Origin of the sequence: Falsirhodobacter sp. 20TX0035 (assembly GCF_028307215.1) — a bacterium.
GTDB lineage: Bacteria > Pseudomonadota > Alphaproteobacteria > Rhodobacterales > Rhodobacteraceae > Falsirhodobacter.
This window is the reverse complement of the sequence record NZ_JAQMHV010000001.1, coordinates 55,577-165,009: the sequence shown is the minus strand read 5'-3', so window position 1 is coordinate 165,009 and position 109,433 is coordinate 55,577. Positions and strand designations below refer to the sequence as shown.

General features: G+C 67.2%; 111 protein-coding genes, 3 tRNA genes and 1 other RNA gene (2 of these 115 running past the window's edge). 58 read left to right on the top strand and 57 right to left on the bottom strand.

Annotated features, from left to right (window positions below; genetic code table 11):
* The 4 genes from PIJ50_RS00840 to PIJ50_RS00825 form a co-directional block, all read right to left on the bottom strand.
* Window positions 1-364, bottom strand: the start of a protein-coding gene (locus tag PIJ50_RS00840) for a 2-isopropylmalate synthase (RefSeq protein WP_271971853.1). Its footprint begins 1,199 nt before the window's first position; the window shows 364 of its 1,563 coding nt (coding positions 1-364); its start codon is at window positions 362-364; its stop codon lies off the left edge, out of view.
* A gap of 211 nt (window positions 365-575) precedes the next feature.
* Window positions 576-1,583: a magnesium transporter CorA family protein gene (locus PIJ50_RS00835; RefSeq protein ID WP_271971852.1), complete on the bottom strand. Its 1,008-nt coding sequence runs from the start codon at window positions 1,581-1,583 to the stop codon at window positions 576-578.
* 46 nt (window positions 1,584-1,629) lie between these two features.
* Window positions 1,630-2,835, bottom strand: coding sequence for a PQQ-dependent sugar dehydrogenase (locus tag PIJ50_RS00830; RefSeq protein ID WP_271971850.1), 1,206 nt, complete (start codon window positions 2,833-2,835; stop codon window positions 1,630-1,632).
* Window positions 2,836-2,922: 87 nt separating this feature from the next.
* Entirely contained in the window at window positions 2,923-4,308 is a 1,386-nt protein-coding gene (locus tag PIJ50_RS00825) for an MORN repeat-containing protein (RefSeq protein WP_271971848.1), read from the bottom strand.
* A 240-nt stretch (window positions 4,309-4,548) separates the two neighbouring features.
* Here PIJ50_RS00825 and ileS point away from each other — a divergent pair, with 240 nt between their 5' ends.
* A complete protein-coding gene (ileS, locus tag PIJ50_RS00820; protein WP_271971847.1) occupies window positions 4,549-7,473 on the top strand; it encodes an isoleucine--tRNA ligase in 2,925 nt (974 codons plus the stop codon).
* Between the two features lie 136 nt (window positions 7,474-7,609).
* Here ileS and PIJ50_RS00815 read toward each other — a convergent pair whose 3' ends face one another.
* From PIJ50_RS00815 to PIJ50_RS00805, 3 genes are read right to left on the bottom strand one after another with little or no spacing between them, the layout of a single operon-like run.
* On the bottom strand, window positions 7,610-8,305 hold the full coding sequence (locus PIJ50_RS00815) for a CDP-alcohol phosphatidyltransferase family protein (RefSeq protein WP_271971845.1): 696 nt from the start codon (window positions 8,303-8,305) through the stop codon (window positions 7,610-7,612).
* Between the two features lie 42 nt (window positions 8,306-8,347).
* The gene (locus PIJ50_RS00810; protein WP_271971843.1) at window positions 8,348-9,265 is read right to left on the bottom strand and encodes a tyrosine recombinase XerC; all 918 of its coding nucleotides are present in this window, start codon (window positions 9,263-9,265) and stop codon (window positions 8,348-8,350) included.
* The gene (locus PIJ50_RS00805; protein WP_271971842.1) at window positions 9,262-9,951 is read right to left on the bottom strand and encodes a DUF484 family protein; all 690 of its coding nucleotides are present in this window, start codon (window positions 9,949-9,951) and stop codon (window positions 9,262-9,264) included. The genes PIJ50_RS00810 and PIJ50_RS00805 overlap by 4 nt, the downstream gene beginning before the upstream one ends.
* 126 nt (window positions 9,952-10,077) lie before the next feature.
* On the opposite strand from PIJ50_RS00805, the gene gltX reads away from it, so the two are divergent.
* The gene (gene gltX / locus PIJ50_RS00800; protein WP_271971841.1) at window positions 10,078-11,403 is read left to right on the top strand and encodes a glutamate--tRNA ligase; all 1,326 of its coding nucleotides are present in this window, start codon (window positions 10,078-10,080) and stop codon (window positions 11,401-11,403) included.
* 26 nt (window positions 11,404-11,429) lie between these two features.
* On the opposite strand, the gene PIJ50_RS00795 is transcribed toward gltX, so the two are convergent.
* The 3 genes from PIJ50_RS00795 to PIJ50_RS00785 are packed head-to-tail and all read right to left on the bottom strand — an operon-like array spanning window position 11,430 to window position 13,283.
* Window positions 11,430-11,978, bottom strand: a complete 549-nt coding sequence (locus PIJ50_RS00795) for a biotin transporter BioY (RefSeq protein ID WP_271972914.1) — start codon at window positions 11,976-11,978, stop codon at window positions 11,430-11,432.
* Window positions 11,979-12,003: 25 nt separating this feature from the next.
* Window positions 12,004-12,600, bottom strand: a complete 597-nt coding sequence (locus PIJ50_RS00790; RefSeq protein ID WP_271971839.1) for a CbiQ family ECF transporter T component — start codon at window positions 12,598-12,600, stop codon at window positions 12,004-12,006.
* A complete protein-coding gene (locus tag PIJ50_RS00785; protein ID WP_271971837.1) occupies window positions 12,597-13,283 on the bottom strand; it encodes an energy-coupling factor ABC transporter ATP-binding protein in 687 nt (228 codons plus the stop codon). The genes PIJ50_RS00790 and PIJ50_RS00785 overlap by 4 nt, the downstream gene beginning before the upstream one ends.
* Before the next feature lie 74 nt (window positions 13,284-13,357).
* Here PIJ50_RS00785 and dprA point away from each other — a divergent pair, with 74 nt between their 5' ends.
* Together dprA and topA are read left to right on the top strand one after the other, a co-directional pair.
* Entirely contained in the window at window positions 13,358-14,443 is a 1,086-nt protein-coding gene (gene dprA / locus PIJ50_RS00780) for a DNA-processing protein DprA (RefSeq protein ID WP_271971835.1), read from the top strand.
* Between the two features lie 50 nt (window positions 14,444-14,493).
* Window positions 14,494-17,106, top strand: a complete 2,613-nt coding sequence (gene topA, locus PIJ50_RS00775; RefSeq protein ID WP_271971833.1) for a type I DNA topoisomerase — start codon at window positions 14,494-14,496, stop codon at window positions 17,104-17,106.
* A gap of 225 nt (window positions 17,107-17,331) precedes the next feature.
* On the opposite strand, the gene choV is transcribed toward topA, so the two are convergent.
* Genes choV through choX form a run of 3 tightly spaced genes read right to left on the bottom strand, consistent with a single transcriptional unit; the run spans window position 17,332 to window position 20,160 of the window.
* Entirely contained in the window at window positions 17,332-18,354 is a 1,023-nt protein-coding gene (choV, locus tag PIJ50_RS00770; protein WP_271971831.1) for a choline ABC transporter ATP-binding protein, read from the bottom strand.
* Window positions 18,351-19,187, bottom strand: a complete 837-nt coding sequence (gene choW, locus PIJ50_RS00765) for a choline ABC transporter permease subunit (RefSeq protein ID WP_271971830.1) — start codon at window positions 19,185-19,187, stop codon at window positions 18,351-18,353. Before choW ends, choV begins: the two co-directional genes overlap by 4 nt.
* A gap of 55 nt (window positions 19,188-19,242) precedes the next feature.
* The gene (gene choX, locus PIJ50_RS00760) at window positions 19,243-20,160 is read right to left on the bottom strand and encodes a choline ABC transporter substrate-binding protein (protein WP_271971829.1); all 918 of its coding nucleotides are present in this window, start codon (window positions 20,158-20,160) and stop codon (window positions 19,243-19,245) included.
* Between the two features lie 82 nt (window positions 20,161-20,242).
* On the opposite strand from choX, the gene betI reads away from it, so the two are divergent.
* From betI to PIJ50_RS00730, 6 genes are all read left to right on the top strand, one after another.
* On the top strand, window positions 20,243-20,824 hold the full coding sequence (betI, locus tag PIJ50_RS00755) for a choline-binding transcriptional repressor BetI (RefSeq protein WP_271971828.1): 582 nt from the start codon (window positions 20,243-20,245) through the stop codon (window positions 20,822-20,824).
* Entirely contained in the window at window positions 20,824-22,266 is a 1,443-nt protein-coding gene (betB, locus tag PIJ50_RS00750; protein ID WP_271971827.1) for a betaine-aldehyde dehydrogenase, read from the top strand. Before betI ends, betB begins: the two co-directional genes overlap by 1 nt.
* A complete protein-coding gene (betA, locus tag PIJ50_RS00745) occupies window positions 22,253-23,908 on the top strand; it encodes a choline dehydrogenase (protein ID WP_271971826.1) in 1,656 nt (551 codons plus the stop codon). The genes betB and betA overlap by 14 nt, the downstream gene beginning before the upstream one ends.
* A 118-nt stretch (window positions 23,909-24,026) precedes the next feature.
* Window positions 24,027-24,173, top strand: coding sequence for a hypothetical protein (locus PIJ50_RS00740; RefSeq protein ID WP_271971824.1), 147 nt, complete (start codon window positions 24,027-24,029; stop codon window positions 24,171-24,173).
* 46 nt (window positions 24,174-24,219) lie between these two features.
* Window positions 24,220-24,612, top strand: a complete 393-nt coding sequence (locus PIJ50_RS00735) for a hypothetical protein (RefSeq protein WP_271971823.1) — start codon at window positions 24,220-24,222, stop codon at window positions 24,610-24,612.
* A 110-nt stretch (window positions 24,613-24,722) separates the two neighbouring features.
* On the top strand, window positions 24,723-24,986 hold the full coding sequence (locus PIJ50_RS00730) for a hypothetical protein (protein WP_271971821.1): 264 nt from the start codon (window positions 24,723-24,725) through the stop codon (window positions 24,984-24,986).
* A gap of 31 nt (window positions 24,987-25,017) precedes the next feature.
* Here PIJ50_RS00730 and PIJ50_RS00725 read toward each other — a convergent pair whose 3' ends face one another.
* The 6 genes from PIJ50_RS00725 to PIJ50_RS00700 form a co-directional block, all read right to left on the bottom strand.
* Window positions 25,018-25,698 carry a molecular chaperone DjiA gene (locus tag PIJ50_RS00725; protein WP_271971819.1) on the bottom strand — a complete coding sequence of 227 codons (681 nt, stop codon included), beginning with the start codon at window positions 25,696-25,698 and terminating at the stop codon, window positions 25,018-25,020.
* 32 nt (window positions 25,699-25,730) lie between these two features.
* The gene (locus PIJ50_RS00720; RefSeq protein WP_271971817.1) at window positions 25,731-26,204 is read right to left on the bottom strand and encodes a GNAT family N-acetyltransferase; all 474 of its coding nucleotides are present in this window, start codon (window positions 26,202-26,204) and stop codon (window positions 25,731-25,733) included.
* On the bottom strand, window positions 26,201-27,742 hold the full coding sequence (locus PIJ50_RS00715) for a Ppx/GppA family phosphatase (protein ID WP_271971815.1): 1,542 nt from the start codon (window positions 27,740-27,742) through the stop codon (window positions 26,201-26,203). Before PIJ50_RS00715 ends, PIJ50_RS00720 begins: the two co-directional genes overlap by 4 nt.
* 43 nt (window positions 27,743-27,785) lie before the next feature.
* Entirely contained in the window at window positions 27,786-29,972 is a 2,187-nt protein-coding gene (locus tag PIJ50_RS00710; protein ID WP_271971813.1) for an RNA degradosome polyphosphate kinase, read from the bottom strand.
* Between the two features lie 87 nt (window positions 29,973-30,059).
* On the bottom strand, window positions 30,060-30,731 hold the full coding sequence (locus PIJ50_RS00705) for an HdaA/DnaA family protein (protein ID WP_271971812.1): 672 nt from the start codon (window positions 30,729-30,731) through the stop codon (window positions 30,060-30,062).
* A complete protein-coding gene (locus PIJ50_RS00700) occupies window positions 30,728-31,807 on the bottom strand; it encodes an AI-2E family transporter (protein ID WP_271971810.1) in 1,080 nt (359 codons plus the stop codon). The genes PIJ50_RS00705 and PIJ50_RS00700 overlap by 4 nt, the downstream gene beginning before the upstream one ends.
* A 127-nt stretch (window positions 31,808-31,934) precedes the next feature.
* Here PIJ50_RS00700 and proS point away from each other — a divergent pair, with 127 nt between their 5' ends.
* The 3 genes from proS to PIJ50_RS00685 are packed head-to-tail and all read left to right on the top strand — an operon-like array spanning window position 31,935 to window position 35,234.
* Window positions 31,935-33,272, top strand: coding sequence for a proline--tRNA ligase (gene proS / locus PIJ50_RS00695; protein WP_271971808.1), 1,338 nt, complete (start codon window positions 31,935-31,937; stop codon window positions 33,270-33,272).
* 14 nt (window positions 33,273-33,286) lie between these two features.
* Entirely contained in the window at window positions 33,287-34,561 is a 1,275-nt protein-coding gene (locus PIJ50_RS00690; RefSeq protein ID WP_271971807.1) for a lipoprotein-releasing ABC transporter permease subunit, read from the top strand.
* Window positions 34,554-35,234 carry an ABC transporter ATP-binding protein gene (locus tag PIJ50_RS00685; RefSeq protein WP_271971805.1) on the top strand — a complete coding sequence of 227 codons (681 nt, stop codon included), beginning with the start codon at window positions 34,554-34,556 and terminating at the stop codon, window positions 35,232-35,234. The genes PIJ50_RS00690 and PIJ50_RS00685 overlap by 8 nt, the downstream gene beginning before the upstream one ends.
* 359 nt (window positions 35,235-35,593) lie before the next feature.
* On the opposite strand, the gene PIJ50_RS00680 is transcribed toward PIJ50_RS00685, so the two are convergent.
* The 3 genes from PIJ50_RS00680 to PIJ50_RS00670 are packed head-to-tail and all read right to left on the bottom strand — an operon-like array spanning window position 35,594 to window position 39,014.
* Window positions 35,594-36,313 (bottom strand): gamma-glutamylcyclotransferase, encoded by a 720-nt coding sequence (locus PIJ50_RS00680; protein ID WP_271971803.1) that lies wholly within the window; start codon window positions 36,311-36,313, stop codon window positions 35,594-35,596.
* Between the two features lie 37 nt (window positions 36,314-36,350).
* Entirely contained in the window at window positions 36,351-38,300 is a 1,950-nt protein-coding gene (parE, locus tag PIJ50_RS00675) for a DNA topoisomerase IV subunit B (RefSeq protein WP_271971801.1), read from the bottom strand.
* Window positions 38,301-38,360: 60 nt separating this feature from the next.
* The gene (locus PIJ50_RS00670; RefSeq protein ID WP_271971800.1) at window positions 38,361-39,014 is read right to left on the bottom strand and encodes a glutathione S-transferase family protein; all 654 of its coding nucleotides are present in this window, start codon (window positions 39,012-39,014) and stop codon (window positions 38,361-38,363) included.
* A 121-nt stretch (window positions 39,015-39,135) separates the two neighbouring features.
* On the opposite strand from PIJ50_RS00670, the gene PIJ50_RS00665 reads away from it, so the two are divergent.
* The 6 genes from PIJ50_RS00665 to PIJ50_RS00640 all read left to right on the top strand — a co-directional run bounded on the left by PIJ50_RS00665 (window position 39,136) and on the right by PIJ50_RS00640 (window position 46,429).
* Window positions 39,136-40,473: an MATE family efflux transporter gene (locus PIJ50_RS00665; RefSeq protein ID WP_271972912.1), complete on the top strand. Its 1,338-nt coding sequence runs from the start codon at window positions 39,136-39,138 to the stop codon at window positions 40,471-40,473.
* Window positions 40,474-40,530: 57 nt separating this feature from the next.
* Window positions 40,531-41,316, top strand: coding sequence for a ribose-5-phosphate isomerase RpiA (gene rpiA, locus PIJ50_RS00660; protein WP_271971799.1), 786 nt, complete (start codon window positions 40,531-40,533; stop codon window positions 41,314-41,316).
* A 4-nt stretch (window positions 41,317-41,320) separates the two neighbouring features.
* Window positions 41,321-42,679, top strand: a complete 1,359-nt coding sequence (gene gor, locus PIJ50_RS00655) for a glutathione-disulfide reductase (RefSeq protein WP_271971797.1) — start codon at window positions 41,321-41,323, stop codon at window positions 42,677-42,679.
* Between the two features lie 55 nt (window positions 42,680-42,734).
* Window positions 42,735-43,889, top strand: coding sequence for an FtsH protease activity modulator HflK (gene hflK / locus PIJ50_RS00650; protein ID WP_271971796.1), 1,155 nt, complete (start codon window positions 42,735-42,737; stop codon window positions 43,887-43,889).
* On the top strand, window positions 43,889-44,773 hold the full coding sequence (gene hflC / locus PIJ50_RS00645; protein ID WP_271971794.1) for a protease modulator HflC: 885 nt from the start codon (window positions 43,889-43,891) through the stop codon (window positions 44,771-44,773). Before hflK ends, hflC begins: the two co-directional genes overlap by 1 nt.
* Before the next feature lie 186 nt (window positions 44,774-44,959).
* The gene (locus PIJ50_RS00640) at window positions 44,960-46,429 is read left to right on the top strand and encodes a DegQ family serine endoprotease (protein WP_271972910.1); all 1,470 of its coding nucleotides are present in this window, start codon (window positions 44,960-44,962) and stop codon (window positions 46,427-46,429) included.
* Here PIJ50_RS00640 and PIJ50_RS00635 read toward each other — a convergent pair.
* On the bottom strand, window positions 46,416-46,793 hold the full coding sequence (locus PIJ50_RS00635) for a peptidoglycan-binding domain-containing protein (protein ID WP_271971793.1): 378 nt from the start codon (window positions 46,791-46,793) through the stop codon (window positions 46,416-46,418). The two genes, PIJ50_RS00640 and PIJ50_RS00635, sit on opposite strands and share 14 nt — an antisense overlap.
* Before the next feature lie 110 nt (window positions 46,794-46,903).
* Here PIJ50_RS00635 and PIJ50_RS00630 point away from each other — a divergent pair, with 110 nt between their 5' ends.
* Entirely contained in the window at window positions 46,904-47,227 is a 324-nt protein-coding gene (locus PIJ50_RS00630) for a 2Fe-2S iron-sulfur cluster-binding protein (RefSeq protein WP_271971792.1), read from the top strand.
* Between the two features lie 187 nt (window positions 47,228-47,414).
* On the top strand, window positions 47,415-47,828 hold the full coding sequence (gene phaR / locus PIJ50_RS00625) for a polyhydroxyalkanoate synthesis repressor PhaR (protein WP_271971789.1): 414 nt from the start codon (window positions 47,415-47,417) through the stop codon (window positions 47,826-47,828).
* On the opposite strand, the gene PIJ50_RS00620 is transcribed toward phaR, so the two are convergent.
* Window positions 47,825-47,968: a hypothetical protein gene (locus PIJ50_RS00620; protein WP_271971788.1), complete on the bottom strand. Its 144-nt coding sequence runs from the start codon at window positions 47,966-47,968 to the stop codon at window positions 47,825-47,827. The genes phaR and PIJ50_RS00620 overlap by 4 nt on opposite strands.
* Before the next feature lie 18 nt (window positions 47,969-47,986).
* Here PIJ50_RS00620 and PIJ50_RS00615 point away from each other — a divergent pair, with 18 nt between their 5' ends.
* Complete coding sequence (locus PIJ50_RS00615; RefSeq protein ID WP_442900692.1) at window positions 47,987-49,093, top strand: PA0069 family radical SAM protein; 1,107 nt, start codon at window positions 47,987-47,989, stop codon at window positions 49,091-49,093.
* Here PIJ50_RS00615 and PIJ50_RS00610 read toward each other — a convergent pair.
* The gene (locus tag PIJ50_RS00610) at window positions 49,075-49,398 is read right to left on the bottom strand and encodes a DUF1476 domain-containing protein (protein ID WP_271971786.1); all 324 of its coding nucleotides are present in this window, start codon (window positions 49,396-49,398) and stop codon (window positions 49,075-49,077) included. The two genes, PIJ50_RS00615 and PIJ50_RS00610, sit on opposite strands and share 19 nt — an antisense overlap.
* Before the next feature lie 149 nt (window positions 49,399-49,547).
* On the opposite strand from PIJ50_RS00610, the gene PIJ50_RS00605 reads away from it, so the two are divergent.
* From PIJ50_RS00605 to PIJ50_RS00595, 3 genes are all read left to right on the top strand, one after another.
* Complete coding sequence (locus PIJ50_RS00605; RefSeq protein WP_271971785.1) at window positions 49,548-50,288, top strand: phosphoribosylaminoimidazolesuccinocarboxamide synthase; 741 nt, start codon at window positions 49,548-49,550, stop codon at window positions 50,286-50,288.
* An 11-nt stretch (window positions 50,289-50,299) separates the two neighbouring features.
* Complete coding sequence (gene purS, locus PIJ50_RS00600) at window positions 50,300-50,539, top strand: phosphoribosylformylglycinamidine synthase subunit PurS (protein WP_271971783.1); 240 nt, start codon at window positions 50,300-50,302, stop codon at window positions 50,537-50,539.
* 101 nt (window positions 50,540-50,640) lie between these two features.
* Window positions 50,641-50,928: a hypothetical protein gene (locus PIJ50_RS00595; protein WP_271971782.1), complete on the top strand. Its 288-nt coding sequence runs from the start codon at window positions 50,641-50,643 to the stop codon at window positions 50,926-50,928.
* On the opposite strand, the gene PIJ50_RS00590 is transcribed toward PIJ50_RS00595, so the two are convergent.
* The 5 genes from PIJ50_RS00590 to glyA all read right to left on the bottom strand — a co-directional run bounded on the left by PIJ50_RS00590 (window position 50,929) and on the right by glyA (window position 54,959).
* Window positions 50,929-51,051, bottom strand: coding sequence for a hypothetical protein (locus PIJ50_RS00590; protein ID WP_271971781.1), 123 nt, complete (start codon window positions 51,049-51,051; stop codon window positions 50,929-50,931).
* The gene (locus tag PIJ50_RS00585; protein ID WP_271971780.1) at window positions 51,051-51,218 is read right to left on the bottom strand and encodes a hypothetical protein; all 168 of its coding nucleotides are present in this window, start codon (window positions 51,216-51,218) and stop codon (window positions 51,051-51,053) included. Before PIJ50_RS00585 ends, PIJ50_RS00590 begins: the two co-directional genes overlap by 1 nt.
* A 163-nt stretch (window positions 51,219-51,381) precedes the next feature.
* On the bottom strand, window positions 51,382-52,305 hold the full coding sequence (locus PIJ50_RS00580; RefSeq protein WP_271971779.1) for a hypothetical protein: 924 nt from the start codon (window positions 52,303-52,305) through the stop codon (window positions 51,382-51,384).
* A 553-nt stretch (window positions 52,306-52,858) separates the two neighbouring features.
* Complete coding sequence (locus PIJ50_RS00575; RefSeq protein ID WP_271971777.1) at window positions 52,859-53,629, bottom strand: alpha/beta fold hydrolase; 771 nt, start codon at window positions 53,627-53,629, stop codon at window positions 52,859-52,861.
* A gap of 34 nt (window positions 53,630-53,663) precedes the next feature.
* Entirely contained in the window at window positions 53,664-54,959 is a 1,296-nt protein-coding gene (gene glyA / locus PIJ50_RS00570; protein ID WP_271971776.1) for a serine hydroxymethyltransferase, read from the bottom strand.
* Between the two features lie 114 nt (window positions 54,960-55,073).
* On the opposite strand from glyA, the gene PIJ50_RS00565 reads away from it, so the two are divergent.
* Window positions 55,074-55,841, top strand: a complete 768-nt coding sequence (locus PIJ50_RS00565; RefSeq protein ID WP_442900691.1) for an NAD kinase — start codon at window positions 55,074-55,076, stop codon at window positions 55,839-55,841.
* Here the strand turns inward: PIJ50_RS00565 and PIJ50_RS00560 are convergent, their stop codons facing one another.
* The gene (locus PIJ50_RS00560; protein ID WP_271971774.1) at window positions 55,842-58,121 is read right to left on the bottom strand and encodes an NADP-dependent malic enzyme; all 2,280 of its coding nucleotides are present in this window, start codon (window positions 58,119-58,121) and stop codon (window positions 55,842-55,844) included. It lies immediately after the preceding gene.
* Between the two features lie 112 nt (window positions 58,122-58,233).
* Between PIJ50_RS00560 and PIJ50_RS00555 the strand changes: the two genes are divergently transcribed.
* From PIJ50_RS00555 to upp, 5 genes are read left to right on the top strand one after another with little or no spacing between them, the layout of a single operon-like run.
* A complete protein-coding gene (locus tag PIJ50_RS00555; RefSeq protein ID WP_271971773.1) occupies window positions 58,234-58,641 on the top strand; it encodes a cytidine deaminase in 408 nt (135 codons plus the stop codon).
* The gene (locus PIJ50_RS00550) at window positions 58,642-59,952 is read left to right on the top strand and encodes a thymidine phosphorylase (protein ID WP_271971771.1); all 1,311 of its coding nucleotides are present in this window, start codon (window positions 58,642-58,644) and stop codon (window positions 59,950-59,952) included.
* A complete protein-coding gene (locus PIJ50_RS00545; protein WP_271971770.1) occupies window positions 59,949-61,085 on the top strand; it encodes a phosphopentomutase in 1,137 nt (378 codons plus the stop codon). Before PIJ50_RS00550 ends, PIJ50_RS00545 begins: the two co-directional genes overlap by 4 nt.
* Entirely contained in the window at window positions 61,075-61,869 is a 795-nt protein-coding gene (locus PIJ50_RS00540) for an amidohydrolase family protein (RefSeq protein WP_271971768.1), read from the top strand. Before PIJ50_RS00545 ends, PIJ50_RS00540 begins: the two co-directional genes overlap by 11 nt.
* Window positions 61,859-62,503, top strand: coding sequence for a uracil phosphoribosyltransferase (gene upp, locus PIJ50_RS00535; RefSeq protein WP_442900690.1), 645 nt, complete (start codon window positions 61,859-61,861; stop codon window positions 62,501-62,503). Before PIJ50_RS00540 ends, upp begins: the two co-directional genes overlap by 11 nt.
* A 6-nt stretch (window positions 62,504-62,509) precedes the next feature.
* Here the strand turns inward: upp and PIJ50_RS00530 are convergent, their stop codons facing one another.
* From PIJ50_RS00530 to PIJ50_RS00520, 3 genes are read right to left on the bottom strand one after another with little or no spacing between them, the layout of a single operon-like run.
* Window positions 62,510-63,523, bottom strand: coding sequence for a hypothetical protein (locus PIJ50_RS00530; RefSeq protein ID WP_271971766.1), 1,014 nt, complete (start codon window positions 63,521-63,523; stop codon window positions 62,510-62,512).
* Window positions 63,524-63,534: 11 nt separating this feature from the next.
* The gene (locus PIJ50_RS00525) at window positions 63,535-64,122 is read right to left on the bottom strand and encodes a thymidine kinase (protein ID WP_271971764.1); all 588 of its coding nucleotides are present in this window, start codon (window positions 64,120-64,122) and stop codon (window positions 63,535-63,537) included.
* A gap of 43 nt (window positions 64,123-64,165) precedes the next feature.
* Entirely contained in the window at window positions 64,166-65,470 is a 1,305-nt protein-coding gene (locus PIJ50_RS00520; RefSeq protein WP_271971761.1) for a DEAD/DEAH box helicase, read from the bottom strand.
* A gap of 217 nt (window positions 65,471-65,687) precedes the next feature.
* Between PIJ50_RS00520 and purQ the strand changes: the two genes are divergently transcribed.
* From purQ to PIJ50_RS00490, 6 genes are all read left to right on the top strand, one after another.
* A complete protein-coding gene (purQ, locus tag PIJ50_RS00515) occupies window positions 65,688-66,356 on the top strand; it encodes a phosphoribosylformylglycinamidine synthase subunit PurQ (RefSeq protein ID WP_271971760.1) in 669 nt (222 codons plus the stop codon).
* A 46-nt stretch (window positions 66,357-66,402) separates the two neighbouring features.
* Window positions 66,403-68,166, top strand: a complete 1,764-nt coding sequence (locus PIJ50_RS00510) for a sensor histidine kinase (RefSeq protein ID WP_271972902.1) — start codon at window positions 66,403-66,405, stop codon at window positions 68,164-68,166.
* Between the two features lie 8 nt (window positions 68,167-68,174).
* Window positions 68,175-69,503, top strand: coding sequence for a sigma-54-dependent transcriptional regulator (locus PIJ50_RS00505; RefSeq protein ID WP_271971758.1), 1,329 nt, complete (start codon window positions 68,175-68,177; stop codon window positions 69,501-69,503).
* Between the two features lie 48 nt (window positions 69,504-69,551).
* On the top strand, window positions 69,552-69,818 hold the full coding sequence (locus tag PIJ50_RS00500) for a hypothetical protein (protein WP_271971755.1): 267 nt from the start codon (window positions 69,552-69,554) through the stop codon (window positions 69,816-69,818).
* A gap of 396 nt (window positions 69,819-70,214) precedes the next feature.
* Window positions 70,215-72,650, top strand: coding sequence for an Rne/Rng family ribonuclease (locus PIJ50_RS00495; RefSeq protein ID WP_271971753.1), 2,436 nt, complete (start codon window positions 70,215-70,217; stop codon window positions 72,648-72,650).
* Window positions 72,651-72,763: 113 nt separating this feature from the next.
* Entirely contained in the window at window positions 72,764-73,513 is a 750-nt protein-coding gene (locus tag PIJ50_RS00490) for a cytochrome c biogenesis CcdA family protein (RefSeq protein WP_271971751.1), read from the top strand.
* Here the strand turns inward: PIJ50_RS00490 and PIJ50_RS00485 are convergent.
* From PIJ50_RS00485 to ssrA, 5 genes are all read right to left on the bottom strand, one after another.
* Complete coding sequence (locus PIJ50_RS00485; RefSeq protein WP_271971749.1) at window positions 73,510-73,722, bottom strand: ribbon-helix-helix domain-containing protein; 213 nt, start codon at window positions 73,720-73,722, stop codon at window positions 73,510-73,512. The two genes, PIJ50_RS00490 and PIJ50_RS00485, sit on opposite strands and share 4 nt — an antisense overlap.
* Window positions 73,719-73,904, bottom strand: a complete 186-nt coding sequence (locus PIJ50_RS00480; RefSeq protein WP_271971747.1) for a DUF4169 family protein — start codon at window positions 73,902-73,904, stop codon at window positions 73,719-73,721. Before PIJ50_RS00480 ends, PIJ50_RS00485 begins: the two co-directional genes overlap by 4 nt.
* On the bottom strand, window positions 73,904-75,298 hold the full coding sequence (gene fumC / locus PIJ50_RS00475) for a class II fumarate hydratase (RefSeq protein ID WP_271971746.1): 1,395 nt from the start codon (window positions 75,296-75,298) through the stop codon (window positions 73,904-73,906). The genes PIJ50_RS00480 and fumC overlap by 1 nt, the downstream gene beginning before the upstream one ends.
* A gap of 90 nt (window positions 75,299-75,388) precedes the next feature.
* Window positions 75,389-75,853 carry an SspB family protein gene (locus tag PIJ50_RS00470; protein WP_271971744.1) on the bottom strand — a complete coding sequence of 155 codons (465 nt, stop codon included), beginning with the start codon at window positions 75,851-75,853 and terminating at the stop codon, window positions 75,389-75,391.
* Between the two features lie 57 nt (window positions 75,854-75,910).
* Window positions 75,911-76,265, bottom strand: a transfer-messenger RNA (tmRNA) gene (gene ssrA, locus PIJ50_RS00465).
* Between the two features lie 49 nt (window positions 76,266-76,314).
* Between ssrA and PIJ50_RS00460 the strand changes: the two genes are divergently transcribed.
* Entirely contained in the window at window positions 76,315-76,647 is a 333-nt protein-coding gene (locus PIJ50_RS00460) for a DUF3140 domain-containing protein (protein WP_271971742.1), read from the top strand.
* Window positions 76,648-76,662: 15 nt separating this feature from the next.
* On the opposite strand, the gene PIJ50_RS00455 is transcribed toward PIJ50_RS00460, so the two are convergent.
* Window positions 76,663-77,706: an ABC transporter substrate-binding protein gene (locus PIJ50_RS00455; protein ID WP_271971741.1), complete on the bottom strand. Its 1,044-nt coding sequence runs from the start codon at window positions 77,704-77,706 to the stop codon at window positions 76,663-76,665.
* A gap of 158 nt (window positions 77,707-77,864) precedes the next feature.
* Between PIJ50_RS00455 and PIJ50_RS00450 the strand changes: the two genes are divergently transcribed.
* From PIJ50_RS00450 to PIJ50_RS00435, 4 genes are all read left to right on the top strand, one after another.
* Window positions 77,865-78,842 carry an MDR family oxidoreductase gene (locus PIJ50_RS00450; protein WP_271971739.1) on the top strand — a complete coding sequence of 326 codons (978 nt, stop codon included), beginning with the start codon at window positions 77,865-77,867 and terminating at the stop codon, window positions 78,840-78,842.
* Complete coding sequence (locus PIJ50_RS00445) at window positions 78,839-80,221, top strand: cryptochrome/photolyase family protein (RefSeq protein ID WP_271971738.1); 1,383 nt, start codon at window positions 78,839-78,841, stop codon at window positions 80,219-80,221. The genes PIJ50_RS00450 and PIJ50_RS00445 overlap by 4 nt, the downstream gene beginning before the upstream one ends.
* A gap of 67 nt (window positions 80,222-80,288) precedes the next feature.
* The gene (locus PIJ50_RS00440; protein ID WP_271971736.1) at window positions 80,289-81,497 is read left to right on the top strand and encodes an SAM-dependent methyltransferase; all 1,209 of its coding nucleotides are present in this window, start codon (window positions 80,289-80,291) and stop codon (window positions 81,495-81,497) included.
* On the top strand, window positions 81,494-82,372 hold the full coding sequence (locus PIJ50_RS00435; RefSeq protein WP_271971734.1) for an NUDIX domain-containing protein: 879 nt from the start codon (window positions 81,494-81,496) through the stop codon (window positions 82,370-82,372). The genes PIJ50_RS00440 and PIJ50_RS00435 overlap by 4 nt, the downstream gene beginning before the upstream one ends.
* Before the next feature lie 16 nt (window positions 82,373-82,388).
* On the opposite strand, the gene thrS is transcribed toward PIJ50_RS00435, so the two are convergent.
* A complete protein-coding gene (gene thrS / locus PIJ50_RS00430; protein WP_271971732.1) occupies window positions 82,389-84,329 on the bottom strand; it encodes a threonine--tRNA ligase in 1,941 nt (646 codons plus the stop codon).
* Window positions 84,330-84,455: 126 nt separating this feature from the next.
* Here thrS and PIJ50_RS00425 point away from each other — a divergent pair, with 126 nt between their 5' ends.
* Window positions 84,456-85,187, top strand: a complete 732-nt coding sequence (locus PIJ50_RS00425) for an alpha/beta hydrolase (protein WP_271971730.1) — start codon at window positions 84,456-84,458, stop codon at window positions 85,185-85,187.
* Window positions 85,174-85,977: an alpha/beta hydrolase gene (locus PIJ50_RS00420; RefSeq protein WP_271971728.1), complete on the top strand. Its 804-nt coding sequence runs from the start codon at window positions 85,174-85,176 to the stop codon at window positions 85,975-85,977. Before PIJ50_RS00425 ends, PIJ50_RS00420 begins: the two co-directional genes overlap by 14 nt.
* Here the strand turns inward: PIJ50_RS00420 and PIJ50_RS00415 are convergent.
* A complete protein-coding gene (locus tag PIJ50_RS00415; RefSeq protein ID WP_271971726.1) occupies window positions 85,949-87,538 on the bottom strand; it encodes an ATP-dependent DNA ligase in 1,590 nt (529 codons plus the stop codon). The genes PIJ50_RS00420 and PIJ50_RS00415 overlap by 29 nt on opposite strands.
* Window positions 87,535-88,551, bottom strand: coding sequence for a ligase-associated DNA damage response exonuclease (locus PIJ50_RS00410; protein WP_442900688.1), 1,017 nt, complete (start codon window positions 88,549-88,551; stop codon window positions 87,535-87,537). Before PIJ50_RS00410 ends, PIJ50_RS00415 begins: the two co-directional genes overlap by 4 nt.
* A gap of 163 nt (window positions 88,552-88,714) precedes the next feature.
* Between PIJ50_RS00410 and PIJ50_RS00405 the strand changes: the two genes are divergently transcribed.
* The 4 genes from PIJ50_RS00405 to PIJ50_RS00390 are packed head-to-tail and all read left to right on the top strand — an operon-like array spanning window position 88,715 to window position 92,611.
* A complete protein-coding gene (locus PIJ50_RS00405) occupies window positions 88,715-90,106 on the top strand; it encodes a circularly permuted type 2 ATP-grasp protein (RefSeq protein WP_271972900.1) in 1,392 nt (463 codons plus the stop codon).
* 4 nt (window positions 90,107-90,110) lie between these two features.
* Window positions 90,111-91,061 carry an alpha-E domain-containing protein gene (locus PIJ50_RS00400; protein WP_271971722.1) on the top strand — a complete coding sequence of 317 codons (951 nt, stop codon included), beginning with the start codon at window positions 90,111-90,113 and terminating at the stop codon, window positions 91,059-91,061.
* Window positions 91,058-91,855: a transglutaminase family protein gene (locus PIJ50_RS00395; protein WP_271971721.1), complete on the top strand. Its 798-nt coding sequence runs from the start codon at window positions 91,058-91,060 to the stop codon at window positions 91,853-91,855. Before PIJ50_RS00400 ends, PIJ50_RS00395 begins: the two co-directional genes overlap by 4 nt.
* Window positions 91,856-91,885: 30 nt before the next feature.
* Entirely contained in the window at window positions 91,886-92,611 is a 726-nt protein-coding gene (locus PIJ50_RS00390) for a proteasome-type protease (protein ID WP_271971719.1), read from the top strand.
* Here PIJ50_RS00390 and PIJ50_RS00385 read toward each other — a convergent pair.
* Complete coding sequence (locus PIJ50_RS00385; RefSeq protein WP_271971717.1) at window positions 92,601-93,455, bottom strand: alpha/beta fold hydrolase; 855 nt, start codon at window positions 93,453-93,455, stop codon at window positions 92,601-92,603. The two genes, PIJ50_RS00390 and PIJ50_RS00385, sit on opposite strands and share 11 nt — an antisense overlap.
* Window positions 93,452-93,736: an SCP2 sterol-binding domain-containing protein gene (locus PIJ50_RS00380; RefSeq protein WP_271971716.1), complete on the bottom strand. Its 285-nt coding sequence runs from the start codon at window positions 93,734-93,736 to the stop codon at window positions 93,452-93,454. The genes PIJ50_RS00385 and PIJ50_RS00380 overlap by 4 nt, the downstream gene beginning before the upstream one ends.
* A 95-nt stretch (window positions 93,737-93,831) precedes the next feature.
* Here PIJ50_RS00380 and PIJ50_RS00375 point away from each other — a divergent pair, with 95 nt between their 5' ends.
* From PIJ50_RS00375 to PIJ50_RS00355, 5 genes are all read left to right on the top strand, one after another.
* Window positions 93,832-94,329: a tetratricopeptide repeat protein gene (locus PIJ50_RS00375; protein WP_442900687.1), complete on the top strand. Its 498-nt coding sequence runs from the start codon at window positions 93,832-93,834 to the stop codon at window positions 94,327-94,329.
* Window positions 94,330-94,334: 5 nt separating this feature from the next.
* On the top strand, window positions 94,335-97,064 hold the full coding sequence (locus PIJ50_RS00370; RefSeq protein ID WP_271971713.1) for a helicase-related protein: 2,730 nt from the start codon (window positions 94,335-94,337) through the stop codon (window positions 97,062-97,064).
* Window position 97,065: 1 nt separating this feature from the next.
* Window positions 97,066-97,359 (top strand): RNA-binding S4 domain-containing protein, encoded by a 294-nt coding sequence (locus tag PIJ50_RS00365; protein WP_271971712.1) that lies wholly within the window; start codon window positions 97,066-97,068, stop codon window positions 97,357-97,359.
* Window positions 97,360-97,473: 114 nt separating this feature from the next.
* Window positions 97,474-97,812, top strand: a complete 339-nt coding sequence (gene fdxA / locus PIJ50_RS00360) for a ferredoxin FdxA (RefSeq protein WP_271971711.1) — start codon at window positions 97,474-97,476, stop codon at window positions 97,810-97,812.
* A 190-nt stretch (window positions 97,813-98,002) separates the two neighbouring features.
* The gene (locus PIJ50_RS00355; protein WP_271971710.1) at window positions 98,003-98,512 is read left to right on the top strand and encodes a CarD family transcriptional regulator; all 510 of its coding nucleotides are present in this window, start codon (window positions 98,003-98,005) and stop codon (window positions 98,510-98,512) included.
* Between the two features lie 55 nt (window positions 98,513-98,567).
* On the opposite strand, the gene PIJ50_RS00350 is transcribed toward PIJ50_RS00355, so the two are convergent.
* Window positions 98,568-100,898, bottom strand: a complete 2,331-nt coding sequence (locus PIJ50_RS00350; protein ID WP_271971708.1) for a hypothetical protein — start codon at window positions 100,896-100,898, stop codon at window positions 98,568-98,570.
* Window positions 100,899-101,048: 150 nt separating this feature from the next.
* On the opposite strand from PIJ50_RS00350, the gene PIJ50_RS00345 reads away from it, so the two are divergent.
* Window positions 101,049-101,726, top strand: a complete 678-nt coding sequence (locus PIJ50_RS00345) for an SIMPL domain-containing protein (RefSeq protein WP_271971707.1) — start codon at window positions 101,049-101,051, stop codon at window positions 101,724-101,726.
* Here PIJ50_RS00345 and PIJ50_RS00340 read toward each other — a convergent pair.
* Both PIJ50_RS00340 and PIJ50_RS00335 read right to left on the bottom strand, forming a co-directional pair.
* On the bottom strand, window positions 101,723-102,709 hold the full coding sequence (locus PIJ50_RS00340) for a GT-B fold glycosyltransferase domain-containing protein (RefSeq protein ID WP_271971706.1): 987 nt from the start codon (window positions 102,707-102,709) through the stop codon (window positions 101,723-101,725). The two genes, PIJ50_RS00345 and PIJ50_RS00340, sit on opposite strands and share 4 nt — an antisense overlap.
* A gap of 64 nt (window positions 102,710-102,773) precedes the next feature.
* Window positions 102,774-102,857: transfer RNA gene (locus PIJ50_RS00335), tRNA-Tyr, on the bottom strand.
* Window positions 102,858-102,966: 109 nt separating this feature from the next.
* On the opposite strand from PIJ50_RS00335, the gene rlmB reads away from it, so the two are divergent.
* Together rlmB and PIJ50_RS00325 are read left to right on the top strand one after the other, a co-directional pair.
* Window positions 102,967-103,749 carry a 23S rRNA (guanosine(2251)-2'-O)-methyltransferase RlmB gene (gene rlmB, locus PIJ50_RS00330; RefSeq protein WP_271971704.1) on the top strand — a complete coding sequence of 261 codons (783 nt, stop codon included), beginning with the start codon at window positions 102,967-102,969 and terminating at the stop codon, window positions 103,747-103,749.
* Window positions 103,750-103,990: 241 nt separating this feature from the next.
* On the top strand, window positions 103,991-104,401 hold the full coding sequence (locus PIJ50_RS00325) for a CoA-binding protein (protein ID WP_271971702.1): 411 nt from the start codon (window positions 103,991-103,993) through the stop codon (window positions 104,399-104,401).
* On the opposite strand, the gene PIJ50_RS00320 is transcribed toward PIJ50_RS00325, so the two are convergent.
* From PIJ50_RS00320 to hisA, 3 genes are read right to left on the bottom strand one after another with little or no spacing between them, the layout of a single operon-like run.
* Entirely contained in the window at window positions 104,391-104,699 is a 309-nt protein-coding gene (locus tag PIJ50_RS00320) for a phosphoribosyl-ATP diphosphatase (protein ID WP_271971700.1), read from the bottom strand. The two genes, PIJ50_RS00325 and PIJ50_RS00320, sit on opposite strands and share 11 nt — an antisense overlap.
* A complete protein-coding gene (hisF, locus tag PIJ50_RS00315) occupies window positions 104,696-105,457 on the bottom strand; it encodes an imidazole glycerol phosphate synthase subunit HisF (protein ID WP_271971698.1) in 762 nt (253 codons plus the stop codon). Before hisF ends, PIJ50_RS00320 begins: the two co-directional genes overlap by 4 nt.
* Before the next feature lie 28 nt (window positions 105,458-105,485).
* A complete protein-coding gene (gene hisA, locus PIJ50_RS00310) occupies window positions 105,486-106,202 on the bottom strand; it encodes a 1-(5-phosphoribosyl)-5-[(5-phosphoribosylamino)methylideneamino]imidazole-4-carboxamide isomerase (RefSeq protein ID WP_271971696.1) in 717 nt (238 codons plus the stop codon).
* Window positions 106,203-106,295: 93 nt separating this feature from the next.
* Here hisA and PIJ50_RS00305 point away from each other — a divergent pair, with 93 nt between their 5' ends.
* The gene (locus tag PIJ50_RS00305; RefSeq protein WP_271971694.1) at window positions 106,296-106,676 is read left to right on the top strand and encodes a DUF2147 domain-containing protein; all 381 of its coding nucleotides are present in this window, start codon (window positions 106,296-106,298) and stop codon (window positions 106,674-106,676) included.
* On the opposite strand, the gene hisH is transcribed toward PIJ50_RS00305, so the two are convergent.
* The 6 genes from hisH to PIJ50_RS00275 all read right to left on the bottom strand — a co-directional run bounded on the left by hisH (window position 106,673) and on the right by PIJ50_RS00275 (window position 108,756).
* The gene (gene hisH / locus PIJ50_RS00300) at window positions 106,673-107,302 is read right to left on the bottom strand and encodes an imidazole glycerol phosphate synthase subunit HisH (protein WP_271971693.1); all 630 of its coding nucleotides are present in this window, start codon (window positions 107,300-107,302) and stop codon (window positions 106,673-106,675) included. The genes PIJ50_RS00305 and hisH overlap by 4 nt on opposite strands.
* Window positions 107,302-107,886: an imidazoleglycerol-phosphate dehydratase HisB gene (hisB, locus tag PIJ50_RS00295; RefSeq protein ID WP_271971691.1), complete on the bottom strand. Its 585-nt coding sequence runs from the start codon at window positions 107,884-107,886 to the stop codon at window positions 107,302-107,304. The genes hisH and hisB overlap by 1 nt, the downstream gene beginning before the upstream one ends.
* Window positions 107,887-107,950: 64 nt before the next feature.
* Window positions 107,951-108,025 (bottom strand) — tRNA-Gly (locus tag PIJ50_RS00290).
* A 21-nt stretch (window positions 108,026-108,046) separates the two neighbouring features.
* A tRNA-Gly gene (locus PIJ50_RS00285) sits at window positions 108,047-108,121 on the bottom strand.
* A 162-nt stretch (window positions 108,122-108,283) separates the two neighbouring features.
* Window positions 108,284-108,478 carry a hypothetical protein gene (locus tag PIJ50_RS00280; RefSeq protein ID WP_271971689.1) on the bottom strand — a complete coding sequence of 65 codons (195 nt, stop codon included), beginning with the start codon at window positions 108,476-108,478 and terminating at the stop codon, window positions 108,284-108,286.
* A 68-nt stretch (window positions 108,479-108,546) separates the two neighbouring features.
* On the bottom strand, window positions 108,547-108,756 hold the full coding sequence (locus PIJ50_RS00275; RefSeq protein ID WP_271971687.1) for a hypothetical protein: 210 nt from the start codon (window positions 108,754-108,756) through the stop codon (window positions 108,547-108,549).
* On the opposite strand from PIJ50_RS00275, the gene PIJ50_RS00270 reads away from it, so the two are divergent.
* A protein-coding gene (locus tag PIJ50_RS00270; protein WP_271971685.1) for an ATP-dependent helicase crosses the window boundary here: on the top strand, window positions 108,755-109,433 show its start. The gene runs 1,664 nt beyond the window's last position; only the first 679 of its 2,343 coding nucleotides appear in the window; the start codon lies at window positions 108,755-108,757; its stop codon lies off the right edge, out of view. The two genes, PIJ50_RS00275 and PIJ50_RS00270, sit on opposite strands and share 2 nt — an antisense overlap.

The window sequence follows — 109,433 nt, the reverse complement described above, 5'->3', positions numbered from 1 at the left end:
GGATGCGCTGGGCCATCTGGTCCTTGTCCAGGTTCGGGATGGCGCGGTGCAGGGGCGAGGTGCCGATGAAGGTGTGGATGCGCGGCTGGGCGGCGTGCTTCACGGCGTCCCAGCAGCGGTCGATGTCCTTGAAGTTCGCGCGCGACAGTCCGCAGATGACGGAGTTGCGGCTGTTCTTGGCGATGGCCGACACCGCCTCGAAATCACCTTCCGAGGCGATGGGGAACCCGGCCTCGATGATGTCCACGCCCATTTCGTCCAGCATCTGGGCGATGTCCAGCTTCTCGGCATGGGTCATGGTGGCGCCGGGGGACTGTTCGCCGTCGCGCAGGGTGGTGTCGAAAATGAATACTTTGTCTTGCATGGTCTTCTTCCTTCGTTCGCGTGTGCCGGGCGCTGGTCACCTCTGAGCGGTCGCGCCCGAGGGCACGCTCAGAGGAGCGTAAGAAGAAGGAGACCGCGGGAGCAGCCGGGGGCGAAGCCCCTGTGTGTGATATGTTGGTCCCGTACCATGAACGGGACTATAAGCGTGCAAGAACGGGTGGCAACCGCAAATAAGCGGCAGGTTTTCTGCCCTATAGCCACTTTTTGCGGCGGAACCACAGGTAGGGCAGCCCCGCCGACAGCACCATCACGCCCAGCGCCAGCGGATAACCATAGCGCCAGTCCAGTTCGGGCATGTTGTGGAAGTTCATGCCGTAGACGGTGCCCACCAGCGTGGGCGGCAGGAACAGGGCAGTGGCGACCGACAGGACCTTGATGATCTTGTTCTGCTCCACCCCGATCAGGCCGATGGTGGCCGAATGCAGGAAGGTCAGTTCCTGCTCCACCTGCGATTCATAGGCCGAAAGGGATTTCAGATCCCGCTCGATCGCCTTCAGGCGCTTGTCCCCTTTGGCGGAGAGGCGGGCGAGTTGCGGCAGCACTTCCCCTTCGGTCCGCGCCGCCTTGCCCGAGGTGGCGTCGCGCAGGAAGGGCAGCAGCCGGTCCAGCGACAGCAGGCTTTCGCGCAAGATCGACAAGGCGCGGTTCTGGCGGCCCAGCTTCTGCAGCAGCTTCTTCAGGTCCTGTTCCTGCGGGCCTTTGCCTTCCTCGAAGAACACTGTGTCCGAAATGGCCGTCAACTCGCCCGAGACCTGTTCCAGCACATCGGCGATGCGTTCCACGAAGGCTTCAAGGATCGTCGCCATCAGGCGCGGGGCCGAGTCGGATTCGGCCGGATGCCGGGCCACGCGGGCGGCGATGGTGCGCAGCGGCACCGGATTGGCATAGCGCACGGTGATCAGCACATGCGGCAGCAGGACCAGCGTCAGTTGCGCGCGCCGCGGACGACCGGTGTCCATCCCCTCGATCACGACGATGGTCATCACCATCGCCGTCCCGTCAATGTAAAGCCGCGAGGAATCCTCGATCTCCACCATCTCGGCCAGGGTGGGAACGGCGACACCGACCCGCTCCTCGATCAGCCGTTCTTCCCAGCGGGTGGGGTTGCACAGGTCGACCCACAGCACGCCGTCCAGCGTCTCGGGCGGGCCCTCGACGCTGCACAGCGCGCCGTTCGACAGGATGTGGTGTTCGATCATGCCGTCAGGCTTGCCCGCACTCCGTCCGGCGGGCAAGCCGATTTCGTCACGCCCCGGGCGTGATGCGCACGATGGTGGAGGGGCCGCCCCGTTCTTCCGTCACGGCATAGATCGCGCCGTCGGGGCCGACCTTCACGTCGCGCACGCGGGCGTTCACGGGGAGGTGCTCCTCATGCGTGACGCGGTCGCCGTCCATGTGCAGGACGACCACGGCCTTTGTGACCAGACCGCCCACCAGGATGGCCCCGTCCAGCGAAGGGAACATCTCGCCATCATAGAAAGCCATGCCCGACGGCGCGATCACCGGATCCCAGTAATACAAGGGCTGCTGCGTGTCGGCGCGCTGGGTGATGCCTTCGCCCACGGGGCCGCCGGAATATTCGATGCCATAGGTCACCTCGGGCCAGCCATAGTTCTTGCCGGCCTCGGGGCGGTTCAGCTCGTCCCCGCCCTTGGGGCCATGCTCGATCATCCAGAACCGACCGTCCGCGTCCATCGCGGCTGACTGGGTGTTGCGGTGGCCGAGACTCCAGATCTCGGGCTGCGCCCCGTCCTGGCCGAGGAAGGGATTGCCCTCGGCCGGGGCGCCGTCGGTCGTGATGCGAATGACCTTGCCGAAGTGGCTGTTCAGCTCCTGCGCCTGCACGCGGGGTTCGGGGTCTGACCGTTCGCCGACCGTCAGCCAGATCACGTCGTCCGGGCCCACCACGATGCGCGATCCGAAATGCTTGTCGCCGTCATAGGTGGGCCGCTGGCTGAAGATGGTCTGCACATCCTCCAGCCGGGCGCCTTCGGCGTCCTCCACCAGCCGGGCCTTGGCCAATGCCGTGCCGTTCCCATCCTCGCGCGGTTCGGAGAACGAGAAGAAGATCGTGCCGTTCTCGGCGAAGTCGTTGCCCAGCGCCACGTCCAGAAGGCCGCCCTGGCCTTCGTTCACCACCTCGGGCACGCCGCTGATCGCGGGGCTGGCGGTGCCATCGTCGAGGATGTGCATGTCGCCGCCCTTGGCCGTCACCAGCATCCGGCCGTCCGGAAGGAACTCCATCGCCCACAGGTGGGGCAGATCCTCGGCCACCGTTTCCATTCGCACGGCAGTCGCCTGCGGCGGCTGCGGTGCGCGGGTCTGGCCGTCGAAGGCCGGGGTCTGGTTGGGGGCATTGGGGGCCGCCGTCTGAACCGGAGGCCGCGCCTCTTGGGCAAGGGCGGGCAGGGTCAGAAACAGGGCGGCGGTGGTGACCAGCAGGCGTTGCATCGGAATCCTCCCAAGGTTTCGCGGGCAACGCCGTGCCGAACCTTGCGTTCCCCGCGCGGATTGTCGCAGGGAACGCGGGACGCGGGATCACTGGGCGGGGGGCTGCCCGTCGTTCCAGACGCCGCTGACCGTCTGGCCGTTGGCATAGGTCATCGTGCCCTGACCGTCCGGCTGGTTCGCCGCGAACAGGCCGTCATACCGGTCGCCCGTGGGATAGGTGAGGGTGCCTTGGCCGTCGAACTGCCCCGCGTTCCAGTTGCCCTGATAGTGATAGCCATCCGGACGCTTCAACTCGCCCGTGCCGTCCCGCTCACCCGCCACGAAATCGCCGGTATAGACGGTGCCGTCGGGGAAGGTGGCCGTGCCCTTGCCGTCCCGCTCCCCCGCCTTCCAGGCGCCCTCGTAGCGGTAGCCGTCGGCGCGGGTCAGCGTGCCTGTCCCGTCATAGCGGCCGGCCGCGAACCCGCCCTCATAGATTGTGCCGTCGGCCTGCGTGATCTTGCCCTGACCGTCCATCGCGCCTTCGGCCCAGCCGCCTTCGTAGCGGCTGCCATCGGCATAGACCATCGTGCCTTGGCCCTGCGGCTGGCCGCCGACGAAAGCGCCTTCATAGACGGATCCATCGGAATAGGTGGCCTTGCCCGCGCCTTCGGTGACGCCGGCCTTCCAGTCGCCTTGATAGCGGTACTTGTCCGGGCGGGTCAGGGTGCCGCGGCCTTCGCGCTGGTCCTGCACGAAGCCGCCCTCGTAGACCTCTCCGCTGGCATAGACGGCGCGGCCCTGACCTTCGCGCTTGCCGTTCACGAAGCGCCCTTCATAGGTGTCGCCGTTCGGCTGGGTCAGCTTGCCGCTGCCCTCGATCCGGCCCTCCACCCAGTCGCCTTCGTATTTCATGCCGTCCTTCGTGGTCAGCGTGCCGCGGCCCGCGGGAACCCCCGCCGCCAGCGCCCCCTGATAGGTGGAGCCGTTGGCATAGGTGATGCTGCCCTCGCCGGATTTCTGACCGGCGTCCCACGCGCCTTCGTAGACGTAGCCGTCGGCCGTCTCGATCCGGCCCTGGCCCTGCGGCTGGCCGTTCTGGAACCCGCCGGTGTAACGGGTGCCGTCGGCATAGACCGCCGTGCCCTGACCGCTGCGCTGGCCGCCTTCCCAGTCCCCTTCATAGGTGGAACCGTCGGCGAAGGTGATCTTGCCCTTGCCCTGCGGGCGGCCGTCGGCAAACTGCCCTTCATAGACCGATCCGTTGGGATAGCGCGCGGTGCCCGCGCCCTGGATCGTGCCCTGGTCCCAGTTGCCGGTGTATTCGTAGCCGTTGGGCATCCGGTAGGTGCCCTGGCCCTGCTGCAGCCCGTTCTCGAACGTGCCTTCATAGACGGAGCCGTCGTCATACTGCTTCGTCCGCACGTCCTGCGCCAGCGCCGGGGCGGCGAGCGCCAGCGCCACCGCCGTTCCGATCCAGAGATGTCTCGCCATGGCCTACTCCCGTCCAGTTGGACAAACCTTAGGGAAATGATCAGCTTGCCGCAACCCGTGCCCGCGGCGGCGCCCGTGCGATCGCTCTGGACCGGCGGGGCGGGTCCGCCTATAAGCGGCGGCATGAAAACCACATGCCCCATACGTCGAATTACCGGCCCGGCGAGCTGACCGCCAGCGGCCCGCCGGGAGGACCCTGCACGGCATTTCCCCTGCCACGACGATATGAGGACACGCTCCATGAGCGATGACACCGCACCCGACTACCGCGACACCGTGTTCCTGCCGGAAACCGACTTTCCCATGCGCGGCGGCCTTCCGCAGCGCGAACCCGAATGGCTGGCCCGTTGGGACACGATCGGCATCTACGACCGGCTGCGCGAAAAGGCCGATCTTCAGAAGGGGGGCCGCACGCCCTTCACACTGCACGACGGCCCCCCCTATGCCAACGGGCACCTGCACATCGGCCACGCGCTGAACAAGACGATCAAGGACATGATCGTGCGGTCGCACCAGATGATGGGCTTCGACGCGCGCTATGTGCCCGGCTGGGACTGCCACGGCCTTCCCATCGAATGGAAGATCGAGGAGCAGTACCGCGCCAAGGGCCTGAACAAGGACGACGTGGACATCGTGGCCTTCCGCCAGGAATGCCGCGCCTTTGCCAAGGGCTGGGTCGACATCCAGCGCGAGGAGTTCAAGCGTCTGGGCGTCACGGGCAACTGGGCCGATCCCTACCTGACCATGGACTTCCACGCCGAAGCCGTGATCGCCGACGAGTTCATGAAGTTCCTGATGAACGGCACCCTTTATCAGGGGTCCAAGCCCGTGATGTGGTCGCCGGTCGAAAAGACCGCGCTGGCCGAGGCGGAGGTCGAATACCACGACCACACCAGCCATACGGTCTGGGTGCGGTTCCAGGTGGCAAGCCTCGGGAATGCGCGGGGCGCCTCCACCGATCCGGCAGCGGACCTCGCCGACGCTTCCGTCGTGATCTGGACCACCACGCCCTGGACCATCCCGCAGAACCGTGCCGTCGCCTACAATCCGACGATCTCCTACGGTCTTTACCGCGTCGCGGCGACGGAGGAGAAGCCGGGCGAGTTGATCCTGCTGGCCGACAGCCTTGCCGACGCCGTCATGGCACAGGCGAAGGTTGCGGAGTTCGAACGCCTGCGCGATGTTGCGGCGTCCGAACTGGAAGGCGTGATCCTGTCCCACCCCTATCGCGGGATCGAGGGCGGGAATGCCGAGTGGGACTACGGCGTGCCCATGCTGCCCGGTGACCACGTCACGGACGAGGCGGGAACGGGCTTCGTGCACACCGCGCCCTCCCACGGCGACGACGACTATCAGGTCGGGCTGAAGTTCGGCCTGCCGATGACCTACAACGTCGAACCCGACGGCTCCTACCGCGCGGACCTGCCGCTGTTCGGCGGCCAGCACATCATCCTGCCCGACGGCAAGGAAGGCCCGGCCAACGTGTCGAACATCAAGGCGCTGGCGGGTGCCGGGGCGCTGTTCGCCAAGGGGAAGGTCAAGCACTCCTACCCGCATTCGTGGCGGTCGAAGGCGCCGCTGATCTTCCGCAACACGCCCCAATGGTTCGCGGGCATTGATCGGCCGCTGGACGACGGCAAGGGCGAATACGGCGACACGATCCGCAAGCGGGCGCTGGCGTCGATCGAGCGGTTGGTGAAGTTCACGCCCGTATCGGGACAGAACCGCCTGCGGTCCATGATGGAAGCGCGGCCCGACTGGGTGCTGTCGCGCCAACGGGCCTGGGGCGTGCCGCTGACCTGCTTCGTGAAGAAGGGCGCGAAACCCGACGACGCGGACTTCCTGCTGCGCGACGCGGACGTGAACGCGAAGATCGTCGCGGCGTTTGAGGCCGAGGGCGCCGATGTTTGGTATCGCCCCGACTTCAAGGCCGAGGTTCTGGGCGACCGGGCCGAGCAGTACGACCAGATCTTCGACGTTCTGGACGTGTGGTTCGATTCCGGCTCCACCCACGCCTTTGTGCTGCGGGACCGGCCGGACGGCACGGCGGACGGCATCGCCGACGTCTATCTGGAAGGCACCGACCAGCATCGCGGCTGGTTCCATTCGTCCATGCTGCAGGCCTGCGGCACGATGGGCCGCGCGCCCTATCGCAATGTGGTGACCCACGGCTTCACTCTGGACGAAAAGGGCATGAAGATGTCCAAGTCGCTGGGCAACACCGTGGTGCCGGAAAAGATCGTGCAGGAATACGGCGCGGACATCCTGCGCCTGTGGGTGGCGCAGGCCGACTACACCGCCGACCAGCGCATCGGGAAAGAGATCCTGAAGGGCACCGCCGACGGTTACCGCCGGTTGCGCAACACGCTGCGCTTCCTTCTGGGCGCCCTCCACGGGTGGGAGGAGGCCGAGCGCGTCGCCCCCGCCGACATGCCGGAGCTGGAGCGCTGGGTCCTGCACCGCATGGCGGAACTGGACGCCGAGGTGCGGGCCGGCTACGCCGCCTTCGACTTCCAGGGCGTGTTCCAACGGCTCTTCACCTTCTGCACCACGGACCTGTCGGCCTTCTACTTCGACGTCCGCAAGGACGCGCTCTATTGCGACGCGGCGGACAGCCTGCGTCGCCGCGCGGCGCGCACGGTGCTGGACCTGCTGTTCCACCGGCTGGTGACGTGGCTGGCCCCCATCCTCGTCTTCACGACCGAGGACGTGTGGCTGTCGCGCTTCCCGGGCGAAGGCTCCTCGGTCCACCTGCGCGACATGCCCGACACGCCGGCCGACTGGCTGGACGCGACGCTGGCCGCGAAATGGCAGGCGATCCGGGGCGCGCGCCGCGTCGTCACGGCCGCGCTGGAGGTGCAGCGCACCGCAAAGGTCATCGGCGCGAGCCTGGAGGCGGCCCCGGTGGTGCATGTGGCGGACGAGGCCCTGCGGCAGGCGCTGGGCACGGTCGACTTCGCCGAGATCTGCATCACCTCGGGCCTGACGCTGGCGGACGGGGGGGCGCCGTCGGACGCCTTTGCCCTGACGGACGTGCCCGGCGTGGCCGTGGTGTTCCACGAGGCGGAGGGCGAGAAATGCGCCCGCTGCTGGCAGATCCTGCCCGACGTGGGCACCCACGCGCATCCCGAAACCTGCGCGCGCTGCGACGCGGTTTTGGACTGACAAACCGGCCGGCATCATCGCCGGTCCGAAGCACCGGACCGGCGGAACGAACAAAAAAGGCGCCCCGCAGGGCGCCTTTTCTATGGATGACAGAAGGCGTTCTGCCACAGCGTCCGCCCGGCGCTGCCGGTGGACCTCAGCGCGTCCGCTGGGGAATGATCTGCTGCGCGATCCCCGCCAGAAGCAGGTAGACCGAGGTGACCACAAGCCCCCAATGCGCCCAGCTTTGCGGATCGAACGACACCCACGCGGCCCAGCCGGCGAAGATCGTCCAGGCGATGGCCATGGGCAGCGACACCGCCCGCCAGCGGGCCGTGCGGACCGGGTGGATGAACTTCAGGTTCGTGAACATCGTCGCGGTCAGCAGAAGCGAGATGACAAGGATCACCGTCTCGTTCGGGCGGATGGCGAAGAGGACCAGCACGACCATGTTCCAGCAGCCCGGAAAGCCCGCGAAGGAATAGTCCTTCGTCTTCATCCGCGTGTCGGCGAAATAGACGACGGACCCGTAGGTGATGGCGATGATGGTCAGCCAGCCTTCCCACCCGTCCAGCAGCCCCGACTGGAACAGCGCGAAGGCGGGGATGAACACGTAGGTCAGGTAGTCGATGATCAGGTCCATCAGGACCCCGTCATAGGAGGGCCAGTTCTTTTCCACCTGATAGCGGCGGGCCAGCGGGCCGTCGATCCCGTCCACGATCAGGGCCACCACCAGCCACAGGAACATGATCGCCCAATGCCCCTCCACCGCCGCCAGCATCGCCAGCATGGAAAGCACCGCGCCCGTGGCGGTCAGCAGGTGGACGGAAAGGGCTTTGAGGCGAGGAGTCATGACGCGCAGAATGACCTTTCGGGCCGGCAAGTGCAACGGGGGTCAGGCACGGGGGTGGGCGCGGGCGTAGATGTCCATCAGCCGGGCCGTATCGACGCCGGTATAGGTCTGGGTGGTCGACAGCGAAGCGTGGCCCAGCAGCGTCTGGATCGTGCGCAGGTCGCCCCCCCGCGCCAGCAGATGCGTGGCGAAGGAATGGCGGAAGGCGTGCGGCGTGGCCGAGGCGGGCAGGCCCAGACGCGCCCGCGCCCGCGCCACCACCGTGTCGATGATCCCGGCGTTCAGCCGGCCGCCCCGCGCGCCGCGGAACAGGGGCCCGGCCGTAAGCTCGTAGGGGCACAAGCGGGCGTAATGCTCCACCGCCTCGCGCGCGACGGGCAGGGTGGGGATCAGGCGTTCCTTGCCACCCTTGCCGCGGATGCGCAGCGTGTCGGGCATCGGCAGCATGTCGCAATCCAGCCCGATCGCCTCGGAGATGCGGAGCCCGCAGCCGTAAAGCAGCGTCACGACGGCCTGATCGCGGGCCGCGATCCATTCCTCGGGATGGATGGCCACCTCGGTCAGCATCTCGCGCGCCGCATCTTCGGGCAGGGGGCGGGGCAGGGTGCGGCGATAGCGGGGGCTGCGGGCCGACAGGACGGCCGTGGCGTCGCCGCCCTCCCGCTCGCTCAGCCAGCCGGTGAAGGTCTTGACGGCCGACAGCCGGCGCGCCAGCGAGCGGGATCCCACGCCCGCCGCCCGTTCCGACGCCATCCAGGACCGCAGGTCGCCCTGGTCGGCCGCGATCAGGACGGACAGGCCATATCCTTCGCCGCGGTGGCGGGCCATGAAGTCCAGCCAGCGCGTCACGTCCAGCGCATAGGCCTTGACCGTCGCGGGCGACCGACCATCAAGGCTGGACAGATGCGACAGCCAGCGTTCCAGCGCGTCGCGCGCGGCGGGGGGGATGGCCAGGCTCATGACAGCCAGCGGCGCATCACCCGCTCGAACACGCCGTTCAGGAAAAACAGAAGGTCCGTGCCGTGGCTGGCGCGGAACTGGTCGGGATCGGTGGCGCCCAGGGCCAGCATCCCCGGCAGCCGTCCGGGGCCGAGGTCCAGCATCATCAGCGCCTCGGACCGGACCCAGCGGGTGCGGTCGCCCCAGATCGTTTCCGTCCCCCCCGACGCGGCGCGCAGGATCACGGGGCCGCCGCGCCCGGCATAGGCCGCGATGAAGCCCGCAGGCACGGTGCAGAGCACACCTTCGAAGCGTTCCAGCGCGGGGTCCTGCTCCTCCTCGGCGGTTTCCAGAACAAGGCGCAGGCTGTCCACACGCAGGGTGTCGCGGATGGGGCCGTCCAGCGCCTCCAGCAGGGCGGGGAAAGTTGGCGGGTCCAGAAGGGCCAGGATCGCGCGGTGCACCTGCGCGGTGCCGGACACGTTTTCATAGGCCGCGGCAATCACGTGGCGGTGCGTGTCCTCCAGCGCATCGAGCTTGGTTTCCAGCCGGTCCATCGCGGCGCCCCGCAGGTCGACCACGTTCGGCCCGCGCCGCACGTCGCCCGCCTGGATCAGGGCGCGCATCACGTCGGCATCCTCCAGCACCAGTTCGGGTTGCGACAGGATCCTGTCGCGCCAGTCCGTGGGCCCGTCTTTGGGTTGCATCCTGCTCTCGTCCGTCGTGTTTCGGGGCAGTATATAGAGAGGTCGCCCCCGCACAACGGGCCTTGGCCCGATATGGACACCGCGCGGCTTTCATGAGACAGGTCGCCCCGCAATCGGAGAACAGCCATGACCGTCGTCACCCGCTTCGCCCCTTCCCCCACCGGCTTCATCCACGTGGGCAACCTGCGCACCGCGCTGATGAACTGGATGATCGCCCGCAAGCAGGGTGGCCAGTTCATCCTGCGGCTGGACGACACCGATCAGGAACGGTCGAAGCAGGAATACGTGGACGCGCTGAAGGAAGACCTCGAATGGCTGGGCCTGACCTGGGACCGCGAGGAACGCCAGTCCGCCCGGCTGGAGCGGTACGCCGAGGCCGCCGAGGACCTGCGCACCAAGGGCAAGTTCTACGAATGCTTCGAGTCCCCGACCGAGCTGGACCTGAAGCGCAAGAAGCAGCTGAACATGGGCAAGCCGCCGGTCTACGACCGCGCCGCCCTGAAGCTGACCGAGGACGAGAAGACCAGGCTGCGCGCCGAACGCGGCGGCTACTGGCGGTTCGAGCTGGAGCAGGAGCGGATCGAATGGACGGACGGCATCCTCGGCCCGATCTCCATCGACGCAGCGTCGGTGTCGGACCCGGTGCTGATCCGGCAGGACGGGCAGGTGCTTTATACCTTCGCGTCGTCGGTCGATGATATCGACATGGGCGTGACCTTCATCGTGCGGGGTGCGGATCACGTGACGAACACCGCGACGCAGATCCAGATCATGGAAGCGATGGGCGGCACGCCCCCCGGCTTCGCCCACCACTCGCTGTTGACCGGCCCGCAAGGCGAGGCGCTGTCTAAGCGTCTGGGCGTTCTGTCCCTGCGCGACCTGCGCGCGCAAGGGGTGGAGCCGATGGCCCTGCTGTCGATGATGGCACGCCTTGGGTCGTCCAAGCCGATCGAGGTGATGCGCAGCCATGAGGAGCTGATCGAAGGCTTTGACATCGAAAGCTTCGGCGCGGCCCCCACGAAGTTCGACCAGGCCGACCTGTTTCCGCTGACCAAGACCTGGGTGCAGGGCCTGCCCTTCGCGGATGTGCAGGACCGGATCGTGGCCCTTGGCGTGCCCGAGGCGCTGCGCGAACCCTTCTGGAACGTGGCCAAGGACAACATCACCGTCCTGAACGACCTCTCCGGTTGGTGGGACCTGTTCCGCGACGGGGCGGAGCCCGACATTGCGGCCGAGGATGCCGATTTCGTGGCCGAGGCGCTGACCCTTCTGCCCCCCGGCCCCTACACCCGCGACAGCTGGGGCGAATGGACGGCAAAGGTGAAGGAGGCCACTGGCCGCAAGGGCAAGGGGCTGTTCATGCCGCTGCGAAAGGCCCTGACGGGGCAGGCGCACGGGCCCGACATGGCCGACGTGATGCCGCTGCTGCAGCGGATCCGCGCGAAGGAATAAGAAAAAGGCGCCCGAAGGCGCCTTTTTCATGTCCGGGACAGGAGCGATTGCGGTCGCGCCCGGAACAGGCTTTGCGCGATCAGCGCGGCAAGGCCTGCCTTGATCAGGTCGCCCGGCAGGAAGACCGCCATGCCGGCCGCGATGGTGGGCAGCGCCGTCGATTGGGTGGCGTGCAGCCACAGGCCCACGATCCCGAACGGATAGAGCACGAGGATGCAGCCCACGGCCGCCGCCACCAGCGCCACCGGGGCGACGGAGGCGCGCCAGCGTTCCATGATCAGCCCGGTGACGAAGGCCGCCACGGGCCAGCCCCAGATGAAGCCCGCTGTGGGGCCGACAAAGGGTGCCAGGCCGCCACGCCCGCCCGACAGGATCGGCAGGCCCATCGCCGCCACCGCCATGTAGAGAAGAACGGCCAGCGCCCCGCGCTTCGCGCCCAGCACGATGCCGCACAGCATCACGCCCAGCGACTGCGCCGTGATCGGCACGCCCATCGGCAAATGGATCTGCGGCACGGTGCTGAGCACGGCGCACAAGGCCGCGAACAGGGCGATCAGGGTGATGTTGCGTTCCAAGGGGACCTCACGAAAGTTCACGTCCTTATGACATGCCTCCGCGCGCCCGCAAAGCCTCTGCCACGCGGTCCGCATCGTCGAGCGTGCCAAGAAGGACCGGCGGCACCACGCGCCATCCGGCCCGGCGCGCCGAGCGGGCCCGCCAGGCGTCCCGCGCCGCCAGATGGCGTGCGGCCATGACCGGGACGAAACGGATCATCAGCGCGATGGCCAGCGCCAGCGCCTTGGGCGGCAGAAGGTGGGACAGCGGACGCGCCACCTTGGTGATCAGCGCGATCATCGCGTCCAGCCGCGTCGTCATGGTCACGAGGTTCGCGGCCCCCATGGCCACCGCGATGCGCAGGACCATGACCGCCCCGGCCTCGGGCGCGCGCAGGATCAGGTGCCAGCCCATCAGCACCACCACCAGCGGCAGAAGCGGCCGCAGCATCGCCAGTCCGTGCCGAAGGAATCGCCCGCCACCGACAGTATAACACGCCAGAAGCGCCAAAAGCAGCAGCGCCAGCGGAAGGGGACCCGACACCGCCATGGCCACCGCCGTCAGGGCGATCAGGGCCAGCAGCTTCGGCCCCGGCGGGATCCGGTGCCACGGCGTCCGAATGGGGGAGGTGAGGGCGATCATTCCCGCCCCAGCCGCTCCATCTCGACCAGAAAGGGCGGCAGGACGGCGTCCGGTGGGCCATCGGCCACGATGCGCCCTTCTTCCAGCCACAGCACCCGGTCCGCGCCGTGGACGGAGGCCGGATCGTGAGTGATCGTCACCAGCCGCTGGGGCAGGGCCGCCAGCCGCCGTTGCAGCGCCATCCGGGTGGGCAGGTCCAGCGCGGCAAAGGGTTCGTCCAGCAGGATCGTCTTCGGCGCCATCAGCAGGACGGCCATCAGGCACAGATACTGCTTCTGCCCCTGCGACAGGCTCTGCACCGGGCGTTCGGCCCAGTCGGCCCGACCTTCGGCCTGCAACAGGGCGCGGACGGCGCCGGCCGGGTCGGGATGGTTCATCTGGCGCAGGCCGAAGCCCAGCTCCTCCTCTACCGTGGGGAAGATGATCTGGTGGTCGGGGGATTGGAAGAGGATGCCGATGGCGCCCAGCATGGCCCGGCGGTCGGCAGGATCGGCCCCTTCGACCTTGACGGTGCCCGTGGTGGGGGGCTGCAAACCCGCCAGCAGCCGCAGGAACGTGGTCTTGCCCGCGCCGTTGCGGCCAAGGATCGCGATGCGCCGTTCGCTCAGATGCAGCGTCATGGGTTGCAGCAGGGTCCGGCCCTGCAGGACCACGCCCGCCTGTTCAAGATGTATCCCATTCATTCCTGCCTGATGGCGCGTTTCAGGGCCCGGATCAAGTTAAGCGCGCGTTAACCCTTCATCGGCGACACCGGCGCATGGACATCGACATCCTTCGCCTGATCCGCTCGCGCCGCGTCGGCGCCGTGACCTTCCATCGGCTGATGGAGGAGCATGGATCGGCCCGCGCGGCGCTGGACGCGCTGCCCGGCATCGCTCGCGCGTCAGGTGTCGAAAAATACGAGGCCTGCCCTGAAGGCGTAGCCTGGGCTGAGGTGCGGAAGGGTGAGGCCGCCGGTGCGCGGCTGATCTGCTGGGGCGACGACGATTATCCCCTGTCGCTGGCGGGCATTGGGGACGCGCCGCCCGTCCTTTGGGCCAAGGGCGATACGGCGCTGCTGGCGCGGCCCATGGTGGCGCTGGTGGGCGCGCGCAACGCCTCCAGCCTTGGGCTGCGGATGGCGCGGAAGCTGGCCTTCTCCCTGGCCGAGGCGGGGCAGGTCGTCGTGTCGGGCCTTGCTCGCGGCATCGACACCGAGGCGCACGAGGCGGCGCTGCCCGCCACGGTGGCGGTGATGGCGGGCGGGATCGACGTGATCTATCCGACTGAGAACACCGCACTGGCAGCCCGGATCGCCGAACAGGGTTGCCTTCTGACGGAACAGCCGCCCGGAACGGAACCGCAGGCGCGGCATTTCCCGCTGCGCAACCGCATCGTGTCGGGCCTGGCCCATTCCGTCGTGGTGGTGGAGGCGGCGGCCCGGTCGGGCAGCCTGATCACCGCCCGCGACGCGCTGGATCAGGGGCGGGAGGTGTTCGCCGTGCCGGGCCATCCCTTCGACGCCCGCGCGGCCGGGTGCAACCAGCTGATCCGCGAAGGTGCGACCCTTCTGACGCAGGCCAGCGAACTTCTGGACGCGACGGGGCAGGCGGTCATCAATTTCGGCGCGCCGGTGCGCCGGCGGTCCCCCGCGCCGCCTGTTCCGAAGCCTGCGGCCCCGCCCGCCGAAGGGCTGGCGCAGCGCATCCTCGACCTCCTGGGCCCCTCGCCGCTGGCCGAGGATCAGCTGATCCGCGACCTTGGCATCAGCGCCGCGACGCTGGCCCCGGAGCTTCTGGCGCTGGAGCTGGAAGGGGCGGTCGAACGGCAGCCGGGCGGGCTGCTGATCCGCACGGCGCATTGACAACCGGGGGCGATCGCCCACATTAGGCCCGCTCTCGAAGGGAAACATGCATGGCTGTCGTCGTCGTCGAATCACCTGCCAAGGCCAAGACGATCAACAAATATCTGGGATCCGACTATACCGTTCTGGCCTCCTATGGTCATGTGCGGGACCTTCCGCCCAAGGACGGTTCGGTGGACACCGACCACGAATTCGCCATGCTGTGGGAGGTGGCGGCCGACAGCCGCAAGCACGTGAAGGCCATCGCCGACGCGCTGAAGACCGACGACACCCTGATCCTTGCGACTGACCCTGATCGCGAAGGGGAGGCGATCTCTTGGCACCTTCAGGAGGCGCTGGCCTCCAGCATCAAGAAGGGCAAGACGGTCCGCCGCGTGACCTTCAACGCCATCACCAAGGCCGCCGTGCTGGAGGCGATGGCCAACCCCCGCGATATCGACGCGCCGCTGGTGGAGGCCTATCTAGCCCGCCGCGCGCTCGACTACCTCGTGGGCTTCAACCTGTCCCCCGTCCTGTGGCGCAAGCTGCCGGGCGCGAAGTCGGCGGGCCGGGTGCAGTCCGTCTGCCTGCGCCTGATCGTGGAGCGGGAGATGGAGATCGAGGCCTTCCGTGCCCGGGAATACTGGTCGGTGAAGGCGCAGCTTGTCACCCCCCGTGGTGCGGAGTTCGAGGCGCGGCTGACCGTCCTTGGCGGCAAGAAGCTGGACCGTTACGACATCCCGACGGCGGAAGCGGCGGAACTGGCCGTGCAGGCCGTCACCTCCCGCGACCTGACGGTGCAGTCGGTGGAGGCGAAGCCCGCCTCGCGCAACCCGTCCGCGCCCTTCATGACTTCCACCCTCCAGCAGGAAGCGTCGCGCAAGTTCGGCATGGGCGCCAAGGCCTGCATGTCGGCGGCGCAGCGGCTCTATGAGGCTGGGCACATCACCTATATGCGGACTGACGGCATCGACATGGCGCCCGAAGCGGTGATGGCCGCGCGGGACGAGATCAAGCGGCGGTTCGGCGCGAACTACGTGCCTGACAGCCCCCGCATGTACAAGAACAAGGCCAAGAACGCGCAGGAAGCGCATGAATGCATCCGTCCGACGGATATGGCGGCTTCCCCCGACAGCCTGCGATTGGAAGCCGACCAGAAGAAGCTTTACGACCTGATCTGGAAGCGCACGCTGGCCAGCCAGATGGCCGCCGCGCGGCTGGAACGCACGACGGTCGACGTGGGCAGCGCTGACGGTCAGGTGGTGCTGCGCGCCACCGGGCAGGTCGTGATGTTCGACGGTTTCCTTGCCATCTACGAGGAAGGCCGCGACGACGAGGGCGAGGATGACGGCCGCCTGCCGCAGATCATGCAGGGCGAGCCCGCGAAGAAGCAGGGCGTGACGCCGGAACAGCACTTCACCCAGCCCCCGCCGCGCTACACCGAGGCGACGCTGGTGAAGCGCATGGAAGAACTCGGGATCGGGCGTCCGTCCACCTATGCCTCGGTGCTGACGACGATCCAGGACCGCGAATACGTCCGCAAGGACAAGAACCGCCTGTTCCCCGAGGATAAGGGCCGGTTGGTGACGGCGTTCCTGACCAACTACTTCAAGCGCTATGTCGAATATGACTTCACCGCGGATCTTGAGGCGGAGTTGGACGACGTGTCGGCCGGCGACCGCAACTACAAGGAGGTGCTGGCGCGCTTCTGGCGGGACTTCTCGGCCGCGATCGCGGAAACCGCCGATCTGCGCATCGGCGAGGTTCTGACGACCATCGACGATTTCCTCGCCCCGCACCTTTATCCGCCGCGCGCGGACGGATCCGACCCGCGCGTCTGTCCGACCTGTCATCAGGGGCGGCTGCACCTCAAGACCTCGCGCGGGGGCGGGGCGTTCATCGGTTGCGGCAACTATCCCGAATGCCGCTACACGCGTCCCATCTCGGGCGCGGAAGAAGAGGGTGGGTCGGAACGCATTCTGGGCGAGGACCCGGAGGGCGTGCCGGTCTGGCTGAAGACGGGTCGGTTCGGCCCCTATGTCCAGAAGGGCGAGGCGACCGAGGAGGTGCCCAAACCCCCGCGCGCCAGCTTGCCCAAGGGCTGGTCGCCTGCCGACATGGATCTGGAAAAGGCGCTGCGCCTATTGAACCTGCCGCGCCCCATCGGCCCGCACCCCGAGGATGGCGTGCTGGTGGAGGCGGGGATCGGCCGCTTCGGTCCCTATGTCAAGCACGGCACGAAATACGCCAACCTCCCCGAGGTGGACGAGGTGTTCGAGATCGGGATGAACCGCGCGGTGGAGGTTCTGGCCTCCAAGGTCGTGCGCGGGCAGCGGGCGGCGGCGGAGCCACTGAAAGTGCTGGGCGACCATCCCGACGGCGGCGAGATGAGCGTGATGGCCGGACGCTACGGGCCCTACGTGAAGTGGGGTAAGGTGTTCGCGACCCTGCCGAAGGAGATGGAGCCCGAAACCGTCACCTTCGAGGATGCGCTGGTTCTGGTGAACGAAAAGGCGGCCAAGGGCGGCAAGAAGAAGGCGACCCCGAAGAAGGCAGCGGCCAAGAAACCCGCCGCCAAGGCGACTGACAAGCCCGCGGCGAAGAAGACCGCCGCGAAGAAGCCTGCGGCCAAGAAGGCCCCTGTCAAGAAAGCCACCAAGGCGAAAGAGGATGCGGCGGAGTGACGGCGGGTGATGTCGCCACAGGGCGCATCATTCCGCTCTTCATCCTGAGCGTCGTCACGGCGTTCCGGGTGTTCGATCTTCTGGTCGGCTGAGGGGCCGGCGGTCAGACCGGAACCGGGTTCGCGCTGAACGGCGGGCCCGCGCGTGCGATATCTCTGCTGGTTGTCTGTTTTCCTGTTGCGAACCGGCGGGACGCAGTGGACACGCATCCTGCGCGCCCGCCGGTCAACCGCGAGGGTTCAAGAGCCGCGCCATGATGTCTTGGGGCCGGATGGTGCCGATGGCCGCACCGTTTTCGGTCACCGTCAGGGCGGTGGCGCCGTCGCGCAAGATCTCCATCACCGTCTTCACGGGGGTTTCGGCTTCCACGCTGCGGGGGCCGGCGGCGGCCCCGGCGTTCATGACATCGCGCGCCTTCAGGACCGACAGCGGGTTCATGTGCGCCACGAAATCGGCCACATAGTCCGAGGCGGGGCTGGCGATGATCTCGCGCGCCGTGCCGCATTGCACGATGCGTCCCCCGTCCATCAGGGCGATGCGGTTTCCGATCTTGAACGCCTCGTCCAGATCGTGGCTGACGAAGATGATCGTGCGCTTCAACTTGGCTTGCAGGTCCAGAAGCTCGTCCTGCAGGCGGTTGCGGATGAGGGGGTCGAGCGCCGAGAACGGCTCGTCCATCAGAAGGATCGGCGCTTCGGTGACAAAGGCGCGGGCGAGGCCCACGCGCTGCTGCATCCCGCCCGACAGTTCGGCCACCTTGCGGTCCGCCCATTGGGTCAGGCCCACCAGCGCCAGCTGTTCGTCCACCCGGCGACGGCGTTCGGGGGCCGGCACGCCCGCCAGTTCCAGCCCCAGCCCCACGTTTTCCCGCACCGACCGCCAGGGCAGCAGGCCGAAGCCCTGGAACACCATGGCGATGCGCGACCGGCGCAGCCGGCGCAATTCCGCCTCGGACGCGCGGGTGACGGACACCATGCGGTCGCCGTCGCTGATCTTCACCTCGCCTCGCAGGACGGGGTTCAGCCCGTTCACCCCCCGCAGCAGCGTGGACTTGCCCGATCCGGACAGCCCCATGAGGACGAGGATTTCCCCCTCCTGCACCGTCAGCGAACAGTCGTGCACGCCCAAGATCTGGCCCGTTTCCTCCTGCACCTCGGTTCGGGTGCGGTTCTGGTCCATCAGGGGCAGGGCGCGGTGCGGATCGTCCCCGAACACGATGGAGACCTTGTCGAAAATCACGGCGGTCATGCGCGGGTCACCTTCAGCATGCGGTCAAGGATGATCGCCACGACGACGATGATGATGCCGGATTCAAAGCCCAGCGCCGTGTTCACGGTGTTCAGCGCCCGCACCACCGGCACGCCCAGCCCGTTGGCCCCTACCAGCGCCGCGATGACGACCATGGACAGCGACAGCATGATCGCCTGTGTCAGGCCAGCCATGATCTGGGGCAGGGCCCAAGGAAGCTCCACCTTCAGCAGGCGCTGGCGCGGGGTGGCGCCGAAGCTTTCTGCCGCTTCCAGCAGGGCGGGCGGGGTCGATGCGATGCCCAGCGCCGTCAGCCGGATGGGCGCGGGCAGCACGAAGATCACAGTGGCCAGCAGGCCCGGCACCATGCCAAGGCCGAAGAACACGATGGCCGGGATCAGGTAGACAAAGGTCGGCAGCGTCTGCATCAGGTCCAGCAGCGGCGTGATCGCCTGCTGCAGGCGGGGCCGGTGGGCCGCCGCGATGCCGATGGGCACGCCGATCAGCATGGTCGTGGCGCAGGCGATGACGATCAGCGCAAGGCTTTCGGTCATCGGCTCCCAATACCCCTGGTTCAGGATGAACAGGAACCCGGCCAGGATCAGCAGGCAGACCTTCCAGTTGCGCTGCAACACCCAGGTCAGCGCCACGAACGCCGCGATCACGATCAGCGGGTGCACGCCCTGCAGCGCCAGAAGCACCCCGTCGATCAGCGTTTCCATCACCGAGGAGATCAGGCCGAAGACCGGTCCCCCATGCGCGTTCAGCCAGTCGAAGGCGTCCTTCGCCCAGCGCCCGACGGGTATCTTGTGATCTGTGAGCCAGTCTAGCATGCAGCTTCCTTGGTGGTGTCGCCGGGGGCCGGATCGGTCCGGCCCCCGTCCGGGATCAAAGGCCGAGCGCGGTTTTCACGGCCGGCAAGGCGGGCGCACCGTCCTGCGTGGTCACGCCCTCCAGCCACGGGTCCAGCGTTTCGGGATGCGCGCCCAGCCATTGCACCACCGCCTTGTCGGCCGTCATCCCCTCGTCCAGGATCAGGCCCATCATCTCGTTTTCCATGGGCAGCGTGAAGACCTGTTGCGACAGGAACTTCGCGGCGTTCGGGCAGTCGGCCGAAAAACCCTTGCGGGTGACGGTCTGCACCACGCCTTCGGTGCCGAAGAAGTCCTGCCCGCCTTGCAGGTAGGTCAGGTCGAAGCTGGCGTTCATCGGGTGGGGCGCCCAGCCCAGGAAGACGACCGGCTCCTGCCGCGGATAAAGGCGGGCGACCTGCGCCAGCATGCCCTGTTCGGACGACTGCACGATCTCCCACCCCTCCAGCACCTGCCCGGGCGCGGTCAGGGACAGAAGGTATTCGTTCGCCTCGTTCCCTGGCTCGATGCCATAGATCGTGCGGTTCAGCTCGTCCGCGAAACGGGGCAGCGTGTCATAGGAGGTGAGGCCCCTGTCGGCCAGATAGCTGGGCACCGCGAGGGTGTATTGTGTGCCCGAAAGGTTGGTCGCCAGCACCTCGATGGTCCCTGCGTCCAGATAGGGCTGGATCGCCGATTGCTGCGACGGCATCCAGTTGCCGAGGAAGACGTCGATGTCGCCCTTCGCCAGCGAGGCGAAGGTCACGGGAACGCCCAGCACGTCCACGTCCATCTCGTATCCCATCGCCTCGAGGATCTGGCGGGTCAGGGCGGTGGTCGCGGTGATGTCGGTCCAGCCCACGTCGGACATGGAGATCGTGCGGCATTCGCTTTGCGCGAGCGCCGGGCTGGCGATCGCGAGCGTCAGCGCTGCGGCAAGAAGGGTCGGTTTCATGGAAGTCTCCCCGTTATTGTTGTTGATTGACGGATCAATTAAGATGCCCGCAGGCCCCGGGGGCCGATGGAAAGGGACCGCGATGCCACGGATCGGGATGGAGCCTGTGCGCCGGGCCGCGCTTATCAAGGCAACGCTGGAAGAAATCGGCGCAAAGGGCACGCTGGAGGTGACGGTGGCGAAGATCGCGCGCCGCGCGGGCGTGTCGGCGGCGCTGGCGCATCACTATTTCGGCGGGAAGGAAGCGCTGTTCCTGGCCGCCATGCGGTCGGTTCTGGCGCATTACAGCGGCGACGTGCGGGCGGCCTTGCGCGATGTGCGCGACCCGCGGCAGCGCTTGTCCGGCATTCTGGAGGCGTCGTTCTCCGACACGAACTTCCGGCCCGGGATCATCGGCGTGTGGCTGAATTTCTACGTGCTGGCGCAGACCGTGCCGGACGCAAAGCGGCTGCTGACGACCTATCAGCGGCGTTTGCACTCGAACCTCGTGTCCTGCCTGCGTCCGCTGGCGGGGGACCGGGCACCGGCCATCGCGGCCAGCGCGGGCGCCCTGATAGATGGGGTCTATCTGCGTCATGCCTTGCGCGATGTCATCCCCGATCCGGCCGCCAGCGTCAACATGGTGTTTGTCCTGATCGAATCTGAAATCAAGGGAGAGGTTTGATGAAAGCCCAACCGCATGCCAGCCATTTCATCGGGGGGGAGTGGGTGGAGGACACCGCCGGCCGCCCCTTCGACGTGATCTTCCCTGCCACGGGCGAGGTGATCGCCCGCCTGCACGAGGCGACGCCCGCGATCATCGACCGCGCCTTGGCTTCCGCCAAGGCCGCGCAGGCGGGCTGGGCGGCGCTGCGGCCGGTGGAACGCGGCCGCGTCCTGCGCCGCGCGGCCGACCTGATCCGCGACCGCAACGCCGACCTTTCGGTGCTGGAGGTCTTGGACACCGGCAAGCCCATCCAGGAGACGGAGGTGGCCGACTGGCCGTCCGGCGCGGACGCGCTGGAATATTTCGGCGGGCTGGCCCCCACCGTGACCGGGGAAACCGTGCCGCTGGGAACGGATTTCGCCTATTCCCTGCGCGAACCCTTGGGCGTCTGCGTGGGCATCGGGGCGTGGAACTATCCCAGCCAGATCGCCTGCTGGAAGGCGGCACCGGCCCTCGCCATGGGCAACGCGATGGTGTTCAAGCCGTCCGAGGTGACGCCGCTGGGCGCGCTGCAACTGGCCGCCCTTCTGGTCGAGGCGGGGGCGCCGGCCGGCCTGTTCAACGTCGTGCAGGGCTTTGGCGATGTGGGTGCGCAGCTGGTGACTGATTCGCGCGTGGCGAAGGTGTCCCTCACCGGATCGGTTCCCACGGGTCGCAAGGTCTATGCGGCGGCGGCGGAGGGGATCCGGCATGTCACCATGGAACTGGGCGGCAAGTCCCCGCTGATCGTGTTCCCGGACGCCGACATCGATTCGGCGGTGGGGGCGGCGATGCTGGGGAACTTCTACTCCTCGGGCCAGATCTGTTCGAACGGCACGCGGGTCTTCGTGCACCACTCCATCAAGGAGGTGTTCCTGGACCGCCTGAAGGCGCGATCTGAGGCCATCGTGATGGGCGATCCGCTGGACCCCGCCACCCAGATGGGCCCGCTGGTCAGCGCCGCGCAGGCGGAAAAGGTCCGCGCCTATGTGGACAAGGCCGTGGCCGAAGGCGCGCGGCTGGTGACGGGCGGCGCGGGGCAGGGGATGTTCGTGCCCCCCACCGTCTTTGCCGACGTGACCGACACCATGACCCTGGCCTGCGAGGAGGTGTTCGGCCCCGTGATGGCCGTCCTCGATTTCGAGGAGGAGGACGAGGTGATCGCCCGCGCCAACGCGACGGAGTTCGGTCTGGCCGCCGGCGTCTTCACCGCCGACATCACCCGCGCGCACCGGGTCGTGGGGCGGCTTCAGGCCGGAACCTGCTGGATCAACGCCTACAACCTGACGCCGGTCGAATCGTCCTTCGGCGGGGTGAAGATGTCGGGCGTGGGGCGCGAGAACGGCAAGGCGGCGATCGAGCATTACACCCAGCTGAAGTCCGTCTACGTGGGCATGGGGCCGGTCGATGCGCCCTTCTGACTACGTCATCGTGGGCGCGGGCAGCGCGGGCTGCGCCCTAGCCTTCCGGCTGGCCGAGGCGGGCAAGACGGTCACCGTCATCGAACATGGCGGGTCGGACTGGGGCCCGTTTATCCAGATGCCGGGGGCGCTGTCCTTTCCCATGAACATGCCCCGCTACGACTGGGGCCTGAAATCCCAGCCGGAACCGCACCTGAACGGGCGGCAGCTGGTGACGCCGCGGGGCAAGGTGATCGGGGGGTCCTCCTCCATCAACGGGATGGTCTATGTGCGCGGACACGCGCGGGATTTCGACCATTGGGCGGATGCGGGGGCGGAGGGTTGGTCCTTTGCCGACGTGCTGCCCTATTTCCGGCGGATGGAGACGTGGCACGGCCCCAACCCCGACGGCGGCGACTGGCGCGGTGACAGCGGCCCCCTGCACATCACCCGCGGTCCGCGTCGCAATCCCCTCTTCAACGCCTTCATCGCGGCGGGGGAGGAGGCGGGCTATCCCCTGACGCAGGATTACAACGGCAAGCAGCAGGAAGGCTTCGGCCCGATGGAGGCGACGATCTGGAAGGGCCGTCGCTGGTCCGCCGCCAACGCCTATCTGCGCCCGGCCCTGCGCACCGGCCGCGTGATCCTGCTGCGCGCCTTTGCCCAGCGTGTGATTCTGGACGGCACCCGCGCCGTGGGGGTGGAGGTGCGGCGCAAGGGCCGCGTGCAGGTGGTCCGGGCGGGGCGGGAGGTCGTTCTGGCCGCGTCCTCCCTCAACACGCCGAAGCTGCTGATGCTGTCGGGCATCGGCGAAGGCGGGCATCTGGCGCGGCACGGCATCCCCGTTGTCGCCGACCGGCCGGGCGTGGGGGCCAACCTGCAGGACCATCTTGAGGTTTACATGCAGTTCGCCGCGTTGCAGCCGAACACGCTGTTCCGCTACTGGAACCTGCCCGGCAAGGTGCGGGTCGGGCTGCAGTGGATCTCGCTTCACACCGGGCTGGGCGCCTCCAACCAGTTCGAGGCGTGCGGCTTCATCCGGTCGCGCGCGGGGGTGGAATACCCGGACATCCAGTATCATTTCCTGCCGCTGGCCGTACGCTATGACGGAAAGGCTGCGGCGGAAGGTCACGGATTCCAGGTGCATGTGGGACCGATGCGGTCGAAATCCCGGGGGCGGGTGACGCTGGCATCGTCCGATCCCGCCGCCGATCCGGAAATCCGCTTCAACTACATGTCCCATCCCGACGACTGGGCGGAGTTCCGCGCCTGCATCCGGCTGACGCGCGAGGTGTTCGCCCAAAAGGCGATGGCGCCGCATGTGAAGCATGAGATCCAGCCCGGCGCGGCCGTGCAGAGCGATGCCGAGATCGACGCCTTCATCCGCGAACACGCGGAAAGTGCCTATCACCCTTGCGGAACGGCGCGGATGGGGGCCGCCGACGATCCCTTGGCGGTGGTGGACCCCGAAGGCCGGGTCATCGGGACCGGAGGGTTGCGGGTGGCCGACAGCTCCGTCTTCCCGCGCATCACCAACGGGAATCTCAATGGCCCGTCCATCATGGTGGGGGAGAAGATGGCCGACCACATCCTGGGCCGCCGCCTGCCGCCCGTGGCCGCGGACCCCTGGATGCACCCCGCTTGGGAGGTGCGGCAACGGTGACCTCAATTTTCAGTGTGCAAAGTCTTGCCGTTGCATTAGCTTTGCATCGTCACGGCCCTAAGTAACCGTGTCACGGAGAAGGGGATGGTCCCCGACCCGCTTTCTTTAGGAGTTCACCATGTCGCTGACCGCCCGCATCACCTGTGTCGTCTTCGTCGCTGCCCTGGCCGCCGCTTGCGCCCCCAAGCGTGAAGAAGTCGTCGTGACCCAGCCCGCACCGGCCCCCGTCACGACCGAGCCGACCTACACCAACAAGTGGCAATAATTCCGCGGGGCGGGGCTTGTCCCCGCCCGCTATTTCCTGGACGAAAATGATAAAGCATCGCGGGTTTCCGGGCCGTCTGACGGGAACCGACCACCAGTTCGTCATCCGGCGCGCGTCCAAGGACGGCGCCACGAAGATCATCCGCCGCGAACGCTATCGCGACCGCAAGAACATCGACCGCACCGCGGACGAAGCGTTCATGGCGGCGCTTTGGGCGCATTTCGGCGAAGAACCGTTCGAACGCGGCAACCTGGACGCGGGACGCCTGTCCTGGCTGTTCGGCCGCGAGGTTGTTCCGGCCGAGGATCCCTTTGATCCCCAAAGCTACGACGCGCTGCTGCGCATCGACGTCGCCAAGGCCGAAGCGGCCTTTCCGGCCGTCTTCGCCCCCGACGCACCCCCCGTCGCCTTTGACGAGGATGACGACTGGGACGACTGAGATTCGGCGCCGAAATGCCGACTGTGACCGTGAACACGCAATTGCGTCTTTTCCCCGCCACAGCTTCGGTTATCCTGAGACGATAAGAATTCCATGAGGAGGGCCGAAGAATGGCTAAAACGAAATTCGTGATTCTGGCAGCGGTGCTGGCGACGGGAACGATCGCCGGCTGCAGCCAGCCCTACAGCAACAGCGGCTATGGCGGCGGCTACGGCAACTCGCCCGTGAACAACGCTGCAGTCCGCACGCTGGGCGGCGCGGCGGCCGGTGCCGTGATCGCGGACGCGACGGGCGGCGGCAAGACCAAGGGCGCCCTGATCGGCGCGCTGGCGGGCGGCGGTTCCTGCATGGTCCCGGGCCAGAACTGCAACTGATCGGAAACGGGCCGCCTTCGGGCGGCCCTTTTCATGCGGCCTGACGGGCGTTGATCTCGTCCCAGGCCCGGTTGATGTGGATCAACCGCTCCTCCGCCAGCCGGATGGCCTCTTCGGGCACACCGCGGGAGATCAGGCGATCGGGATGATTGTCCCGCACGGCCTTCTTCCAGGCGCTGCGGATCTGCTCCATCGACGCGTTCGCCTCCACCCCCAGCACATCGTAGGGATCGCAGTCGCCCGCGACGAAGCGGTTGCGCAGCACGCGGAAGCACCGCTCCCCCACGTTGAAGATGCGGGCGACTTCGCGCAGGAACGTGTCTTCGGCGTCGGAATAGTTCCCGTCGGCGGTGGCGATCTGGAACAAGCCCTCCAGCACGTCGATCAGCGTATCGCAATTGTCGCGGAACATGTCGGCGATGGTGCGGGCGTAGGATTCGAAGCCCGCCACGTCCTGACGCGCCAGGTTGAAGACGCGGGCAGCGTTCTGCTCCTCCCCCTCGGGCAGGGCGAAGATGCGGCGGAAGGCGGCCACCTCGCGGCGCGACACCTCGCCATCCGCCTTGGCCATCTTGGCCCCCAGCCCGATCACGGCGATGGTGAAGGCGACGGACCGTTCGGGGGGCGTGCGCAGACGGGCGAACACCATCGACAGGGATTCGCCATGAGCGAGAGCCGCAAGGGCGGCTGAAATGCGGGACCATATGGACATGAAGGGCAATATAGCCCGAACCGGCGCCGGTGTCAGAGGAATTTCTGCATCAGCACCAGATCGAGCCATTCGCCCCATTTGAAGCCCGATTGCGGAACCACCGCGACCGTGTCGTAGCCGCAGGCCTTGTGAAAGGCGATGCCTTCGGCGTTGCGCCCGCTGACGCCCGCGATCATGGAATGGGCACCCCCGGCGCGGGCGTGATCCTCGATCCCTGTCATCAATTGCCGGCCCAAGCCGCGCCCCTTGGCGGCGGGCAGCAGGGCGATCGTGTTTTCCATCGTGAAACGATAGCCCGAATTGGTGCGGAACTGGCCATAGGTCGCAAAGCCCACCACCTTGCCGTCGAGTTCAGCCACCAGCAGAAGGGGGCGGGTGCGGATAGCCTCTTCCACCTCCGCCTCCGTCTTGCGGAGTTCCGAGAAGTTCGCAGTTGAATCCGTGATCATCGTATCCCAGACCGCGCGGAGTGCCTGGGCGTCGTCCATCGTTGCCGGGCGGATCATGGGGCCTTCACCTCCGCCGTCGCGTCGAGGGAGTTGGCGAGCGACCGGAAGCGCGCCTGCGCCACCTCGCCGAACAAGGGCAGGCCCTTCTCGCTCAGATGCAACGCCAGAACGCGCTTCTTGGGCTTCCAGGACAGGCGTCCGGCCTGGGTCAGGTCGTCCATCGCGAACATGGCGCCAAAGCGCATCGCCTTGCCCAGAACCTCGGCCTCGCGGATCTCCTCCTCGGTCAGAAGGGGGAAGAGGTGGTCGAAGCGGGTGCCCGAACGGTTGTTCTTGTAGCGGTGCAGAAGCGCCAGCCCCAAAAAGACCCGTCCCGGATGGTCCAGTCCGCCAAGGTTGGCACGGGTGGCGTTGTCAAAGCACATCTCGGCCCGGAAGTCGGGGTGGGCGCGCCAGGTTGTGTCATGCAGCAGACAGGCCGCCTTGATCAGGCGCTGGCGTTCCGCCCGCGTTTCCTCGAACAAGGGCAGCAGGAACTGATAGAGCGTCTTGCCGAACCCCGGAATGCGGGCCGAGGACATTTCGGCCGCGCGCGCCGCCTCGATCAGCGGATCACGCTCGCGCAGGCGCTGCGGCATGGCCTCATACAGCAGCCCCTCACGGATCCCGTAGGAGGAGATGTCGATCTCCGACGGATCAAACATGGCGATCAGCTCGCGCAGCACCTCGGATGCCAGCGGCACCAACTCCATCCGCTCGGCCGAGGTGCCGGTGGCGGCGCGCAGGGCCTGCGGGTCGGAATCCGCGATCCAGTCCAGCGTATCCAGCACGTCCTTGGGCTGCATCCGGTATTCGTGCAGAACGGTCAGGGGATACTTCCGCCGTTCCATGTCCAGCCGGGCAATGACACGCCACGATCCGCCGACAAGGAAGATGCGGTCGCGACGGGGCTGAAGCAGGTCCCGCAGCGGCTTCAGCACCTTCTGGATATGGGCGCGCCGTTCCTTGGCACCGCCCGCCACCTGCTGCATCCGGAAGGGGCCGAGCGGGGTGGTGCCGCGCAATCCGACCTCTCCGCCACCGATCCGCGCCAGTTCCATGGAGTTGCCGCCGATGTCGCAGACGATGCCCTGCGCGTCCGGCCAGCCCAGCAGCACCCCCTGCGACGAGAGCCGCGCCTCCTGATCGCCGTCGATGACGGTCAGCTTCAGGCCGGTCAGCTCCTCCACCTCCTTCTGGAACCGGGGGCCGTCCTCGGCCTCGCGCACGGCGGCGGTGGCGACCACGGTCAGGTCCTGAATGCCCATGCCGCGGGCCAGCGCCGCGAAGCGATTCAGCGCGGCCAGCGCGCGTTCCCGGCCCGTGGGGTTCAGGCGGTTGGTTTCGGCCAGCCCCAGGCCCAGCCCGCACATGACCTTTTCGTTGAAGAAATAGGCCGGGCTGCGCGCCGCCCCGTCGAACACCACCATCCGGACTGAGTTCGATCCCACATCCACCACGCCCACGCGTTTCAGGGCGCGCACGGAGGGATCATCGAACAACGGGCGTCCGAACAGCGCGGCGTCTTCGGCCCTTGAAGCGGTCACTCGGGTCATCACGGTCGTCCTTGCGCGTTGGAACAGGTCTCGGATGCGCCGATCATTCACCGGCGCGGCCGTCGTCGAAGCTGTGCGTCAGGCGCGGCACATCCTTGTCGCCCGCCGTGCCACGTCCTGACAAGGACGGATTTTCCATGAAGAACCGATGGCAGGAAAACGCCTTGTCGCCCGCATCGGCCCGAAGATAGCGGCCATGGCCGTCCATCACCCAGCTTTGCACCTCGTCGGCCATGTTGGCGGCCATGATCTGGTCGGTGATCTGCGCCTTCACGGTGGGGTTCTTCGCCTCCACCAGCGTTTCCACCCGGCGGTTCAGGTTGCGTCCCATCCAGTCGGCCGAGGAGAAGAACACCCGCGCCTTCTTCGACGGCAGGCCGTGCCCGTTGCCAAAGCAGACGATGCGGCTGTGTTCCAGGAACCGCCCGACGATGGATTTCACGCGGATGTTTTCCGACATGCCCTTCACGCCGGGGCGCAGCCCGCAGATGCCCCGGATGACAAGGCTGATCTTCACGCCCGCCTGCCCGGCGGCATACAGCGCGTCGATCACCTCCGGCTCCACCAACGAATTCATCTTGGCCCAGATCGCGGCGGGCCGCCCCTTGCGGGCGTGCTCGGCCTCGGCGGCGATCATCTCCAGCAAACGCGGCTTCAGACCGGTGGGAGAGATGGCGAGGTTCTCCAGCCCCTCGGGCTGTACATAGCCCGACAGGTAGTTGAAGACCTTCTGCGCGTCGCGCCCCAGCGCCGGATCGCAGGTGAAGAACGAAAGGTCGGTGTAGATCCGCGCCGTGATCGGGTGGTAGTTGCCCGTCCCGTAATGGGTGTAGGTGACCAGCTGGTCCCCTTCGCGCCGCACGACCGTGCTGATCTTGGCGTGCGTCTTGTACTTCATGAAGCCATAGACGACATGCGCGCCCGCCCGTTCCAGACGGCGGGACTGGCGGATGTTCGCGGCCTCGTCGAAGCGGGCCTTCAGTTCGACCAGTGCGGTCACGGACTTCCCGGCCTCCGCCGCCTCGCACAGGGCGGCCACAATCGGGCTGTCGGTGGAGGTGCGGTACAGCGTCTGCTTGATCGCCAGCACGTCGGGATCGTTCGCCGCCTGCTGCAGGAAGCGGATCACCATGTCGAACGTCTCGTACGGGTGATGCAGCAGCATGTCCTTCTGGCGGATCGCCGCGAACATGTCGCCTTCAAAATCCTGCACGCGTTCGGGCACGCGCGGGGTGAAGCGCGGCCACAGAAGGTCGGGGCGCGACGACAGCACCAGTTCCTTCAGGTCCGACAGGCCGATCAGGCCCCGCGCCTCCACGATCTCGTCGTCCGACACGTCGAGTTCGTCCTTGATCGTGGCGAACAGATCCTCGGGCGCGCCGGCGCTGATGGACAGGCGGATCACGTCGCCGCGGCGGCGGCGCTTCAGGGCGGTCTCGAACTCCCGCACCAGATCCTCGGCCTCCTCCTCCACCTCAAGGTCGCTGTCGCGCAACACGCGGAAGGTGCAGTGTCCGTGATCGGCGTAGCCGGGGAACAGGCGGTGCAAGTGAAGAAGCAGCAGCTCCTCCAGCGGCAGGACGCGGGTTTCGTTCGGGCGGCCGGGCAGGTGGACGAAGCGCGCCACCTGCTGCGGGATGGGCAGCAGCGCCTGCAGGCGGCGGCGGTCCGCCGTGCGTTCCAGTTGCAGGCCTAGGCAGAATCCGGTGTTCGGAATGAAGGGGAAGGGGTGCGCGGGATCGATCGCCAGCGGCGACAGCACCGGGAAGACGTTGGTCAGGAAATGCGCTTCCAGATGGGCCAGATCGCGCTTGGTCAGCTTCGACCGGGTCATCAGGCGGATGCCGTGGGCTTCCATCTGCCGGCGCAGGCGGTTCCAGACGGCCTGCTGCTTACGCATCAGGGCCCGGGCCTCGGCGTTGATCAGGGTCAGCTGCTCCACCGGAGAGCGCCCGTCCTCGGAGAGGCCGGGCTTCGACCGCCGGGCCAAGGCGCGAAGGCCGGCCACGCGAACGGTGTAGAACTCGTCAAGGTTGGTGTCGGAGATCGACAGGAAGCGCAGCCGCTCCAGCAGGGGGACGGCGGGGTTCGAGGCTTCGTCCAGCACGCGCCAGTTGAAGGCCAGCCAGCTCAGCTCCCGGTTCACGAATCGGCGTTGGCCCGTCGTTTCCACGCGCGGCAGGACAACGGGGGGCGGGAAGTCGGACAGAAGAAAATCAGCGTGGGTCATGGGCTTGGAGATATAACCGGCACATGCGCGTGTCTTGTGAAGCTTTTGTAACAATAGTTTCGCAAGTATGTCATAATAACGTTACACTTAGATGCCTGCCAGCACTTCCAGCGCCATCTGGCGGTTGACCGGCCGCTGCTCCGCCAGCGATCGTGCGTCCAGCGCCGCCACAAGGGCGCGGGCGGTGCCAAGATCCCGGTCCATGCGAGACATCAGCCACGACACCAGCGCGGGCGGCACGGTGATCTGACGGTCGGCGAACAGCTTCACCAGCACGGCCGACAGAAGGCTGTCATCGGGCGCGTCCAGCCGGGCGACCGGCGCGGCCAGCATCCGGCTTTGCACATCCGCCAGATGCAGCCCCCAGTCCCGCGGCGGGGTGGAGGCGGTCAGAAGGAAAGGCCGGCGCCGTTCGCGCAACAGGTTGTGCAGGTGAAACAGCACGGCCTCCGCCTCGTCATCGCCGGCCAGCGTGTCCGCGTCCTCCAGCACCACGGCCGCCTCCTCGGCCAAAGCGGCAAGATCCGTGCCGGGCAGGGCGCCGCAATCCACCAGCACCGCATCCGCGTCCGAGGCCCAGACATGCGCGAGATGCGTCTTTCCCGCCCCGTGCGGCCCCACAAGGATCATCTTGCCCTGCGGCCAGTCCCGCCAGGCGTCCAGGCTGGCCACGGCCAAGGCGTTGGCCGGCGACACGAACAGGTCCCCCCGCCCCAGCGCGGGGCGGGCCGGCAGGTCGAACGCAAGCTGGCGTATCACCCCTGGTTTTCCGGAACCGGCTGATCGTCCGCGCCGTGATACAGGCGGCTGGCCTTGTATTGCGCGATCCCGAAGCGGGCCAGCACACCGATGGCGGCGGCCACCGGAACGGCCACCAGCATCCCGACAAAGCCGAACAGTGCCCCGAAAGCCGACAGCGCGAACAACAGCCACACCGGGTGCAGCCCGACCGAGCTTCCGACAAGGCGCGGCGTCAGGATGTTGCCTTCCACGAACTGCCCCGACTGGAAGATCGCCCAGATGATCAGGATCTGCCACCAGTCGCCCCAGAACTGGAACAGCGCAAGGCCGATCGCCAGCCCGCCGCCCACAAGCGCGCCCACATAGGGGATGAAGGTCAGAAAGCCCGCGATGGCCCCCACGATGGCGCCGAAGTTCAGCCCCGCCGCCATCAGCGCGAAGGCATAGTAGACGCCAAGGATCAGGCACACGACCGTCTGTCCGCGCACGAAGCCCGCCAGCGTGCGGTCGATCTCGCGCGCCAGTTCGCGGACGGTGGGGGCGTGTTCCAGGGGCAGCAGGGCGTTCACCTTGGCCACCATCTTGTCCCAGTCCAGAAGCATGTAGAAGGTCACCACCGGCACCACCACGATGAACACGACCGCGTTGATGACCGAATAGAACGAGGTGATAAGCGTGTTGGCCATCTGCCCGCCGCGTTCCTGGATCGCCAGCGCCAGCGAATCGAGGGTCTGGCGGATGGTCGACGTCTCGTCGTTCAGCTCGGGGAAGCGGTCCATCAGGAAGGTCTGCAACTGGCTGACGATGGCGGGGGCAGCGTTGATCAGCTGCGTCAGCTGGTTCACCAGCGTCGGGATGACGGCCAGGATCAGCAGCACGAAGATCAGCACCGCCAGGATCGCGATCACGGCCGTCGACAGCGCGCGGCTGAGGCCCAGCTTTTCCAGCCGGTCGGCCAGCGGATCAAGGAAATACGCGATGGCCCCGCCCACGAGGAAGGGCAGGATCACGTCGCCAAGGAACCACAGCATGACCAGGAACACGACCGCCGCGATGCCCCACCACTTCGCCTGATTGAGTTCGGTCAGTTGCATCGTGCCCCCTTGGTGCTGGCCAATCCATGGCCCAACCGACCGGTTCACGCAAGGGCAAGCGCGGGGCGCTTGCCCCCGCAGGGCCAAGGCCCTAAACCCCATGCAACCGTAGTCTTATGAGGCATTCATGCGCCTGAGCCGCTATTTCCTGCCCGTCCTGAAGGAAAACCCCTCCGAGGCACAGATCGTCTCGCACCGCTACATGCTGCGGGCGGGGATGATCAAGCAGCAGTCGGCCGGCATCTATTCCTGGCTGCCGCTGGGCTTCAAGATCCTGAAGCGGATCGAGCAGATCGTCCATGAGGAGCAGATCCGCGCCGGCCACATCCCGCTGCTGATGCCCACACTGCAAACGGCCGACCTGTGGCGCGAAAGCGGCCGCTACGACGATTACGGGCAGGAAATGCTGCGCATCAAGGACCGTCAGGGCCGCGAGATGCTGTACGGTCCCACGAACGAGGAGATGATCACCGACATCTTCCGCAGCCATGTGAACAGCTACAAGGACCTGCCGCTGACGCTCTATCAGATCCAGTGGAAGTTCCGCGACGAGATGCGTCCCCGCTTCGGCGTGATGCGCGGGCGGGAGTTCCTGATGAAGGACGGCTACAGCTTTGACATCGACCGCGACGCGGCGCTGCACGCCTACAACCGCCACATGGTCGCCTATCTGCGCACCTATGAACGGATGGGGCTGACCGCGATCCCGATGCGCGCCGCCTCGGGCCCCATCGGCGGCGACAACACGCATGAGTTCCTGGTGCTGGCCGAAACCGGCGAAAGCGAGGTCTTCTATGACAGCGCCGTCACGGACCTGAAGCTGGGCGCGCGCGATGTGGACATGGACGACCGCGCTGCCGTCGCCGCCGTGTGCGAGGAGTTCACGACCCTTTACGCCCGCACGGACGAAACCCATGACGAGGCGCTGTTCGCCGAGGTGGTCGAGGACCGCCGCCGCGTGGCCCGCGGGATCGAGGTGGGGCAGATCTTCTACTTCGGCACCAAGTATTCCGAGGCGATGGGCGCCACCGTCGTCACCGCCGACGGCAGCCGCGTCCCGGTGGAAATGGGCAGCCACGGCATCGGCGTCAGCCGCCTGCTGGGCGCCATCATCGAGGCGAACCACGACGACAAGGGCATCATCTGGCCCGAAGGCGTGACGCCGTTCCATGTCGGCCTTGTGAACCTGAAGCAGGGCGACGCCTCCACCGACAGCGCCTGCAACGCGCTGTATTCCGCGCTGGTCGCCCAAGGGCTGGAGCCGCTGTATGACGACCGCGACGAACGGGCGGGGGCGAAGTTCGCGACCATGGACCTGATCGGCCTGCCGTGGCGCATCACCGTCGGCCCGCGCGGGCTGGCGAACGGCAAGGTGGAACTGACCTCGCGGCGCAGCGGCGAAAGCGAGGAGCTGTCGATGGAAGCGGCCGTGGATCGCCTGACCCAGATCTACGCGTCCATCTGACAAGGAAGACCGCCATGGCGACCAGACCCTTCGTGGGCTTCGAATGGATGATCGCTTGGCGCTACCTGCGCGCCAAGCGGGCCGAGGGCGGCGTGTCCGTCATGACGTGGATCAGCCTGATCGGGATCACGCTGGCGGTCTTCGCGCTGATCGCGACGCTGTCGGTCCGGGCGGGCTTCCGCGCCGAATTCGTCGACACGATCCTGGGCGCGAACGCCCATGTGAACGTCTATTCCGCGGGGCAGGTGACGGAACAGGGCGGCGTGATCCGCGGCTTTTCCGACTACGACGCGCTGTCGCAACGCATCGCGCAGGTGGACGGCGTGACGCGGGCGGCGCCCCTGGTGAAGGGGCAGGTCATGGCCTCGGCCAACGACGTGTCGGGCTTGGGCGACGTCTACGGCATCCGGCTGGAGGATCTGAAGGCGATCCCCCGTGTCGGGTCGGGGGGTGAGGGCAACGTGGACGATCTGGACCGGGGCATCGCCATCGGTGCCCAGATGGCGCGGGACATGGGCATCTCCGTGGGCGACCGCGTCCGCCTGACCAGCGCCAACGGCGTGCGCACGGCCTTCGGCACCAGCCCCCGCGTGAACGCGTATGAGGTCGTCTACATCTTCAGCGCCGGCCGCTACGACATCGACAAGACCCGCGTCTACATGCCCTTCGCCGAGGCGCAGAGCTTCTTCAACCGCGAGGGCCTGGCCGACGAGATCGAGGTGATGGTGCAGGATCCCGAACAGGTGGACCGCTACCTTCCCGCGCTGTCCGACGCCATCGGGCCGGAAGGGTTGCTCTGGACGTGGCGCGACAGTTCCGGCAGCTTCCTGCGCGCGCTGGACGTGGAAGACAACGTGATGTTCGTCATCCTCTCCGTCCTCGTGCTGATCGCGACGATGAACATCGTGTCGGGCCTGATCATGCTGGTGAAGAACAAGGGCCGCGACATCGGCATCCTCCGCACCATGGGGCTGACCGAGGGGTCGATCCTGCGGGTGTTCTTCATCTGCGGGGCGGGGACGGGGATCGTGGGCACGCTGATGGGCGTGATCCTCGGCTGCCTGTTCGCGATCTACATCGACCCGATCTTCGGCCTCGTGAACTACGTCTCGGGCGGCGGTGTCTGGGATCCGGAGATCCGGGGCATCTACCACCTGCCGGCCAAGCTTCAGCTGTCCGACGTGCTGTCGGCCGTGTCGCTGTCGCTGGGCCTGTCCTTCATCATCACCATCTTCCCGGCGCGCCGTGCGGCCCGTATGAACCCGGTGGAGGCCCTGCGCTATGAATGACATGCTGGTTCTGGACGGGTTGCGGAAGGGCTACAACCCGGGCAAGCCGAACGCGATCACCGTGCTGGACGGGGCCGATCTGACCGTCGCACCGGGCGAGGTTGTGGCGCTGGTGGCGCCGTCGGGCGCGGGCAAGTCCACGCTTCTGCACATCGCGGGCCTGCTGGACGCGCCCGACCAGGGGCGCGTCGTGATCGGCGGCACGGATTACGCGGGCAAGAGCGATCGCGCCCGGACCGAGGCGCGTCGTCGCGAGGTGGGCTTCATCTATCAGTTCCACCACCTGCTGCCCGAATTCACCGCGGCCGAGAACATCGTCCTGCCCCAGCTGGCGAACGGCATCGCCCGGCGCGATGCCGAGGCCCGCGCGGCCGAACTTCTGGGCCACGTCGGCATCGGCCACCGCGCCGGTCACCGTCCGGCGGCCATGTCGGGGGGCGAACAGCAGCGCGTGGCGTTCTGCCGGGCGCTGGCCAACCGCCCCCGCCTTCTGCTGGCGGACGAACCGACCGGCAACCTCGACCCCGGAACCTCGGACAAGGTGTTCGCGGCGCTTATGTCGTTGGTGCGGGAAACAGGCCTGTCGGCGCTGATCGCCACGCACAACCTGGAACTGGCCGCACGGATGGACCGCATGGTGCGGATGGACGCGGGCCGCCTGACCGCCCTTTGACGGTCGGGGCCGGATCGTGCCAGCCTGTGCGCGAACGTGGTGTCGGGGACGACCACGAGGGCTTGATCTGGACGGCATAGACTCCGCCGTCAGCGACACCTGCCGCGTGGTGCGCACGAACAGCTGCACGCCCAGATCCTCCTTCAGCTCCACGATGGCGCGGGTACCGGCGGCGGGGCCTGACCTGCGCGCGCACCCAGTGGAGGGGACGATCACACGCCTGAACGGCTTGCACAGCCGGGGATGGGTCCGCTGAGGCCTGATCTGCACGCCGGATGTTAGAACGGGGCCATCCGCGGACAGGCCGATGTCGCGCCCGCGCCGGGCGCGTTGACACCCCCATATCCGGGTGATCCCGGTCAGGTATCCGGCACGATCGTGCCCTGACCGGTCGGCCAGCGCGCGATCTCGGTCGCGGTCAGGTGCTCCAGATGGGACAGGTTTCGGTCGCGCAGCCCGTATTCTTCCAGCTTGCGAACGGTGTTGTGCAGGTATTGCGCCCCCGACCCCCCATGGCCGCAGGCATGCGCCAGACGCCAGGCCTGCACCTCGGGCGGGAGGGAGACGACCATGGGCCCCTTGGGCCCGGCCCAGAAGGTCAGGGCGCGTTCCACGCCCCGCTCGGTCTTCACGCGCACCCAGCGGACGTTGTCCACCAGCTCCTTGGCGACCAGTTCACGCTTCAGAAGGGCGCGCAGGGCCTCGGCTTCGTGGCCTTCCGCGATCTCCATGATCAGGCCGGTGGCGGAGCCGCCGCGTTCCAGCGCCATCATCAGGCCCGGACAGTCGGGGCTGCCGCGCCATTGCAGGATCTCAAGGCAGAAGGACCGGTGCCAGCCATGGGCCACCGCCTTGCGGACCGGCCCCACCGCAAAGCCGGGGTTCCAGATCAGGCTGCCATAGGCGAAGATCGGGATCGGACCCACGTGGCCGCGCGTCAGGTCGGCGGCCAGATGGTCGTAATCCTCGTCGGTCAGGGGGGTCCAGCCGGGGGGCGTGCCGGGATCGGGAACGTGACGCAGCGTGCGCTGCACGGCGGCGTCCGTCAGGGTCAAGCGGGGAGGTGTCAGGCGGGACATGGTTCCCAGATGGCACCGCCCCGCCCGGATTGCCAGATCAGACGTCCAGTTCTTCCACGAATTTCGCGTTTTCCTGGATGTACTGGAAACGCAGTTCCGGCTTCTTGCCCATCAGGCGTTCGACCAGATCGCCGGCCTCGCTGTCCTCGTCAATGGACACGCGGATCAGCTTGCGCGTTTCCGGGTTCATCGTGGTGTCCTTCAGGTCCTTGGCGTCCATCTCGCCCAGACCCTTGAAGCGCTGGACGTCGATCTTGCCCTTGCCGCCCAGACCCTTCTTCAGCCACTTTTCCTTTTCGGCGTCATCGGCCACGTACATTCGCCGCGCCCCCTGCGTCAGGCGGTAGAGCGGCGGGCAGGCCAGATACAGGTGCCCGCGGTCGATCAGCGGGCGCATCTGGGTGAAGAAGAACGTCATCAGCAGCGACGCGATGTGCGCGCCGTCCACGTCGGCGTCCGTCATGATGATGATCTTTTCATAGCGCAGGTCATCTACGTTGAACCGCGTGCCCATGCTGACGCCCAGCGCCTCGCAGATGTCGCGGATCTCGGTGTTGTCGTTCAGCTTGCCCGAGGCCGCGCCGAGGACGTTCAGGATCTTGCCTTTCAGCGGCAGCAGGGCCTGCGTTTCGCGCGACCGCGCGCCCTTGGCCGACCCGCCGGCGCTGTCGCCTTCGACGATGAACAGTTCCGTGCCGGCGCGGTTCTTGGCCGTGCAGTCGGTCAGCTTGCCCGGAAGGCGCAGCTTCTTCGTGGCCGACTTGCGCTGCGTTTCCTTTTCCGCGCGGCGGCGCATCCGTTCTTCCGCCCGCAGCACCAGGAAATCGAGGATCGCCCCCGCCGACTTGTTGTCAGAGGCGAGCCAGTTGTCGAAGTGGTCGCGCACCGAGGCCTCGACGTATTTCACCGCCTCCTCCGTCGACAGGCGGTCCTTGGTCTGGCCCACGAAGGACGGCTCGCGAATGAAGATGGAGATGAGGGCGCAGCCCCCCGCCAGCAGATCCTCGCGCGTGATGTCGGCGGCCTTGCGGTTCCGCACCAGCTCGCCGTAGGCCTTGATGCCTTTCAGGATCGCGGCCCAGAAGCCTGCCTCATGTGTGCCGCCTTCGGGCGTCGGAACCGTGTTGCAATAGGAATGGATGAAGCCGTCCCGCGCGGGCGTCCAGTTGATCGCCCATTCGATGCGGCCCGGAACGCCGAACTTCTCCTCGAAGATCACCTTCCCGGCAAAGGGACGCTCTGAATATGTGGTGGTCGCGCCCAGCGTTTCGTTCAGGAAGTCGGCAAGGCCGTTGGGATACTGGAACGTGGCCTCAGCCGGCGTCTCGCCATCGTCGATGGCGGTCTTCCAGCGGATCTCCACCCCCGAGAAGAGGTAGGCCTTCGACCGCACCATCTTGTAAAGGCGGGCGGGCTTCAGCAGCAGGTGTCCGAAGATCTCGGCATCGGGGTGGAAGGTCACGGTCGTGCCGCGGCGGTTGGGTGCGGGGCCGACCTTGGCCACCGGCCCCTGCGGCACCCCGCGCGAGAATTCCTGCACGTAAAGTTCGCGGTTGCGCGCCACCTCCACTCGCATCCGGTCGGACAGGGCGTTCACGACCGACGACCCCACGCCGTTCAACCCGCCCGAGGTGGAATAGGCCTTGTTCGAAAACTTGCCCCCCGCGTGCAGGGTGCACAGGATCACCTCCAGCGCGGACTTGCCGGGGAACTTCGGGTGGGGATCGACGGGGATCCCGCGGCCGTTGTCGCGCACGGTCACGGAATGGTCGGCGTGCAGCTCCACCTCGATGCGGTTGGCATGGCCCGCCACCGCCTCGTCCATGGAGTTGTCGAGCACTTCGGCCACCAGATGGTGCAGGGCGCGTTCGTCCGTGCCGCCGATGTACATGCCGGGCCGCTTGCGCACAGGCTCCAGCCCCTCCAGCACCTCGATCGAGGAGGCGTCGTAGGTTTCGTGGTTCTGGGACAGCAGATCGTCGGGCATCGTCATTCCTTCCGGTGGCCCGCCATTAGACCACCGGAGAAAGGGGTGGGCAAGCGGCCCTTACGCGGGCTCCGCCTCGCGCGCGGCCATCATGGCCTTGAAAGCCGGACGCTCCTGGCACCGGCCCAGCCACGCGCCCAGCCGGGGGAATTCCGCGATCAGGGCGGAGTGGCCCTGCGCATAGCGCACGCATTCGGCCATGTTCAGGTCCGCCACCGTGAAGCGGTCCCCCACAAGGTAGTCGTGCCGGGCCAGATGGCGTTCCAGCACGGCGAAGGGGCGGCGCAGCTTTTCGGCGCAGATGAAGATGTGGGCCTGCGCCTCGGGGCTGTCGCCCTGCGCGCGGGTCTGCTGGATCTCCAGCGCGGGGCCTTCCACGCTGGTGGCGGCCATCAGCGTCCACTGGTCGATCAGCGCATCCTCGGCCGGGCTTTGCGGGCCCAGCGATCCGCCATGCACCTTGGCAAGGTATTGGGTGATGGCCAGCGACTCGGTCAGGATCAGGCCGTCTTCCTCCATCACCGGGATCTGGCCCAAAGGGTTGACGGTCAGGAACTCCTCGGACCGGGTGTTCAGGGGCGCGTCGGCGGCCTGCGCGTCGGCCAGCCGGTAGGCCTGGATCACCGGGACGTGGTGGAACGGCACCCCGATCTCGTTCAGAAGCCACAGGGGCCGCGTCGCGCGCGAGCGGTGGACGCCATAGATTGTCAGCATGCGAACCTCCATCGTGTTCCGGCACCCAAGCACGAAGACAGGGGCGCGAAAAGCGTTTTTCGCTGTTCACAATCCGCCCATCCCTTGGGCATAAGGCAGGGGAAGGAGCGTTCCCATGTCCATGACCAAAGCCGCCCATGTCCGCGCCACGCTGGTGCTGGGTCTTCCGCTGATCGGCAGCAACATCGCGCAGATGTCCCTGCATGTCAGCGACTCGGTCATGCTGGGCCGCTACGGGGTGAACGAACTGGCGGCAGTGGTGCTGGGCACGTCGCTGTTCTTCGTGACCTTCATCCTCGGTTCCGGCTTCGGACAGGCGGTGATGCCCATGGTCGCCTCTGCCCTGGGCCGAGGGGACGAGGCGCAGGTGCGCCGGGACGCGCGCATGGGGCTGTGGCTGTCCATCGCCTATGGCGCGCTGACCTATCCGCTGTTCTGGAATTCGGGCGCGCTTCTGGGGGCGCTGGGCCAGAATCCTGACGTGGCAAAGCTGGCGCAGGACTTCCTGCGCATCGCGGGGGCGGGGATGATCCCCGCGCTGCTGGTGATGGTGCTGAAAAGCTATCTGGCCGCGCTGGAACGGACGCGGGTGGTGCTGTGGTCCACGCTGGCCGCCGTCGCGCTGAACATCGCCGTGGGCTGGCCGCTGATCTTCGGCCATTGGGGCCTGCCGGAACTGGGCGTGCGCGGGGCGGCCATCGCCAGCCTGTTCGTGCAGACGCTGAACATCGTCGTGCTGGGGGGCTACGCGGCCTTTCTGCCCGCCCTGCGCCGGTTCGAGCTGTTCTCGCGCTTCTGGCGGCCCGACTGGCAGGCACTGGGGCAGGTGGCCCGCCTGGGCGCGCCCATCGGCCTGACGGGGCTGGCCGAGGCTGGGCTGTTCCAGGCCACCGCCATCATGATGGGCTGGATCGGCACGGTGGAACTTGCCGCCCACGGCATCGCGCTGGAAGTCGCGGCCCTGTCCTTCATGGTGCATCTGGGCGTGGCCAACGCCGCCACGGTGCGGGTCGCGCGCTTCCACGGGCAGGGGGACAATGCGGCCATGCGGACGGCCGCGCGGGTGGCCATCGGCATCTCGGTCGCGGTGGGCTGCGTGGTGGTCGCCATCTACCTGTTGTTGCCGCAGCAGATCATCGGGCTGTTCCTGTCCGAAGGAAAGCCCAACACGGCCACGATCATCGCCTATGGCACGGGCCTTCTGGCGATCGCGGCCTTGTTCCAGTTCGCCGACGCCCTGCAGGCCATCGCGCTGGGCCTGCTGCGCGGGCTGAAGGACACGCGCCTGCCGATGGTGCTGGCCGTCATCAGCTACTGGGTGATCGGGCTGCCCACGGGCTATGCGCTAGGCTTCCCGATGGGGCTTGGCGGGCACGGGCTGTGGATGGGGCTGGTGATCGGGCTGGCGGTGGCGGCGGTGCTGCTGATGACGCGCTTCTGGCGCTTCGCGCCGCGCTGATTGTGCGCGGGCGGGGCTTTGCCTATAAGCGGGGCATCCTGTTCCAGAAAGACCGCCATGCCCGCTGACCTGTCCCCGATCGAAAAGGCAAAGTTCGCCGCCTCGAAACGCGCTGTCGATTTCGTGACCGACGGCATGAAGGTGGGCCTTGGCACCGGATCGACCGCCGCCTGGATGGTGCGCTGCCTGGCCGACCGCGTGCGCGAGGAGAAGCTGACGCTGACCTGCGTCGCCACCTCCACCCGCACGGCAGATCTGGCGCGCAGCCTGGGCCTGACCGTCGTTTCGCTGGAGGAGGCGCGCTGGCTGGACCTGACCATCGACGGCGCGGACGAGGCGGACAACCAGCTGTCCCTGATCAAGGGGGGCGGGGCCGCCCTGCTGCAGGAAAAGATCGTGGCCACCGCGTCCGACCGGATGATCGTGATCGCGGATGCCGCGAAGCAGGTCCACGCGCTGGGCGCCTTCCCGCTGCCGGTGGAGGTGATCCCCTTCGGCTGGACCGCCACCGCCCGCCTGATCGAGGAGCATCTGGCCGCGCAGGACGTGCTGGGCCACGAGGTGCGCTTGCGCATGAAGGGCGACCAGCCGCTGCGCACGGACGAAAACAACTACATCCTCGACCTGCACCTGAAGCGGATCGGCAACCCGCGCGCGCTGGCGCTGATGCTGAACCAGATCGCGGGCGTCGTGGAAAACGGCCTGTTCATCGACATCTGCGACACGCTCGTACTGGGTCATCCCGACGGTCGGGTGGAGGTGATCGCCGATGACGGCACCCGGACCGAAGGGCGCGTGGACATCGCGGCCTCGGCCAACATCTTTTCTGACCTCGGAGACTGAGCCCATGACCTTTGATTATGATCTGTTCGTCATCGGCGGCGGTTCGGGCGGCGTGCGCGCGGCGCGCGTGGCGGCGGGCGATCACGGCGCGAAGGTCGGGCTGGCCGAGGAATTCCGCATGGGCGGCACCTGCGTCATCCGCGGCTGCGTGCCCAAGAAGCTGATGGTCTTCGCCAGCGAATATGGCGGCATGGCCGAGGACGCGCAGGCCTATGGCTGGGACTTGGAGGTGAAGGGCTTCGACTGGACCCGCTTCCACGCCGGGCTGGAAAAGGAGCTGGACCGTCTGGAAGGTGCCTATCGCAACACGCTGCGGAACGCGGGCGTGCAGACGTTCGACCAGCGCGCGACGGTGGTGGACCCGCACACGGTGGCGCTGGCCGACGGCACGCGGATCACGGCCAAGCACATCCTGATCGCCGTCGGCGGCCGTCCCTTCGTGCCGGAGTTCGAAGGGTCGGAGCATGTCATCACCTCCAACGAGATCTTCCACATGAAGGCGCTGCCGAAAAAGGCGCTGATCGTGGGCGGCGGCTACATCGCATCGGAATTCGCTTGCATCCTGAACGGGATGGGGGTGGACACGCACCAATATTACCGCGGCAACCAGATCCTGCGCGGCTTTGACGACGAATGCCGCAACCACATCGCCACGCACATGCAGGCGCATGGCGTCCACATCCACACCGGGCGTGACATCGTGCGCTTGGAAAAGGACGGGGAAGGCCTTCTGGCCACCGCGACCGACGGATCGACCGACCGCTTCGACATCGTGATGTACGCCACGGGCCGCGTTCCCAATACCGAAGGGCTGGGTCTGGCCGACGCGGGCGTGAAGATGGGCCTGAAGGGCGAGGTGGTGGTCGACGATTACAGCCAGACCTCCGTCCCGTCGATCTTCGCCGTGGGCGACGTGACCGACCGCATCGCGCTGACCCCCATCGCCATCCGCGAAGGGCACGCCTTTGCCGATACGGTGTTCGGCGGGCAGAAGCGGACGGCGGACTGGGAACTCGTCCCCTCGGCCGTGTTCACGCAGCCGGAATTCGGCACCGTGGGCCTGTCCGAGGAGGAGGCGGCGGCCAAGGGCGCGATCGAGGTCTACACGACCGCCTTCCGCCCGATGCAGACGCTGTTCGCCGGACGGCAGGACCGCGTGTTCATGAAGCTGGTCGTGTCGGCGCAGACGCGGGTCGTGCTGGGCTGTCATATCGTCGCACCCCATGCGGGCGAAATGATTCAGCTGGCGGGCGTCGCGGTCAAGATGGGCGCTACGAAAGAGGATTTCGACCGCACGGTGGCCGTGCATCCGTCGATGTCCGAGGAACTGGTGACACTGCGCAAACCGACCCGAAAAACTTGATTTCCGGGGCCGGATGGCCAATTTGGCTGAAGCTTGAAGAAGGGAAGACGAGTTCATGTCGAATGGCGGGCCGTGGGGCGGCGGCGGAGGGGGCGGACAGGATCCGCGCGATGACAACAACCGGGGTGGCCGCAAGCCGGAGGGCAACGGTTCCGACATCGACCAACTGGTGAAGAAGGGCCAGGATCAGCTTCGGGTGATCCTGGGCGGGCGCGGTGGCCGCACGGGGGGCACGCCGCCCAACGGCGCGAACGCCATTCCGCCGAAGCTGATCGTGCTGGGCGTCGTGGTGGCCCTGGCGGTCGCATGGGCCTTCGCCTCCATCTACACCGTCCGGCCCGAGCAGCGGTCGGTCCAGCTGTTCCTGGGGCAGTTCCAGAAGATCGGCCAGCCCGGCCTGAACTTCGCCCCCTGGCCGCTGGTCACGCATGAGATCGTGGAAGTGACCGGCGAACGCAGCACGGACATCGGCAACGGCCAGCAAGGGGAGCTGGACACCGGCCTGATGCTGACGCAGGACCAGAACATCGTGGACATCGGGTTCCAGGTGGTCTGGAACGTGTCGGATCCGGCCGCGCTTCTCTTCAACCTTCAGGACCCGGCCGACACGATCCGCGCCGTGTCCGAAAGCGCCATGCGCGACATCATCGCGCGGTCGAACCTGTCGCCCATCCTCAACCGCGACCGGGGCGCCATCGCGAGCGAGCTTCTGGGCGCGGTGCAGGGCACGCTGGACACCTATGACGCGGGCATCAACGTGATCCGCATCAACTTCGACCGCGCCGATCCGCCGGAAGAGGTGATCGACAGCTTCCGCGAGGTTCAGGCCGCCCAGCAGGAGCGCGTGCGTCTTGAAAACGAGGCCGAGGCCTACCGCAACCGCGTCACCGCCGGTGCGCGCGGCGAGGCGGCCCGCGTGACCGAAGGGGCGGAAGCCTATCGCGCGCAGGCCGTGAACACCGCGCAGGGCGAGGCGAGCCGCTTCAACTCGGTCTACGACCAGTATGTGACGGCGCCGCAGGTCACGCGCGAACGCATGTATCTTGAAACGATGGAGCAGGTCTTGGGCGGCATGAACACGACGATCCTCGACGGGGTGACCGGAGAGGGCGGGGTGGTGCCCTACCTGCCGCTGGACCAGTTCGGACGCGCCCCGGCGCAGGCCCAAACCCCGGCACAGGCGCCGGCCGCACAGGGAGGAGCGAACTGATGGGACGCGCAATTTATGTCCTGCCGGCGCTGATCCTGGTGCTGGTGGCGGCCCTGTCCTCGGTCTTCATCGTGGACGAACGGGAAAAGGCGCTGGTGCTGCAGTTCGGTCAGGTGAAGGCCGTGCGCGAGGAGCCGGGCCTCGGCTTCAAGCTGCCGCTGGTGCAGGAGGTTGTCCGCTATGACGGCCGCATCCTGTCCCTGCAGACGCAACCGCTGGAAGTCACCCCGGCGGACGACCGTCGCCTGATCGTCGACGCCTTCGCCCGCTGGCGCATCACCGATCTGGTCGAATTCCGTGAAAGCGTCGGCAACGGCGGCATCCCCGTCGCGCAGGCCCGGCTGGAGCGGATCATGACCGCTGCCATCCGTCAGGTGCTGGGCGGCGTGAATTCCGACCGCGTGCTGTCCGAAGACCGGATCCCGCTGATGGTGCAGATCCGTGACATCGCGCGCCAGCAGTCGCAAAGCCTAGGGGTGGAGATCATCGACGTGCGCCTGACGCGCACCGATCTGCCGCAGCAGAACCTTGCGGCCACCTACGCCCGGATGCGCGCCGAACGGCAGCGCGAAGCGGCGGACGAGATCGCCCGCGGCAACGAGGCCGCGCAGCGCATCCGCGCCACCGCCGACCGTGAGGTCGTGGAGGTCACGTCCAAGGCCAACGCCGACGCGGACGTGATCCGCGGCCAGGCCGACGCCGAGCGCAACCGCATCCTGGCCGAGGCCTACAACCGCGACGCCGAGTTCTTCGCCTTCTCGCGCTCGCTCGAGGCCTACCGGACCGCGCTGACGCAGCAGGGCAAGTCGATCGTGCTGACGCCGGAGTCGGACTTCTTCCGATACCTCGGATCGCCCGAGGCCGCGGCGCCCGCTGCCCCCTGAACATGAAAGCCGCCTTCGGGCGGCTTTTTCTTTGCGATTGTTGCAATCTCTCACACCCAGTTGACGCGGCGCGACGGGTGTTTGCATTGCGCCAAACCCCGCCTAACTGCCATGTCATGGGCATCAGAGCGGATCTTCCGTTCCTGCCAGACACAACGAAAGGAATACGGGGTGCCGTCCAACGTCATGTCCATTCAACCCAAACGCAAAGTCCTTCGCGCGGCGCTGGCCCTGTCGGTGGCCGGGTCCCTCGCCTTCGGCTCCCTCCCGCTGACTGTGCTGCCGGCAGCGGCACAGGATGCACCGCCCAGCTTTGCCGACCTTGCCCAGCAGATCAGCCCGTCGGTCGTGAACATCACCACGACGACGACTATCGCCGCCAACACCGACGAACAGCAGCCGATCTTCCCGCCCGGATCGCCGTTCGAGGATCTGTTCCGCGACTTCATGGACCCGCGCGGCCCGCAGCCGCAGCGCCCGCAGCGGTCCGAAGCGCTGGGCTCGGGCTTCATCATCTCCGAAGACGGCTATATCGTAACGAACAACCACGTCATCGAGAACGCCGACGACATCCAGATCGAGACGTTCACCGGCAAGACCCTGAAGGCCAAGCTGATCGGCACCGACAAGAGCACGGACATCGCGCTTCTGAAGGTGGAAAGCCCCGAGCCGCTGCCCTTCGTGCCCTTCGGCGACAGCGACCACATGCGCGTGGGCGACTGGGTTCTGGCCATGGGCAACCCGCTGGGGCAGGGCTTCTCGGCCTCCTCCGGGATCGTGTCGGCGCGCAACCGGGCCCTGTCGGGCACCTATGACGACTTCATCCAGACCGACGCCGCCATCAACCGCGGCAACTCGGGCGGGCCGCTGTTCAACATGGACGGTCAGGTGATCGGCGTGAACACCGCGATCCTGTCGCCCAATGGCGGGTCGATCGGGATCGGCTTCTCCATGGCGTCGAACGTGGTGCAGAAGGTCGTGGACCAGCTGCGTGAATTCGGGGAAACCCGTCGCGGCTGGCTGGGCGTGCAGATCCAGGACGTCACCCCCGACGTGGCCGAGGCGATCGGCCTCGACACCGCGCAGGGCGCCCTCATCACGGACGTGCCGGAAGGCCCGGCCCGCGACGCCGGCATCCAGTCGGGCGACGTCGTGACCTCGTTCGCGGGGCAGGAGGTGAAGGACACCCGCGACCTCGTGAACCGCGTGGCCGATGCCCCGATCGGGGAAGGGGTGCCGCTGACCGTGCTGCGCGACGGCAAGACCCAGACGCTGAACGTGACGCTGGGCCGCCGCGAGGAGGCGCAGACCGCACAGGAACGCGCCCAAGGGAACGAAAGCCAGCCGGAGCACAACGGCGAGATGCTGGGGCTGAGCGTGACGCCGCTGAACCCGCAGGTCGCGCAGGAGCTGGGGCTGGAGCCCGCCTCGGAAGGCCTTGCCATCACCGGCGTGGACGAGATGTCGGACGCCTTCACCAAGGGTGTGCGGGCCGGGGACGTGATCACCGAAGCCAACCAGGAGCCGGTGGCCACGGTTCAGGCGCTGGAACAGCAGATCAAGGCCGCGACCGATGCCGGCCGCAAGTCGGTGCTGCTGCTGATCCGCCGCGAAGGGCAGCCGCGCTTCGTCGCCCTGCCGATCAACCCGTCCTGACCGGCGACGCGATCTCGACGATCCCCAAGGCCTCGGCCGCAGGCCAGGTCAGCCGGGGGTCGTCCCGCCCGAACAGGGCCTGATACTTCCGGACGGCCTCGCTTGTAGCGGGGCCGTTCTTTCCATTCACGGGGCCCGCGTACAGGTCCCGCGCGGCCAGTGCCCGCTGCAGCTCCGTCACGCGTTCGGGCGTCAGGTCGGCGTCGCACAGGATGCGGATGCGGGCGCCCGTCGGGCCGTCGAAGCACTGGCCCTCCGGCTCTGGGGTGCGGGCACTTCCGGTCAGGACCGGGTTCTGCGGATCCGGCACATGCGGATAGCTGGAGCAGCCGGCCAGAAGCAGCACAAGGGCAAGGCGGATCATCACGTTCTCCTCTTTTCTGCCGTTCTGCCGCAAAGGGCGCGGCGGGGGAAGCTGGCATCCCGCCGGTGTTTCGCCTATGTCACCCGCAGGCAATCACCCCCGAGGATCCCATGGCAAAGATCACCTACATCGAACATGACGGCACCGAGCATGTGGTGGACGTCAAACCCGGACTGACCGTGATGGAAGGCGCCCGCGACAATGGCGTGCCGGGGATCGAGGCCGATTGCGGCGGCGCCTGCGCCTGTTCCACCTGCCACGTCTATGTCGATCCCTCTTGGGTGGAACGCATTCCCGCGAAGGACGACATGGAGGAGGACATGCTGGACTTCGCCTGGCAGCCCGATCCCGCCACCTCGCGCCTGACGTGCCAGATCAAGGTGACGGACGCGATGGACGGGCTGGTCGTGCGGATGCCCGAACGCCAGATCTGAAACGCGTTGTCCATCGGGCGGCGGGATGATACGGATTGGCCTGCGACAAAATCGCGCAGGTCAGCCAGGGAGCCCGCCAATGGGCCGAGCCTTCGATCCCGACGCCCTTTCCCACACCACGGGCGACGCTTTCTTTTCGGACCGCGTCCCCCTAGGGTCGGCGAAATCCCGGGGGAGGGGGGAGCGCATGGACCACGACAAGCCACTGCTGATCAAGCGCTATGCCAGCCGTCGCCTCTACAACACCGAAACCAGTGATTACGTCACGCTGGAGGACTTGGCCCGCGTGATCCAAAGCGGCCGCGACCTGTCCGTGATCGACCTGAAGACCGGCGACGACGTGACGCGCCAATACCTTCTGCAGATCATCGCGGAGCATGAGGCCAAGGGAAAGAACGTCCTGCCGCTGGGCTTGCTGACCGACCTGATCCGCAGCTATTCGAGCGAGGCGGAAGCGGTCATTCCCCAGTTCCTCGCCGCGACCTTCCAGCCCGAAGCGCAACCGGCCAACCCCCAGGGCTGGCAGGGTCGCCCCACCAAGGACCTGGCCGAGATCCGCCAGCAGCTGGCCGATCTTCAGGACCGGCTGGCGCGCCTTTAACGCAGGCGCAGCGCCAGCGCCGCGATCAGCGCGATCACGGCCACCGCACCAAGCGTGCCGCTGGCCGTGGCAAGGGCCACGGTGCCTGCCGCCGCTGCGATCACCACGGTGAGAAGTGTCAGGAAGGGGGTCAGTGGCATCTGGTAAATGTTCCTTTTATGTTCTATGATCCCGCCATGGGACCGCAGGATGACACGCTTCGCCCCCACCAAAGGGCCCGCGCCCGTGGCGCCGCAAGCAACGCCACCGGGCGGTACGAGGCGTCCACCCACTGGGCCTTCGACGACGGCTGGGACCTTCCCGAAGAGGATCGCCTGATCCGGACCGAGGTCCGGCTGGAGCGCCCCCGATCCGCCATCAGCTACAACCGGTCGCCGGACCTGCCGTTCGACCGGTCGATCAATCCGTATCGCGGGTGCGAACACGGCTGCATCTACTGTTTCGCCCGGCCCACGCACGCCTATCTGAACCTGTCGCCCGGCCTTGATTTCGAAACAAAGCTGATCGCGCGCCCGGGCATCGGCACCGTGCTGGAGCGGGAGCTGCGGGCGAAATCCTACGTTCCGCGCACCATCGCCCTTGGCACCAACACCGACCCTTACCAGCCGGTGGAGGCCGAGCATCGCGTCATGCGCGAGGTGCTGGAGGTGCTGCATGCCTTCCGCCACCCCCTTGGCATCGTGACCAAGGGCGCGATGGTGGAGCGGGACATCGACCTTCTGGCGCCGATGGCGGCGCAGGGGCTGGCGCGGGTCGGCCTGTCGGTGACCACGCTGGACCGCGCCCTCGCGCGCAGCCTGGAGCCGCGGGCGGCGGCCCCCGCCCGGCGCCTGGCCACCATCCGCCGGCTGACCGACGCGGGCATCCCCGTCCGCGTCATGGTGTCGCCCGTCATTCCCGGCCTGACGGATCCCGAGGTCGAGAGCATCCTGGAGGCCGCGCGCGACGCGGGTGCGGTGGCGGCCAGCTGGATCATGCTGCGCCTGCCGCTGGAAGTGGCGCCCCTGTTTCAGGAGTGGCTGGAGGCGCATGTCCCGAACCGCGCCGCCAAGGTGATGGCGCGGATCCGCGAAACCCATGGCGGGCGGGATTATGACCCCGAATGGGGCCGCCGGATGCGCGGGCAGGGCATCTGGTCGGAGCTGATCGGGCAGCGTTTCGACAAGGCGGTCGCACGGCTGGGGCTGCGGGTGCCGCAGCCGCCCTTGCGGACCGACCTGTTCCGGCCGCCGCCGCGCGCCGGGGATCAACTGACGCTGTTCTGAGCCGAGAGGTCCGCCGCCGCCTGCGCCTCCGTCTCGGCCAGCTTGGCGCGGATCTCGGTTTCCGTGGCGTGGCCCTGCAGGTCCGCGACCAGAAGGCGCACCACGTCTTCGGGCCCGGCCTCGTTGAAATCGGCGCGCATGACGGTGGCGACATAGGCGTCGGCCTCGGCGCCCGTCCGGCCCAGCGTCCCGGCCGCCCACTGGCCCAGAAGGCGGTTGCGGCGCGCTTCCAGCCGGAAGCGGCGTTCGGTGTCTTGCGTGAACTGGGTTTCCAGCGCCCGGGCGCGGTCGGTCATGTCGGCCATGATGTCCCTCCTCTTGCCCCATGAAACATGGGCGCGCGGGCCCGCCCCGCAAGGCGCGCCCTTGCGACGGATCGCCGCTTCCCGTATAGCGCGGGGATGGAACCGGGTGGCCTTGCGCTGCCCTGTCCGCATTTGGGTTCGGGGTGATGATGGCACGGCGCAAGAAGGTCTACGAAGGCAAGGCCAAGATCCTTTTTGAAGGCCCGGAGCCCGGCACCCTGATCCAGTATTTCAAGGACGACGCGACCGAAGGCGACGAACGGCCCGAAGGACGGGGCGTGCTGAACAACCGTTTGTCCGAATTCTTCATGACCGGCCTGAACACCGTGGGCGTTCCGACGCATTTCATCCGCCGGATGAACATGCGCGAACAGCTGGTCCGCATGGCCGAGATGCTGCCGCTGGAGGTGATGGTCCGCAACCACGCCGCCAGCGGAATCTCGGACCGTCTGGGCATCCCCGAGGGGACGGCGCTGCCGCGGCCGATCGTGGAATACTATTTCAAGGACGACAATCTGGGCTGCCCGCTGGTCGCGGAGGAGCACATCGTCGCCTTCGGCTGGGCCAACCAGCAGGATCTGGACGACATCGTGGCGCTGGTGCTGCGCGTGAACGACTTCCTGTCGGGCGTGATGATGGGCGTGGGCGTCCGTCTGGCGGACTTCCGTCTGGAAGTGGGCCGCGTCTGGGAAGGCGACTTCATGCGCCTGATCGTCGCGGACGAGATCACGCCCGACAACTGCACCCTGTGGGACACGCGGGGCCAGGACGCCGACGGCAACCTGCGCGAACCCGGCCCCCTGGCCGACATGCCGACCGAACTGGCGCGCCGTCTGGGCGTTCTGCCGTCCAACGTGACGCATTTGACGAAATCGACTCTCATCAACTGAAGGTGCCTCCGATGAAAGCCCGCGTTCACATCATGCTCAAGGACGGTGTTCTGGATCCGCAGGGCGAAGCCGTCCGCCATGCGCTTGGCACGCTGGGCTTTGCCGGCGTCGAGGGCGTCCGCCAGGGCAAGGTGATCGAACTGGACCTTGCCGCCACCGACAAGGCCGCGGCCGAGACGGAGGTGCGCCAGATGTGCGAGAAGCTTCTGGCCAACACCGTGATCGAGAAATACACGGTCGAGATCGTCTGAAACGGCAAGGCGACGGGCGAAATCCCGCCGCCTTCGCATTTCGGCCTTCGGGCGCCCCGCCCAAGCTGTTAGGCATCGAGTCCTGAGAAGGAACCATGGCCATGACGCAGACCCCGCCCGACCTTCCGGACCGGTCCCCGCCCACGCCCCTGGACCCGGACACGGCCACCCTGATCGACAGCCACCTGAAGGCCATCGACACCGTGCACATCCGGGTGCTGGGCGACGACCGTTCCGCCTCCGACGCGGTGGAGGCGCATCTTCTGGCCCGCGGCTTGGGGGTGAACGTGTCCCTGTCGGAACACATGATCCCGCCGCCGCGCAACCGCTACGTCTTCCGTTATCAGGGGCGCACGGCCTTTCTGACCATCGCCCCCGACATTCCCTGATCAGCGCCAGGCGTTCCGGATCAGGGTCCAACCCGCAAGGGCCATGAGGATCAGCTCCAACCCGAAGCTCGGATGCAGGATGAAGTTCCAGACCCACCAGTCGTGGCGGGCGGGAACCTCCATCAGCCGAAGGTGCGGTCGGAGAATGGGGCGAGCCACGCGATCTCGGCCACGACGCTGTCCAGCGCCATGTGCAGCAGCAGCGCGGCGAGCGCGACCCCGTAAAGGCCCCGCTGTCGCGTCAGCCGGTCGGTCAGCAGGTATCCGGCCGGAAGATGGGCGATGAACATCAGCCAGGTCCCTTGGTGCATGCCGCGGCTTTATGACCTGCGCCTCGACTGCGGGTCAGCAGGCTCAAGCCTCTTCGTCTATGCCGATATCCCCATGCGAGTATGAGGGGGATCCCGTGATGCGTAAGATACTTTCTCGCGGCACCACAGCTAACGCGCAAAATCAGAAGCCCACCACACGTTGAAGCTTGTTCCTGACGCGGCGCTGGAGGAAGTTCAGCGTGGTGTAGTTCGCGGCCGGTTTGGACCGAACCAGAACAGCAGGTGAGTCCTTCACGGGCGTCTTGCTGGCGCTGGCCTCGAAGCGGCTGAGAAGGGGGCGGACGCTCCCCACGAAATGCCCGGCGACGAGGTCATGATCGTAACGGTCGTTCTTATCGATGACGCGCATCTGCTTGCCGTTCCAGATGCGTGCATCAAGCTGCCCGGCCAAGGCAGACCAGCAGGTCTGCTCCAGAAACCACTGGTAAGGTTCGTTCGTCTTGTAGCCCTCACTGTCTTCGATGAAGCCGATCAGCGTCTCGACCTGCGCGAGATCATAATGGCGTTTCCGCATCATCAGCAGTCCGGCATTGTAACGATGGCGGAGAAGATGGGGCCTCGTTTGCCATGGGCGCAGGGAATAGCTGTCCGTCGTGTCTTGCAGGAACAGCATGTCCGCGGATTCATCCGGCCAGGCGAAGACACCGTGAAAAGGACGAAGGAAGAGGATGTCCGTGTCGCACAACGCGATATCCCCCGTGGTCATGAGGGGAATGTCGAGCATCTTCTGCCCCGTCGGCGATCGTTCCCGGAAGGCCAAGCATCTTGGATAACGCGCAAGTTGCGGACGAACAACATCGTCCGCCTCTTCTTTGCTCACGATAACGGTGTTCGGCAAACCGTCCTCAAGACGTTTCGCGTCGTCCTTTGTCAATGAACCGTCATCATGAAGAACGATCTTGATCGGATCTGCGCAGAAATGAAGAAGGGACGATAGACAGTGAAGGCCCAGATCTATATCGCGATGACATATGAGGACGCGCACACTGGTTTCCGAACTTGACCCTCCGACGTTCTTTACGAGCGCACTATCCATCACCAGCATTCCTTCTGTTCGCGGCACCCTTTACAGCGCCAGCAGCCGAGGGGCTAGGCCATCTGTTGTGAAGATTTCGGATGTTGATGGCCAAGGATGAAGTTTTGAACTCAATCACTGAGTTTTCACAGTATCCTCGGATCTATTCCGGTCCCACATATATTTAGGTGAGAAACAGGTGCATTATTTCGATCGGATCGTTCTTCTTGAGAACGTTTCAAGCACTGCCAGTCGGTAGATCAAAGCCGCCAAGACGAGATATATGAACAGCAAGAACAACGGAACATCTTGAGTCGCCTTGGCCAATCCGCTCCCGGGGTTTTGGGACACCGGATGTCGAATCGTCAGTCAAGGGGTCAAGAAATTGTCGTATCGTTCTTTGGCTTGAATAATCGACGCACGCGAGATGCGTGGAAGCATGAATGGGGCATTACATGAGCACCTCAAGGACACCCGTAACTTCTGCGGCAGCGATCAAAAAGGCAGGTTACGGCTTACCTCGGAATGCAGGTGTAAGCTCATCGCCTCTGAACGATGGGCAGACGGCAGGTGCCGATGAACATCAGCTGTCGAGGAAGATGCGCACCGTCGCCTCGAACTCGCGCGGCTGGTCGGCGTGCAGCCAATGGCCGGCGCCGGGCAGCTTCACGATGCGGGCGCGGGGGAAGAGGGCGCGAATGACCGGCCGGTGTTCGGGCTGGATGTAGTCGGACTTCCCTCCGGCCACGAACAGGGTCGACCCTTCGAAGGGGCCTTTCGCCCCCGTCCAGCCCAGCACGTTGGGCATCTCCCGCTCCAGCACGTCGAGGTTGATCTTCCAGCGCGGGGAATCGGCCTTCAGGTCCAGCGATTGCAGGAAGAAGGCGCGCAGGCCGGGGTCGTCCTCGAACGCGGCCAGACGGCGGTCGGCCTCGCCGCGGGTCTTCAGGTCGGACAGGTCCAGCGCGCGCATGGTGCGGATGTGCTGGCTCTGGTCATGGCCATAGGCCACGGGCGCGATGTCGGCCACCACCAGCCGCCGGATCAGGTCCGGCTGCGTCAGCGCCAGATGCATCACGGCCTTGCCGCCCATGGAATGCCCCAGCAGATCGACCCTGCCGCCCAGCGAACCGATCACCTCGGCGATGTCGTCCGCCATGTCGGAATAGGTGTGGCTGTTCGCGCGAAAGCTGTCGCCGTGGTTGCGCTGGTCCACCACGATCACGTCGCTACGGTCCGCCAGGTTGCGCGCGACCGAGTTGAAGTTGCGCCCCAGCCCGAACAGGCCGTGCACGATGACCAGCGGCACCGCCTCGGACGGCGCGCGCGCCGGATGGACAAGGGTGTTCAGCATCGTGAAAAAAGGGGGCCGCGAGGCCCCCTATCCCTTAGAGGTTCGGATAAAGCGGGAAGCGCGCGCAAAGCGCCTGCACCTCGGCCGCGACCTTCGCCTCGACCTCGGCATTGCCTTCGCTGCCGTTGGCGGCAAGGCCGTCCACGACCTCCACGATCCAGTCAGCGATCTGGCGGAACTCCACCTCACCAAAGCCGCGGGTGGTGCCCGCCGGCGCCCCCAGACGAATCCCGGACGTCACGAACGGCTTTTCCGGGTCGAACGGCACGCCGTTCTTGTTGCAGGTGATGTGGGCGCGGCCCAGCGCCTCCTCGGCGGCCTTGCCGGTCACCTTCTTGGGGCGCAGGTCGGCCAAGCACAGGTGGTTGTCGGTGCCGCCTGACACGATGTCGATCCCGCCCTTCATCAACTGGTCGGCCATGGCGGCGGCGTTGGCCTTCACCTGGGCCGCGTACTCCTTGAACTCGGGGCGCAGCGCCTCGCCGAAGGCCACGGCCTTGGCCGCGATCACGTGCATCAGCGGACCGCCCTGAAGCCCCGGGAACACGGCGGAGTTCAGCTTCTTCGCCAGCGCCTCGTCATTGGTCAGGATCATGCCGCCCCGCGGACCGCGCAGCGATTTGTGCGTCGTCGTCGTGACCACATGCGCGTGCGGGATGGGCGAGGGGTGCACGCCACCCGCGACCAGACCCGCGATGTGCGCCATGTCCACCATCAGATAGGCGCCCACCTCGTCCGCGATCTTGCGGAACTCAGCCCAGTCCCAGACGCGGCTGTAAGCGGTGCCGCCGGCCACGATCAGCTTCGGCTTGTGCTCGCGCGCCTTGGCGCGGATGTCGTCCATGTCCAGAAGCTGATCCTGCTGGCGCACGCCATAGCTGACCACGTTGAACCACTTGCCGGACATGTTCACGGGCGAACCATGCGTCAGGTGCCCGCCCGAGTTCAGGTCAAGGCCCATGAACGTGTCGCCCGGCTGCAAGAGCGCCAGGAACACGGCCTGGTTCATCTGCGAGCCCGAGTTCGGCTGCACGTTGACGAAGCCCGCGCCAAACAGCTCCTTCGCGCGCTCGATCGCCAGCGTCTCGGTCACGTCGACATGCTGGCAGCCGCCGTAATAGCGCTTGCCCGGATAGCCTTCGGCGTATTTGTTCGTCAGGACCGAGCCCTGCGCCTGCAGAACGGCCAGCGACACGATGTTCTCGGACGCGATCAGCTCGATCTCGTCGCGCTGGCGGCCCAGTTCGTTCGTGATGGTGGCGAACAGGTCGGGATCGCTGTCGGCCAGCGATTTGGTGAAGTAACCGGCGTCGATGTGCGGGGCGGTCATGGGGCTCTCCTGCGCTTTCCGTTGGCGCTGTTTACCGCAGGCACGCGTCTGCCGAAAGACCCGACCGGCACACGGGTGCTTGAGTTTTCTGCATGCAACCCGCAAGACAGACTCATGATCCTGCGCAGCCGCATCCATTTCACCGCCAGCGCCACGCCCGTGGCGGCCGCCGCCTTGGCCGATCTGACGGGCCGGCACGGCCAGGCCCCGTTGCCCGAGGCGGAGGTGATCGTCGCCCTGGGCGGCGACGGCTTCATGCTTCAGACGCTGCACGACCTGAACGGGCGTGACGTGCCGGTCTACGGCATGAACCGCGGCACGGTGGGCTTCCTGATGAACAGCTTCTCGCTGGACGATCTGCCCCGCCGGCTGGCCGAGGCGGAGGAGGAGGTCATCAACCCCCTTGCCATGCACGCCGAAACCGTGGGCGGAGAGGTGCACGAGGGGCTGGCCATCAACGAGGTCAGCTTTCTGCGGCAGGGCCCGCAGGCGGCGCGGTTGCGGATCTCGGTGGATGGCAAGCGGCGGCTGGACGAACTGGTCTGCGACGGCGTGATCCTGGCGACGCCCGCCGGATCGACGGCCTACAACTATTCGGCGCACGGGCCGATCCTGCCCATCGGGTCGGACGTGCTGGCCCTGACCGCGGTGGCGGCGTTCCGGCCACGCCGGTGGCGGGGCGCGTTGCTGCCCAAGACGGCGGTGGTGCGCATCGACGTGCTGGATCCCGGCAAGCGGCCGGTGATGGCGGACGCCGACGGCCGGTCGGTGCGCGACGTCCGCTCGGTCGAGGTGCGCTCCCAGCCCGCGATCTGCCACCGGATCCTGTTCGATCCGGGCCACGGGCTGGAAGAGCGGCTGATCCGCGAACAGTTCGTCTGATCAGCCGTATTGCGACACGGCGGTGCCGGCGATGGCCGCCACGTTCAGAAGGCCGCGCGCGGTGGCGGCGGGCGTGACGATGTGGGCGCGGTTGCCCATGCCCATCAGGATCGGCCCCACCTCCAGCGCGCCGGCCTTGGTCTTGAGGATGTTGCGCACCCCCGAGGCCGTGTCGGAATTGGCGAAGACCAGCACGTTGGCTGTCCCTTCGAACCGGCTGCCGGGGAAGATCCGCTCGCGCGAGGTCTGGTCCAGCGCGGTGTCGATGTGCATCTCGCCCTCATAGGCGAAGTCCACATGGCGCGCGTCCAGCATCGCCAGCGCCGCCCGCATCCGCCGCCCCGAATCGTTGTCGAGGTTGCCGAACTGCGACGAGGAGCAGAGCGCGACCTTCGGCTCGATCCCGAAACGCTTCACGTGCCGCGCGGCGCCCATGACCGTTTCCGTGATCTGTTCCGGCGTCGGTTCGGAATGGATGTGCGTGTCCGCGATGAACAGCGGACCATCCTCCAGGATCATCAGCGACAGGGCGCCCACGGGATGCAGGCCGTCCCGCGCCAGGATCTGCTCGATAAAGGACAGGTGCGACAGGTATTGCCCGAAGGTGCCGCAGATCATGCTGTCGGCTTCCCCGCGATGCACCATGGTGGCGGCGATGGCGGTGGTGTTCGTGCGCATGACGGACCGCGCCACGTCCGGCGTTACGCCGTGGCGGGCGCGCAGATGCAGGTAGGTTTCCCAGTATTCACGGTAACGCGCGTCGGATTCGGGGTTCACGATCTCGAAGTCCACCTCGGGGCGGATCGTCAGGCCCGCGCGTTCGGCGCGCACCGCCACGACCTCGGGGCGGCCGATCAGGATCGGCTTGTCGTTCGTGTCTTCCAGCATGGCGTTGGCGGCGCGCAGCACGCGCTCGTCCTCGCCCTCGGCGAAGACGATGCGCCGCGAATGCTTGGCCGACGCTTCGAACACCGGGCGCATGATCAGCGACGACCGGATCATGGAACTGTCCAGCCCGTGCTTGTAGGCGGCCAGATCGGCGATCGGGCGTGTGGCGACGCCGCTTTCCATCGCGGCCTTGGCCACGGCGGTGGCGACCACGCCCATCAGGCGGGGATCGAACGGCTTCGGGATCAGGTAGTTCGCACCGAAGGTCAGCTGTTCACCGGCATAGGCGGCCGCAGCCTCCGCGCTTGTCGTTGCCCGCGCCAGTGCGGCGATGCCCTCGATGCAGGCGATCTTCATCTCGTCGTTGATCGTGGTCGCACCCACGTCCAGCGCCCCGCGGAAGATGAACGGGAAGCAGAGGACGTTGTTCACCTGGTTTGGGAAGTCCGACCGCCCCGTGGCGATCAGCGCGCCGGGAGAGGCCTCGCGCGCCACCTCGGGCAGGATCTCGGGCGTCGGGTTGGCGAGGGCGAAGATGATGGGCTTCTCGGCCATCTTCGCGACCATCTCCGCCTTCAGGACGCCGGGACCCGACAGGCCAAGGAACAGGTCCGCCCCGTCGATCACGTCGGCCAGCGTGCGCTTGTCGGTGGCTTGCGCGTATTCGGCCTTCTGCGGGGTCATCTCCTCGACCCGGCCTTCATAGACCAAGCCCGCGATGTCGCAGAGCCACACGTTCTCGCGCCGCACGCCCAGCTTCAGCAGCATGTTCAGGCAGGCGATGCCCGCCGCCCCGCCGCCGGTGGAGACGACCTTGATGTCCTCCCACTTCTTGCCGGTGACGTGCAGCGCGTTGGTCGCGGCGGCGCCCACCACGATGGCGGTGCCGTGCTGGTCGTCGTGGAAGACGGGAATGCCCATGCGTTGGCGGCACAGATCCTCGACGATGAAGCAGTCGGGGGCCTTGATGTCCTCAAGGTTGATGGCGCCGAAAGTCGGCTCCAGCGCGCAGACGATGTCGGCCAGCTTGTAGGGGTCGGGCTCGTTCACCTCGATGTCGAAGCAGTCGATGTTGGCGAACTTCTTGAAGAGGACGGCCTTGCCTTCCATCACGGGCTTTGACGCCAGCGCGCCGATGTTGCCAAGGCCCAGCACCGCCGTCCCGTTGGAGATCACGGCCACGAGGTTTCCGCGCGAGGTGTAGCGGCTGGCGTCCTGCGGGTTCGACTTGATCTCAAGGCACGCCTCGGCCACGCCGGGGGAATAGGCCAGCGACAGATCGCGCCCGTTGGCCAGCGGTTTCGTGGCGCGCACCTCCAGCTTTCCGGGGCGCGGGAATTCGTGATAGTTCAGTGCGGGATGGCGGGTCTTGTCTTGCCGCTGGTCGTCCATGGCGTCCTCCGAAAACTGGTTTAATGTTAAACCATTCCTGCCCGGGCACAAGGCGCGCTTGCATCCCGTGCGGCCCGTGCCCACAGTTGTCCCGAAGAAGCCGGAGCATGCAATGACCATTCCCGATCCCATCCTTCTGGACGCCGCCAGCGGTGCGCGCCTGAACGCCTATGTCCCTTATTCGAAGTTCAAGGTCGGGGCCGCCATCCGCACGACGCGCGGCCACATCTATGCCGGCTGCAACGTGGAGAACGTCGCGTATCCCGAAGGCACCTGCGCCGAGGCGGGGGCGATCGCGGCGATGGTCGTCGCCGGGGAAACGGAGATCGCCGAGATCCTCGTGATCGCCGACAGCCCGTCGCCCGTGCCGCCCTGCGGCGGTTGCCGACAGAAGATCGCCGAATTCGCGGGGCAGGGCGCGACCGTCACCCTGTGCACCACGGATGGCAAGGCGCGCGACATGACGGTGGCAGACCTTCTGCCCGGCGTCTTTTCGGTCCACCACATGGACCGCGCCTGAATGGACATCCAGCGGTTCCTGCGCACCCTGCGCGAAGGGGCGGGCCCTTCGGCGGCCGACCTTCGGACCTTTGCGCAGGGGCTGGCGAATGGGGATGTCAGCGACGCGCAGGCCGGGGCCTTCGCGATGGCCGTCTGCCTGCGCGGGCTGGGGGAAGCGGGCCGCGTGGCGCTGACGGCGGCCATGCGGGATTCGGGGACGGTGATGGCATGGGGCCTGCCGGGTCCCATCCTCGACAAGCATTCGACGGGCGGGGTGGGCGATTCCGTGTCGCTGCTGCTGGCGCCCGCGCTGGCGGCCTGCGGGGCCTACGTCCCCATGATCTCGGGCCGGGCACTGGGCCACACGGGCGGCACGCTGGACAAGCTGGAGGCGATCCCCGGCGTGAAGGTGGACATGGACGCCCCCGCCCTGCGCCGCCAGATGGAGCAGACCCGCTGCGCGATCCTGGCCGCCAATGACGACATCGCCCCCGCCGACCGCCGCCTGTACGCCATCCGCGACCGGACGGGAACGGTGGAAAGCCTCGACCTCATCACCGCGTCGATCCTGTCGAAGAAGCTGGCCGCGGGGCTGGAAGGGCTGGTGCTGGACGTGAAGGCCGGCTCCGGCGCCTTCATGAAGACGGTGGAGGATGCGGAGGCGCTGGCCGAAGCCCTTGTAGCCACCGCACGGGGGGCGGGCTGCCCCGCCCGCGCGCTGATCACCGACATGGACCAGCCCCTGTCCACCGCCATGGGCAACGCGCTGGAGGTGGCGGAGGTGATGGAGACGCTGACCGCCACGTCGATCAACCTGTCCCTGTGGGAGGTGACGGTGGCTTTGGGGGGCGAGGCGCTGGCGCTGGGTGGCCTCGCCCCGGACGTCGAGACAGGGGACGGCATGATCGCCGACGCCCTCGAATCCGGACGTGCGGCCGAATACTTCGCGCGCATGATCGCGGCGCAGGGCGGGCCGGCCGATTTCGTGGAACGCTGGCCGGATCGTCTTCCGTCCGCCCCCGTGGTGATGGAGATCCCGTCGCCCACCGCCGGATATGTCGCGGCCATGAACGCGGAAGCGCTGGGCCATGCCGTGCACCGTCTGGGCACCGGGCGGGTGCGGGCGGGCCAGCGGGCCAACCCTTCCGTGGGGCTGACGGATCTGGCCGCGATCGGGGAACGGGTGGAACGGGATGAACCCTTGGGCTTCGTGCACGCCGCGTCCGAGGCGGATGCCGAACGCGCCATCCGCGCCGTCCAGGCCGCCTATCACCGGTTCGAGGCGCAGGAGCCGCCCGAGACCGACCTGATCCATGCGAGGATCGGATGAGCCGCGCCTTCCTGATCGTCATGGACAGCGTGGGCATCGGTGGGGCGCCCGACGCGGCGGCGTTCGGCGATGAGGGCGCCAACACGCTGGCCCACATCGCCGCGCGGCACCCGTTGCGGATGCCGGTGCTGGACGGGCTGGGCCTTGGCGCCGCGGTCCGGCTGGCCAGCGGTGCCGAGGCGCCGGGGTTGGGGGCAGCTCCCACAGGGCTGTGGGGGGCGGCGACCGAGGTGTCGCGTGGCAAGGACACGCCATCGGGCCATTGGGAACTGGCGGGCGTGCCGGTGCCGTGGGACTGGACCTACTTCCCCGACGCGCCGTTCGAGGACGAACTCGTGGCGGCGATCTGCCGACTGGCGGATGTGGACGGCATCCTGGACGGCGGCCATTCCGGCGGCCTTGCCGTGCTGGACCGGCTGGGGGAGGCGCATCTGCAGACGGGGCGCCCGATCTGCTACACCTCGGCCGACAGCGTGTTCCAGATCGCGGCGCATGAGGAGGCGTTTGGACTGGAGCGTCTGCTGACCCTGTGCGAACGGCTCGCACCCGTGCTGCACGCGCGGCGCGTGGGACGGGTGATCGCCCGGCCCTTCGTGGGCGCGCCGGGGCAGTTCCGGCGCACCGGACACCGCCGGGATTACGCCATCGCACCGCCCGCGCCGACGCTTCTGGACCGGGCGCAGGCGGCGGGGCATGTCACGCATGCGGTGGGCAAGATCGGGGACATCTTCTCGCATCGCGGGATCGACCGGCTGCACAAGGGCGCGGACGACGCGGCACTGGCCGAACATCTGGTCCGGCTGGGGCAGGAGGCGGAGGACGGCGCGCTGGTCTTTGCCAACTTCGTGGAATTCGACAGCCTTTACGGCCATCCCCGCGACGTGGAGGGATATGCCCGCCATCTGGAATGGTTCGACACCGTCGCGGGCCGCCTGATTGACCGGCTGCGCCCGGACGACATCGCCATCTTCACCGCCGATCACGGCAACGACCCCACCTGGCGGGGCAGCGACCACACCCGCGAACGGGTGCCGGTGCTTGTTGCCGGCCGGGTGGGAGAGTTGGGGCTGATCCCCTTCACCGCCGTGGCCGATCTTGTGGCCGATCACTTGGGGGTGCCCCGTGAAGCTTGACCTGACGCTGGACCTGATCGGTAGCGCGCCACCCCGCCTGATCGGCGATCTGGCGCGGGAAAAGGCGATCGACCTGTCGCGCCTGTTCGAGGGCGACGGCTATGATCTGCGCCACGGCGCGCGGGCCGCCTATGACGCCGCCGCCAGCGTGGTGACGACCCCGCGCGACGTGGCCCGTCTGGCCGATGCCGTGCTGGGCGACGGCTATGCGGAACTGCGCCTGACGCCATCCCCCGGCTGGGCCGATCTTGTGGCGGGCGTGGCCGAAGGGGCGGCGGGACGGTTGCACGCGGTCATCGCCCGGCTGCCGCGCCATTTGGGGCCGGAGGCGCTGCGCCCCCTGACCCTTGCCGCGGCTGAACGGGGCAGCCCCCTGTCCCTGACCGGGACCACGGGGGCACTGAAGGATTACGACTGGACCCTCGACTGCGCGGCCGAGGCGGGGCTGCCCCTGATCCTGGACGGCACCGACGTGACCCGGCACCCGCGCCGCATCCGCTGCGCCACCCTGACGGACGCTGAGGCGGAGCGTCTGGCCGAAGCGGGGATCGGGGTCGAACTGACCGACTGGATGCAGGCGGGGCGGCTCTACGATCGCGGTATCACGCTGGCGCTGGGCCGGGGCTTTGCGGCGTTCGAGCCGTTGAATCTGCCCGACCGCCTGCACGACGCCTTCGACTGGGACGACGCGGTGTTTGCCGATCTGGACCGAAAGGCCCTTGCCGTGACCGTCTGCGATGATACGACGCGGGACCGCGTGAAGGAGATGACCGATGCCCCCTGAGACAATGCCCCACCTGACCGTCGTGACCCACCCGCTGGTGCAGCACAAGCTGACGCTGATGCGCAAGAAGGACACGTCCACCGCCAGCTTCCGCCGCCTTCTGCGCGAGGTGAGCCTGCTTCTGGGATACGAGATCACGCGCGGTCTGGACATGACCACCGTCCGGATCGAGACGCCGGTGACCGAGATGGACGCCCCCATCCTTGATGGCAAGAAACTGGCGCTGGTGTCGATCCTGCGGGCCGGGAACGGTCTTCTGGACGGGCTGCTGGAACTGGTGCCGGCGGCGCGCGTGGGCTTCATCGGCCTTTACCGCGACCCCGACACGCTGAAACCGGTGCAGTATTACGCGAAGGTGCCCGAGGCGCTGGAGGATCGGCTGACCATCGCGGTGGACCCGATGCTGGCCACCGGCAATTCGTCCGTCGCGGCCATCGACCTGCTGAAGGAGAAGGGGGCGAAGAACCTGCGCTTCCTGTGTCTTCTGGCCTCGCCCGAGGGGGTGGAGGTGATGCGCCGCGCCCATCCCGACGTGCCGATCATCACCGCCGCGCTGGACGACCGGTTGGACGATCACGGCTACATCGTGCCGGGTCTGGGCGATGCGGGCGACCGGATGTTCGGCACGAAGTGAGGCCGTTCACTCGCGGCAGATGCCCGACAGGCTGACCCATTCGTTGTCGTCCATGATCGGCACGGGGGCGCCGGCGGGGAACGGCTCGCTCTCCATCAGGGCGGCGGTGCGGGTGGTGGGCGGCAGGGTGCGCAGCCAAGGCGTCATCGGCACCTTCGCCACGGTGAACTGGGTCAGCAGCACCTCGGCCGGGATGTCGGTGGGGGCGGCCTGCGCGGTGGCCTCGGCATAGCCGTCCATCGCGCCTTCGGGCAGCGCGCCCGTGGTCAGAAGCCGCAGCGTCGCCCAAATGCCGGCATGTTGCAGCAAGGGGCGCAGCGGATCCTCGATCCCGAAGCGCAGCCCTTCGACGAGCGCGGCCCCCGCCACGGCGTCGGGGGCGTCCTGCTGTTCCACCAGCGCTGCGGGGATCAGGATCTGGCGGTTCGGCAGGTGGACGGGATGGGTCAGCCCGTCGCGCACCACGATGATCCGCCATGACGCCGCGCCAAACACCCGCGTGGCCAGCGTTTCCGTGGCCGCCCGGCCCAGGGGGGCGGCGCAGGGCGCGCCAGTGACCTGAACCATCTCGGCCAAAGCCATCTCTCCCAGCCGCGCGCGGGTGGCGGAGGGGACGACGTCCAGCGTGTGCGAGATGATGGCCCTTGGCACGAAGAAGGCCGACAGGATGACCAGCGCCAGAAGGCCACCCAGCATCAGGTTGCGCAGCCGCCCCGGATGGGGGCGGGCGGATTCAAGCGCGCCGCGCACGGTGGACAGGGCGGCGATCATGTCCGCCTCCTCGATCTCCACGGTCTCGCCCTCAAGGTCGTCACCGGGGGCGTAGATCGCCGGGATGGTGTCGTTCAGGCGCTGCACCGCCGGGAGGGACCAATGTGTCAGCGGCTGGTCGTTCTGCGGATCGGCCAGGATCAGCGACGCCTCGCGGAAGAAGACGATGACCTCCCGGCGCTGTGCGGCCGCATGCTCGCGCCAAAGGCCGGGACATTCAAGCCGGGCGTACTGGCGAAGGGCGGTCATGCGCCGTTGCGTCATGTCATCGTCTCTCCGACCGCCTCGCGCCAGTGCCGTCGGCACAGCGAGACATAGGTTTCATTGCCGCCGATCTGCACCTGCGCGCCGGTGCGCAGGGCCGTCCCGTCCGGGCCGCGACGCACGACCATCGTCGCCTTGCGGCCGCAATGGCAGATGGTGCGGATTTCGCGCAAGTCATCCGCCAGCGCCAGCAAAGCCGCCGATCCGGGAAAAAGCTGGCCGCGGAAATCGACGCGCAGGCCATAGCACATGACGGGAATGCCCAGATCGTCGGTCACCCGGGCCAGATGCCAGACCTGGGCCTCGGTCAGGAACTGCGCCTCGTCCAGAAAGACGCAGGCGGGCGGCGTCACCGCCTGCCGCGCGTGGATGCGGGCGAAAAGGTCGCAGGATTCAGTGAAGGTTTCCGCATCCTCGGCGATGCCGATGCGGCTGGCGATGCGCCCTGGCCCCGCGCGGTTGTCCAGCGCGGCCGTCAGGGTTATGACCTGCATCCCACGTTCGCGGTAATTGTGCGCCGCCTGCAGAAGCAGCGTCGATTTCCCAGCGTTCATCGTGGAGTAGTGGAAATAGAGCTTCGCCATGCGCATCCCATAGCGCAGGGCGAAGCGGTGGGGAAGTGTCCCCTTAGCGCGCGGCGCGGCGTGGGGCTGTGGCGCCACCCGGCTTGCCCTGCGGGCGGGGCGGTCGCGGCTTGGCCTTGGAGGCGTCGGGCTTGCCCGGGGCGTGACCGCGCGGCTTGTGCTGCGGGCGGGCGCCGCGGTTCTGGCCGGGCTTGGGGACCGCCGCCACGTCGGACGCGGCCCAGGGGGCGCCGCCGATCACCGGGATCGCCTTTTTCAGCAGCTTCTCGATGTCGCGGAACTCGCCCATCTCGGCCGGGGCGCAGAAGGCGATGGCGCGGCCTTCGGTGCCGGCGCGGGCTGTGCGGCCGATGCGGTGGACGTAGTTTTCGGCCACGTTCGGCATGTCGTAGTTGTAGACATGCTTCACGCCCGGGATGTCGATGCCGCGGGCCGCGACGTCCGTGGCCACAAGAACCTCAACCGTGCCTTCACGGAATTCGGTCAGGGTGCGGTCGCGCTGGTTCTGCGACTTGTTGCCGTGGATGGACCCGGCCTTGAAGCCCCAACTGACCAGCAGCTTCATCAGCTTTTCCGACCCGTGCTTGGTGCGGCCGAAGACGATGGACCGCTCGCCCGGATGCTCTTTCAGGTAGCCTTCCAGCAGCTTGGCCTTGTCGCCCTGCGGGGTGAAATGCACGGCCTGCGTCACCTTGTCGGCCGGCTTGCCGGGGGGCGAGACCTGGACCTTCACCGGGTTGCGCAGGTAGGTCTGGGCCAGCTCCTCGATGTCCTTCGGCATGGTGGCCGAGAAGAGCATCGTCTGGCGGCGCAGCGGGATGTATTTCGCGATCTTCCGCAGCGAATGGATGAAGCCCATGTCCAGCATATGGTCAGCCTCGTCCAGCACCAGATAGCCGCACTGGTCCAGGTTCACGTCGCCGCGTTCCAGCAGGTCGATCAGGCGGCCCGGGGTGGCCACCAGCACGTCGGTGCCGCGTGCGAGGCGTTCGGCCTGACGGAAGATCGACGCGCCGCCCACGACGGTCGTGACCTTGGCGGGCGTGCCCTTGGTGAACATCGTCAGGTTGTCGGAGATCTGGGTGACCAGTTCCCGCGTCGGCGCAAGGATCAGCGCGCGCACGTTCTTCGGCCCCGGCGGGTGGCCGATGTCGAGGATGCGGTGCAGCAGCGGCAGGCCGAAGGCCGCCGTCTTGCCGGTGCCGGTCTGGGCCAAGCCCATCAGGTCCGAACCCTTCATGATGTGGGGGATCGCCTGTTCCTGGATCGGGGTCGGCGTGGTCAGTTTCGTGTTGGAAAGGGCTTTCAGCAGCTTTTCGCTGAGGCCGAGATCGGCGAAGGTCGTCATGGGATATCCCTGATTGGCGGTGGTGTGCGGCGGAATTGCCGCGGACCCCTGCGTGATCGTGGGAACCGGATGACCGTGCCTTTGTCGGCTGCTCACGCGGCAGCGGCGGTCGGTTGGCCCTCAGATGGCCGATCCGTCCCCGAAAGTCAAGCCTCTGGCCACGCGCGGCGCTTTGCGCTATGGCACGCGCAATCCTTCCAGCCAAAGGTTTCGCCCCATGAAAGCCGCCGTCATCACCTATCCCGGGTCCAATTGCGACCGCGATCTGGCCGTCGCCTTCCGTGACGCGGGGGCCGAGGTCGTGACCGTGTGGCACAAGGAAACGGCGCTGCCCGAAGGCGTGGACGTGGTGGGCGTGCCGGGCGGCTTTTCCTTTGGCGACTACCTGCGCTGCGGCGCGATCGCGGCACGCTCACCCATCTCCACCGCGCTGGCCGCGCATGTGGAACGGGGCGGCTATGCCATCGGCATCTGCAACGGTTTCCAGGTCCTGACGGAAACCGGCCTGCTGCCGGGCGCGCTGATGCGCAATGCGGGTCTGAAATACATCTGCCGGCAGGTGCACCTGAAGGTCCACACCGCGGACAGCGTGTTCACGCAAGGCTATGCCGAGGGCGCGTCCATCACCGTGCCGATCGCGCATCATGACGGCAACTATACCGCCGATCCCGACACGCTGGCGCAGCTGGCGGACGAGGATCGCATCGCCTTCACCTATCTGGACAACCCCAACGGGGCCATGAACGACATCGCGGGCATCCTGTCGGCCAACCGCCGGGTGCTGGGCATGATGCCGCATCCCGAACGCGCGATGGACCCGATGCTGGGCAGCGGCGACGGCCGGGCGCTGTTCGACGCGCTTCTGGGCAGGATGGCGCTTGCCTGATCGAACCCCGCTTGAGGGTGTGCCGGCGCGGGAATATCCTGCGCCGATGTTGAAGCGCGACCAGAGCGACGAGGATGGAGACGCACGCCCGGGAATCTCGTGGCGGCTGCGGATCGTCCTTGTGGTCCTGACGGTCATCGCGGTGACCATGGTGCTGGTCACCAACCGCTGGATGACCGAACGCGCCACGGAAACCACGCGCAACAGCGCCGAAGTGCGCATGGCGCTGTACGCGGGCAACCTGCTGAACGAGTTGCAGCGCACCTCGGTCGTGCCGCTGCTGCTGGCGCGGGACTCCGCCCTGATCGGGGCGCTGTCCTCCAACGACTACGTGGCGACGTCGCAGCGGCTGATCTCGTTCCAGACGGAGATCGGGTCGGCCTCCATCTCTTTGCTGGACCGGTCGGGACGGGTGGTCGGGGCGACGAACCGCAACCTGCTGGGCACCAACTATCGCAACGACGCGTTCTTCGTGGACGCGATGCGCACCAAGGACACGGTGTTTTCGGCCACGCGCCGCACGGAAGGGGCGTTCGACTTCACCTATTCCCGCGCCGTGGTGCAGGACGGGCAGGTGATCGGGGTCGTGGCCATCGCCGTGGACCTGATGAAATACGAACGCGCCTGGGCCGGGCTTCAGGACGCGGTTCTGGTGACAGACAGCGAAGGCGTCGTGATCCTCGCCACCGAACCGCGCTGGCGGGGCCTGAAGCTGGCCGAGGCGCTGGCCGTGCAGGATCCGCCCTCCGCCATCCGGCGGGCGTTCCAGCTGACGGCCGACTGGGCGCAGGAGCCGCCGGACGCCTATCTGGCCGGCGAGGCCGTGCTGCGCGCCGACGCCCGCGTGCCCTTCCGCGGCTGGCGGCTGATCACCTTCACCGCCTATGACAGCGTGCGCGAACGCGTGAACGCGGTTCTGGCGCTGGAGATCATGGGCTTCGCGATCCTCATGGCCGCGACCTTCTACATGCTGTCGCGCCGCGCCTGGTCGCGCAGCCTGTCGCTCCAGCGCGAATCCGCGGAACTGCGGCTGTTGAACCAGCGCCTGCAGCGCGAGATCTCCGAACGGGAAAAGGCCCAGAAGGAGCTGGCCTCGGCCGAGGCGACGCTGGCGCAATCGTCGAAGCTGGCGGCTTTGGGCGAAATGTCGGCCGCCGTCAGCCACGAGCTGAACCAGCCCTTGGCCGCGATGAAGACCTATCTGGCCGGCGCGCGCCTTCTGTTGCAGCGCAAGCGGACCGAGGAGGCGATGTCCTCGTTCCAGCGCATCGACGACCTGATCGAACGGATGGGTGCCATCACCCGCCAGCTGAAATCCTACGCCCGCAAGGGCGGCGAGGCGTTCGAGCCGGTGGACGTGCGCCATTGCGTGTCGGGCGCGCTGTCGATGATGGAACCGCAGTTGAAGGTGCGCGTGGTCCGCATCAACCGCCAGATCCCGCGCAAGCCGGTGATGGTGCTGGCCGACCGGCTGCGGCTGGAACAGGTGATCATCAACCTGCTGCGCAACGCGCTGGACGCCACCAAGGACGTCGCCGCCCCCCGGATCGACATCACGCTGGAGGAGGGCCAGACAGTCAGCCTGCGCGTGCGCGACAGTGGCCCCGGGATCGCTGACCTGGGCAATTTGTTCGAGCCGTTCTACACGACGAAGAAGCCGGGCGAGGGGGTCGGACTGGGCCTCGCGATCTCGTCAGGGATCGTGAAGGATCTGGGCGGACGGCTGACGGCGACGAATGCCGAAGGGGGCGGGGCTGTTTTCGAAGTGCAGCTGCCCTTACTTCAAGATCGATTGAAAGCAGCTGAGTGAGGTTTTGTATGGCTCGAGCAATGAAGGTCGCGATCGTGGACGACGAGGCCGACATGCGGCAGTCGGTCAGCCAGTGGCTGGCGCTGTCGGGGTTTGACGCCGAAACCTACGGGTCGGCCGAGGAGGCGCTGAAGGCCATCGGCCCCGACTATCCCGGCATCGTCGTCAGCGACATCCGCATGCCGGGCATGGACGGCATGGCGCTGCTGAAGCGGTTCATGTCGCTGGATTCGGGTCTGCCGGTCATCATGATCACCGGCCATGGCGACGTGCCCATGGCGGTGGAGGCGATGCGTCTGGGTGCCTTCGACTTTCTGGAAAAGCCGTTCAACCCCGACCGCATGACCGAATTGGCCAAGAAGGCCACGCAGGCGCGGCGGATGACGCTGGACAACCGCGCCCTGCGGCGGGAACTGTCGGACGCCAGCATCATCATGCAGAAGCTGATCGGCACCTCTCCGGCGATGGAGCGGCTGCGCGAGGACATCCTCGATCTGGGGCAGGCCGACAGCCACGTGCTGATCGACGGCGAGACGGGAACGGGCAAGACGCTGGTGGCGCACGCGCTGCACGCCGTGGGGCCGCGCGCGGGCAAGAAGTTCGTCACCATCTCCTGCGCGGCGTGGACCGAGGATCAGCTTCAGGCCAAGCTGTTCGGCCCGGTGGAGGAAGGCGGCCTGCCGCTGGTGGACGAGGCGCGCGGCGGCACCCTGTGCCTTGAGGATGTGGAGGCGCTGAGCCATCCGCTGCAATCGCGCCTTCTGACGCTGATCAACGGGCAGGACGTGCCACCGGAAACGCGGATCATCGCGATCTGCAACCAGCACGCCCCGGACAAGACGCTGGAGGACGTGCTGCGGCCCGACCTCTTCTATCGTCTGGGGGCCATGACCATCGTGCTGCCGCCCCTGCGGACGCGGGGCGAGGACATGCTGACCCTGTTCACCCGCATGTCGGAGCAGTTTTCCGAGGAATACGGCTGCGAGGCGCCGCAGGTGACCGCGCAGGAGGCGGCGCAGCTTCTGCAGGCCCCGTGGCCTGGCAACGTGCGCCAGCTGGTCAACATCGCCGAACGGGCGGTGCTGCAGAACCGCCGGGGATCGGGCTCCATCGCATCTCTGCTGATGGCCGACAACGAGGCGTCGGGCCCCGCGCTGACGACCGAGGGCAAACCCCTGAAGGATTACGTCGAGGCGTTCGAACGTATGCTGATCGACAACACCATGCGCCGCCACAAGGGATCCATCGTCGCGGTGATGGAGGAGCTGTGCCTGCCGCGCCGCACGCTGAACGAGAAGATGGCCAAATACAGTTTGCAGCGGGCCGACTACGTCTGACAGGATGGGCGCGGGACACATCCCGCGCCCTTTTTTCACGAGGACCCGATGCTGCGTATCCTGATGCTGTCGATGCTGGTGGCCGCCTGCGCGCCCCATGAAGGCGGCCCGCGCGCCGTGATGCGCGGCGAAGGGCCGGGCCAGACCGCCGAGCGCCGGCCAGACCGGCCCGCACCGGCCACCCAGCCCCAGACCGAAGCCGAACCCGAGCGGGAGGCCACGGGCGCCATCGGCGGCGCGGTCGCCGGTGAGCTGACGGGCGGCGAGCCTGTGACGGGCGGCATGATCGGCGGCGGAGTCGGCGCGTTCAACTGACGGCGGGCCTGTGGAAAAGACCCATTGTCTTTTCAGCCACGCTGCCCTTATTGTTGGACCCACGCAGCCTTGCGCCGGAAGGCGGGCCGCGTGCACACAGTTTCGCCATCCGCGAAGGACCAAGGGGGACGCCCCTCTGGCGGACGCAGATGGCAGTTCGGCCGAAAGGTCACGACATTTGCCCGCCGGGTCTTTGGCGGGTCGATCAACAGGGCGCCTGATGCGCCCGGGACAGAACCGCGATGGGCGCAGGACTGATGACAGGAGATGAGAGGTGCCGTTCCGGCGCCCCGATGCCCTGTCCGCCGCGCATCCACGCCCCTACAAGCCGCCACACGCAGCCTGACCGATCCCGCCTGCGGGGAAGAAACGTCTGTTTGGGCGCATTGGAACACAATGGCCAAGAAAATGCTGATCGATGCCACGCACCCGGAGGAAACCCGGGTCGTCGTGGTGGACGGAAACAAGGTCGAGGAGTTTGACTTCGAGACCGTAAACAGGCGCCAGATTTCCGGCAACATCTACCTTGCCAAGGTGATGCGGGTGGAGCCGTCGCTGCAGGCGGCCTTTGTCGATTACGGCGGGAACCGCCACGGCTTCCTCGCCTTCGCCGAGATCCATCCCGACTACTACCAGATCCCGGTGGCCGACCGCGAGGCGCTGCTGGCCGAGGAACGCGCCTTCGCCCGCGACGACGAGGAAGCCTCCAAGCGGCAGGACGCCGAGGAGGCCGCCGCCGCGTCCACCGAAGAGGGTGAAGAAGGCGACGAGGCCGACGACATCGAGTCGATCGCCGAAGAGGATGTGAGCGAGGAAATCCGCGCGCCCCGCAAGCCGCGCGCCCGCCGCTACAAAATCCAGGAAGTGGTCAAGGTCCGCCAGATCATGCTGGTGCAGGTCGTGAAGGAGGAGCGGGGCAACAAGGGCGCCGCGCTGACCACCTACCTGTCGCTGGCCGGTCGTTACTGCGTGCTGATGCCGAACACGGCGCGGGGCGGCGGGATTTCCCGCAAGATCACGCAGGCCGCCGACCGCAAGAAGCTGAAGGAGATCGCGGCCGAGCTGTCCGTGCCGGAAGGCGCGGGCCTGATCATCCGCACCGCCGGATCGAAGCGCACGAAGCCCGAGATCCGCCGCGACTATGAATACCTGATGCGCTTGTGGGAACAGATCCGCGAGCTGACGCTGAAATCGGTGGCGCCCGCCCAGATCTACGAGGAAGGCGACCTGATCAAGCGGACGATCCGCGATCTCTTCAACTCTGAGATCGAGGAAGTGCTGGTCGAGGGCGAAGAAGGCTATCGCACCGCCAAGGACTTCATGCGGATGATCATGCCCGATCATGCGCGGCAGGTGAAACGCTACGCCGACCCCATGCCGCTGTTCGCGCGCTATCAGGTGGAAAGCTATCTGGGTGGCATGTTCAACCCGATCGTGCAGCTGAAATCGGGCGGCTACATCGTGATCGGCGTGACCGAGGCGCTGGTGGCCGTGGACGTGAACTCGGGCCGGGCGACCAAGGAAGGCTCGATCGAGGAAACGGCGCTGAAGACGAACCTGGAGGCCGCCGAGGAGGTGGCCCGCCAGCTGCGCCTGCGCGACCTTGCCGGCCTGATCGTCATCGACTTCATCGACATGGACGAGCGCAAGAACAACATCGCCGTCGAGAAGCGCCTGAAGGACAAGCTGAAGACCGACCGCGCGCGCATCCAGGTAGGCCGCATCTCGGGCTTCGGCCTGATGGAGATGAGCCGTCAGCGCCTGCATCCGGGCATGCTGGAATCCACGACCCAGCCCTGCACGCATTGCCACGGCACCGGCCTCATCCGTTCGGATGACAGCCTGTCGCTGCAGGTCCTGCGCCAGCTGGAGGAAGAAGGCACGCGCAAGCGGTCGAAAGAGGTGCTGCTGAAGGCGCCGGTTGCGGTCGTGAACTTCCTGATGAACAACAAGCGCGAGCACATCGCGCTGATCGAGACGCGCTATGGCATGGCCGTGCGGATCGAGGCGGACCCGCATCTGGTGTCGCCTGATTACTCGATCGAAAAGTTCAACACGGCCACGCGCATCGTGCCGGCGTCTTCGGTCATCACCGGCGATGCGTCGCTGATGGGCGAGCTGGTGGAAGAGGAAGAGCTGGACCTGCCGGTGGCTGCGGAGGAGGTCGACGAGACCGAAACCGTGGACATGTCGGACGCGACCGAAACGGTCGACGCTGCGGACACAGCCGAGGAGCCGGGCGAGGGTGGCGGCAAGAAGAAGCGCCGTCGTCGTCGGCGTCGCCGGTCGGGCCAGGCGGAACTCGCCGGGGCCGAAGCCGCGTCGGACGAGGATTCGGCCGGTGGCGACAGCGTGGCCGAGGAGATCGCGGAAGCGCCGATCGACCCCGAGCCGCAGCCCGAACCCGCCCCCATCGCCGCGCCGGTCGAAGAGCCTGCCGCCGAGGTGGTGGCCGAGCCGAAGCGCCGCACGCGCAGCCGCAAGAAGGCCGAGCCCGTGACCGAGCCCACGGCCGAGGACGCCGAGGTCGTGGCCGAAGCCGCGCCGAAGCGGACCCGCACGCGCACCCGCAAGGCGGCGGAGCCTGCGGCCGAGGAGGCCCCGGCCCCCAAGCGCACACGCAAGAAGGCCGAACCCGCGGCCGAAGCCACCGAGGAGGCGGCCCCCAAGCGCACCCGCAGCCGCAAGAAGGCCGAGCCGATGGCGGAGGAGCCTGTGGCCGAAGCCGCGCCGGTGGCCACGCCCGAACCCGTCGCCACGCCCGAACCTGCGCCGGCTGATGAGCCTGCGGAGGACACCAAGCCGCGTCGCCGCGGCTGGTGGGCCGTGTAAGCTGATCTGGGAAAAGGGCGCCTTCGGGCGCCCTTTTTGCACGCGGAAGTGACGCCGCCCCCCTCGTGATCCGCCTGTGGTTCGTGTTATGCGATGGAGGATCAGGAGGGCATATGGCCAATTTCGACATGTTGGACGCCGGGCTTTTGTCCGCGATGATGATCGCGCTGACGGCGGGTGTGCTCAGCTTCCTCAGCCCCTGCGTGCTGCCCATCGTGCCGCCCTATCTGGCCTATATGAGCGGGATCAGCATGAACGACATGCGCGGGCAGGGGGGGCGACGCCGCATCCTGCTGCCGGCGCTGTTCTTCGTGATGGGCCTGTCCACCGTCTTCCTGTTCCTGGGAATCGCGGCCTCGGCCATCGGGACCGCGCTTCTGCAATATCAGGACGTGATGACCAAGGTGTCGGGGATCGTGGTGATCCTGTTCGGCCTGCACTTCATCGGCGTGCTGCGCATCCCCCTCCTGAACCGTGAGGCGCGGATGGATGCGGGCGATCAGGGCGGCACCGCCCTGGGCGCCTATGTGCTGGGGCTGGCCTTCGCCTTCGGCTGGACGCCCTGCATCGGCCCGCAACTGGGCGCCATCCTGTCCCTGGCAGCGACCGAGGCGAACGTCGCCCGCGGCACGGCGCTGCTGGGCGTCTATGCCATCGGGCTTGGGCTGCCCTTCCTTCTGGCCGCGCTGTTCATCAACCGCGCCATCGGCGTGATGAACCGGCTGAAGCCGTGGATGGGCGTGATCGAAAAGGCGATGGGCGCGCTTCTGATCCTTGTCGGCGTGGCGCTGGTGACGGGCCTCTTCAGCATGTTCTCGTTCTTCCTGCTGGAAAACGTGCCGCTGCTGGGCCGTCTGGGTTAGACCGGGCGATACCGCCGCAGCACGAAGACGCGGATGGCCGAGGCGAGGTTCGCCTCCCCCCGGCCCGCGTCGATCTCGGCCGCGAGGAGGTTGAGCGGTTTGCCTTCCTCCCCGGCAATCTCGCGGAAGGCCTTCCAGAATTCCGGCTCCAGCGTCACGCTGGTGCGGTGCCCGTGCAGGGTGAGGGAGTGCTTTTCCGGCCCGTTCATTCCGTCGGGCGGTCCGTCTTGTGCCCGTCCAGATCGCGGCGGGCCTTCTCGGCCTCGGCCGTCTGGCGGTGACGTTCGGCCTTGGTCAGGCCGAACTTCGCGGCGTTGGTGTCGCCCTGCGCGCGCTTCGCGTCACGTTCGCGCGTCTTGCGGACGGCGCGCAGGTTGACGATCTTCCCCATCAGCCTTTCGGGCCGATCATGTCTTCAGGACGGACCACGCGGTCGAACGTCTCACCATCCACGAGGCCGAGAGCGATCGCCTCCTCACGCAGGGTGGTGCCGTTCTTGTGCGCGGTCTTGGCCACCTTGGTCGCGTTGTCATAGCCGATGGTGGGGGCCAGCGCCGTGACCAGCATCAGCGATTCCTTCATCAGCTTGTCGATCCGCGCGGTATTGGCCTGCGTGCCCACGACCATGTTGTCCGTGAACGAACCTGCCGCGTCGCCCAGAAGCTGCATGGATTGCAGCACGTTGTAGGACATCATCGGGTTGTAGACGTTCAGCTCGAAATGCCCTTGGCTTCCGGCGAAGCCCACGGCGGCGTCGTTGCCCATGACATGGGCGCAGACCATGGTCAGCGCCTCAGCCTGCGTCGGGTTCACCTTGCCCGGCATGATGGACGATCCCGGCTCATTCTCCGGCAGGATCAGTTCGCCCAGGCCCGAGCGGGGGCCGGAGCCCAGCAGCCGCAGGTCGTTCGCGATCTTGAACAGCGATGCGGCCACCGTCTTCAGCGCGCCCGAGAACATGACCATCGCGTCATGCGCGGCCAGCGCCTCGAACTTGTTGGGCGCGGTGACAAAGGGCAGGCCCGTGATCGTCGCGATTTCGGCTGCGACGCGGGTGTCCCAGCCCACGCGGGTGTTCAGGCCGGTGCCGACGGCGGTGCCGCCCTGCGCCAGTTCGTAGATGTCGGGCAGGCAGGCCTTCACCCGCTCGATCCCCTTTTCCACCTGTTTTGCGTAGCCCGAGAATTCCTGGCCCAGCGTCAGGGGCGTCGCGTCCTGCGTGTGGGTGCGGCCGATCTTGATGATGTCCTTGAACTCTTCGGACTTCGCGACCAGCGCCTTGTGCAGCTTCTCAAGCCCCGGGATCAGCGTGTCGCGGGCCATCATGCCGATGGCCACGTGCATCGCGGTCGGGAAGGTGTCGTTGGACGACTGGCCCATATTGCAGTGGTCGTTCGGGTGGACGGGCTTCTTCGACCCCATCTCGCCGCCCAGCATCTCGATCGCGCGGTTCGAGATCACCTCGTTCGCGTTCATGTTGGACTGGGTGCCAGACCCCGTCTGCCAGACGACCAGCGGGAAGTTGTCGTCAAACTTGCCGTCGATCACCTCTTGCGCGGCGGCGGCGATGGTGTCGGCCAGCTTGGCGTCCATGTCGCCCTGCGCCTTGTTCACCAGTGCACAGGCCTTCTTGATGACGCCCAGCGCGCGGATGATCGCGACGGGCTGCTTTTCCCAGCCGATCGGGAAGTTCTGGATGGAGCGCTGCGTCTGCGCGCCCCAGTACTTGTCGGCGGGAACGTCAAGCGGGCCGAAGCTGTCGGTCTCGGTGCGGGTCGCGGTCATGTGATCCTCCTGTCGCTGGCCCATGTGATAGGCCGGACCGGCGATCAGATCAATCGGCATGCCGCGGTATGCGGGCAGATCGGCCGGGGTCTATTTGCGGAACTTGTCCAGGCTGACGATCTCGGCCTCGCCGCGCGGGGTGTCGGGCGGTAGGTCGTCCGGGCCGTCATCCTCGTCGTCCCCGTCCTCCTCATCGACCTGCTCCTGCGTCTCGAAGCGCAGGCCGAATTCGACGGACGGATCGACAAAGGTGCGGATGGCGTCGAAGGGGATGGCCAGCGGTTCGGGCTGGTTGCCGAAGTTCAGCGTGATCGTGAAGCCTTCGTCGGTGACGACCAGGTTGTCGAACCAGTGCTGGATGACGACGGTCATCTCCTCGGGGTAGCGCATGCGCAGCCAGTCGGCGATCTCCACGCCTTCGGCGTTCGTGTCGAAGGTGATGAAGAAATGGTGGTCGCCCGGCAGGCCGTCGCGGGCCACGTCCTCCAGCACGTTCTGGATCAGCGTGCGCATCGCGCGATGCATCAGGTTGCCATAATCGATCGTACTGGCCATGCGCTCCTCCGGCTGCTGCTGGAAAGCATAGAACGTCGATCACGGGAATGAAAGGGAGGTGCAGGATTCTGTTGCCAGGCTCCTGCGGGCCCCGCCTTACGCGGCTAAGCGCAAGGACTTAGGTTTCGATAACCTTCACTGCTTACGCAGCGACGGCCATCGGAGCACGGTTGTCGTTGGCAACTGTACAATTCGGACCGATAACGGTGGTACCTCACCGAGCGAAAGCTGGCCCCTTTAGACGTTCGTCGATCCTGTTTCGGCCCCCTCCGCCCCCAACGAGGGAGTGTTGGTGGAGCCGCCGGGTACCGCCCCCGGGTCCGATCCGCTTATTACGGGTGCGTTTATCGCCATAGTCCGAGCAAGCCCGAACAGCCCTGATATAGGCCGAAGGTTTGGGCGGGGCAAGGGGCGGAACTTCCCGCCCGTCGGGCGGTTTCCCGACGGCAAAGGAGACGCCGATGACCAAATCGCATGACGACATCTGGGACGAATGGTCCAAGCTGGTGAACATGACGCCGGCGGCGCTGAAGCGGTGGCTGGACACGGAGGAAAGCCGCAGCGTCGGCGACACGCGGGGCGAGGGCGAAAGCACGGGCCATCAGTCGGGCCGTCATATCCTGAAGATCCAAGACACGAAGAAGGCGGACCTGTCGGACGACGACTGGGCGCACATGGGCAAGGTCGTGGGCTACATCAAGCGCCACAAGGCTCAGGGCGGGCCCCAGTCCGACATGGAACACAGCGACTGGCGCTATTCCCTGATGAACTGGGGCCACGACCCGATGAAATGACGCGGGGCCGGGGGATCAGAACCCGGCCTTGATCTCCTCGAAGGTCTGGACCATGCGGTCGCGCATCTGGTTGTCGATCGGCGTCTGCGACAGCAGCGTGCCCTCGACCGGGTCCAGATAAGCGGTCTTCAGATCCTCTTCCGACACCATGGCCATGCCGTCGGGATTGGTGTGGGCATAGCCGATGTTGTCCACCAGAACCTGGGCGGATTCGGGGGCCAGCCACGAGTTGATGAAGTCGTAGGCCTTGTCCTCGTTGCCCGGAGCGCCCTTGAAGTTCACATAGCCGCAGAAGAAGGAGGATGCGCCCTCCTTCGCCTGACGGTTGAAGGCGATGGGGAAGTTGTCTTCCTGCATCAGCGCCACGCCGTCGTTCCACGACCACGCCACCTGTACCTGGCCCCCGGCCATCAGCTGCGTCAGTTCGGCCGGGTCCGCCCAGTAGGCGACGACGTTGGGATGCACGTCGCGCAGCCATTGGGCGGCCGCTTCGAACTGTTCGTCCGTCGCGTTGGTCCAGTCGGTCACGCCCGTTGCCAGATAGGCCAGCGCCCAGATGTCGTCCGTGTTGTCGGGAAGGGAGATGCGGCCCGCGTATTTCGGATCCTTGAAGACCTCGAGGCTCTGCACATCCTCTTCCGGAACCGTGTCGGGGTTGTAGGCGACGGCGGTGTAGGCATAGTCCGTCGGGATGAACCAGACGCCGGTGTCATCCTTGAAGATCGGCGAATCCGTAAACCGGGCGTCGATCTTGTCATAGGCCGGGATGCGGGAGACGTCCCACGGTTCGATCAGCCCGGCGTCGCGGTATTTCGACACCATCTGCGAACAGGGATGCCCCACATCCGCACGGAAGCCCGAGGCGACCTTCTGGAACGCCTCGTCATCGTCGCCGAACAGCGAATAGGTCGGCGCGTCGCCGTTCTTGTCCGCATAGCCCTGCACAAGGCCGGGCACGTCGAAGCCGGCCCAGTCCAGCACGATCAGGTCGGGATCGGCGGCAAAGGCGGGAAGGGCAAGGGCGATGGCCGAGGCGGCGCCGAGAAGCGTCTTGGTCATGGTATCCTCAAAGCATGGAAATCGCCCCGAATCCTATGGCGGGGGCGGGGGTGCGTCCAGTGCCGATCGCCCGTCGGACGGGCTTTGCCCGAAACTTGTGCGCCCTTGGCAAGCCGTGCCATCCCTCTACCTGACAGGCAGCGCGAAGGAGTGACCGCATGACACAGTTCCGGGCCCTGCTGATGCAAGCCGACGGCCGCCCCGAGGTGACCGAGATCGACGACGACCGCCTGCCCGCGGGCGACGTGACGGTGGACGTCGAATACTCCACGCTCAACTACAAGGACGGGCTGATCGTGACCCGGCAGTGGGACGCGGTGAAGCGCTGGCCCCATGTGGCGGGGATCGATTTCGCGGGCACGGTCACGGCCTCGGACGATCCGCGGCACGCGGTGGGCGACAAGGTGGTGCTGACGGGTTGGCGCGTGGGCGAGATGCACTGGGGCGGATACGCCACGCGCGCCCGGGTGAAGGGCGACTGGCTGGTGGCGCTGCCGAAGGGCCTGTCCACCCGCGACGCGATGGCGCTGGGCACGGCCGGGTTCACGGCGATGCTGGCCGTGATGGCGCTGGAAGATCACGGGCTGACGGAGGGGGAGGTGCTGGTGACCGGCGCCTCGGGCGGTGTCGGATCGGTGGCCGTGGCGCTGCTGGCGGCGCTGGGTCACACCGTCGTCGCCTCCAGCGGGCGGGAGGCGGTGAACGACTACCTTCTGGGTCTGGGGGCCACGCGGATCGTGTCCCGCGCGGACTTGGCCGAACCGCCGGCACGGCCGGTGGATCATGAACAATGGGCCGGCTGCATCGATTCCGTCGGGGGCATGACGCTGGCGCGGGTGCTGACGCAGATGCGCTATGGCACGTCGGTAGCGGCGGTGGGGCTTGCGAGCGGGGCCGAGCTGTCCACGACCGTGCTGCCCTTCCTGTTGCGCGGGATGAACCTGCTGGGCATCGATTCCGTCATGTGCCCCGTGCCCCTGCGCCAGCGCGCCTGGGACCGGATCGCGCAGGACATGCCGATGGACAAGATCCGCCAGACGGTGACGGAGGTGGGTCTTGGCGACGTGCCGGATCTGGCCGAGGCGATCCTGAAGGGCGGGGTCCGGGGCCGCACCGTGGTGAACGTGACCGCATGACCGCCCCGGTTCTTCTTTGGCTGCGGCGGGACCTGCGGATCGGCGACAACCCGGCCCTGACGGCGGCGCTGGCCACCGGCCGCCCCCTGATCCCGGTCTTCATCCTGGACCCGGAAACCGAGGCGCTGGCCGCCGCGCCGAAATGGCGGCTGGGGCAGGCGATCGGCGTCTTCGCGCAGACGCTGGAACGGCTGGGCAGCCGCCTGATCCTGCGGCGGGGCGATGCGGTGCAGGTTCTGACCGATCTGGCGCACGATACAGGGGCCGAGGAGGTCCATCTGACCCGCCTGCACGACGCCGCGTCCCGCCGCCGCGACGACCGCGTGGCGGCGACCGAAGGCCCGCGCGTGGTCGTTCATCACGGCCATACCCTACACGCGCCGGACGCGATCCGGACGAAGACGGGCGGCTACTACAGGGTCTACACCCCGTTCTGGAACACGCTGCGCCAGATGGGCGTGGACGCGCCCGCACCCACGCCGGACCGGCTGAACCCGCCCGACCGCTGGCCCGCCTCGGACCGGCTGGAGACATGGGGGATGGGCGCTGCCATGAACCGCGGCGCTGACGTGGTCGCCCGTTTCGCCGTGGTGGGGGAGGCGGCGGCCCAGCGGCGTCTGGGCGCGCTGCTGGACGGTCTGGACGGCTATGTCCGCGCACGGGACGACATGACCTCGCGCGCCACCTCCGGCATGTCGGAAAACCTGACCTATGGAGAGATCGGGCCGCGCACCCTGTGGCACACGGCCATGGACGCGCTGCAAAACGGCGCGCCGGGGGCCGAGACGTTTCTTCGCGAGCTGGCCTGGCGCGACTTCGCCCATCATCTTCTGTGGCACGTTCCCACGCTGCCCGACCAGCACTGGCGCGAGGGCTGGGACCGCTTCCCCTGGCGGGCGGACAATCCCGACGCCGAAGCCTGGCGCCGCGCCCAGACCGGGGAGCCGATCGTAGACGCCGCCCTGCGCGAGGTGTTCGCCACCGGCACCATGCACAACCGCGCGCGCATGATCGTGGCGAGCTTCCTGACCAAGCACCTGCTGACCGACTGGCGCGTCGGCGCGCGCTGGTTCGAGGAGACGCTGATCGACTGGGATCCGGCCTCCAACGCCTTGAACTGGCAATGGGTGGCGGGCTGCGGGCCCGACGCCTCGCCCTATTTCCGCATCTTCAACCCGGCCGCGCAGGCCGAGAAGTTCGACGCAAAGCGCCGCTACCGCGACCGCTGGCTGACCGACACGCCCGAATTGCGTGCCTTCTTCGAAGCCGTGCCACGCAGTTGGAAGCTGGACCCCAAGGCGCGCCCCGAACCGATCATCGACCTGAAGGGCGGGCGGGAAAGGGCGCTGCTGGCCTATGCCCGGCAGCGTCAGCCGTGACCGTGCGGCGGGGCTTGTCGCAGGCGGAAAAACTTGGTCACATCCATGGCATGGATGGGAGAAGCGCATGACGGGTCCGACATCGGTTGCGGGAGAGGCCGCACTTCCGCGCTATTTCAAACGGGTCTTTGACGTGGTGCGGAAGCTGGACCACGGCCATTTGCGGATCGTGCTGCCCGATGGTCGCGCTTTTGACCATCAGGGCGCGCAGCCCGGCCCGGACGCGGAACTGCACATCCACGACCCAGGCGTCTTTGCCCGGCTGGTGCGCGAAGGCGATCTGGGGTTCTGCGAGGCCTACATGGACGGGGAATGGTCCACGCCGGACCTTCAGGCCTTCCTGGACCTGATCCACATGGATCACGAGCACATCTATGACGGCTTTCCGGGTCAGGCCTTCCTGCGCGCCTATGAACGCCTGCGCCATTGGATGAGGTCGAATTCGAAGACGCAGGCGCGGCGGAACATCGAATACCACTACGATCTGGGCAACGACTTCTACCGGATGTGGCTGGACCGGACGATGACCTACTCCTCGGCCCTGTTTGAGACGGGGGAGGACACGCTGGAGGAGGCGCAGCGCCGCAAATACGCGGCCCTCGTGGACCGGATGAACGTGCGGCCGGGCGAGCATGTGCTGGAGATCGGCTGCGGCTGGGGCGGCTTTGCCGAATACGCGGCGGCCGAACGGGGGCTGCGGGTGACGGGGCTCACCATCTCGCAGGCGCAATACGACTTCGCGGTGAAGCGGATCGCCGGGGCGGGGCTGTCCGACCGCGTGACGCTGAAGCTTCAGGACTATCGGGATGAAAAAGGGCGGTATGACGGCGTCGCCTCGATCGAGATGTTCGAGGCGGTGGGCGAGGCCTACTGGCCCGCCTATTTCGACGCGGTGCGCGACGCCTTGCATCCGGGCCGCAGCGCCGCCCTGCAGATCATCACCGTGTCCGACGCCCGGTTTCAGACCTACCGTCACGAGGTCGACTTCATTCAGCGCTACATCTTTCCGGGCGGGATGCTGCCCTCCCCCACCGCGCTGCGGCGCGAGGTGGAACGGGCGCAGCTGCGGTTCGACGGATCGCGGGAATTCGGGCAAAGCTATTCGCGCACGCTGCGCCAGTGGTACGCCACCTTCAACGACAGATGGGACGAGATACAGACCATGGGCTTTGACGACCGCTTCCGCCGCATGTGGAACTTCTACCTTGCCGCCTGCGCCAGCACCTTTGCGTGTGGAAACTGCGACGTGACGCAGGTCACGGTGACCCGCGCATGACCGCACTGTCCCAAGGGCTGCACGCCATCGTGCGCGGCGACGATCCGGCGCAAGAGGCCGAACGCGACGCGTTCTTTCACGCCGCCACCGATGGTGACGTGGCCGATGACGACGCGGGCAGGATCCTTGCGCGCGACGTGATGGCGCTGATGGGCCAGCGCGATCCGCAGGCGATCCGGAAACGGCTGGGCCAGATGCGCGTGTCCGCCGCCAGCCGCCTGCGCGCCGTGGGATCGCCCGCACCCGTCGGTCTGCGCCATAACGCTGCCCCCGGCGATGTGGATGAGGTGCGCCGCATCCAGCCCTATGCCCACTACTTCGCGGTGGAGGAATATGACGTCCGCTTCCGCCGCTTCGACGGCCGCATGAGCGAGGTCGTGAACCGGGGCGTCTTCATCTCGGGCGATGCGGTGACGGTGCTGCCCTACGATCCGGTGCGCGACCGCGTGCTGCTGGTGGAACAGTGGCGCGCCGGCCCCTGGGGGCGCGACGATCCGCAGCCCTGGCTGCTGGAGCCGATCGCCGGCCGCATCGATCCCGGCGAGCCGCCGGAGGAAACCGCCCGCCGCGAGGCGGTGGAGGAAGCGGACCTGACCCTTGGCGCGCTGCATCTGGCCAGCGCCTTCTACCCTTCGCCGGGCGCGAAGGCGGAGTTCGTCTATGCCTATGTGGGCATGGCGGATCTGCCGGACGGTGCGGCGGGCGTCTTCGGGATGGAGGGGGAGGCGGAGGACATCCGCGGCCACCTGATCCCCTTCACGGACCTGATGAACCGGATCGCGGGCGGAGAGATCCAGAGCGCGCCGCTCCTGATCACCGCCTACTGGCTGGCCAGCCAGCGGGATCGCCTGCGGGGCGGGGTGGCGGGGGCCTGACCGGCCCCCTCCGGGATCAGCCGGGCATCCGCGCCTCGGCGCCCAGCGTGGTGACGATGTCCGCCAGCTCGGCGCTTTCGGTGCGGGTTTCGCCCAAACGGCGGACGGACACGGTGCGGTTGCCGACTTCCTGCATGCCCACGGCCAGGATCACCGGCACCTTGCCCACCGAATGTTCGCGGACCTTGTAGTTGATCTTCTCGTTCCGCAGGTCGGTCTCGGCCAGAACGCCCACGGCCTTCAGCGCCTCGGCCACCTCGCGCGCGTAATCGTCCGCGTCCGACACGATGGACGCGACGACCACCTGGCGCGGGGCCAGCCAGAAGGGCAGCTTGCCCGCATAGTTTTCCAGCAGGATGCCGATGAAGCGTTCGAACGACCCCAGCACGGCGCGGTGCAGCATGACCGGCATGTGCTTGGCCCCGTCCTCGCCGATATATTCGGCCTTCAGGCGGTCGGGCAGGTTGAAGTCGGCCTGAAGCGTTCCGCACTGCCACTCGCGCCCGATCGCGTCCGTCAGCTTGAAGTCCAGCTTCGGGCCATAGAAGGCGCCGTCGCCGGGGTTCACCTCGTAGGGATAGCCCGCCTTCTCGATCGCCTGCGCCAGCGCGGTTTCGGCCTTGTCCCAGATCGCGTCGGACCCCACGCGCACCTCGGGACGGGTGGACAGCTTGATGTCGAACTTCTCGAACCCGAGGTCGCGGTAGACGGTGGACAGCAGTTCAAGGAAGGACGCGGTTTCCGCCTCGATCTGGTCTTCGGTGCAGAAGATGTGGGCGTCGTCCTGCACGAAGCCGCGCACGCGCATCAGCCCGTGCATCGACCCCGAGGATTCGTAGCGGTGGCACGATCCGAATTCCGCCAGCCGCAGCGGCAGGTCGCGATAGGATTTGAGGCCGTGGTTGTAGACCTGCACGTGGCACGGGCAGTTCATCGGCTTCAGCGCGTTGATGCGCTTTTCCTTGGCGCCTTCCTCGTCCACCTCCACGATGAACATGTTCTCGCGGTAAGCTTCCCAGTGGCCGGACTTTTCCCACAGGACGCGGTCCACGACCTGCGGGGTCTTGATCTCCTGATACCCGGCCTTGCGCAGGCGGCCGCGCATGTAGTCTTCCAGCGTGCGGTAGATCTGCCAGCCGTTCGGGTGCCAGAACACCATGCCCGGCGCTTCTTCCTGCAGGTGGAACAGGTCCATCTCGCGGCCCAGCTTGCGGTGATCGCGCTTGGCCGCTTCCTCCAGCATGGTCAGGTGGGCCTTCAGATCCTCGCGGTTCTTGAAGGCGACGCCGTAGATGCGTTGCAGCATGGGGCGGGTTGAATCACCCAGCCAGTAGGCGCCGGCCACCGTGGTCAGCTTGAAGGCGTCGGCCGGAAGCTGTCCGGTGTTCTGCAGGTGCGGGCCGCGGCACAGGTCCATCCAGTCGCCGTGCCAGTACATGCGGATCGGCTCGTCGCCCGGAATGCGGTCCAGCAGTTCCACCTTAAAGGGCTCTCCGGCGGCCTGGTAATGCGCGCGAACGCGTTCGCGGTCCCAGACCTCGGTCTTCACGGCCTCGCGGGCGTTGATGATGTGCTTCATCTTCGCTTCGATCTGGCCAAGGTCTTCGGGCGTGAAGGGTTCCGCCCGGTCGAAGTCGTAGAACCAGCCTTGGTCGCGGACCGGGCCGATGGTGACCTTCACGTCCGGCCACAGCTCCTGCACCGCGCGCGCCATCACGTGGGCGAAGTCGTGGCGGATCAGTTCCAGCGCCTGGGCGTTGTCCTGCATGGTATGGATCGCGATGGAGGCGTCGCCCTCGATCGGCCATTGCAGGTCGAAATGCGCGCCATTGACAGTGGCGGAGATCGCCTTCTTGCCAAGGCTGGTGGAAATGGCGGTCGCCACTTCGCCGGGCGTGGTGCCCTGCGGGAACTGGCGCTGGTTGCCATCGGGGAAGGTGAGGGTGATCTGGGCCATGCAAGGCTCCTCGTCGGTTCGGCGCCCACGGAACGCCCGGTTGCGGGTTTACGGGGTGGTTGTTGCGGGGCAGGGGTGGAAAGTCAACCACGCCCCGGACTAAGCTGCCGAAAACTCGGAGCGCGCATGACCCAGTACCTGACCACCCCCGAACACCGCCGCATCGCCCATGACCTGACGCCGGGCACGGGGCCAACGGTCGTGTTTCTGGGCGGTTTTCGCTCCGACATGACGGGAACGAAGGCGGTCGACCTGCGCGACTGGGCCGTGGTGCAGGGCCGGGCCTTCCTGCGGTTCGACTATTCCGGTCACGGCGTGTCCGAAGGCCGGTTCGAGGATGGCGCCATCGGCGACTGGTATGAGGACGCCCGCGCCGCGCTGTCGCTGGTCGAAGGGCCGGTGGTGCTGGTCGGATCATCGATGGGCGGCTGGATCGCGCTGCAACTGGCCCGCGCGATGCCGGACAGGGTGGTGGCGCTGGTCGGCATCGCCGCCGCCCCCGATTTCACCGAGGATCTGATGTGGGCGTCCTTCGACGACGCCCAGCGCGCGCAGGTGATGGCCGGGGCCTATCCGCTGCCGTCGGCCTATGGCGAACCGACGCCGATCACCCGCCGCCTGATCGAGGAGGGACGCAACCGTCTGGTCCTGCGCGACCCCTTGCGCCTGCCGTTCCCCGTGCGGCTGCTGCAGGGCACCGCGGATGCCGAGGTTCCGGTGTCCGTTGCCCTGCGCCTGATGGAGCATGCCGAGTCCTCCGATCTGCGCCTGACGCTGGTGAAGGGCGCCGATCACCGCTTCTCCTCCCCCGAATGCCTGGCGCTGATCCGGCAGACCGTCGCCGATGTGGCCGGATGAACCGGGCGTCGCGGGCAAGGAGATCGTCCGCATTGCCCCCCGCACCGGTCTGGCGCTGGTCTATCTGCACGGCTTTTCCGGTTCGAAGTGGGAGATCGACCCGGTGCACCGCCGTGTGGCCGAACGCCTGGGCGCGAACCTGTTCCTGACGCGCTTTGCCGGCCACGGGCTGGACGGGGAGGCGCTGGCCGGTGCTACCCCCGCCGCCTGGCTGGCCGACATGGAGGAGGCGGTGGCCGTGGGCCGCAGCCTTGGCCAGCGGGTGGTGCTGATCGGAACCTCCACGGGCGGGCTTCTGGCGGCCCATGCGGCGGCGCGGGGGATGGTGGACGGGGTGGTCCTGATCTCTCCGAACTTCGCGCTGAACCCGAAGGTGGCGTGGCTGTTCCGCCTGCCGCAGATCCGCCGCTGGGGGCCGCACGTCTTCGGCCACACGCGGACGCTGGCCACGGCCGAGGATCCGCAAAAGCAGTACTGGACGGCCAGCTATCCGACCCGCGCGCTGTGGCCGCTGATCGACCTGATGCGGATGCCGCTGGACATGGGCCGCGCCCGCTGTCCCGCGCTGTTCGTGTGGTCCGAGGGGGACCGGGTGATCAGCCCCCGCGCCGTCCGTCGCGCCGCGCGCCTGTGGGGCGGGCCGGTCACGCGGGTGCCGCTGATGCCGGGGCCGGGGGACGATCCGATGCGGCACGTGCTGGCCGGGGACATGCTGTCACCGGGAATGAACGACCGGGTGACCGACCTTGTCGCCGACTGGATCAGCCGTGAAGGGCCAGCAGCTCCTTGAGGGTGTCGAGCGTGTCGATCTCCTCTACGGGCTTGTCGTGGCGCCAGCGGGACATGCGGGGAAAGCGCAGGGCGATGCCCGACTTGTGGCGGCTGCTGGCCTGGATCCCCTCGAACGCCACTTCGAACACCAGTTCGGGCGGGACGCGGCGGACGGGGCCGAACTTTTCCAGCGTGTGGCGGCGGACCCAGCGCGTGATCTCGTTGAACTCCGCATCCGTCAGGCCGGAATAGGCCTTGGTAAAGGGCACGAGCTGGTCGCCGTCGCGCACCGCGAAGGTGAAGTCGGTGAAGAGGTTGGCCCGCCGCCCGCTGCCCGATTGCGCGTAAAGCATCACGCAATCCACGGTGAAGGGATCCAGCTTCCACTTCCACCAGTCCCCCCGCTTCCGGCCCACGTGATAGGGGGAGGACAGGCGTTTCAGCATCAGCCCTTCGGCGTTCTCCTCGCGCGCGGTGGCGCGCAGGCGGGCCATCGCGTCCCAGCTGTCCACGTTGATTTCGGGCGACAGGCCCAGGGGCATTCCAGCGGGCAGGTGGGCGATCAGCGCGGCCAGGCGGGCGCGACGGTCGGACAGGGGCAGGGCGCGCAGATCCTCGCCCCGCTCCTCCAGCAGATCGTAGGCCAGAAGATGAGCGGGCGTTTCGGTCAGCATCTTCTTCGACACGGTCAGCCGCCCGATGCGCTTTTGCAGTTGCGCGAAGGGCAGGGGGCGCGTGTCGCCCCAGGCCAGCACCTCGCCGTCGATCACGGTGCCTTCGGGCAGGAAATCGGCCAGGGGCGCGAATTCGGGGAAGCGGTCGGTGATCAGTTCTTCCCCCCGCGACCACAGGGCGAAGGCCCCGGCGCGGCGGATGATCTGGCCGCGGATGCCGTCCCATTTCCATTCGGCCAGCCAGTCCCCCGGGCTGCCCAGCGCCTCGGGGTCGTCCAGAGGGGAGGCGAGCGCGAAGGGATAGGGCCGCGCCCCGGCCGCTGCGGGATCGTTCGACCGGATCAGGCTGTCCCACGAGGTGCTGCGCGGTTCCCAGTCGCCCATCAGGCGGTGGGCAAGCTCCGTTTCCTCCATCCCCGTGGCCTGGGACAGGGCGCGGACCATAAGGCCCTGGCTGACCCCCATGCGGAAGCCGCCGGTGATCAGCTTGTTGAACAGGAACCGTTCGCCTGTCGTCAACCGGTCCCACGCGTCCAGGATCGCGGCGCGGCGTGTGTCGGCGGGCTGGCCGGTCAGCGCGATCAGGTCGGCGATCCAGTCGGCCAGCGGCCGGTCGTCGCGCCGCGTGGCGGGCGGCAGCACGAGGGAGATCGTCTCGGACAGGTCGCCCACGACGGGATAGGCTTCCTCGAACAGCCACAGGGGGATGCCGGCCGCGTCCGCCGCCCAGTTGCGCAGTTCGGTGGAATTGACGGCGCGCTTGGGGCGGCGTCCGGACAGCAGCGCGATGGTCCAAAGGCGATCGGCCTCCGGCGCCTCGCGGAAATAGTCGGCAAGGGCGGCCACCTTGGCGTTGGTCTTCGTGGTGCGGTCCAGCGCGTCGAACAGGGCGAAGAAGCGGATCATTCCAGAACCTCCACGTCGTCCTCGTCCGCCTCGTCGCCCTCGTACTGCGTTTCCACGATGCCCGCGTCATAGCCCTGTTCGGCCAGCCAGCGGCGGAACACCTGGGTGTAGCCGTGGGTGACGAAGACCCGTTCGGCCCCCGTGGCGCGGATGGCGTCGTTCAGCCCCTGCCAGTCGGCATGGTCCGACAGGACGAACCCCTGCGCCAGCCCGCGCCGCCGCCGCACGCCGCGCATCGCCATCCAGCCCGAGGCGAAGGCCTGCGACGCCCCCTTGAACCGCCCGGCCCAGGGCGTGTTCAGCGCGGACGGCGGCGCGATGACCAGCGCGCCGGGATGGGTGGTGCCCGTCACCTCCGGCCCCGCCCAGACGGTGTCTGGCAGGCGTATCCCTTGCGCGCGCAGGACGCGGTTCGTCGCCTCCACCGCGCCATGGGTCAGGATGGGGCCGATGCCTGCGTCCACGTTGGCAAGGATGCGCTGGGCCTTGCCCAGCGAATAGGCCCCGAGGATGGAGGTCCGCCCCTCGGCCGCGTTTCCGGCCCACCAGGCGTTCACGTCGGCCATCACCTCGGCCTGCGGGCGCCAGTTGAAGACGGGCAGGCCGAAGGTGCATTCAGAGATGAAGGCGTGGCAGGGCACGGGTTCGAACGGTTCGCACAGCCCGTCGGGTTCGGTCTTGTAGTCGCCGGACACGACCCAGACGCAGCCCCCCACCTCCACCCGGATCTGGGCGGAGCCGGGAAGGTGCCCCGCGGGGTGGAAGGATACGGCCGCGTCGCCGATGCGCCGGGTTTCCCCGAATGCAATGGTCTCGCCCCGGATGGCGCCAAGGCGATGGCGCATGACGGGCATGGCCACGTCGGTGGCCAGATAGCGCCCGTGCCCGCCGCGCGCGTGGTCGGAATGCCCGTGCGTGATCAGCGCCCGTTCCACCGGCCGCCACGGGTCGATGAAGAAGTCGCCTGCCGGGCAGAAGATGCCGCGATCGGTGAAGGTCAGGACCTGTTCCATGCCCAACAGGTAGCCGAACGGGTGGCCCGGTCCAGTCTGTGGAGGTTTTGCGAAATCTTCTTTTCGGGTGCGGGGCCGGGTGATTAGACTTCAATGCACGCGGCCCCAGATTACAGGGCGATGCGAGTGGAAGGGTTTGGGCGTGACGACCTATTTTAACGAGATGTTCGACGCCGATACGGTGCGCGCCCCCTATGCCGGGCTGGAAGGCTGGACCCGGAACATGCCCGCCGCCCTGCGCCACATGAAGCAGGCCGAGGCCGAGGCCCTGTTCCGCCGCATCGGCATCACTTTCGCTGTGTACGGCGAAGGCGGCGATCCCGACCGCCTGATCCCCTTCGACATGTTCCCCCGCGTCTTTACCGCCGGCGAATGGGCCAAGCTGGACCGCGGCATCCGCCAGCGGGCGCGGGCGCTGAATGCGTTCCTCGTCGATGTCTATGGACGCGGAGAGATCATCCGCGCCGGAAAGATCCCCGCGCATCTGGTCTATCGCAATGCGGCGTTCGAAAAAGCCGTCGTGGGCATCGTGCCACCCAAGGGCGTTTATTCCCATATCGTCGGCATCGACCTTGTCCGCACCGGCCGGGACGAGTTCTTCGTGCTGGAAGACAACTGCCGCACGCCGTCCGGCGTCAGCTACATGCTGGAGAACCGGGAGATCATGATGCGCATGTTCCCCGACCTGTTCCGCGAGAACCGGATCGAGCCGGTGGACAACTATCCTGCGCTGCTGCGCCGCACGCTGGCCTCGGTCGCGCCGGTGAAATGCGACCGCGAACCCACGATCGTGCTGCTGACGCCCGGGCATTTCAACTCGGCCTATTACGAGCACAGCTTCCTGGCCGACATGATGGGGGTGGAACTGGTCGAGGGGCAGGACCTGTTCGTTGAGGGGGAGTTCGTGTGGATGCGCACCACCGAAGGCCCGCGCCGGGTGGATGTGATCTATCGCCGGATCGACGACAGCTACATCGACCCCCTGTGCTTCCGCCCGGACAGCATGCTGGGCGCGCCGGGGCTGATGGACGTCTACCGTTCGGGCGGGGTGAACATCTGTTCCTGCCCCGGCGCGGGCGTGGCCGACGACAAGGCCGTCTACACCTTCGTGCCCGAGATGATCCGCTTCTATCTGGGAGAGGAGCCGATCCTGAACAACGTGCCCACCTGGCAATGCGCCAAGCCTGACGACCTGAAATACGTGCTGGAGCGTCTGGACGAGCTGGTGGTGAAGGAAGTCCACGGCTCGGGCGGTTACGGGATGCTGGTGGGGCCGAAATCCACGAAGGACCAGATCGAGCGCTTCCGCGCCAGGATCGTGGACGACCCCGGCAACTACATTGCGCAGCCGACGCTGGCCCTGTCCACCACCCCCACCTTCGTGGAGGAGGGGATCGCCCCCCGCCATGTGGACCTGCGCCCGTATTGCCTCGTGGGGGACCGGGTGGAACTGGTGCCGGGCGGGTTGACCCGAGTGGCGCTCACGGAAGGCTCTCTGGTCGTGAACTCGTCGCAGGGCGGCGGGGTCAAGGACACCTGGGTTCTGGCGGAGTGATGACATGCTGAGCCGGACCGCGAACAACCTCTTCTGGATCGCCCGCTACATGGAACGAGCGGAAAACATGGCGCGCCTCTTGGAAGTGGGGGCGCGCATCTCGCTGCTGCCCTCCATCCACGGCTATCGCAGCGAATGGGACAGCCTGTTGCAGGCCTCCGGCACGGCCGAAGGGTTCCAGCGCAAATATGGCGATCCGGTGGCGCGCAACATCGAAAGCTATCTGTTCTTTGACCGGGACAACCCGTCCTCCGTCATCTCCTGCCTGACGGAGGCGCGGGAGAACGCCCGCATCGTGCGCACCGCCCTGACGACGCAGGTCTGGGACGCGCTGAACATGGCGTTCCAAGAGCTGAAGCAGCTGGAACGCACGCCGCGGTCGGAACTGGAACTGACGCAGCTGACCGAATGGGTGACGCGGACGGCGGCGCTGGTGCGCGGGTCCATCGGCGCCACGCTGCTGCGCAATGACGGCTACGATTTCCTAAATCTCGGCTATGCGCTGGAACGGGCGGACGCGACGGCGCGGCTGATCGACGTGAAGTATTACGTGCTGCTGCCGCGGGTCGAATTCGTGGGTTCCGGCCTCGACAACTACCAGTGGATGACGCTGCTGCGCGCGCTGTCGCTGCACCGCGCCTTTCATTGGAGCTATGCGGGCGACATCACGGCGCGCAAGATCGCGGACTTCCTGATCCTGAACCCGCAGAACCCCCGGTCGCTGATCAGCAGCGTGGAGGCGATCAACACCTCGCTCACGCAGCTTGCGCGGGCTTACGGCCGCCAGATGGACAGCCAGGTGCGCGGGCAGGCCCTTCTGGCCACGCTGGGAGAGCAGAGCGTGGACGAGATCTTCGATCAGGGCATGCACGAGTTCCTGACGGGCTTCATCGGCGAGGTGGCGACGCTGTCGCACCAGGTCTGGGAAAATTATCTCACGGGGGATGTGCGATGATCCTGACGGTCGAACATGTCACGCGCTACCGCTACGACACCCCGGTGCGCGGGCTGGTGCAAAGCCACCGGCTGACCCCGGCCTCCACCGAGGGGCAGCGCGTGTCCCACTGGCACGTCGCCGTGTCGGACGGGATTTCGGGTGGCGGCTTCCGCGACGGGGCGGGCGACCGGATCGAAAGCTGGTCCGTCCGCGGCCCGGTGGAGGAGGTGGAGATCCGCGTGACCGGAGAGGTCGTGACCACCGATCAGGCGGGCGTTCTGCGCGGCCACCGCGAAACCATCGCGCCCCAATGCTATCTGCGCGACACCACGCTGACCCATCCGGGCGGCGCGATCCCCACCCTTGCGCGCGAGGCGCTGGGCCGGGAGCCGCTGGCGGCGGCGCACCACCTTGCCTCGGCCGTAGGGGAACGCATCGTCTGGACCCCCGGCGCCACCCAGTCCCAGACCACGGCGGCCGAGGCGCTGGAGCGGGGGCAGGGCGTCTGTCAGGACCACACCCACGCGCTGGTGGCGCTGGCCCGCCAGATCGGGATGCCCGGACGCTACGTGTCGGGCTATCTTCTGGCCGACGGCGTGCAAGAGGCGGCCCATGCGTGGGCTGAACTTTACGTGAGCGGTCTGGGCTGGGTGGGCTTTGATGCTGCCAACCGCTGCTGCCCCGACGACCGATATATTCGTCTGGGTTCGGGTCTTGACGCGCAGGACGCGGCCCCGATCCGCGGATCGGCCCGCGGCGGCGGGGGCGAGGTTCTGGACGTGACGGTTGCGGTCCAGCAGGCACAGCAGTAGGGTCCTGTTCTGAAAAGGAACGGATGAACGATGACTTACTGCGTTGGCCTCTTGCTGGATGAAGGGATGGTCCTTCTGTCGGACACGCGCACCAATGGCGGGTTCGACAACATCGCCATCTATCGCAAGATGTTCCTGTTCGAGGAGCCGGGCGACCGCGTGATCGCCATCATGACGGCGGGATCCCTGTCCGTCACCCAGACCACGATCGCCCGCCTGCGCGAACAGATCAAGGCGCGCGACGCCGATGGCGACACGTCGATCATGAAGGCGCCGTCCATGCTGAAGGTGGCCGAGATCATCGGCAACATGCTGGCCGATGTGCGGGCCGACGTGGACGACAAGCTGGCCTCCATGCGGCAATCCGCGCTGGCCAGCATGATCGTGGCGGGCCAGGTCAAGGGGGGTGAGATGCGGATGTTCCTCATCTATCCCGAGGGCAACTTCATCGAGGCGACGGAGGACACGCCCTTCCTGCAGATCGGCGAGCACAAGTACGGCAAGCCGATCCTGGACCGGGTGGTGCGGCCGCAGACGTCGCTGGACGATGCACGCAAGGCGGTGCTGCTGTCGATGGATTCCACGCTGCGGTCGAACCTGTCGGTGGGCATGCCGCTGGACCTGCTGTGCGTGCGCCGGGACGATCTGCGCGCGACCGAACTGCGCCGGATCGAGGCCGGGGATCCCGTCTTCCGCGAGATGTCGGAGGCATGGTCCAACGCGCTGCGCGACGCCTTTGTGAAGGTCAGCGTCTGAACAGCGCGTCCGCCGTGTCCAGAAAGGCCGCGCGGATCTCGGGGCGTTCCATCAGGATCTCATGCTCCGCCCCGTCGATGGCGGTCAGGACGGCGCCGTCCCAGCGGGCCATGCGCGCGCGGATGGCCGTCACGTCCACCACGCGTTCGCGCGACCCAACCATCGCCAGCGCCGGCACGGGCGGGCAGGGGCGTGGGGTCAGGGTGCGCATCTCGCGCAGGGCCGCGCCCAGCCAGCCAAGGCTGGGGCCGCCCAGCATCCGGTCGGGCATCGCCGCCGCGTCGGCCTTCAGCCGGGCAAAGGTTTCGGGGTCGGAGGTGAGGGTGTTTCCGGCGAACGGGGCTTCCGTCACATAGGGAGCGGGCGTCAGGCCGGGCACCGGCCGGTCGGCGCGGTTCAGGACGGCGGAACTGCCGGCCACCAGATGGGCCACGGGGCGCATCAGCCCTTCCATCGGCAAGCCCCACATCGGCGCGCTGAAGGCGATGGCGGCCACGTCCGCGCCCTCCATCAGCCAGCGCAGGGCGATCAGGCCGCCCATGGAATGCGCGATCACGAAAACGCGCCCCGTCAGCACGGGCAGGACCGCGCGCAGGTCCATTTGGTAGTCGGAAAAATCCCGCACATGGCCGATCATCGGATCCGGCAGCGCACGGTCGGACCCGCCCTGTCCACGCCAGTCCAGCGTCGCGACGGACCATCCGCGCGTCACCAGCGCTTCGGCGACAGGCTCGTATTTCTCGATGTATTCGGTGCGGCCTTGCAGCAGAAGCACGGTGTCCGGCCCGCCCTCCCATCGCCGGGCGCGCAGCCGGGTGCCGTCTTCGGCCACCAGCGTCCTCACGACAGAGCCGTTCCCAGCTTCATCGCCATGGGCATGGACCCGTCGACCTTCAGCCGCCCGGTCATGAAGGCCGTCGCGGGTTTCAGCCGCCCTTCCAGAAGCGCGCGGAAATCCTCGACCGTTGCCGTCAAAGTCACGTCGGCCTCGCCATCCCCTTCGCGCACGCCCGTGCGGTCGGCCAGGATCGTGCCCTCACCCTTCAGGACGAACTTGGCCCGGCCTTCAAACCCGTCCAGCCGCGCGCCGAGGCGTTCCACCGCCTTGTCGATCACTTCTCCCATCTGCACTCCTTCGGGGTTCTGGTATTTTGCGCCTGCGGCGTTACGTTGGATATATGAAAGCGCGCCGACCGATTTTCCATGCCCTTGTTGCCATCTTGCTGGCGTCCCCCGTGGGGGCGGCCGATCTGGATGCGCTGTATGACCGTCTGGCCACCGCTTCGGAGCAGGACGCCCCCCGGCTGGAGGCGGAGATCGAGGACGCGTGGCAGAAGTCCGGATCCGCCGCGATGGACCTGCTGCTGGAACGCGGACAGGACGCGCTGGCCGCGGGCGACACGGCCGCCGCCATCGACCATTTCAGCGCCCTGATCGACCATGCGCCCGATTTCGCTGAAGGCTACAACGCGCGCGCGGCCGCCTTCTTTCAGGAGGGGGAGTTCGGGCCTGCCATCACCGACATCGGCCACGTCCTGACGCTGGACCCCCGCCATTTCACGGCCATCACCGGCCTTGCCCTGATGCTGGAGGAGATGGACCGCCCGAAAGAGGCGATCGAGGCGTATCGCGCCGCGCTTGCTATACATCCCCATCTGGCCGGGATAAGGGACAGCATCGATCGGCTGACGGCCGAAACCGACGGGCAGGAGATCTGACGCCGATGCGCCAGAACGGGCGGGTGACGGCGGTCCTGGGGCCGACGAACACCGGAAAAACCCATTACGCGATCCAGCGGATGCTGGGCCACCGGACCGGCGTCATCGGGTTGCCGCTGCGGCTGCTGGCGCGCGAGGTCTATGACCGGATCGTGGCGCAGCGCGGCCCCTCGGTCGTGGCGCTGGTCACGGGCGAGGAGCGGATCGTCCCCGAGCGCACCCAGTACTGGGTCTGCACCGTGGAAGCGATGCCGCAGGAGATCGGCGCCGACTTTGTGGCCATCGACGAGATCCAGCTGTGCGGCGACCCATCGCGCGGGCACGTCTTCACCGACCGGCTTTTGCGGGCGCGGGGACTGCACGAGACGCTGTTCCTTGGGTCCGAGGTGATGCGGGGGGCCATCGCCGCGCTGGTGCCGGGGGTGGAGTTTCTGCGGAGGGAACGGTTTTCCACGCTGTCCTACACCGGGTCGAAGAAGATCAGCCGGATGCCGCCGCGCAGCGCGATCGTCGGCTTCTCGGTGGAGAATGTCTATGCGATCGCCGAACTGATCCGCCGGACCAAGGGCGGCTGCGCCGTGGTGATGGGCGCGCTGTCGCCGCGCACGCGCAACGCGCAGGTGGATCTTTATCAGAACGGGGACGTGGACTACCTCGTGGCGACGGACGCCATCGGCATGGGCCTGAACCTCGATGTCCGGCACGTGGCGTTCTCCTCGACCGAGAAGTTCGACGGCCACCGGATGCGCCCGCTGTTCCCGCACGAACTGGCGCAGATCGCGGGGCGCGCGGGGCGGCACACCGAACCCGGCACCTTTGGCGTGACCGGAGAGGCGAGCCCGCTGGAGCCCGAGGTGGTGCGCGCGATCGAAGAATCACGCTTCGCCCCGATCAAGAAGTTGCAGTGGCGCAACGAGGCGCTGGAGTTCGGCACGGTGGATCGCCTGATCGCGAGCCTTGAGGCGCCGACGCAGAACGAGTGGCTGTCCCGCACCCGCGAATCCGACGACCTGCACGCGCTGAAGGCGCTGGCGGCGCTGCCGGACATCCGTGACCGCGTGCGGTCCCCCCAGTCCGTCCGACTGTTGTGGGACGTGTGCTGCATCCCGGATTTCCGTGGAAAATCAGGCGGGGAGCATATCAGCCTCCTGACCCGGATCTTTGAATTCCTGCAGGGCGGCAAGGTTCCGAACGACTGGCTGGCGGGCGTGATGAAGCGGATCGACCGCACGCAGGGCGACATCGACGCGCTGTCGCGCCGGCTGGCGTATATCCGCACATGGACCTATGTGGCGCAGCGCAAAGGGTGGGTGGAAGACGAAACCCATTGGCGGGACGAGACTCGCGCTGTAGAAGACCGTCTGTCGGATGCGCTTCACGCGCAATTGACCCAACGATTTGTCGACCGGCGCACTTCGGTGTTGATGCGGCGGTTGAAGCAGAAGGAGACCCTCGTGGCCGAGGTGAACGACAAGGGTGAAGTGACGGTCGAAGGCGAGTTCGTCGGCCGTCTGGAAGGCTTCCGCTTCCGGCAGGACGCGTCAAGCTCCTCGGAGGAGGCGAAGACGCTGCGGCAGGCGGCGTTCCAGGCGCTGCGCCCCGAGTTCCACCTTCGGGCGGACCGCTTCTACAACGCGCCCGACACGGAGATGGACTTCACCGAGCAGGGGGGCCTCATGTGGGGCAACCAGGCGGTGGGCAAGCTGGTGTCGGGCGGCGATCCGCTGAAGCCGCAGGTCGAGGCGTTCGTGGACGAGGAAGCCGGCCACGACGTGTCCGAGAAGGTGAAGCGCCGTCTTCAGCACTTCATCGACCGCAAGGTGGCGGCGCAGTTCGAACCGCTGCTGAACATGGCGCGGGACGAATCGCTGACAGGTCTGGCCCGGGGCTTCGCCTTCCGGCTGGTCGAAGGCATGGGCGTCCTTCCCCGCGACGGCATCGCCGAAGAGGTGAAGGCGCTGGATCAGGACTCCCGCTCCGTCCTGCGCAAGCATGGCGTGCGGTTCGGCCAGTTCACGGTCTTCCTGCCGCTGCTGCTGAAACCCGCCGCGACGCGCCTGCGTCTGGTGCTGTGGTCGCTTGCGAACAACCTGTCGGAGTTCCCCGAAAGCCCGCCCCCGGGCCTTGTCACGATCCCGAACGTCGAAGGCGTTCCACGCGAGCATTACACGCTGGCCGGTTATCACCCCGCCGGCGTGCGCGCGATCCGCATCGACATGCTGGAGCGTCTGGCCGACCTGCTGCGCGGTCAGGACAGCCGCGGCGGGTTCGAGGCGACGCCCGACATGCTGTCCATCACCGGCATGACGCTGGAGCAGTTCGCCGACCTGATGGGCGGTCTTGGCTACAAAGGCGAGAAGGCGGAGCGTCCGAAGGCGCGTCCGGCCAAGCCGGTTGACGAGGCGGAGGCCGCGCCCGAGCAGAATCCCATCCCCGAAGGCGAAACGCCCGTGGTGGAGATGGAGACGTTCTACACCTTCACTTGGGCCCCGCGCCGCCGCGACCCGCAGCCGCGCCGCGAGAACAACCGCCCGCCGCGCAAGGAAGGCGAACGCCCCCCGCGCAAGGAAGGTGAGGGCCGCAGCGACGCCCCCCGTCAGGGCAAGCCGAAGCCCAAGGGCAAGAAGCCCGAGCGGGAGGAGCGTCCCCGCCAGTTCGAGGCGCGCCCCGAACGTCCGGTGAAGATCGACCCGGACAACCCCTTCGCGGTTCTGGCCGCCCTGAAGAAGAGCTGACATGCGGCCCGTGATGCGCCTGGACAAATGGCTGGTTCAGGCGCGTTTCTTCAAGACCCGCACGATCGCCTTGGCCGAGGTCGAGGCCGGGCATGTGCGGGTGAACGGCACCAAGACGCGCAAACCCTCCAGCGCCGTGGGGGCGGGGGATGCGCTGACCTTTCCCCAAGGCGGCCGGATTCGCGTCATCCGGGTTCTGGATCTGCCCGTGCGACGGGGTCCCGCCTCGGAAGCGCAGGAACTTTACCAGGATCTGACGGACGGGGTTCCCTCTGAGGTGCCGGAACAGGAATGATGTTCTTGCCCGGACGGGGCGCCCGTGGCGCCGGTCTTTCCTTTGGCTGGGCGCTTGCCCTTTTCCCGCACGGGGAATAGGTAACGTGCCACCAGCCGCAAGCGGATATTCGTTATGACCTATGTCGTCACCGACAACTGCATCGCCTGCAAGTACACCGACTGCGTGGAGGTGTGCCCCGTCGATTGCTTCTACGAAGGCGTGAACACCCTGGTGATCCACCCGGACGAATGCATCGATTGCGGCGTGTGCGAACCCGAATGTCCCGCCGACGCCATCCGTCCGGATACGGAACCGGCGATGGACGAATGGGTGGAGTTCAACCGCAAGTTCTCCCTCCAATGGCCGGTCATTACCCAGAAGCGCGACCCGCTGCCCGAGGCGGCCGAGCGCGACGGTGAGACGGGCAAGCTGGAGAAGTATTTCATCGCGGAGCCGGGCGAGGGCAACTGAGTCTGTCATGCGACAGTTGGAATCTGCCCGATTCTGTGATATGAACATGTCATACAGTCGCAGAACAGGCTTCATGCCCGTCTGCATGTGACGCGGAGACCTTGTTCCAACGACAAAACCCTCCCCTTATCCCCCGGAATTCGTTTCGGGCGGATATTTGTCGTCGGTCGGGTGACATACGAGGATTCGAATGACCAAGACCAAAAAGCCCGAATACCGCCCCGACGATTTCGTCGTCTATCCCGCGCATGGCGTGGGCAAGATCATCTCGATCGAGGAGCAGGAAATCGCGGGCATCAAGCTCGAGCTGTTCGTGATCTCGTTCGAGAAGGACAAGATGACGCTGCGCGTGCCGACGCACAAGGCGACCGAGATCGGGATGCGTTCGCTGTCCGATCCCGACGTGGTGGCCAAGGCGCTGGACACCCTGAAGGGCAAGGCGCGGGTGAAGCGGGCGATGTGGTCGCGTCGGGCGCAGGAATACGAACAGAAGATCAACTCGGGCGATCTGATGTCCATTGCCGAGGTCGTGCGCGACCTGCACCGTTCGGACGATCAGCGCGAGCAGTCCTATTCGGAACGTCAGCTGTACGAATCCGCGCTGGAGCGTCTGACACGCGAAGTTGCCGCCGTGTCAGGCACCGACGAGGCAGGCGCGCAGAAGCAGGTGGACGACGTCTTGCTGTCCCGCGCGGCCTGATCGCCATTCTCGTGAGACCTTGCAAGCCGCGGCCCCGTGCCGCGGCTTTCGCATGTCAGCCGGGCATGTTCAGGGCGTAAAGCTGGTTGCCCTTGCGGTAATGGACCGCGTTTTCCGTGATGGCGGCCACAACGCCGCCGTCGATGCGATCGCCCACGCGCAGGCGGGTGATGCGGCCGTTGCTGCCCCGCACCAGCGCGCTGCGGTTCGAGGATTTTCCGGTGATGCTGATCACGTTGGTCTGGCCCAGCGGCAGCGCGTTCTGTTCCGTTGCCTGCTGCGCGACCGAGGCACGGGTCGGGATGCTGGGCGCGGTCGGGACGGGTTCCGCCTTGGCCATGGGAGGCGCCTGACGCGGCGTGGCCACCGGGGCCGGGGGTGCCGCCACCGGGGCGGGCACGGCGCGGACGGGCGGGGCCGGAGGCGGCTCCAGCGCCGCAGCCAGCGCCGCGTTCACCGAGGCGCGGGACACGCCGGACGGCCGCATCTCGGGCCTCTGCGATACGGCGACGGCCAGATCAGTTCCGCCCTCATCCTCCGCCTTTGGCATGATGGCGGCGTTGGCGGCCATCTCCGGACGGATCAGCGGGCGCGGGCTGGCGTCAAGGCCGCCTTCCTCGTCCACCGCCTCGGCGATCTCCTCTTCGGTCGGTGCCAGATCCTCGGGACGCAGGCGCGGACGCATCTGCGCGACGTCCGAAATGGCAGAGGCTGCCTCCGTGTGGACGGACGCAGCCTCGGAAGTCGGAGTTTCGGTGGCGGCCATGGGAAGCGCCGGGCGTGGCCGGGGCGATACCTGCGCCAGACGAGGATCGGGCGGCGCGGCGGGCCTCGTGGACGGGGCCTGGGCGAGAATAAGGGCTGCCGGCGGCTCGTCGGCCGCCGCCATGGGAACCTGCGCCGTTCGGATCACGGCCGGCAGAGGCATGTCCTGCGTCAGCGCAACGGCGAGCAGTGTCGCCGGCGCCGGCGTAGCCTCGGCCATGGAGGACATGGTGGAGGGACGGCTGGACACGCCCGCATTCGCCGCCTGGGGCGCGGCACTGTCGAGGAAGTAGGACGAGAAGGCCGCCATCACGGCCAGGGCCAGAAGCAGCAGCACCGTCAGTACGACGCCCAGCATGCGCGGCTTCCGCTGGGCGGATGCACGGGCGGTGGGGGCCGGTTTCGGGCTGCGCTGCGTCACCCGCAGGGGCGGCGGCGTCATGTCGGCACCCGAGGGCTTGGACGCGAAATCGACGAACGGCGCCTCGTTCACGGCGGAGGTGACGCGCGGGGCCACGCGACCGGACTTGATCTCGGGACGGCGCGGCGGGGCAGCGGGGCGTTCGGCCCGAAGCGTGGGCTTGGCGGTGAAGGATGGATGTTCAAACACTGGCAGGGGTGCCGCGGGCACCGCCTGTTCCGGAATGGGCCGGGGCTCCGGTTCCACCTCGGGCGGGGCGGGGGGCAGGGTCGGCTCGGGGTCCCGAAGTTCGGGTTCCGGCTCGAACGGTTCCGGCTCGGGAAGGTAGCGCGCGACGGCGGGTTCCGGCTCCGGTTCGTCGACGTGACGAGCGACGGGTTCGTGAAGGTGATCGGCGGCCGACTCGGGAAGGTCGGGGGCGGCATCAGGCTCCGGATGCTCCCACGACTTGGGCTCGTGGACCGGCTCGTCCGGCAATGCTTCGTCCACAACCACGGCGTCTGGCTCGGTCACGCGCGCCGGGGCAGGCTCTTCCTCGGGCACGGGGGCGACGTCAGGATCGGGATAGGTGTCTTCGCTCACCGGCTCCGGATGGATCTCGACCGGCTCGACCTCGGCGGGCGGAACCTCGGCCTCTTCCACCGGCTCCTCCCACAGGTCGGCGGGGGCCGTGGCCATGGAGCGGAGGGACAGCGCATCGCGTTCCACCACATCGCCGTTCACGAAGCGCGGGGCCACCATGGTCGTGCCGAACCACGGCTCCTCGGGCAGGCGGTTTTCGGGCGACAGGGCGGTGAAGGCCACGGGGTTGAAGCCGTGATCGGTGGCGAAGCCTTCGACCTCGTGCAGCGTTTCGCGGGCGACGATGGCCAGATGCGCCTGCCCGTCCAGCAACTCGCGGTCATAGACCAGTTCGGCCACGTCATAGGGGGTCCGCCCCTCCAGCGCCGCGAGGATGGAGGCGTCAGCGTCGTCTTCTTCGATCCGGACGGTGGTGTAGAGGATCTGCGACGCGGGGATCGCCAGCTTGGTGACCAGCGTGCCGTCCGCCAGTTCCTCGGCCCGGGTGCGCAGGTCCGACAGGCGGTCGGCCAGCTCGGGGTCGTCCAGCGCCACCGTGTCGATCGGCGTCCAGCCGTCCTGCCGATGCAGGAGCGTCACGGTTTCTTCGCTGAAGACAAGGGCAAAAGCGGGGATCATGGGATGGTCTGCTCTGTCGCAAGGGGGCGGGAGTTGACCTCCCATTCTGCCAAGGATGTTAAAGCAGCTTTCTGCCGAGGGAAAGAAGAACGCGTGGGCCCCGGCAATTTCACGCTATGTTGGCGGCACACACGCATGAAGGAGCGCGGAATGAACATGTTGAAGGCCCTGTTGGTGGGCACCCTTCTGGCGGCGCCCGGCGTGGCACTGGCCGACCGGATTACCGTCACGGGCGAAGGACAGGTGGCCGCCGTGCCGGACATGGCGACGCTGACGTTGGGCGTGACCACGCAAGCGGCCACGGCGACCGAGGCGATGCAGGCCAACGCCACGCAGCTTCAGGCCGTCATGGACCGCCTGAAGGACGCCGGCATTGCCGAGGCGGACATCCAGACCACGGGCCTGCAGCTGAACCCCAACTGGACGCAGGCTGAAAATCAGGCGCGCCGGATCGACGGCTACACCGCCGACAACATGCTGACGGTCCGCGTGCGCCAGATCGACGGTCTGGGCGCCGTGCTGGACACGGTGGTGGCCGACGGGGCCAACACGCTGAACGGCCTGGCCTTCGACGTGGCCGATCCGAAGCCGCTGATCGACGAGGCGCGCAAGCAGGCCGTGGCGGACGCGATGGACCGCGCGCGCAAGCTGGCCGACGCGGCGGGCGTGCCGCTGGGCGACATCGAATCGATCACTGAAGGCGGCGGCGCGCAGGGCCCCGTTCCGATGTTCCGCATGGAAGCCTCGGCCGCGACCCCGATCGCGGGCGGCGAGGTGAGCCGGTCGTCCCAGGTCACCATCACCTTTGACATCCCGGACGCGACCTAACGCGTCCAGAACCCTTCGCGGCGGATGCGGTTGCGGATGGCCTGCTCCTTCCGGGGCAGGTTGTTCTGATCGAACAGGGCGCGGACGGTGTCGCCATGCCCGTCATACAGCATCTTCCGCGCGGGGCCGTATTTCTGAAGCACGGGCCGCACCAGCGCCTGCTGGGACACCCGTTTCATCATGGCGATGGCCCGGTCGCTTTCGCGGGCGAACATCAGGGGCAGGACGCGCCAGTGGCAGGTCACGTCCCCGTCCAGCCCCGCAAGCTCCGGCCCCGGCCGTCCGCCGCCGAAGGATGCGATGACCAAAGGCAGTACGGCCTGGTCCAGCCACGGGTCCATCGGCTGGCAGGCCAACACCTCGGGCCGGTCGCGCCACAGGCGAGCGGCCCAGTCCAGATAGCGCGCCCCGAACGCCTGCGGGCGGCTGTGAAAGAACCAGCCCGCGTTGAAATAAAGGTACTTCTGCCAGTAATCGTCCGGCTCTTCGGGGGCCAAAGTCGGTTCGAAGGGCACGTCGAACAGGTCGTACAGCGCCTTCCACGTCTCCCCGACCGTCGGGCCATACAGCTCCTCCTGCGGCCAGGTGTTTTCGCGCTTCATCGACGCCGACGGTCGGTCGAAGTCGAAACTCACCTTGGCAAAGCTGTCGGTGATGATCGTGTCGGTGTCCAGAAACAGGAACGGCTCGTTTGGAAGGGCGGACAGCGCCTCGATCTTGTTGCCGTTGGGATAGGCGGCCCCGAACACCTCGGACGTGAAGGGAATGATCTCGGCGTCCAGCTCGCGCAGCAGGTCGCGGGTCTTCTTGCTGATGCGCGGATCCTCGTCCCCCCACAGGCGGCCGGGCTGCGGTTCGGCGATGAACAGCGTGCCCGGAAAATCGGGATCCGCCAGCCGGAGAGAGGCGGCCAGGATCACGGCTTCGTATTCCAGCCGGCCGGATTGCGCGATCGCGAGGATGTTGAAGGACTGACGTGCCATGAGCTTCCCGAATGCAGCGTTCGGCAACCTTTATAATGGCTTGCCGCGCGGAGGGAAGGAAAGATGGTGGGCGACCCTGGAATCGAACCAGGCACGAGTCGCCTCGGCGGAGTTACAGTCCGCTGCCGCACCTTGCAGCACGTCGCCCACTGGAGGCGGGACATAAAGAAGCCCGTCGCGGGCGTCAAGCAGGAAAGTTCCGCTTGCGCCGACGGGCCCGCTGGGCGATTGTCGCGGCCTTCCAAGGGAGCCAAGCGATGAGCAAGAAACCGGTCTGGGTGATCGAGAAGGAGCGGGCCAAGCGCGCCTCGGCCGCCGAGACGGTGTGGCTGTTCGGCATCCACGCCGTGCGGGATGCGCTGCTGAACCCGGCGCGCGAAAAGCTGCGTCTGGTCGTGACGAAGAACGCGGCCGACCGGCTGGCCGACGCCATTCCCCAAAGCGGGATGGAGCCGGAGATCGTGGACCCGCGCAAGTTCGACGTGCCGATCGATCCGGAATCGGTGCACCAAGGCGCGGCGCTGGAGGTGAAGCCGTTGTCCTGGGGCAGCCTGGACGAGGTGTGCTCGTCCGGGGCGGGGGCGCCGCTGGTGGTCTGCCTTGATCGCGTGACCGATCCGCACAACGTGGGCGCCGTGCTGCGCTCGGCCGAGGTGTTCGGCGCCCGCGCCGTCATCGCGCCCCATCGTCATTCGGCGCCCGAAACAGGCGCGCTGGCCAAGACCGCGTCCGGTGCGCTGGAACGCCAGCCCTATCTGCGCGTCCAGAACCTGTCGGACGCCATGGAAGACCTGCGCGCCATGGGCTTCGTCCTGCTGGGGCTGGAGGGCGAGGCGGACATCACCCTTGGCGAGGCGCTGGCCGAAGTGGGCGACCGCCCGGTGGCGCTGGTCTTGGGGGCCGAGGGTCCGGGGCTGCGGGAAAAGACGCGCGACACCTGCGACAAGCTGGTGCGCATCCCCTTCACGGGCGGCTTCGGCTCGCTCAACGTGTCCAACGCCGCCGCCATCTCTCTTTATGCGGCGATCACGCGCGGGTGACTTGCAATCCTGTGGCGGGTCTGCCACATGAAGCGCAGAACAGGTTGGGGTCGATTGACAGCCCCAACTTTTTTCAGATGAAATGTTCACAGAATCGCGAAAGGGCTTCCAATTTGTTTTGGGGGCCCTATCTTGTTTTCAGGACGGGGTCGGAACCCCCGTTTCCTGACTTCACTGTCCCTCGTTCCGTAACTTTCGCCCGGTCTTCGTGATCGGGCGTTTTTTTTGGCTGGAGGCCTGCATGACTGATGACACCATCCGGGACATCCTGACCAGCACCCGCACCATCGCCGTGGTCGGATGGTCGCCCAATCCTGCGCGGCCCAGCCATCAGGTGGCCGCCTTCCTGAAAGCGCGAGGCTACCGGGTTCTGCCGGTCAATCCGGGGCAGGCGGGAACGGAAGCATTGGGTGAAACCGTCGTGGCCGATCTGGCCTCGCTTCCCGTGGCGGTGGACATGGTGGACATCTTCCGCCGGTCCGAGGAGGTGCTGCCCGTGGTGGAACAGGCCGTGGCGCTGAAGGGCGTGAAGACGGTCTGGATGCAGTTGGGCATCGCGAACGCGCAGGCGCGGGCCTTGGCCGAATCGCATGGGCTTCAGGTGGTGGAAAACCGCTGCCCGGCGATCGAGATCCCGCGCCTCAGCGTCTAGCCTTCTCCTCGATCCCCGAGGTGCCCTCGCGCCGTTCCAGTTCGGCCAGCACCTCGGCCAGCGTCACGTCGCGCGCGGTCAGCATGACCAGCAGGTGATACAGCACGTCCGCCGCCTCGGCCGTCAGCTTGGCACGGTCGCCCTTCACGGCCTCGATGATGGCCTCCACGGCCTCCTCGCCAAACTTCTCGGCGCACTTCTCAGGACCTTTCGCCAGCAGCTTCGCGGTCCAGGACGTGTCGGGATCGGCCCCCTTGCGGGAGGCGACGGTGACAGCAAGGCGTTCCAGTGCGGTCATGCCATCCTCATCGGAATGCCGGCGGCGGCCATGTGGGCCTTGGCCTCGCCGATCGTGTGGGTGCCGAAGTGGAAGATCGACGCGGCCAGCACGGCGGACGCACCGCCTTCCGTGACACCTTCCACCAGATGATCCAGCGTGCCGACGCCGCCCGAGGCGATGACGGGCACGTTCACCGCGTCCGAGATCGCGCGGGTCAGTGGGATATTGAAGCCCGACCGCGTGCCGTCCCGGTCCATGGAGGTCAGCAGGATCTCTCCGGCGCCCTTTGCGGCGACGGTGCGTGCGAACTCCACCGCGTCGATGCCCGTGGGCTTGCGGCCGCCATGGGTGAAGATCTCCCACCGGCCCGGCTCCACCGTCTTGGCGTCAAGGGCGACCACGATGCACTGGCTGCCGAACCGGTCCGCCGCGCGTGCCACGACGTCCGGATCCGCCACGGCGGCCGAATTGAACGACACCTTATCGGCCCCCGCCAGCAGAAGGGCGCGCACATCCTCGGGCGTGCGGACGCCCCCGCCGACGGTCAGCGGCATGAAGCAATGTTCGGCCGTACGCGTCACCAGATCGAACATCGTGCCGCGGTTTTCATGTGTGGCGTGGATATCGAGAAAGCACAGCTCGTCCGCGCCCGCCGCGTCATAGGCGCGCGCCGCTTCCACCGGGTCGCCGGCGTCGATCAGGTCGATGAAGTTCACGCCCTTGACCACGCGGCCATCGGCGACGTCCAGGCAGGGAATGATGCGGGTTTTCAGCATGGGGTCACCGGCGGGTGAAAGGTTGCGGTCAGCGAAGAACGGCCAGCGCCTCGGCCAGATCGATCGCGCCATCGTAGAGGGCACGGCCCGAAATGGCACCGGCGATCACGCCCGTGTCGCGCAGGGCCGTCAGGTCCGACATCCGCGACACACCGCCCGAAGCGATGACCGGGATCGACACGGCGCGGGCCAGCGCCTCCGTCGCCTCGATGTTGGGGCCGCCCATGGCGCCGTCGCGGTCGATGTCGGTGTAGATGATGGCGGCCACGCCCGCATCCTCGAAGCTGCGGGCAAGGTCGGTCACCATGACATCGGTTTCTTCGGCCCAGCCCTTGGTCGCGACGCGGCCCTTGCGGGCGTCGATGCCGACGGCCACCTGACCGGGGAAGGCGCGGGCGGCGTCCCGCACCAGATCCGGGTTCTCCACGGCGACGGTGCCAAGGATGACGCGGGCAAGGCCCTTGGTCAGCCACATCTCGATCGTGGCCATGTCGCGGATGCCGCCGCCCAGCTGGCAGGGCACGTTCACGGCGGACAGGATCGCCTCCACCGCCGCGGCGTTGACCGGCTGGCCGGCGAAGGCGCCGTTCAGGTCCACCAGATGCACCCATTCGCAGCCCGCCGCGACGAACTTGGACGCCTGCGCCGCGGGATCGTCGCCGAACACGGTGGCCGCGTCCATCTCTCCGCGCAGAAGACGCACGCACTGGCCGTCCTTGAGGTCGATGGCGGGGTAGAGGATCATGGCGCGGCTCCGGATTTGGTTTGCCGCTTCCTAGCGCGGCTTGGGGACGCGCGCAAACCTTGCCGCGCCGTGCGCGTGGATTAGCTGCGAACCATGCGCATCCTTCTTGCCCTGCTGGCCATGGCCGGCCCCGCCTTCGCCGCCGACCCGATCGAGGGGACCTGGCGCACCACGCCCAACGGAAAGGGCGGGGTGGGTCTCGTGCAGGTCGCGCCCTGCGGCCCGGCCTTCTGCGGCACCGTGGCAGGGGATCTGGACGCGCAGGGGCGGGTGGTCCCGTCCGACATCCAGGGCCGGACCGTGTTTCGCGACGTGACGGGGGCCAACGGCACCTATTCGGGCGGAAGGGTCATCAATCCCGCCAATGGGAAAAGCTATGCCGCCCGCCTGATCCTGAAGGGCGACACGCTGGACGTGGGCGGCTGCCTGCTGGGCATCTGCCGGTCGGGCGGGGTCTGGCAGCGCCTGGATTAAGGGCGCCAGCCGAGGAAGTTGCGGATCAGGCGCATGCCGGTGGCCTGCGACTTTTCGGGGTGGAACTGGGTGCCCACCATGTTGTCCCGCCCGATGATGGCCGTGATCTCTGCCCCATAGTTCGCAAAGGCCAGCCGTTCGGCCGGATCCGCCACGCGGAAGTGGTAGGAGTGGACGAAATAGGCGTGATCGCCGGTGGCGATCCCCTCCAGAACGGGGTGCGGATGGTCGATCACCAGATCGTTCCAGCCCATGTGCGGCACCTTCAGGCCATGGGCGTCGATCTTCACGACCTCGCCCCCGACCCAGTCGAAGCCACGCACATCCTCGTATTCGCGGCCCCAGGTGGTCATCATCTGCATGCCGACGCAGATGCCAAGGAAGGGGCGGCCCTTGACGGTCACCGCCTCCTCGATCGCCTCGAACAGCCCGCCATAGGCGCCAAGCGCGCGGCGGCAGGCCGGAAAGGCGCCGTCGCCGGGCAGCACGATGCGGTCGGCGCGGGCCACATCCTCGGGCCTGTCCGTCACGAGGACGGTGCCGCCGGTGTCGGCCGCCATCTTCTGGAACGCCTTTTCAGCGGAATGCAGGTTGCCGCTGTCGTAATCGACCAGAACCGTCAGCATCAGAGCATCCCTTTCGTCGAAGGCAGGCCAGGGCTGCGCGGGTCCGGCTCCACCGCCTCGCGCAGCGCACGGGCGACGGCCTTGAACGTCGCCTCGGCGATGTGGTGGCTGTTGACGCCGTGGATCAGGTCCACATGCAGCGTGATGCCGGCATGGGTGGACAGGGCCTGAAAGAACTCGCGCACTAGTTCAGTGTCGAAGGTCTTGATGGCGGCGGTGGGGAAGGGGACGTTCCAGTGCAGGAAGGGCCGGGCCGACAGGTCCAGCGCGCAGCGCACCAGCGCGTCGTCCATCGCAAGGTGGAAGGAGCCATAGCGGCGGATGCCCTTCTTGTCGCCCAGGGCCTTGGTCAGCGCCTGGCCCATCGCGATGCCGCAATCCTCGACCGTGTGGTGATCATCGATATGCGTGTCGCCCTTGGCGCGCAGCGTCAGGTCGATCAGCGAATGGCGCGACAGCTGGTCCAGCATGTGATCGAAGAAGCCGACCCCCGTCTCGACATCGTAGACACCGGTCCCGTCCAGATCGATGGACAGGGTGATGTCGGTCTCGGCGGTCTTGCGGGTGATCTCGGCTTGGCGCATCGCGGGTCTCCTTGTGCGGTGCCTTATAAGGCGCGGCGGAAACCCCTGCAATGTCTTGGTGATCTGGAGCGGGCGAGGCGATTCGAACGCCCGACCCTAACCTTGGCAAGGTTATGCTCTACCCCTGAGCTACGCCCGCGCTTCAGATCATCGGTCCAATTGGAGCGGGCGAGGCGATTCGAACGCCCGACCCTAACCTTGGCAAGGTTATGCTCTACCCCTGAGCTACGCCCGCACCGTTTGGACTGGCGGGGATTTAGGCCAGCCCGCCGACGGGCGCAAGAGGAAAAATGCAAGGGACCGAAAACAAAGGGGCGGCACCCTGCGGTGCCGCCCCGATGACGCTGGCGTGCTGGCTGGCGGCGCGATGCGCGGCTGGCTGGCGTGCCGGCGATCCTTATTCGGCCGCGATCTGGCCGGTGAAGTGGCCGCACCAGTCGTTCGCCGTTACGACCGGCCAGAAGCCGCGCGCATCGGCGGACGGCTGGGTGACCGGCGGGTTGAAGCGGCACAGGCCCGCGTCGCGGACGGCCGGGGTGCCGTTGGCGACATGGTCTTCGAAAAACACACACTCGGCGCAATGCTTGGTCATATCCGAATCTCCATCAGAAGCTTGTTCAGTCGGAGGCGCTCGGCCTTCCTTGGAATGGATCTAAGTCGTCACGCCGGATGCGTCAAGATATTATTTAACAAAATCATATAGATGACAGGTTTCGTCAGGTATGCCGAAGCAAGAAAAACAGTCGGTTTTGGAACCGAAAGCGTCGGGTTTTCGGGCCCGATGCGAACCCCTTGACCTTCCATCGCTTTCCGGTGAACAGATCCAGAACGCTTTTCATTTCCCGTCCCAAGGGCTATCTTTCCCGCCATGACCGGATCCGATGATTTCGATGCCTTCGAAGCGGCGGTGCCGCTGAGCCAGCGTGCCATGGCGGCGCGCCCCACGCCTTATCTGGAGGACCTGAACCCCGCGCAACGCGCGGCGGTGGAGGCTTTGGACGGTCCCGTGCTGATGCTGGCCGGGGCGGGGACGGGCAAGACCAAGGCGCTGACCTCGCGAATCGTGCACCTTTTGAACACGCAGCGTACCCGCCCGAACGAGATTCTGGCCGTGACCTTCACCAACAAGGCCGCGCGCGAGATGAAGGACCGCGTCAGCCGTCTGCTGGGTGGGATGGAGGGGATGCCCTGGATGGGCACCTTCCATTCGATCAGCGTGAAGATCCTGCGGCGGCACGCCGAACTGGTGGGGTTGAAGTCGAACTTCACCATTCTGGACACCGACGACCAGATCCGCCTGCTTAAGCAGCTGATCGTCGCCGCCAACATCGACGAGAAGCGCTGGCCTGCGCGGATGATGGCGGGAATCATCGACGGCTGGAAGAACCGCGCCTGGACCCCGCGCCGCGTGCCCGCGGCCGAGGCGGGCGCCTTCAACCACCGCGGGACCGAGATCTACGAACAGTATCAGGACCGCCTGAAATCCCTGAACGCGGTCGATTTCGGCGACCTGCTGCTTCATGTGCTGACGATCTTCCAGGATCATC

Excerpts from the sequence above, each read along its gene's own strand:
- PIJ50_RS00740 (WP_271971824.1), top strand. The coding sequence starts at position 24,027 with ATGTCGCTGACCGCCCGCATCACCTGTGTCGTCTTCGTCGCTGCCCTG.
- PIJ50_RS00495 (WP_271971753.1), top strand. The coding sequence starts at position 70,215 with ATGGCCAAGAAAATGCTGATCGATGCCACGCACCCGGAGGAAACCCGG.
- PIJ50_RS00470 (WP_271971744.1), bottom strand. The coding sequence starts at position 75,853 with ATGGCCAGTACGATCGATTATGGCAACCTGATGCATCGCGCGATGCGC.
- parE (WP_271971801.1), bottom strand. The coding sequence starts at position 38,300 with ATGCCCGACGATCTGCTGTCCCAGAACCACGAAACCTACGACGCCTCC.
- PIJ50_RS00610 (WP_271971786.1), bottom strand. The coding sequence starts at position 49,398 with ATGGCCGACATGACCGACCGCGCCCGGGCGCTGGAAACCCAGTTCACG.
- PIJ50_RS00435 (WP_271971734.1), top strand. The coding sequence starts at position 81,494 with ATGACCGCACTGTCCCAAGGGCTGCACGCCATCGTGCGCGGCGACGAT.
- PIJ50_RS00405 (WP_271972900.1), top strand. The coding sequence starts at position 88,715 with ATGTTCGACGCCGATACGGTGCGCGCCCCCTATGCCGGGCTGGAAGGC.
- PIJ50_RS00725 (WP_271971819.1), bottom strand. The coding sequence starts at position 25,698 with ATGTCCATATGGTCCCGCATTTCAGCCGCCCTTGCGGCTCTCGCTCAT.
- PIJ50_RS00390 (WP_271971719.1), top strand. The coding sequence starts at position 91,886 with ATGACTTACTGCGTTGGCCTCTTGCTGGATGAAGGGATGGTCCTTCTG.
- PIJ50_RS00545 (WP_271971770.1), top strand. The coding sequence starts at position 59,949 with ATGAGCCGCGCCTTCCTGATCGTCATGGACAGCGTGGGCATCGGTGGG.
- topA (WP_271971833.1), top strand. The coding sequence starts at position 14,494 with ATGGCTGTCGTCGTCGTCGAATCACCTGCCAAGGCCAAGACGATCAAC.
- PIJ50_RS00280 (WP_271971689.1), bottom strand. The coding sequence starts at position 108,478 with ATGACCAAGCATTGCGCCGAGTGTGTGTTTTTCGAAGACCATGTCGCC.
- PIJ50_RS00400 (WP_271971722.1), top strand. The coding sequence starts at position 90,111 with ATGCTGAGCCGGACCGCGAACAACCTCTTCTGGATCGCCCGCTACATG.
- PIJ50_RS00715 (WP_271971815.1), bottom strand. The coding sequence starts at position 27,742 with ATGACCCGAGTGACCGCTTCAAGGGCCGAAGACGCCGCGCTGTTCGGA.
- PIJ50_RS00350 (WP_271971708.1), bottom strand. The coding sequence starts at position 100,898 with ATGATCCCCGCTTTTGCCCTTGTCTTCAGCGAAGAAACCGTGACGCTC.
- PIJ50_RS00595 (WP_271971782.1), top strand. The coding sequence starts at position 50,641 with ATGACGCAGACCCCGCCCGACCTTCCGGACCGGTCCCCGCCCACGCCC.
- PIJ50_RS00790 (WP_271971839.1), bottom strand. The coding sequence starts at position 12,600 with ATGATCGCCCTCACCTCCCCCATTCGGACGCCGTGGCACCGGATCCCG.
- PIJ50_RS00415 (WP_271971726.1), bottom strand. The coding sequence starts at position 87,538 with ATGATCCGCTTCTTCGCCCTGTTCGACGCGCTGGACCGCACCACGAAG.
- PIJ50_RS00810 (WP_271971843.1), bottom strand. The coding sequence starts at position 9,265 with ATGAGCCTGGCCATCCCCCCCGCCGCGCGCGACGCGCTGGAACGCTGG.
- betA (WP_271971826.1), top strand. The coding sequence starts at position 22,253 with ATGCGCCCTTCTGACTACGTCATCGTGGGCGCGGGCAGCGCGGGCTGC.
- PIJ50_RS00805 (WP_271971842.1), bottom strand. The coding sequence starts at position 9,951 with ATGCAACCCAAAGACGGGCCCACGGACTGGCGCGACAGGATCCTGTCG.
- PIJ50_RS00520 (WP_271971761.1), bottom strand. The coding sequence starts at position 65,470 with ATGACGACCTTCGCCGATCTCGGCCTCAGCGAAAAGCTGCTGAAAGCC.
- PIJ50_RS00425 (WP_271971730.1), top strand. The coding sequence starts at position 84,456 with ATGACCCAGTACCTGACCACCCCCGAACACCGCCGCATCGCCCATGAC.
- PIJ50_RS00530 (WP_271971766.1), bottom strand. The coding sequence starts at position 63,523 with ATGACCGCCCTTCGCCAGTACGCCCGGCTTGAATGTCCCGGCCTTTGG.
- PIJ50_RS00575 (WP_271971777.1), bottom strand. The coding sequence starts at position 53,629 with ATGCTGAACACCCTTGTCCATCCGGCGCGCGCGCCGTCCGAGGCGGTG.
- PIJ50_RS00785 (WP_271971837.1), bottom strand. The coding sequence starts at position 13,283 with ATGAATGGGATACATCTTGAACAGGCGGGCGTGGTCCTGCAGGGCCGG.
- PIJ50_RS00510 (WP_271972902.1), top strand. The coding sequence starts at position 66,403 with ATGTTGAAGCGCGACCAGAGCGACGAGGATGGAGACGCACGCCCGGGA.
- PIJ50_RS00505 (WP_271971758.1), top strand. The coding sequence starts at position 68,175 with ATGGCTCGAGCAATGAAGGTCGCGATCGTGGACGACGAGGCCGACATG.
- hisH (WP_271971693.1), bottom strand. The coding sequence starts at position 107,302 with ATGCTGACGGTTCTGGTCGATTACGACAGCGGCAACCTGCATTCCGCT.
- rpiA (WP_271971799.1), top strand. The coding sequence starts at position 40,531 with ATGCCCGCTGACCTGTCCCCGATCGAAAAGGCAAAGTTCGCCGCCTCG.
- PIJ50_RS00815 (WP_271971845.1), bottom strand. The coding sequence starts at position 8,305 with ATGACTCCTCGCCTCAAAGCCCTTTCCGTCCACCTGCTGACCGCCACG.
- PIJ50_RS00370 (WP_271971713.1), top strand. The coding sequence starts at position 94,335 with ATGCGCCAGAACGGGCGGGTGACGGCGGTCCTGGGGCCGACGAACACC.
- PIJ50_RS00665 (WP_271972912.1), top strand. The coding sequence starts at position 39,136 with ATGACCAAAGCCGCCCATGTCCGCGCCACGCTGGTGCTGGGTCTTCCG.
- fdxA (WP_271971711.1), top strand. The coding sequence starts at position 97,474 with ATGACCTATGTCGTCACCGACAACTGCATCGCCTGCAAGTACACCGAC.
- PIJ50_RS00485 (WP_271971749.1), bottom strand. The coding sequence starts at position 73,722 with ATGAACGGGCCGGAAAAGCACTCCCTCACCCTGCACGGGCACCGCACC.
- purQ (WP_271971760.1), top strand. The coding sequence starts at position 65,688 with ATGAAAGCCGCCGTCATCACCTATCCCGGGTCCAATTGCGACCGCGAT.
- PIJ50_RS00680 (WP_271971803.1), bottom strand. The coding sequence starts at position 36,313 with ATGTCCCGCCTGACACCTCCCCGCTTGACCCTGACGGACGCCGCCGTG.
- PIJ50_RS00635 (WP_271971793.1), bottom strand. The coding sequence starts at position 46,793 with ATGATCCGCCTTGCCCTTGTGCTGCTTCTGGCCGGCTGCTCCAGCTAT.
- PIJ50_RS00275 (WP_271971687.1), bottom strand. The coding sequence starts at position 108,756 with ATGGCGGGAAAGATAGCCCTTGGGACGGGAAATGAAAAGCGTTCTGGA.
- PIJ50_RS00585 (WP_271971780.1), bottom strand. The coding sequence starts at position 51,218 with ATGTTCATCGCCCATCTTCCGGCCGGATACCTGCTGACCGACCGGCTG.
- PIJ50_RS00605 (WP_271971785.1), top strand. The coding sequence starts at position 49,548 with ATGGCACGGCGCAAGAAGGTCTACGAAGGCAAGGCCAAGATCCTTTTT.
- hflC (WP_271971794.1), top strand. The coding sequence starts at position 43,889 with ATGGGACGCGCAATTTATGTCCTGCCGGCGCTGATCCTGGTGCTGGTG.
- betI (WP_271971828.1), top strand. The coding sequence starts at position 20,243 with ATGCCACGGATCGGGATGGAGCCTGTGCGCCGGGCCGCGCTTATCAAG.
- proS (WP_271971808.1), top strand. The coding sequence starts at position 31,935 with ATGCGCCTGAGCCGCTATTTCCTGCCCGTCCTGAAGGAAAACCCCTCC.
- PIJ50_RS00365 (WP_271971712.1), top strand. The coding sequence starts at position 97,066 with ATGCGGCCCGTGATGCGCCTGGACAAATGGCTGGTTCAGGCGCGTTTC.
- PIJ50_RS00450 (WP_271971739.1), top strand. The coding sequence starts at position 77,865 with ATGACACAGTTCCGGGCCCTGCTGATGCAAGCCGACGGCCGCCCCGAG.
- PIJ50_RS00560 (WP_271971774.1), bottom strand. The coding sequence starts at position 58,121 with ATGGACGACCAGCGGCAAGACAAGACCCGCCATCCCGCACTGAACTAT.
- PIJ50_RS00305 (WP_271971694.1), top strand. The coding sequence starts at position 106,296 with ATGCGCATCCTTCTTGCCCTGCTGGCCATGGCCGGCCCCGCCTTCGCC.
- purS (WP_271971783.1), top strand. The coding sequence starts at position 50,300 with ATGAAAGCCCGCGTTCACATCATGCTCAAGGACGGTGTTCTGGATCCG.
- PIJ50_RS00445 (WP_271971738.1), top strand. The coding sequence starts at position 78,839 with ATGACCGCCCCGGTTCTTCTTTGGCTGCGGCGGGACCTGCGGATCGGC.
- PIJ50_RS00345 (WP_271971707.1), top strand. The coding sequence starts at position 101,049 with ATGAACATGTTGAAGGCCCTGTTGGTGGGCACCCTTCTGGCGGCGCCC.
- hisF (WP_271971698.1), bottom strand. The coding sequence starts at position 105,457 with ATGCTGAAAACCCGCATCATTCCCTGCCTGGACGTCGCCGATGGCCGC.
- PIJ50_RS00835 (WP_271971852.1), bottom strand. The coding sequence starts at position 1,583 with ATGATCGAACACCACATCCTGTCGAACGGCGCGCTGTGCAGCGTCGAG.
- rlmB (WP_271971704.1), top strand. The coding sequence starts at position 102,967 with ATGAGCAAGAAACCGGTCTGGGTGATCGAGAAGGAGCGGGCCAAGCGC.
- PIJ50_RS00320 (WP_271971700.1), bottom strand. The coding sequence starts at position 104,699 with ATGACCGCACTGGAACGCCTTGCTGTCACCGTCGCCTCCCGCAAGGGG.
- PIJ50_RS00555 (WP_271971773.1), top strand. The coding sequence starts at position 58,234 with ATGACCATTCCCGATCCCATCCTTCTGGACGCCGCCAGCGGTGCGCGC.
- PIJ50_RS00630 (WP_271971792.1), top strand. The coding sequence starts at position 46,904 with ATGGCAAAGATCACCTACATCGAACATGACGGCACCGAGCATGTGGTG.
- PIJ50_RS00395 (WP_271971721.1), top strand. The coding sequence starts at position 91,058 with ATGATCCTGACGGTCGAACATGTCACGCGCTACCGCTACGACACCCCG.
- hisB (WP_271971691.1), bottom strand. The coding sequence starts at position 107,886 with ATGCGCCAAGCCGAGATCACCCGCAAGACCGCCGAGACCGACATCACC.
- PIJ50_RS00355 (WP_271971710.1), top strand. The coding sequence starts at position 98,003 with ATGACCAAGACCAAAAAGCCCGAATACCGCCCCGACGATTTCGTCGTC.
- PIJ50_RS00620 (WP_271971788.1), bottom strand. The coding sequence starts at position 47,968 with ATGCCACTGACCCCCTTCCTGACACTTCTCACCGTGGTGATCGCAGCG.
- PIJ50_RS00460 (WP_271971742.1), top strand. The coding sequence starts at position 76,315 with ATGACCAAATCGCATGACGACATCTGGGACGAATGGTCCAAGCTGGTG.
- fumC (WP_271971746.1), bottom strand. The coding sequence starts at position 75,298 with ATGACCGCGACCCGCACCGAGACCGACAGCTTCGGCCCGCTTGACGTT.
- upp (WP_442900690.1), top strand. The coding sequence starts at position 61,859 with ATGCCCCCTGAGACAATGCCCCACCTGACCGTCGTGACCCACCCGCTG.
- phaR (WP_271971789.1), top strand. The coding sequence starts at position 47,415 with ATGGACCACGACAAGCCACTGCTGATCAAGCGCTATGCCAGCCGTCGC.
- PIJ50_RS00670 (WP_271971800.1), bottom strand. The coding sequence starts at position 39,014 with ATGCTGACAATCTATGGCGTCCACCGCTCGCGCGCGACGCGGCCCCTG.
- hisA (WP_271971696.1), bottom strand. The coding sequence starts at position 106,202 with ATGATCCTCTACCCCGCCATCGACCTCAAGGACGGCCAGTGCGTGCGT.
- PIJ50_RS00735 (WP_271971823.1), top strand. The coding sequence starts at position 24,220 with ATGATAAAGCATCGCGGGTTTCCGGGCCGTCTGACGGGAACCGACCAC.
- PIJ50_RS00480 (WP_271971747.1), bottom strand. The coding sequence starts at position 73,904 with ATGGGGAAGATCGTCAACCTGCGCGCCGTCCGCAAGACGCGCGAACGT.
- thrS (WP_271971732.1), bottom strand. The coding sequence starts at position 84,329 with ATGGCCCAGATCACCCTCACCTTCCCCGATGGCAACCAGCGCCAGTTC.
- PIJ50_RS00565 (WP_442900691.1), top strand. The coding sequence starts at position 55,074 with ATGATCCTGCGCAGCCGCATCCATTTCACCGCCAGCGCCACGCCCGTG.
- PIJ50_RS00325 (WP_271971702.1), top strand. The coding sequence starts at position 103,991 with ATGACTGATGACACCATCCGGGACATCCTGACCAGCACCCGCACCATC.
- PIJ50_RS00640 (WP_271972910.1), top strand. The coding sequence starts at position 44,960 with ATGTCCATTCAACCCAAACGCAAAGTCCTTCGCGCGGCGCTGGCCCTG.
- glyA (WP_271971776.1), bottom strand. The coding sequence starts at position 54,959 with ATGACCGCCCCGCACATCGACGCCGGTTACTTCACCAAATCGCTGGCC.
- PIJ50_RS00730 (WP_271971821.1), top strand. The coding sequence starts at position 24,723 with ATGGCTAAAACGAAATTCGTGATTCTGGCAGCGGTGCTGGCGACGGGA.
- PIJ50_RS00615 (WP_442900692.1), top strand. The coding sequence starts at position 47,987 with ATGTTCTATGATCCCGCCATGGGACCGCAGGATGACACGCTTCGCCCC.
- PIJ50_RS00440 (WP_271971736.1), top strand. The coding sequence starts at position 80,289 with ATGACGGGTCCGACATCGGTTGCGGGAGAGGCCGCACTTCCGCGCTAT.
- PIJ50_RS00685 (WP_271971805.1), top strand. The coding sequence starts at position 34,554 with ATGAATGACATGCTGGTTCTGGACGGGTTGCGGAAGGGCTACAACCCG.
- PIJ50_RS00700 (WP_271971810.1), bottom strand. The coding sequence starts at position 31,807 with ATGCAACTGACCGAACTCAATCAGGCGAAGTGGTGGGGCATCGCGGCG.
- PIJ50_RS00525 (WP_271971764.1), bottom strand. The coding sequence starts at position 64,122 with ATGGCGAAGCTCTATTTCCACTACTCCACGATGAACGCTGGGAAATCG.
- PIJ50_RS00830 (WP_271971850.1), bottom strand. The coding sequence starts at position 2,835 with ATGCAACGCCTGCTGGTCACCACCGCCGCCCTGTTTCTGACCCTGCCC.
- dprA (WP_271971835.1), top strand. The coding sequence starts at position 13,358 with ATGGACATCGACATCCTTCGCCTGATCCGCTCGCGCCGCGTCGGCGCC.
- hflK (WP_271971796.1), top strand. The coding sequence starts at position 42,735 with ATGTCGAATGGCGGGCCGTGGGGCGGCGGCGGAGGGGGCGGACAGGAT.
- gltX (WP_271971841.1), top strand. The coding sequence starts at position 10,078 with ATGACCGTCGTCACCCGCTTCGCCCCTTCCCCCACCGGCTTCATCCAC.
- PIJ50_RS00580 (WP_271971779.1), bottom strand. The coding sequence starts at position 52,305 with ATGCTGGTGATGGATAGTGCGCTCGTAAAGAACGTCGGAGGGTCAAGT.
- PIJ50_RS00340 (WP_271971706.1), bottom strand. The coding sequence starts at position 102,709 with ATGGCACGTCAGTCCTTCAACATCCTCGCGATCGCGCAATCCGGCCGG.
- PIJ50_RS00710 (WP_271971813.1), bottom strand. The coding sequence starts at position 29,972 with ATGACCCACGCTGATTTTCTTCTGTCCGACTTCCCGCCCCCCGTTGTC.
- choV (WP_271971831.1), bottom strand. The coding sequence starts at position 18,354 with ATGACCGCCGTGATTTTCGACAAGGTCTCCATCGTGTTCGGGGACGAT.
- PIJ50_RS00690 (WP_271971807.1), top strand. The coding sequence starts at position 33,287 with ATGGCGACCAGACCCTTCGTGGGCTTCGAATGGATGATCGCTTGGCGC.
- PIJ50_RS00500 (WP_271971755.1), top strand. The coding sequence starts at position 69,552 with ATGCTGCGTATCCTGATGCTGTCGATGCTGGTGGCCGCCTGCGCGCCC.
- betB (WP_271971827.1), top strand. The coding sequence starts at position 20,824 with ATGAAAGCCCAACCGCATGCCAGCCATTTCATCGGGGGGGAGTGGGTG.
- PIJ50_RS00720 (WP_271971817.1), bottom strand. The coding sequence starts at position 26,204 with ATGATCCGCCCGGCAACGATGGACGACGCCCAGGCACTCCGCGCGGTC.
- PIJ50_RS00410 (WP_442900688.1), bottom strand. The coding sequence starts at position 88,551 with ATGGAACAGGTCCTGACCTTCACCGATCGCGGCATCTTCTGCCCGGCA.
- PIJ50_RS00590 (WP_271971781.1), bottom strand. The coding sequence starts at position 51,051 with ATGGAGGTTCCCGCCCGCCACGACTGGTGGGTCTGGAACTTCATCCTG.
- gor (WP_271971797.1), top strand. The coding sequence starts at position 41,321 with ATGACCTTTGATTATGATCTGTTCGTCATCGGCGGCGGTTCGGGCGGC.
- choX (WP_271971829.1), bottom strand. The coding sequence starts at position 20,160 with ATGAAACCGACCCTTCTTGCCGCAGCGCTGACGCTCGCGATCGCCAGC.
- PIJ50_RS00490 (WP_271971751.1), top strand. The coding sequence starts at position 72,764 with ATGGCCAATTTCGACATGTTGGACGCCGGGCTTTTGTCCGCGATGATG.
- PIJ50_RS00825 (WP_271971848.1), bottom strand. The coding sequence starts at position 4,308 with ATGGCGAGACATCTCTGGATCGGAACGGCGGTGGCGCTGGCGCTCGCC.
- PIJ50_RS00380 (WP_271971716.1), bottom strand. The coding sequence starts at position 93,736 with ATGGGAGAAGTGATCGACAAGGCGGTGGAACGCCTCGGCGCGCGGCTG.
- choW (WP_271971830.1), bottom strand. The coding sequence starts at position 19,187 with ATGCTAGACTGGCTCACAGATCACAAGATACCCGTCGGGCGCTGGGCG.
- PIJ50_RS00455 (WP_271971741.1), bottom strand. The coding sequence starts at position 77,706 with ATGACCAAGACGCTTCTCGGCGCCGCCTCGGCCATCGCCCTTGCCCTT.
- ileS (WP_271971847.1), top strand. The coding sequence starts at position 4,549 with ATGAGCGATGACACCGCACCCGACTACCGCGACACCGTGTTCCTGCCG.
- PIJ50_RS00550 (WP_271971771.1), top strand. The coding sequence starts at position 58,642 with ATGGACATCCAGCGGTTCCTGCGCACCCTGCGCGAAGGGGCGGGCCCT.
- PIJ50_RS00420 (WP_271971728.1), top strand. The coding sequence starts at position 85,174 with ATGTGGCCGGATGAACCGGGCGTCGCGGGCAAGGAGATCGTCCGCATT.